Below are 115,343 nucleotides of genomic sequence, written 5' to 3' on the forward strand. Positions count from 1 at the left end.
CGCCGAGGCCGGTGAAGGCGTGAACGTCGAGGTGGGTGCCGGTGACATCACCATCTACGACAACGTGGAGCGCAAGGACGGCACCACCGTCTGGTGCGACCTCTGCCGCGGGCCACACCTGCCCAACACCAAGCTCATCTCCAACGCCTTTGCCCTGACCCGGTCATCCTCCGCCTACTGGCTGGGCAACCAGAAGAACCAGCAGCTGCAGCGCATCTATGGCACCGCCTGGCCCACCAAGGACGCGCTCAAGGCGTACCAGGAGCGGCTCGCCGAGGCAGAACGCCGCGACCACCGGAAGCTCGGCTCGGAACTGGACCTCTTCTCCTTCCCGGACGAGCTGGGCTCCGGCCTGCCCGTCTTCCACCCCAAGGGCGGCATCATCCGCAAGGAGATGGAGGACTACTCACGCCAGCGCCACGTCGAGGCGGGCTACGAGTTCGTCTACACGCCGCACATCACGAAAGGCCACCTCTACGAGGTTTCCGGCCACCTCGACTGGTACAAGGACGGCATGTTCCCTGCCATGCAGGTGGACGCCGAACTGAACGAGGACGGCACCGTGCGCAAGCCGGCCCAGGACTACTACCTGAAGCCGATGAACTGCCCCATGCACAACCTGATCTTCAGGTCCCGCGGCCGGTCCTACCGGGAACTGCCCCTGCGCCTGTTCGAATTCGGATCCGTTTACCGCTATGAGAAGTCCGGCGTCGTCCACGGCCTCACCCGGGTACGCGGCATGACACAGGACGACGCCCACATCTACTGCACCCGCGAACAGATGAAGGACGAGCTCACCAAGACCCTGACGTTCGTCCTGGACCTGCTCAAGGACTACGGCCTGAACGACTTTTACCTGGAGCTCTCCACCAAGGACCCGGAAAAGTATGTCGGCGAAGACGCCGCCTGGGAAGAGGCCACCAGGACCCTCGCCGAGGTTGCGCAGGAGTCGGGGCTGGAACTTGTTCCGGACCCGGGCGGAGCAGCCTTCTACGGACCCAAGATCTCTGTGCAGGCCAAGGACGCCCTGGGCCGCACCTGGCAGATGTCCACCATCCAGCTGGACTTCAACCTGCCCGAGCGCTTCGAACTGGAGTTCCAGGCAGCGGACGGCAGCCGGCAGCGGCCGGTGATGATCCACCGCGCGCTCTTCGGCTCCGTGGAGCGGTTCATGGGCGTGCTGACCGAACACTACGCCGGCGCGTTCCCGGCCTGGCTGGCGCCCGTCCAGGTGGTGGGCATCCCCGTTGCGGAAGCCTTCAACGAGTACATGTTCGACGTCGTCGACCAGCTTAAGGCGGCAGGCATCCGTGCCGAGGTGGATACGTCGTCGGACCGCTTCCCGAAGAAGATCCGCACGGCCAGCAAGGACAAGATCCCGTTCGTGCTGATTGCCGGCGGGGACGACGCCGAGGCAGGTGCCGTGTCCTTCCGCTTCCGTGACGGAAGCCAGGACAACGGTGTTCCGGTGGCCGAGGCAATCAAGCGGATCACGGAAGCCGTCCGTAACCGGACCAGCTAGCGGAACGGAACCAGCAGCGTGCAGGAGAACACAGGCGCAGGGTATCCAGGGGATGCCGGCGTTACCGACGATTTTGCCCTCGCCGGTGTCCCCGACGCCTTCCAGCGCCTGTGGACTCCGCACCGCATGGCCTACATCAAGGGCGGCCAGCACCAGTTCAAGAACGAAAACGACTGCCCTTTCTGCCTGGGGCCGGGCCGCACGGACGAGGATGCGCTCATCGTCCACCGCGGCAAGACGTGCTACGTGGTGTTGAACCTCTTCCCCTACAATCCGGGGCACCTGCTGGTGTGCCCCTACCGCCACATTCCTGATTACACGGACCTGACTCTTGAGGAAACCGCTGAGTTTGCCGACCTCACCCAGACCGCCATGCGCGTGCTGCGGAAAGTGGCGAACCCCGGCGGGTTCAACCTGGGGATGAACCAGGGCGTGGTGGGCGGTGCCGGCATCGCCGCCCACCTGCACCAGCACGTGGTTCCACGCTGGGGCGGGGACGGGAACTTCTTCCCGATCATCGCCCAGACCAAGGCCATCACGCAGACCCTCGACGAGGTCCGCCAGCAGGTGGCCGACGCCTGGCCCGGGGAGACGGATGCTGAATAGGCACGCCCGCGGATTCTTCACCGCGCTGTTTACCCCGCTGGCCCGCTGGCTCCTGAGGATGGGCGTCTCTCCGGACGCCGTTACCGTCATTGGCACTGCCGGAGTTGTTGTGGGCGCCCTGGTGTTCTATCCCCTGGGGCAGCTGTTCTGGGGAACACTGTTCATCACCGCATTCATCTTCTCCGACGTCCTGGACGGCATCATGGCCAGGATGCAGGATGTGAAAAGCCGGTGGGGAAACTTCCTCGACTCCACCCTGGACCGCATCGCCGACGGCGCGCTCTTTGCCGGCCTGGCCATCTGGTTCTTCACGGGCGGGGCGGATACCCCCATAGCAGTTGCTGCCATGATCTGCCTGGTCCTTGGCATGGTGGTGTCCTATGCCAGGGCCAAGGCGGAGTCTCTCGGGTTCACCGCGAACGTGGGAATCGCCGAGCGTGCGGAACGCCTGGTTTCAGTGCTGGTGGTTACCGGCCTGACCGGCCTGGGCCTGCCACCCGTGGTGCTCCTGGCCACCCTCGCGCTGCTCGCCCTGGCCAGCTTCATCACCGTTGTGCAGCGCGTGTTGTCCGTCCGCCGGCAGGCACAGGCGGAACCGACGCCCGCTGATTAAGCATGATTAAGCCGCCCGGCCCCGGTGGGACTAGTATTAGGACTGCCCGGTCAATGGATCCGGCACTATCCGTGTGTGCACAGTCCGGCACTTGCCGCCTGCACGCCCGGCGAAGGTCATCTATCTACCCATAGGGGTTTTTGTGTCTACACCTGATGTAAGCAGCGAGGCCGGTTCCTCCGCGAACAGCGTCACGGGCAGCAGCCGCGTGAAGCGCGGCATGGCCGAGATGCTCAAGGGCGGCGTCATCATGGACGTCGTCAATGTCGAACAGGCCCGCATCGCCGAAGACGCCGGTGCCGTTGCTGTCATGGCGCTCGAACGCGTCCCGGCCGACATCCGCGCCCAAGGCGGCGTGTCCCGCATGTCCGATCCCGACATGATCGACCAGATCATCGACGCCGTGTCCATCCCGGTCATGGCCAAGGCCCGGATCGGCCACTTCGTCGAAGCCCAGGTCCTGCAGTCCCTCGGCGTCGACTACATTGACGAGTCCGAGGTCCTCACCCCGGCCGACTACACCAACCACATCGACAAGTGGAACTTCACCGTTCCCTTCGTCTGCGGTGCCACCAACCTTGGTGAGGCGCTGCGCCGCATCAACGAGGGCGCGGCCATGATCCGCTCGAAGGGCGAAGCCGGCACCGGCGACGTCTCCAACGCCACCACGCACATGCGGCAGATCCGTGCCGAGCTGCTCAAGCTCGCCGCCCTGCCCGAGGACGAGCTCTACGTCGCGGCCAAGGAACTGCAGGCACCGTACGAACTGGTCAAGGAAGTCGCCTCCACCGGCAAGCTTCCCGTGGTGCTGTTCACCGCCGGCGGCATCGCCACCCCGGCCGACGCCGCGATGATGATGCAGCTCGGTGCCGACGGTGTGTTCGTCGGCTCCGGCATCTTCAAGTCCGGCAACCCTGCCCAGCGCGCGGCCGCCGTCGTGAAGGCCACCACCTTCTTCGACGATCCTGACGTCATCGCGAAGGCCTCCCGCGGCCTGGGCGAAGCCATGGTGGGTATCAATGTAGACGAGATCCCCCAGCCGCACCGCCTGGCCGAGCGCGGCTGGTAATTTCCACTCTGTGTGGCGCGCCGAACGGCGCGGTCCTCTGCGTGCTATTCCCCGCCTCCCGCTGCCGCCATATGGGCGGTGGCTGAGGTTGGGCCCCTTTTACGCACGCTAACGGACAGCACCGTCCGTCGCTGCGGGTCGCTTCGCCTAAGTGATGACGACGCCGGTTCCTTGCCCTCTGTGGGTGGGGGACCGGCGTCGTACTTCTTTTAATTGGGGTAGGGGGAGCTTTTACTCGAGGCCGCGGCGCTTTAGCAGGGGTTCCAAACTGGCTTCGCGGCCGCGGAGGTTGCGGAAGGACTCGAGCGGGTCGCGGCTGTTGCCGCGCGAGAGGAGCTCCTGGCGGAACCGTTCGCCGTTTGCCCGGGTGAGGCCACCGTTCTCGCTGAACCAGTCCACCGTTTCGGCATCCAGCACTTCACTCCAGATGTAGGAGTAGTAGCCGGCGGCGTACCCCGCACCCGCAAAAATGTGCTGGAAATAGCCCGTCCGGTACCGCGGCGGAATCAGCGGATGGGCGATCCCCGCTGCCGCGAGGGCCTTCGCCTCGAACTCGAGCGCGTCCTCCGGGACGTTGCCCGGCTCCAGCGTGTGCCAGGCCAGGTCCAGCAGCGCCGCGCCGAGGTATTCCGTGGTGGCAAAGCCTTCACCCCAGAGCCGGGATTCTTCCAGGCGGTCCACGATGTCCTGCGGAAGCGGTTCCCCGGTGACATGGTGCCGGGCGTAGTTGGACAGCACCTCCGGCCACATCATCCACATCTCGTTGACCTGCGACGGATACTCCACAAAGTCCCGGGGGACGGACGTGCCGGAGAACCTGGGGTACGTGACGTTGGACAGGAGCCCGTGCAGGGCGTGCCCGAACTCGTGGAACGCCGTGCGGAGCTCGTCCAGGGTCAGCAGCGTGGGTTCGCCCGCCGGCGGCTTGGAAATGTTTAGGTTGTTGATCACCACGGGGCGGGTGCCCAGCAGGCCTGACTGGTCCACGAGGGAATTCATCCACGCGCCGCCGCGCTTGGACTCCCGGCTGTAGTAGTCGCCCAAGAACAGTCCCAGCCCGCTCCCGTCCTCGTTGCGGACCTCCCAGACCCGGACGTCGGGATGGTAGCCGGCAAGGTCAGTCCGCTCCTGGAAGGTGATGCCGTACAAGGAGGTGGCGGCATGGAACACGCCGTCCACCAGCACCGTGTCCAGCTCGAAATACGGCCGGAGCGCCTGCTCGTCGACGTCGTACCTTTCCTTCCGGACCTTCGCGGAGTAGTAGGCCCAGTCCCAGGCTTCCAGCGGATGGCCCGCGACGCCGGCCAGTGCCTTTGCCTCGGCGTCGGCGTTCCGGACGGCTGCCGGCGCCAGCCGGCCAAGCATGGACTGGACGGCCCCGAAGTCCGGAGCGGTCTGCCGGTCCACCACCAGTTCGGCGTAGTTGGCGTATCCCAGGAGGGACGCCTTCTCGGCCCGCAGGCCGGCCATCCGGCGCGCGAGGTCAAGGACATCCAGTTCCCCGCCGCTGCTGCCGCGCGCAACCGACGCCTCAAACAGGCGGCGCCGCACGCTCCGGTCCGCCAGCGAGGCAAGGGCAGGCTGGTTTCCCGGCTGGACGAGGGTAAGCAGGTACTTGCCATCGTGTCCCGCTTCGCGGGCCGCTTCCGCAGCACTGGCCACGTCATCCGCCGGCAGGCCCGCAAGTTCGGCAGGGCTGTCCAGCAGGAGGGCAGCTGACTTCATGCCTTCCTTGACCCGCTGGCCAAACTCCGTGCCAAGGCGGGCCAACTCGGCGTTGATTGCCCGGAGCCGCTCCTGCCCAGGCCCGTCCAGCTGGATGCCGGACTGGCGGAACTCCTTCAGGTACTCCTCCAGCAGGCGGGCCTGCTCGGGATCGTGTGCGGAGGCATCAACGGAAGCGAACCTTTCGAACAGTGCACGGTTCAGGAAGACCTCATCCTGGTGTGCGGAAAACCGCGGCGAAAATTCGGTTTCCAGCTGCCGGATCCGTTCAGACGCGTCGGCTGACACCAGGGTGAAGAACGGCGCCGCAGCCCGCTCCAGCAACCGCCCGGACCGTTCCATCGCCACCACCGTGTTCTCGAAATCGGCAGGCTCAGGGTTATCCACGATCACCTGGATCTCAGCGAGGTGTTCGGCCAGTCCGGCTTCGATGGCTTCGGCGTAGTGCGAATCCTCGATCGATCTGAACGGGGGGAGTCCATAGGGGAGGAGGCTGGGAGCCAGGAGGGGGTTCGTCATGGGGTAAACCTTTCACAGCAAGCCACGCTTCTCAATGTGGCAACAATGCCGTTTGCCGGCGGCAGCCATCCCTACAATGACGGGTATGGGGACCATAGCTGCCGGGGCGGCCGGGCGCTGGCGCGCCCGCGTCGTGGCATTGTCGTTGGCCGGAGCGCTGGGCTTGACAGGTGTGCTGGCGGGCTGCGGCCTGCTCGCTGAACAGAACGGTACGCCGCAGCAGCCGGCCGAATCGGTCCAGCCTGGTACTGCCCGGCCTGGTACAGGCGAGCAAACCGGGACGCCGCCCCCTGACGCCACGCCCACACCGGTTCCCACTCCCGGGAAGGGGCCTGCGTGCCCGGTGCAGCGGTGCACCTCGGTCCTGGTCACCGGCGACATGCTGGTCCACACCGAGCTGTGGCAGCAGGCGCAGCAGGATGCCGCCGCCGCTGGAAAACCCGGCCTTGATTTTGTGCCGCTGCTGGAGGGCCAGCGCCGCTACATCAGCAGGAGCGATCTTGCCATCTGCCACCAGGAAACGCCGGTGGCCGGACCGGAGGGGCCATTCTCCGCTTATCCCTCCTTCAACGTCCCGCCGCAGATCATCTCGGCTTCAAAGGCGGTGGGCTACCAGGCATGTACGACGGCGAGCAACCACACCATCGACCGCGGCACCGACGGGCTGCTGCGCACCCTCGACGCCCTGGACGCGGCGGGCCTCAAGCACACAGGCTCGTATCGCACTGAGAATGAGTCGCAGGGGATCCTGATCCTGGAAACTGCGGCCGCCAAAGTGGCTGTCATCCAGGCCACCTACGGGCTCAACGGACTCACCGCCGAGTACCCGTGGCAGGTGGACATGCTGGACGCGCCGGCCATGATCGCCAAGGCGGAGAAGGCCAGGGCCCTGGGCGCGGACATCGTCCTGGGCGCGATGCACGCCGGCGACGAGTACGCCAGCGCACCGAACGCCCAGCAGCAGGAGGTTGCCCACGCGCTGGCTGACAGCGGCCAGTTCAACCTGGTGTACGGGCACCACACGCACTCGGTCCTGCCGATCGAGAATTACAACGGAACCTGGATCGTCTACGGGCTGGGCAACGGGGTCACGGAACTCTCGCCCTGGTACGTGGTGAACAACGAAGGCCTGCTGGTCCGGGCACAGTTCGGCCAGGACGGTTCCGATAAGTGGACCGTCACCGATCTCGCGTGGGCGCCGTCGGTCATTGTCCGCGATCCCTACCGCTGGTGTTCGGTGGCTTCGGACGCGCCGCAGGGTCCCTGCGCAGGGCCGGAAGCGGACGCCGCAACCCGGCAGCGCACGCAGGCAGTGGTGGAGTCGATGGGGGCAGCGGCTGCCGGAGCCCACGAACTCCTCATCAGCCGCGAGCCGTAGGCGGTTCAGCGGGGACGCCGGGCTGCGTGTTCCCTTGCAAGCTCGGCAAACCTGTCGTCCGGGTGGCCGGGCTCGAACGTTCCATACCTGCGCTCCGCCGCCGTGCGGATCAGGAAATCGGCGATGGCGGGGTTTTTCGGCAGCAGCGAACCGTGCAGGTAGCTTGCAACGATGTTCCGGTACCGCGCGCCCTCATGCCCGTCCCTGCTGTTGTTGCCGGTCCCTTTGGCGGTGGTGCCCAGGGGTCGGACACCCTCTCCCAGCGTGGTCTGGCCGCTGTGGTTTTCGTAGCCGAGGACTTCGCCGAACTCGGGCGTGGAGACTTTGACGTTGCCGATCAGCCGTTCGTCGGTGCCGTGGGTCTCGACGTCGAGGACGCCGATGCCGGGGATGACGGCACCAGTGCGGGTCTTGAAGAACCGTCCGAAGAGCTGGTAGAGGCCGCAGATCAGCAGCATGGGGGCGCCGTCCTCCGCCAGGCCCTTCAGCTCGGGGGCCCGGGCCTGGAGGTCGTCCTGGATGACGAGCTGCCCGCTGTCCTGGCCCCCGCCGCCCACGATGATGTCCACGTCTTCCGGGAAGGGGTCGCCCACGTTGTATTCAAGCAGCTCGGGCGTGTAGCCGTGCCAGCTGATGCGGCGCTGCAGGACCAGCGCGTTGCCCCAGTCGCCATAGATGTTCATGTCCCGCGGGTAGAGCTGGACCACGCGGAGGGTGCCCTTGCCCTGTCCTTCAACGGGTCCGGTGGCGGGTGTTTCGGAACTCACGCGACAACCTCCACGGCGGTGATCTTGGACAGTTCGCGGCGGATGGCCAGCATGGCGGTGTAGGTGCAGAAGATCCGCTTGGGCTTGCCCGAAGCTTCCCGGATGAAGGCGGCCAGCGCCGGCGCGATCTCGGGCTGGACCGATCCGAAAGGAACCTCGTCGTACTGCAGCCGCAGGGCCATGTCGTAGGCGCGGGATCCGGTGAGCTGGTCCACGCCCTCCGCACGCAGGGAATCGAACTCCACGTCCCACAGCCAGGACATGTCCCGGCCGTCGGCATAGTTGTCGTTGATGGCAATCATCGTGGCGTAACCGCCCGCCGGGAACGACTTCAGGCCGAGCCGGAAACCGCTGGGGTTCTTGACCAGCACCAGGTCCAGGGGGTGGCCGTCCACGGTGAGGCTCTCGCCGCGTCCGAAGGCCGGCGCCACCTGGGACAATGCCTCCAGCAGCGTTTCGTGGTCAGCGGTGGCGGCGCCGGCGCCGCAGATGCTCCTGGCCAGGGTCAGGGCGGCCGCTGCGTTGAAAATGTTGTAGACGCCCCGAAGCTTCATCGACGTGGTGACCGTGCCGCCGTCGTACTCGAATTCGGCGGTGTCCGCACCCACCTTGCGGAGTACGACGTCGGCTGCCGGCTTCTCCGAAAGGCCCGCCGGGGCGGGGCTTCCGGGGGCGGCGCGCATGTCGTCGTCGTTGGGGAAGGTGCCCAGCAGTGACTCGTCCAGCCCGAAGTACTTCACGTCCTGCCCGGTAAGGGTGTCGGCGATCCTTGCCACCCGCGGGTCCTCGCGGTTCAAGACCACCGTTCCGGTGGTCTTGGCGGCAATCTGCTGGAGCAGCTGGGCTGTCTTGTCGATTTCACCGAACCGGTCCAACTGGTCCCGCAGGACATTCAGGAGGAGGCAGTACCGGGGCGGGACGCTGTTGACGAAGTGGACGGCGTGGGCTTCATCGAGTTCCAGGACGGCGATATCTGCGTCGAGCCTGCCGCGCCAGTCCACCTCACCCAGCAGGGCAGCTGCAACTCCGCGCGTGAAATTGCTGCCGGTGCGGTTGGTGAAGACCTTGAGCCCCTGGCTCTCCAGCAGTTCCACCACCATCTTGGTGGTGGTGGTCTTTCCGTTGGTGCCGCTCACCACCGCAACGCCATGGGGGAGGGTGCTGAGCGTCCGCCGCATAAAGCCGGGATCGATTTTTTCGACCACCAGACCCGGCAGGGCGGAGCCGCCGCCCCGGAGCCGGGTGGCACGGCGGACCAGCTTGCCGAGCGGAACACTGAGGGAAACCATGTTTCGAATATATCCCAGCAACGGCATGCAACCGCCGCGGGCTGCTCCCGGCGGACCCGGCGGCAGGGCGCGGGCCCGTATGCTGGATGGATGACAAATTCCCTTTCCGCCGCTTCCGCGCGCGTTGGTGCAGGCCTGCGGATCGGCGTGCTGGCGCTCCAGGGTGACTTCCGGGAGCACCTCCGGGCCGCTGAGGCCACCGGCGCCGAAGCCGTGGGCATCCGCCGGCCCAAGGAGCTGGACGGCCTGGACGGGCTCATCATTCCCGGCGGCGAATCAACCGCAATCGACAAGCTGGCGCGGGCCTTCGAGCTGGCCGGACCGCTGCGGGAGCGCATTGCCGAAGGACTGCCGGTTTATGGTTCCTGCGCCGGCATGATCCTGCTCGCCTCGGACATCGCCGACCCGGCCACCGACCTCTCCGGCGCCCCGCAGCAGACCTTCGGCGGCCTGGACATGACGGTGCGCCGCAACGCCTTCGGCCGCCAGCGGGACTCGTTCGAAACGGACCTGGACTTCAAGGGCCTGGACTTCAGCGCCACGGATGCGGGCGTCCCGCCCGTCCACGCCGTGTTCATCCGCGGGCCCTGGGTGGAGCGGGTAGGCCCGGACGTTGAGGTGCTGGCGCAGGTGGAACCCGCCGAGCCGGAGCATGCGTCCCACGCCGCCCCCCTGCCGGGGACAGCTAGAATTGTTGCAGTGCGTTCGGGCCAGTTGCTGGCCACCTCCTTCCACCCGGAAGTGACTGGGGAGAAACGCGTACACGAACTCTTTATCCGGATGATCAGAGGAGAAGCGTAAAGCATGTCAGGCCACTCCAAATGGGCGACGACCAAGCACAAGAAGGCGATCATTGACAGCCGCCGCGCAAAGTCGTTCGCCAAGCTGATCAAGAACATCGAAGTTGCAGCCCGTATGGGCGGGCCGGACCTCGCCGGCAACCCCGGCCTGGAACTGGCAGTCACCAAGGCGAAGAAGACCTCGGTCCCCAACGACAACATCGACCGTGCCATCAAGCGCGGTGCCGGCCTCACCGGTGAAGTGGTGGACTACACCGAGATCATGTATGAGGCACGCGGGCCCCAGGGTTCGGCGCTGCTGATCGAGTGCCTCACGGACAACAAGAACCGTGCCGCCTCCGAGGTGCGCCTGGCCATTTCCCGCAACGGCGGCACCATTGCCGATCCCGGCTCCGTCAGCTACCTGTTCACCCGCAAGGGCGTGGTGACGCTGCCCAAGAACGGCCTCTCCGAGGACGACGTCCTGATGGCAGTGCTGGATGCCGGCGCCGAGGAAGTCAAGGACAACGGCGACAGCTTCGAAATCCACTCGGAGCCGGGTGACCTGCCCGCGATTCGGGAGGCGCTGAAAGAAGCCGGCATCGAATACGACACCGACGAAGTGGAGTTCGTACCTTCCATGCAGGTGGACCTGGACCTGGACGGAGCCCGCAAGTTCCTGAAGCTGTCCGACGCGCTCGAGGACCTCGACGACGTCCAGAACGTCTACACCAACGCCGACCTCAGCGACGAAGTCCAGGCCGCCCTGGAATCAGAGTGACGTCCGGCCTTGCCTGCTGAACAGGGCCCGGCTGCCCGCTTCCCGCACGCGTGACACTGCGTGTGCTGGGGGTGGACCCCGGCCTCACCCGCTGCGGGATCGGCGTCGTGGACGTCGAGCGGAACCGGCGGGCAACGATGGTGGCCGTCGGCGTGGTCGGCACCTCCCCGGAGGAGACCCTGGACCAGCGGCTGCTGGTGATCGCCACGGCAATCGACGAATGGCTTGACCGCTACGAGCCCCAGGTCCTCGCCGTCGAACGTGTTTTTTCGCAACTGAACGTCAGTACCGTGATGGGCGTGGCCCAGGCGTCCGGGGTGGTGATCGCCGCAGCAGCCCGCCGGGGGATCCCGGTGGCCCTGCATACGCCGTCGGAAGTCAAAGCCGCGGTGACGGGCAGCGGCTCGTCCAATAAGGACGCCGTGACCAAGCTGGTCACCAAGATCCTTCGGCTGGAAGCGCCGCCGCGTCCGGCCGACGCCGCCGACGCTCTGGCCCTCGCCATTACCCACGCCTGGCGGGCCGGGAGCGGCGCGGCTGCCGCCACCACCGGTCCCGGCAGCTCCGCGTTGACACCTGCGCAGCAGGCCTGGGCAGCCGCCGAGGCGAAGGCGCGGCGTGCCCGCTGAATGTCCCGGCCCCTTGCTAGGGTATTCGTAGATATGTTCGGATAGCCGGTCCCACACGGGATCCGGCCAACACCAGGAGCCCCGGCCTTGATCAGTTTCCTCCGCGGAACCGTAGCGCACGTAGGCCTGTCCACGGCCGTTATCGACCTCAACGGCGCCGGAATGAGCGTGTTCGCCACCCCGCAGACCCTCAGCGGACTGCGCACCGGCGAGGAAGGCAAGCTGTTCACGTCCCTGATTGTCCGGGAGGACTCCCTGACTCTCTTCGGATTTGCCACTGATGACGAACGGGAAGTGTTCGACGTGCTGCTCAGCGTCAGCGGCGTCGGGCCGCGGCTTGCCCTTGCCGTCCTGGCGGTCCACGATCCCGAAGCGATCCGGGTTGCCGCGCACACCGGGGACAGCAAGACCTTCACGAAGGTGCCCGGCATCGGACCCAAGGTGGCGGGCCGGATCGTGCTGGAGCTGGCCGGGAAACTGGTTCCGCACGGCACCGCCGGTTCCGCAGCCGCCCCCACGGCCGCAGAGGCATCATGGAAGCCCCAGGTGGTGGCGGCGATGACCAGCCTCGGCTGGTCCGAAAAAGACGCCTCATCCAGCATTGACAAAGCCCTGGCGGATGAGCCGGAGGTATCCTTCCGCGGCAACGTCCCCGAAATCCTCAGGACCACGCTGCGCTGGCTGGGCCAGGACGGCGCCAGGGCGGGCAACCGCGTAGGCAGCCGTGGCTGAAGCGTCATTGGTGGCGGCAGGTGAGGAGCCGGAAGAGCGTGCCATCGAAGCCGCCCTTCGGCCTAAGAACCTGGACGACTTCGTGGGCCAGCACCGGGTGCGCAAGCAACTGTCCCTGGTGCTGAAGGCCTCCCGGATGCGCGGCCGCAGCGCGGACCATGTGCTCTTCTCCGGCCCGCCCGGCCTGGGCAAGACCACACTCGCCATGATTGTCGCGTCCGAGATGAACGCCCCGCTGCGCATCAGCAGCGGCCCGGCCATCCAGCACGCCGGCGACCTTGCCGCCATCCTCTCCTCGCTGTCCGAGGGCGAGGTGCTGTTCCTCGACGAAATCCACCGCATGTCCCGGCCGGCCGAAGAAATGCTCTACATGGCCATGGAGGACTTCCGGGTGGACATCGTGGTGGGCAAGGGGGCCGGGGCCACGGCCATTCCGCTGGAACTGCCGCCCTTCACCCTGGTGGGTGCCACCACCCGGGCCGGCCTGCTTCCCGGACCGCTGCGCGACCGCTTCGGCTTCACCGGGCATCTCGAGTTCTACTCCGTCCAGGAGCTGGAACTGGTCCTCCGCCGTTCGGCGGGCCTGCTGGACCTCAAGGTGAACTCGGCCGGGTTCACGGAAATTGCCGGGCGGTCGCGCGGCACCCCCCGAATCGCCAACCGCCTGCTGCGGCGGGTCCGGGACTGGGCACTGGTCCATGAAATCGAGCAGATCGATGCCCGTGCAGCGTCCGCCGCACTGGACATGTACGAGGTGGACAAGAAGGGCCTGGACCGCCTGGACCGGTCAGTCCTTGAGGCGCTCATCACCAAGTTCGGCGGCGGGCCGGTGGGGCTGTCCACCCTGGCCATCGCCGTTGGCGAGGAAACGGAGACCGTGGAAACGGTGGCGGAGCCTTTCCTGGTCAGGGAAGGCCTGCTGGGCCGTACGCCACGCGGCCGGATAGCCATGGCACCGGCGTGGACGCACCTCGGCTACGCCATCCCCACCGGAGTCTTTGCGCAGGAGCAGCTGGAGCTCTTCGATCCCGACTCCGATGCCGCCGCAGCATCCGAAGACTGGGCCCCGGAAAGCCAATAACAGGCTCCCTTCAGTTTTTCCCCTTAGACTGGTATGACGCTCGGCACGTCCGGGCCCATGTTTCGCCGGCGCCATTCAACTGGCCGCCTCGGTGGGGAAGGGATTCCGTCAGGCTTGTGCCTGTCAGCCCGGCCACTGGCGGAACGGGGCGGACGTCGCCGGAAAATCGGTTCGGCAATTAAGGAACGGAATTCCCCTTGGATCCAATGTCAATTCTCCTGTTCGTCATGCTCGGAGTTTTCATCTTCATGATGTTCCGGCGCAATAAGAAGACGCAGCAGCAGCAGGCGGAGCTCCAGTCGAAGTTCGGCCCCGGCGTCGACGTCATGACCAGCTTCGGCCTTTTCGGCCGGATTGTCGCCGTTGACGACGCCGAAAACAAGGTCACCCTCGAACTTTCCCCTGGCAACCTCGCCACCGTCCACCGCCAGGCTGTCACCAAGATCGTCGAACCCGCGGCCGTTGAGCCGGAGCCCGCTGCGCCGGCCGTTCCGGACGATGCTTCTTCCCTGACCGGCCGTGAGGGCGGCAGCACCGCCACCACGCCGGTGGAAACTCCCGACGAAACCCTCAAGCGCCTCAACGATGAGGGCAAGAAGGACAGCTAGTCCCGCTGAACGCATAACCCTCTACCGCTGCGGACCGCCGCCGGTGCTGGCCACAACAGGCACCGGCGGTTCTTCCGTGATCAAGAGAAAGATCGACAATGGCACGAACTGGCCCTAAGAAACCAGGCCTCAGGGTCCTGGTCTGGCTCGGCGTAATCATCGCCGCGCTGACCGCTGTCCTGGCCGGCGGCACCCTCAGCGGGCAGGCAAGCTGGGCGCCCAAGCTCGCTCTGGACCTTGAAGGCGGGACCCAGATGATCCTGGCGCCGAAGGTCGAGGGCGGCTCGGACATCAACGAGGAACAGCTCAACCAGGCCGTGGCGATCATCCGCCAGCGGGTTGACGGCTCCGGTGTGGCCGAAGCGGAAATCAGCACCCAGTCCGGGCGGAATGTGGTGGTCAGCCTTCCCGGAACCCCCTCCAGCCAGACCCGCGACCTCATCCAGGCCTCCGCGGACATGAACTTCCGTCCGGTCCTCCTGAGCGGTGCCGGTGCACCTGTCCCCGAGGAGTCACGGGCTCCCGAGGATCAGCTGCCCAAGCCCACAGCGGAGCCGGCCAACAGCAGCGACATCAACTGGATCACCCCGGAAATCTACCGGCAGTTCGAGTCCCTGGATTGTGACAACCCCGCCCAGGATGAACAGGAACGCTCGGATCCCGCCAAGCCGCTGGTAACCTGCGAGCCTGCCACGGACACCACGCCGGCCATCAAGTACATCCTCGGTCCGGTGGAGGTCAAGGGCAGCAACATTGTCACCTCGTCCTTCCAGCTGCAGCAGGGCGCCCAGGGCGCCGTGACCAATGATTGGGCCGTGAACATCCAGTTCGACGACGAGGGCACCGCCAAGTTCAAAGAGGTCACAGAACGCCTGAACCAGTTCTATGTGGCCGCCGGCGGCGAATCAGGCACCGATCCCAAAGCCCAGTTCGCCATCGTCCTGGACGACCAGGTGATCTCGGCACCCCGGTCGCTGGCCGTCATCACCGACGGACGGCCCCAAATCACCGGCGGCTTCACGGAGCAGACGGCCAAGACGCTGTCCGACCAGCTCCGCTTCGGGGCCCTTCCCATCAGCTTCGAAATCCAGAGCGAGCAGCAGATCTCCGCCACCCTCGGCGGCGAGCAGTTGCGCATGGGCCTCCTCGCAGGCCTGATCGGCCTGCTGCTGGTGGTGGTCTACTCGCTCTTCCAGTACCGGGCGCTTGGTTTCGTCACGATCGCCTCGCTGGTGGTTGCGGGTATCCTCACCTACCTTGCCATCGCCATCCTTGGCTGGACGGAAAACTACCGGCTCTCCCTCGCCGGCGTCGCGGGCATCATCGTGGCGATCGGCCAGACGGCCGACTCGTTCATCGTCTATTTCGAGCGCATCCGTGATGAACTCCGTGAGGGCCGCGGCCTGGTGTCCGCCGTCGAGAACGGCTGGAAGCGCGCCAAGCGCACGGTCCTGGCCTCGAAGGCCGTGAACCTGCTGGCCGCCCTGGTCCTGTACTTCGTGGCCGTCGGCAACGTCCGCGGCTTCGCCTTCACGCTGGGCCTCACGGCCATCGCAGACCTCATCGTGGTGTTCATGTTCACGCACCCCACGCTGCAGCTGCTGGCCCGCACCAGGTTCTTCGGCGAGGGCCACCCGCTCTCCGGGCTTGATCCCAAGCGGCTGGGTGCCGTGCCGCTGTACCGCGGTGCCGGACGCCTGCGCACCCCGGAGGACAAGCCGGCGGTGGTCCGCGCCAAGAACGCCGGCGCCGCTGCCGAAGCCGAACGCAGGATGACCATCGCCGAACGCCGCCTGGCGGAGAAGCAGGAGCAGCTGGCCGGCTCCTCCAAGACGGCAGCGAAGGAGAACAAGTAATGTCAGGCTTCGCCAATTTCGGTAACGAGCTCTACACGGGAAAGCGTTCCTACGATTTTGTGGGTTCCAAGAAAATCTGGTTCCTCATCGCTGCCGTGGCGATGGCCCTTTCCATCGTCATCCCGGCGGTCAAGGGCGGGTTCAACCTGGGTATCGAGTTCCGCGGCGGCTCCGAGTTCACGGTTTCCAACGTGCAGACCACGGACGCCGCCCTGGGCGAGAAGGCCGTCACGGATGTCGTCGCGGGCAGTGTCCCCCGCGTTGCCAACGTCGCCGGGACCACCATGAGGATCCAGACGGACAAGCTCACGGACGATGAGACCCTCCGCATCAAGGAGGGCCTGACCGCGGCCTACGGCGTCACGGAAAACGAGGTGACTTCCACGTTCGTGGGTCCCACCTGGGGTGCCGACGTCACCAAGCAGGCGCTGATCGGCCTGGTGATCTTTGTCCTGCTGGCTGCGGTCCTGATGGCGCTGTACTTCCGAACGTGGAAGATGTCGCTCTCAGCCATCGCGGGCATGGTGGTGACCATGTTCATCACTGCCGGCGTCTACGCGCTCAGCGATTTCGAGGTCACCCCGTCAGCCATCATCGGCTTCCTGACCGTCCTCAGCTACTCGCTGTACGACACCGTGGTGGTGTTCGACAAGATCCGGGAGAATACTGCCGACATCGACGCCTCCACGCGGCGCACCTTTGCAGAGGAGGTCAACCTCGCCGTGAACCAGACCCTGGTCCGTTCCATCAACACCATGATGGTGGCCATCCTTCCCGTAGGCGCCATCCTGTTCATCGGCGCCGGACTGCTGGGTGCGGGTACGCTCCGGGACCTGTCGCTGGCCCTGTTCGTGGGCATCCTCATCGGCACGGCCGCCACCATTTTCGTGGCTGCACCCATGTATGCCTGGCTCCGGCAGAACGAGCCGGATCTGGTCAGGCAGGCCAAGCGCGTGGAGCACCGCCGTGCCGGTGCGGCCGGCCGGACCGCCTCCACCGAGCCGGCCCAGGCCTGACCGGATCATTCCAGTCAACGGCCTGAAAGACGGCCCCGGGCCGGACAGCGGAACCATCGCGCTGTCCGGCCCGGCATATTTAAGGGCCGGTTTTAAAACTGCCGGGCGTGGGGAATAGACTGAAGTAATTAAAGCGGTGGTGAGGAGTGCTTCATTGGAAGAACGTTCGGCGTCAGCGCCAACGGCACAGGGAGACAAGAATCCTGCCGGTGTGCAAACCGGGCTCGCGGCATCAGCGCGCCCTGGTTCATTGGTGCCCGTCGACAACTCCGGGTCCCGTGCCACGTTTCCGGGGCGCCGCGAACGGACCCGTTCCCGGCTAGCCCGCCTGACCGGGCGCGGCACAGCCACCTATTCGCCCATCCTTGAGCCGCTGCTGAGGACTGTCCGGGCCAACAATCCCAAAGAGGATTTCGACCTCATCCAGCGTGCGTTCGACGTGGCGGAGCGAAGCCACCGGGGCCAGAAACGCAAGAGCGGAGACCCGTACATCACCCACCCGGTGGCCGTGGCGACCATCCTGGCCGAGCTTGGGCTGAGCGGCACCACCCTGGCGGCAGCGCTCCTGCACGATACCGTGGAGGACACGCCCTACACCCTCGATGACCTGAGGCGGGACTTCGGCCCGGAAGTGGCGATGCTGGTTGACGGCGTCACCAAACTCGACAAGGTGAGCTTCGGCGAGGCTGCGCAGTCCGAAACGGTCCGCAAGATGGTTGTGGCCATGGCCAAGGACATCCGCGTGCTGATGATCAAACTGGCTGACCGGCTCCACAACGCACGCACCTGGCGCTTCGTGTCCGCCGAGTCCTCCGCCCGCAAGGCGCGCGAGACCCTGGAGATCTTCGCCCCGCTGGCCCACCGCCTGGGCATGAACACCATCAAATGGGAACTCGAAGACCTTTCCTTCGCGGCACTGTATCCCAAGGTGTATGAGGAAATCGTGCGGATGGTGGGGGACCGGACGCCTGAGCGCGAGAAGAGCCTCAGCGTTATCCGCGACCAGATCACCGAGGACCTGCGGACCGCCCGGATCAAGGCCACCATCACGGGCCGGCCGAAGCACTACTACTCGATCTACCAGAAGATGATCGTCAGGGACAAGGACTTCGACGACATCAACGACCTCATGGGTGTCCGGGTCCTGGTGGACTCCGTCCGGGACTGCTACGCAGCTCTTGGCACCATGCATTCGCGCTGGAACCCGCTGCCCGGCAGGTTCAAGGACTACATCGCGATGCCCAAGTTCAACATGTACCAGTCACTGCACACCACGGTGATCGGCCCGGGCGGCAAGCCCGTGGAAATCCAGATCAGGACCCACGAGATGCACCGCCGCGCGGAATACGGTGTGGCCGCGCACTGGAAGTACAAGGACCAGCCCAACCGCACCGCCGTCGGCCCCGGCAGCCCCCGCGACGGCGACATGGGATGGCTGCGGTCCCTGGTGGACTGGCAGCAGGAGACGTCGGATCCCGGTGAGTTCCTGGATTCGCTCCGGTTCGAAATCAACGCCCGCGAAGTGTTCGTGTTCACCCCGAAGGGTGAGGTCATGGCACTGCCCGCCGGCTCCACCCCCGTCGACTTCGCGTACGCCGTGCACACCGAGGTGGGGCACCGGACCATCGGTGCCCGCGTCAACGGCAAGCTGGTGCCGCTCAACAGCGAGCTCAACCACGGCGACTGGGTGGAGATCTTCACCTCCAAGGCCGAAGGCGCCGGGCCTAGCCAGGACTGGCAGCACTTCGTTAAAAGCGCCCGGGCCCGGAACAAGATCCGGCAGTGGTTCAGCAAGGAGCGCCGCGAAGAGGCGATCGACCGCGGCAAGGAACTGCTGACACGGGCCATGCGGAAGCAGAACCTTCCGCTGCAGCGCCTGATGACCCACGAGGCATTGGCGGCGGTGGCCGAAGAGTTCAAGTACGTGGACATCTCCGGGCTCTACGCCGGTGTTGGCGACGGCCACACCTCCGCGCAGGCGGTCATGGAGAAACTCGTCGAAAGCCTCGGCGGGAAGGAAAGCGCCGACGACGACATCACCGAAGTCAGCATCCCCACCCAGGTCACCAAGGCACGTTTCTCGGACTCGGGTGTGGTGGTCCGCGGAGTCGGCGACGTCTGGGTCAAGCTGGCGCGCTGCTGCACACCCGTTCCGCCGGACCCCATCCTGGGCTTCGTGACGCGCGGATCCGGGGTATCCGTACACCGCACGGACTGCACCAACATTTCCGACCTCAAGGACCAGCCGGACAGGATTGTGGACGTTGACTGGGCGCCCACCCAGTCCAGCGTGTTCCTCGTGGAGATCCAGGTGGAGGCCTTGGACCGCAAGTCGCTGCTGTCCGACGTGACGCGGGTGTTGTCGGACAACCACGTGAACATCCTGGCAGCCAGCGTCCACACGTCCACTGACCGGGTGGCCATCTCAAAATTCGCCTTCGAGATGGGTGACCCCAAGTACCTGAGCCATGTGCTGAGTGCCGTCCGCCGGATCGACGGAGTGTTCGACGTCTACCGCACCACCGGAAACAAGCGCAGGAGCTAGGAAGGCGAGCTTCTCCAGCGCCGCCCTCTTGTGCGGAACCCGGGGCGAGGCCTCTATGGCGAGGACCAGCAGCCGCAGCCGCACGTCCTGCTGGGGACGCGCCAGCAGCGCCGCCAGTGCAGGAATGGCGCGTTCCGCGTCCACGTGCAGTGCCACGTCCAACGCCGTCCGGAGCGGGCTGGAGACCATGAGCCCGCCCAAGCTGACGACGTCGAAGGGACCCAGCCTGACTTCATGCAGCGTGCAGCCGCGCGTGTTGCGCAGGCTGGAGACACGCCGCTTGGCATCCACCAGCAATGCAAGCCGGTCCGGCTCCGCCGCGCACCCGTAGATCCAGGCCGCCGTCATCCGGCCTGCCACGACGCGCTGCCTGACCGCCTGGGGGACACCGCCCGCAGCGGCCCGCGCCCGCAGCTGGGGCGAGCCCGGTACTTCCGGCAGCGTGTAGCCGTTGTGGTGGAGCCGGGCCAGCAGGCCGTCCGCGGCGAGGGACTGCAGTTCCGGGCCGGCGAAGGGCATCCCCGGCGCATACAGTTCGGGAAAGCGGGGCGCCTGGCTCCCCAAGGGGTGGTCAAGGCCTGGGGCAGCAGGGAAATCCGGTGGTGTCGCCATTCATCCATCCTGCCCCTTGGCGTTAACAGCCGCAGGCCCGGTTCCGGTTATGTGGATAACCGGAACCGGGCCTGCCCGTTACGGGTGGCGCGGGGTCAGGAAAGCTCGCTGGCCGAACGCTGGATCTGGTCGAGCCAGGCCTGGCGTGCCTCGAGGGCTTCGCGGGCCGCCTTGATCTTGCGCTCGTCGCCGCTCTTTTCGGCTGCGGCCAGGTCCTCCTGCAGGCCGGCGATGGCAGACTCAAGCTGGGACAGCGCGCTGTTGGTGCGTGCCTTCCGCTCGGGGTTGGACCGCTGCCACTGCTCTTCCTCGGCCTGGCGGACAGCGTCCTCCACCTTGCGGAGCCCGGCTTCGATCCGGCCCATGTCCGCGCGCGGAACCTTGCCCGCTTCCTCCCAGCGGTCGCGGATGGACTGCAGGGCCTTCTTGGCGGCACCGAGGTCCTTCACCGGAAGGATGCCGTTGGCTTCCGCCAGGAGGGCTTCCTTGACGGTGAGGTTGGAGGCGTACTCCTGGTCGATCTCGTCGTTGGCGGCCTGCCGGTTGGTGAAGAAGACATCCTGGGCAGCGCGGAACCGCGCCCACAGGGCGTCATCGTCCTTGCGGCTTGCCCGCGGGGAGGCCTTCCACTGGTCCATGAGGCGGCGGTATTCACCGGCGGCGAAGCCCCAGTCGGTGGACGCTGACAGCGCCTCGGCTTCGGCAATCAGCTTTTCCTTCGCGGCCTTGGCTGCGGAGTTGTTGCTGTCCAGCTGGGAGAAGTAGGCCCGGCGGTGGCGGTCGAAGACGGTGCGGGCTGCGCGGAACCTCTTCCACAGGGCGTCCTCATTGCTGCGGCCCAGGCGGACACCGCTCTTCTGCGCGGCCTTCCAGCTCTCGAACAGTTCGTTCATCCGTGCGCTGGACGTCTTCCACTGCGTCTGGGCCGGGTCCTGGCCGGAAATCTGTTCCGCTTCGGCCACTATGGCCTCACGGGCAGCAAGTTCGGACGCGCGGACGGCCTCGTGCTCGGCCTTCTCCGCCTTTTCGAGCTCGGCGATCTGGGTGGAGAGGGTGTCCAGCCGCGCCTCGGCCGCACGGAGGTCGCCCACCATGTTGCGCTCGGCGAGCTGCTCCCGCAGGTGCGTCACGGTCTTCTGCATGTCCGTGCTGGGGGCCTTCGAGCTGACGCGCTGTTCAAGCAGGACAATCTGGGCCACGACGTCGTCGTACTTCCGCGCGAAGTAAGCCAGCGCTTCGTCATCGCTGACGCCCGGGTACTGGCCCACGGGGTGCTCGGCGCCGTCGATGGTGAGGAAGACATGACCGTCGCCTTCCACCCGGCCCCACTTCGAAGCTTCAGCCAGGGACGTGGCGGGCGGAGCCGGGACCGGCGCAGCGGCGGGGGCGGCTGCCGCCGGCTTGGGGCGGGACGCGAAAGCCGCGGGGGACGGTGCAGACGGGCGGGGTCCGGGGGCGGGTGCAGGGGCTGGAGCAGCGGCGGCCGCCGGAGCGGAGGGTGCTTCCGCGGCGGGAGCGGCGCCGGCTGCCTGGTCCTCAGCCACCGCTGCAGGCTCCCCGCCGGATTCCTGGCCGTTCATTGCCGCGGCTGCTTCCGTTGCAGGCGTGACGGCTGCGCCGTCCGTGGCGGCCTCCGCCGTCCCGGTCAGTTCTGCTGCTGTTTCGTCGGATTTCTGACTGTCTGTCACCGCTAAAAGTCTTTCGCTTGGAGGGAATACTTCCGTACTGCACCGCGGCCGCGGGCCGGGCTCCTACTTCAGAGAAAACGAGTCTATCGTGACTGGTTGCACAGGTGCGCCGTCCGTGTCGCTGGTGACCGGCGTAATCCCGGCGGCGGCAATGTTGGACACCACGTCCAGTCCGGACGTCACTTTGCCCACCACCGTGTAGCCGCCGGCGCTGTCCGCGGGGATGGTGGTGTCCTTGTAGACAATGAAGAACTGGGTCCCGTTACCGTAGGCGTTGTTGCCTGTCCGGGCCACTGCGATGGTCCCCGCCGTGTAGGTATTGTCCGCGGGGGTGTTTTCCAGGGGACCCCAGGTGTAGTTGGGATCGCCCTTGCCGTCGCCGGTGGGGGAGCCGCACTGCATGACGCCGAAGGCGTCTCCGGTCGTCAGGCGGTGGCAGGTTTTTCCGCTGTAGTAGCCCTCATCGCTGAGGGACTTGAAGACGGCCGCCGCCTGGGGTGCGTTGGTGCCGTCAAGCTCCACACCCAGGGGGCTTCCGTTAAGCACCAGCTCGCCGGTGAACGTCTTCCCGGCGGCGGTATCTGCGGCCGGAATGTTGGGGCCGTTGGTGGCCTGGGCGGATGGAGTGGCGGAGGCTGACGGGCTGGTCAGGCCGGCCTCGGCGGCAGCAAATTCATCCTCCGTGGGGTTGCCGGCAAAGGCCGTGAGTTGGAGTACGACGGCGAGGACCACGGCGGCGGCTGCGGCACCGGCGGCCACGAGGTTGTCGCGCTTGCGCCGCTTCTCCTGGTCCCGCCTCAGCTCGCGCTTGGCCTCCATCTGCTGGATGCGCCGTTTGGCTTCGCGGGCACTGCGTGAACTGGCCGCCAAGGGTCCTCCTTTTAGTCGGGCTGCTGCGCTCCGGCCAACAGGGCCGGAAGCGCAGGTTTCTTGGCGGCCGGGCCCTGCCGCCTGCGCGCATTAGAGATGCACACCGATGACGCATAAACTGACTGCCGCACATAGTTTATGCATGACTGGCTGGACTGCCGCCGATCAGCGCCCGCAACGGGTGGCCTGGGGCCAGCATCCGGCGCATTAAGAGGAGAACTTCCATGGCACGCACCGCCTCCCTGTCCGGATTCCCCGAGTGGCTTCCCGAGGAGCGGCTGGTGGAACTTCATGTCCTGGACACGCTGCGGCGGGTTTTCGAGCTCCACGGCTTCGCCTCGATTGAGACCCGTGCCGTGGAAACCGTGGGGCAGCTGCTGCGCAAGGGCGAGATTGACAAGGAAGTGTACGGCCTCAGCCGCCTCCAGGAGGACGACAGCGACAACCCCGTCAAGGGTGGCAAAGCGGATCCGCACGCCCTTGCCCTGCACTTCGACCTCACTGTCCCGTTCGCCCGCTACGTGGTGGAAAACGCCGGCTACCTGGCCTTCCCGTTCCGGCGGTACCAGATCCAGAAGGTATGGCGCGGCGAGCGTCCGCAGGAGGGACGTGCCCGTGAGTTCACGCAGGCTGATATCGACGTGGTGGGCGACGGCGAACTGCCTTTCCGCTACGACGTCGAGATCGCCCTGGTGATCGCTGAAGCATTGAGCGCGCTCCCCATCCCTGACTTCCGGCTGCGGATCAACAACCGGAAGCTGGCTGAAGGCTTCTACCGCGGCATCGGCCTGGATGACACCGCCGGTGTCCTCCGCAGCATCGACAAGCTCGAGAAGATCGGGCCTGAGAAGGTGGCCGAGCTGCTCAAGTCCGAGCTGGGCGCCACCGATGAACAGGCGCGGAAGGCACTGCAGCTGGCCGCCATCAGGACGGAGGACACCTCCTTCGTGGCCCAGGTGCGTGCCCTCGGCGCATCCAATGAGCTGCTGGATGAAGGGCTGGATGAGCTGGAGCAGGTCATCGACGCCGCCGTCCAGCGCGCCCCGGGCAAGGTGCTGGCGGACCTGAGCATCGCCCGGGGCCTGGACTACTACACCGGCACCGTGGTGGAGACCGTCCTGGTGGGCCACGAGCAGCTGGGCTCCATCTGCTCCGGCGGCCGGTATGACGCCCTCGCCTCCAAGGGCAACCGGAAGTTCCCCGGCGTCGGCCTGTCCATCGGCGTGACCCGGCTGGTGTCCCGCATCCTCAGCCAGGACCTGGCCAGGGCTTCACGCTCGGTCCCCACCGCCGTCCTTGTAGCCCTCACCTCCGACGACAGCTGGGGTGTCGCACAGGATGTTGCGGCCCAGTTGCGCAGCCGCGGCATTCCCACCGAGGTGGCGGCAAAGGCCGAGAAGTTCGGCAAGCAGATCAAGTTCGCCGACCGGCGCGGCATCCCCTTTGTATGGTTCACGGACGACGACGGCACCCACCAGGTGAAGGACATCCGCACCGGCGAGCAGGTTGTGGCAGCCCCCGAAACCTGGATGCCGCCGTTGGAAGACCTTTCGGTGCAGGTGGCCAGCGCGGAGCCCGCTGCCGTTTAGCCGGATTGCCCGCAGCAGGGGCCGCCATGGGGCGGCGGCGCCTGTCCACCGGGTAAACTCGGACAGGACTGTTCCTGCAACGGTCCTTTTATATCTCCCACAGTTTTCCCCCTGATCTCTCTAGAAAGGCGTGCTGTGCTGCGCACACATGACCTCGGATCCCTTCGTTCCGAGCACATTGGACAAACCGTAACCCTGGCCGGCTGGGTGGGCCGCCGCCGTGATCACGGTGGCGTGGCATTCGTGGACCTGCGCGACGCCTCCGGCGTGGCCCAGGTGGTGGTCCGCGAGGAAGAGGTCTTCCACGGGTTGCGCAACGAGTACGTCCTGCAGGTCACCGGCACTGTTTCCAAGCGCCCCGAGGGCAACGAAAACCCGGCCCTGGCCACCGGCGACATTGAGGTCATGGCGGACAAGGTGGTCATCCTGAACACCTCGGACCCCCTGCCGTTCCAGATCGACGAGCACGTGGAAGTGGGCGAGGAAGCGCGCCTCAAGCACCGCTACCTTGACCTCCGGCGCCCCGGCCCCAGCCGCAACCTGCGGCTGCGCTCGGAAGCCAACCGGGTGGCCCGCGAACTGCTCCACCGGGACGGCTTCGTGGAGATTGAGACCCCTACCCTGACGCGCTCGACGCCGGAAGGCGCCCGCGACTTCCTGGTTCCGGCCCGCCTGGCGCCCGGTTCCTGGTATGCGCTGCCGCAATCCCCGCAGCTGTTCAAACAGCTGCTGCAGGTGGGCGGCTTCGAGAAGTACTACCAGATTGCCCGCTGCTACCGGGACGAGGACTTCCGCGCCGACCGCCAGCCGGAGTTCACCCAGCTGGACATCGAGGCGAGCTTCGTTGACCAGGACGACATCATCACCCTCGGCGAAAACATCGTCCAGGCCGTATGGCGCCTCATCGACGTCGAAATCCCCACGCCCATCCAGCGGATCACCTACGCGGACGCCATGGCCCGGTACGGCTCGGACAAGCCGGACCTGCGGTTCGGCCAGGAACTGACGGAGCTCACGGAGTTCTTCAAGGACACCAACTTCGGCGTGTTCAAGGCACCGTACGTCGGCGCCGTCGTCATGCCGGGCGGCGCCTCACAGGCCCGCCGTGCCCTGGACGCCTGGCAGGAATGGGCCAAGCAGCGCGGCGCCAAGGGCCTGGCTTACGTCCTGTACAAGGAAGACGGCGAACTGGCAGGTCCGGTGGCCAAGAACCTGACGGACGCCGAGCGCGCCGGCCTGGCCGACGCCGTCGGCGCCAAGCCGGGCGACTGCATCTTCTTCGCCGCCGGCGAGAAGACCCCGTCCCGCGCGCTCCTTGGCGCGGCACGGGTGGAGATCGGGCACCGAACCGGCCTGATCAACCCCAACGACTGGGCCTTCTGCTGGGTTGTCGACGCCCCCATGTTCGAACCGGCAGCCGCCGCGGTTGCTTCCGGCGACGTGGCAGTCGGCGCCGGACAGTGGACCGCCGTGCACCACGCCTTCACCTCGCCCAAGCCCGAGTTCCTTGACACCTTCGACAAGGACCCGGAGTCCGCGCTGTCCTACGCGTACGACATCGTGTGCAACGGCAACGAGATCGGCGGCGGTTCCATCCGTATCCACCAGCGTGACGTGCAGGAACGCGTCTTCGAACTGATGGGCCTGGACAAGGAGGACGCGCAGACCAAGTTCGGCTTCCTGCTCGAGGGCTTCAAGTACGGCGCCCCTCCGCACGGCGGCATTGCCTTCGGCTGGGACCGCGTTGTCTCCCTTCTGGCGGGCGTGGATTCGATCCGCGACGTCATCGCGTTCCCGAAGTCCGGTGGCGGCCACGATCCGCTGACCGACGCACCGGCCCCGATCACGCCGCAGCAGCGCAAGGAAGCCGGCGTGGACTTCAAGCCCGAGGCGGTTAAGCCGGTTGAGGCCAAGAAGGCCGAAGCAATCGCGAAGTAAGCAGGAACAAGGTGCATGACAGGAGGCTTCCCGGCCGTGCCGGGGAGCCTCCTGCCGTTGATGAAGGAGGTCTGGTGGCCACTGGCGGGACCGGCATAAAACCAGCGCCGGCAGTAGGTGATGCTGCCTGGGACGTTGAGGCAGCAATGGATGCCGCCTGGCCTGCCCCGGAACGGCACCAGGCCGGCGGCTGGGTGTTCCGTGCCGCCGGCGGGGTCACCCAGCGGGCAAACTCGATCTGGCCGCGGCATCCTGGCGGTACTGAAGCGCCGCCGGTGCTCTTGCGTGACGCGCGCGCCTGGTACCGCTCACGGCGGCTGCCGGTGATCTTCCAGGTGCCCGCCGGCGCCCGGACGGCCACGCTCAACGAGCTCCTCGACTCCGAAGGGTTCACCCGGCAGTCCGAGACGCTGGTCATGACCCGCGGTCCCCTGCCCGATGCCGCCACGGCGGATGCTTCGGTGGAGATCCGCAACGAGCCTTCGGCCGACTGGCTGAAGGTGTGGTGGGCGGTGGACGGACGGGGCGGCGCGGATGCCCTCGCGACCGCCAGGGACATCCTCAACGGCTGCCCTTCCCTGTACGCGCTGGTGAAGGACGACGCCGGCCGGCCCGCCGCCGTCGGACGCCTCGCCATTCCCGGCGGGGACGCAGCGCAGCGGGGCGGGGACACAGTGCAGCGGGGCGGCATCTACTGCATGGCCACGCTGCCGGACGCACGCCGGCGCGGCTATGGCACCAGCGTCCTGCGCGCGCTGCTCAACGCCGGTTCCGCGCAGGGGCTGGATGGCTACTGGCTGCTGGTAACCGCCGCAAACCGGTCCGCCCAGGAGCTCTACGCCCGGGCCGGTTTCCGGGAGGCCGGCCGCTACCTGTACCGGCAGGAACGGCCGCGGCGCGCACCGACGGGCTGCTGAGCAGGAATCCGCTAGGAGGACGGGGTGTCGGCTACCTGCACCCGGACAGAGCAGGCGTCCGCGGCAGCTTTCTTAAGTACAGCCAGCCGCGGTTCGGGGACGTCGAGGTAGGGCAGCCGGGGCAGGCGCGCATAGTCCTTCAAAGCCGGATGCCCGAGGACCAGGTCAGCCAGGGCCCGGTCACCGCCGGGGACCACGTACTCGAAGGCTTCCCGGCTGAACACCTCCGCCGCCTGCTGCGCCACCGCTTCCACCAGCGCATCCGCCTGTTTGGCCCGGCGCCGGGCAAACCTCTGCTGGGACTGGCCCCCGGCGGCCGTCTTGCCCTGGACGTACCGCGTTCCCGCCTTGGCGGCCAGCAGTTCCCCTTCCGCGGCGACGCCGATGCCGTAGCCGCCCCGCCTGACCAGGAGCAGGCCGAGCCGCCGCGGCTGGGCCGCGAGGCTGGCCAGCCGTTCGAGGGCGTCGGTGCCCCGGCCGGGCCGCCCGTCCGCCGGCCAGGGTGCCTGCAGCAGCGCGGAGGCGCCGTCGCCGGCGACCAGCCGCAGCCCGTCGTCGTCATCCGAGAGGCCGTACCCGCCGTGCGAGGCAGCAAACCGCTCGGCCCAGCCGGCAAGGCGGCTGCCCGGCACGAATGCCGTCCGGACAGACTGTGGCCGGACGCCGGGGGATTTGGGTTGGGTCATGGCGGCATCCTTCGGAAGCTGGCTGGCGGCGGGAAAGCCGGACGAGTCCAAGTAGCCTATCTATGTGGAAGATCTCTTCGGGCACGGGCCGGGCAATGACGACGACGGCGACGACGGTGCGCCAGCCGCCCGCCGGAGTGCCGGGGGAGCGGGCAGTGCTTCCCCGCGCGGTCCGCTCGCCGTCCGGATGCGTCCGCGCACCCTCGATGAGGTGGTTGGCCAGCAGCACCTCCTGGGCCAGGGCTCGCCCCTGCGCCAGCTCGCTGCCGGAGCCGGAGCTGACACGTCCGGCCCCGCCGGACCCAGTTCATTAATACTTTGGGGGCCGCCGGGCACGGGAAAAACCACCCTTGCGCACGTCATCGCCCGCGGTCCGGGCCGGAAGTTCGTTGAGCTGTCAGCCATCACCGCCGGAGTCAAGGACGTCCGCCGGGTGATGGACGAGGCCCTCACCGCCCGCGACCTCTACAAGACCACCACGGTCCTGTTTTTGGACGAGATCCACCGCTTCAACAAGGCCCAGCAGGATGCGCTGCTCCCCGGCGTCGAAAACCGCTGGGTGGTCCTGGTGGCCGCCACGACGGAAAACCCGTCGTTCTCGGTAGTGTCCCCGCTGCTGTCACGCTCCCTGCTGCTGACCCTCAAGCCGCTCACTGACGCGGACATCGAAGGGCTCCTGGTCCGCGCGGTGCAGGATGCGCGCGGCCTCGACGGCAAGGCCGAACTCGATGACGAGGCGCTGGCCCACCTGGTCCGGCTTTCCGGCGGCGACGCCCGGCGCGCACTGACCGCCCTGGAAGCGGCTGCAGGCGTGGCTTTCGGGGACGCCGATGACGCCGCAGGCGCCGATGCCGGCCCGGTGAAGGTGGAACTCAAGCACACTGAGCGGGCGCTGGACGTGGCAGCCGTCCGCTACGACCGCGCCGGAGACCAGCACTACGACGTTGCCAGCGCCTTCATCAAATCCATCAGGGGATCCGACGTCGACGCCGCGCTGCACTACCTGGCCCGGATGCTCGAGGCGGGGGAGGACCCGCGCTTCGTGGCCCGCCGGATCGTGATCTCCGCTGCCGAGGACGTGGGCATGGCCGATCCCACCGCGCTGCAGACAGCCGTCGCCGCGGCGCAGGCGGTCCAGCTCATCGGCATGCCCGAGGGCAGGATCATCCTGGCGGAGGCGGTGGTGCACCTGGCCACGGCGCCGAAGTCCAACGCCGCCTACATGGGCATCAACCAGGCCATCGCCGACGTCCGTGCCGGCATGGGCAACGGCATCCCGGCGCACCTGCGCGACTCGCACTACCCCGGTTCCAAGCAGCTGGGCCACGGCCTGGGCTACAAATACGCCCATGACGCCCCGCATGCGGTAGCAACCCAGCAGTACCCGCCGGACGACCTGGTGGGGAAGGACTACTACCGGCCTACGGGCAACGGCGCCGAGCGGGACATCGCGGTGCGGCTGGAGCGCCTGCGGAGGATTGTCCGGGGGAAGTAGCCCCATGGTAGGATGGATGTTTGTCTGGCAAGGCACGGACGCACAATCCCCTTGAATTTCCTTCGAGTTGGTTATGCCCTGTGCCCAGTAGCAAAAGGCAGCGGTTGGCCGATGCTCTCCATCGTGGAGGCCAGTAACACTGACACACCGCAGATATTGGAAGGACACAAGTGGCTAACAACACTCGTGCTCGCCGTCAGGCCCGCCTCTCGCGGTCCCTCGGCATCGCTCTGACCCCCAAGGCCGCCAAGTACATGGAGCGCCGCCCGTACGGCCCCGGTGAGCATGGCCGTGCCCGCAAGAAGCAGGACTCCGACTACGCCGTACGTCTGCGCGAAAAGCAGCGCCTGCGCGCCCAGTACGGCATCCGAGAAGCGCAGATGACCCGTGCCTTCGAAGAAGCCCGCCGCACCAAGGGCCTGACCGGTGAGAACCTCATCGAACTGCTCGAAATGCGCCTTGACGCCCTGGTCCTGCGTGCCGGCTTCGCCCGCACCATCGCCCAGGCCCGCCAGCTTGTTGTGCACCGCCACATCATGGTTGACGGCATCCGCGTGGACCGTCCGTCGTTCCGCGTCGGCGAGGGCCAGCTGGTCCACGTCCACAGCCGCAGCGAAACCATGGTTCCGCTCCAGGTTGCAGCAGCCGGCGCCCACCGCGACGTCCTGCCTGCCGTCCCCGCTTACCTGGACGTCAAGCTCGAGGCACTGCAGGCCCGCCTGGTCCGCCGCCCCAAGCGCTCCGAAATCCCGGTGACCTGCGAAGAGCAGCTCGTCGTCGAATTCTACGCACGCTAATCCCAGCAGCGTATCCAAAGAAGCCCGTGGCAAGCGCCGCGGGCTTCTTTGTATGTAAGGTACTTGGGGGACATCTGCAAGAACGCGCTTCCTGGGCGCGCGCAGGATGGACCAAACCACAGAATTCGAGGAGATGAACGTCTATGTCTGGTGGCGATATCGCCGGCCTGATCGCTGCCGGGGTATTTGCGCTCCTGGTGCTGCTGCTCGCCGTGCCCATCCTGAAGCTGGGGAAGGTGTTTGACGAGGTGCGGACGGCCATCAGGTCCATCAGCGACGGCGCCACGCCCCTGATGGACGAGGTCACCGCCACGGTTTCCACCACCAACCAGCAGCTCAAGAAGGTGGATGGCATTTCCTCCAACGTCTCGGACGCGTCCGCGAACCTCTCCGCGCTGTCCTCCCTGGTTGCCGCCACGGTAGGGTCACCGCTCATCAAGGTGGCGGCGTTCAGCTACGGCGTGCGCACCGCGCTGGCCAACCGCAAGAAACCCGCAGCCGGCCGCCGCAGCCGCTAAGTCCCGAAAGAACCAAAATGAAACGACTTGTCTGGATGGGAATCGGCGTTGCGATCGGAATCATCGCCTTCCGCAAAGTAAGCGAGGCGCAGTCCAGCCTGGGGCCGGAAGGCCTCAACCGGGCGGTGGGCCGGCTCGCTGACGGCGTGTACGAATTCGCCGACGCCGTCCGGGACGGCATGCGTGAACGGGAAACGGATCTTCGCGCCGCCCTGGGCGTCGAGGCGGAAGCCGCCCGCCACTGACTGGCAGGCAGCCAGCCTTTGCCGGCCGGAACAACACCGGCAGGATCCGTCCCTGGACTCCTGTCAACTGAACGAACTATCCGCGCCGGAGCGCGGACCAAGAAGGGTAAGAAAACAGCTCATGAAGTCGCAGGAGATCACAAAGCGCTGGGTGGACTTTTTTGTCAGCAAGGGCCACACGGCGGTTCCCTCCGCGTCGCTGGTCTCCAGCGATCCCTCGCTGCTGTTCACGGTTGCCGGCATGGTGCCGTTCATTCCCTACCTCACTGCCCGGGAAGAAGCCCCCTACTCCCGCGCCACCAGCGTGCAGAAGTGCATCCGCACCGGCGATATCGAGGAAGTGGGCAAGACCGCCCGGCACGGCACGTTCTTCCAGATGTGCGGCAACTTCTCCTTCGGCGACTACTTCAAGGAAGACGCCATCAAATACGCCTGGGAACTGCTCACCAGCAGCGTTGACGACGGCGGATACGGCCTCGAGGCCGAGCGTCTCTGGGTCACGGTCTACGAGGAGGACGACGAGGCGAAGGACCTGTGGCTGAAGAACACGGGTGTCCCCGCCGAGCGCATCCAGAAGATGGGCAAGTCGGACAACTACTGGCACACTGGCCAGCCGGGCCCCGCAGGCCCCTGCTCGGAGATCTATTACGACCGCGGCCCCGCCTACGGCGTGGAGGGCGGCCCCGAAGCGGACGACAACCGCTACGTCGAGATCTGGAACCTCGTGTTCATGCAGTACCAGATCGATAACGTCCGCTCGAAGGTGGATTTCGACATCGTTGCCGACCTGCCGAAGAAGAACATTGACACCGGCCTGGGCATGGAACGCCTGGCGATGATCCTGCAGGGCGTCGAGAACATGTACGAGACCGACCAGGTCCGGCCCGTCATCGACAAAGCTGCGGGGCTGTCCGGCAAGGAATACACCTCCGCCGAGTCCGACGACGATCCGCACCACACGGACGATGTCCGCATGCGCGTGGTGGCCGACCACATCCGGTCAGCCCTCATGCTGATCGCCGACGGCGTGGTCCCGTCCAACGAGGGACGCGGCTATGTCCTGCGCCGTCTCATCCGCCGCGCCGTGCGTGCCATGCGGCTCCTCGGCGTTGAGCAGGCCTGCCTGCCTGAACTCCTTCCCGCGTCCCGCGACGCGATGAAGGGCGTCTACCCGGTGGTGGAGACCGACTTCGACCGGATCAGCCGGATCGCCTACGCCGAAGAAAAGGCCTTCCTGCGCACCATCGCCTCCGGAACCGCTCGGCTTGAGGAAGCCGTGGTGGCTTCCAAGGCCGCCGGCAAGCCGCTGTCCGGCGAGGACGCCTTCACCCTGCACGACACCTACGGCTTCCCGATCGACCTGACGCTGGAAATGGCCGAGGAAGCCGGCCTCAAGGTTGACGAGGCCGAATTCCGCAGCCTCATGCAGGAACAGCGCAAGCGCGCCCAGGCGGACGCCAAGGCCAAGAAGGGCGGGCACGCGGACATCTCCGCGTTCCAGGAACTGCTGGGCGAAGGCGAAACGGTGTTCACCGGCTACACCGAGCTCGACGGCGAGTCCCGGGTCCGCGGCATCATCCATGGCGGGCAGCGGGTGGCCCACGCAGCCACCGGCGACGAGATCGAGCTCGTGCTCAGCGAGACGCCCTTCTACGCCGAAGCCGGCGGCCAGGCCGCCGATACCGGCCTGATCACCGGCGACGGTTTCGTCGTCGAGGTCCTCGACGTCCAGCGCCCCGTCAAGGGACTGAGCGTGCACAAGGCGATCGTCCGCGAAGGCGAGATTCCGGCTGACGCGCTGGTGCGCGCCGCCGTGGACCGTGAACGCCGCCACGCAGCAGAGCAGGCGCACACGGCAACGCATATCGTGCACGCCGCCCTGCACCAGATCCTGGGGCCCGAAGCCACCCAGCGCGGTTCCTTCAACAAGGCCGGCTACCTGCGCTTCGACTTCGCCTGGGGCGAAGGCCTGAGCACCGCCACCCGGTCCGAAGTCGAGGAAGTTTCCAACCTCGCCATCCGCAACAACTACGCGGTGGAAACCAAGGTGATGGCGCTGGCAGAAGCCAAGGCCATGGGTGCCATGGCGCTCTTCGGCGAGAACTACGGCAGCGAAGTCCGCGTGGTGGAGATCGACGGCGCTTGGTCCCGCGAACTCTGCGGCGGCACCCACGTTGCAAACACGTCGCTGATTGGCAGCCTCTCCCTGCTCGGCGAACAGTCCGTGGGTTCGGGAAACCGCCGCGTGGAGGCTTTCGTGGGCATGGACGCGTTCCGGCACCTTGCGGCAGAGCGGGCGCTGGTGACGGAACTCACCGAAATGCTGAAGGTGCCCTCCGGGCAACTGGCTGACCGGATCGCCGCCACCCTCGCCAAGCTCAAGGCGACGGAGAAGGAACTGGAGCGCCTGCGCAAGGAGCAGCTGGCGGCAGCCGCAGCCCAGCTTGTCAACAGCGCCCGGGACGCCGCCGGTGTCAGCGTGATCGCCCACGATGCCGGCGCGGTCAGCGGCGCGGACGACCTGCGCGGCCTGGCCCTGGACCTGCGGAACCGCCTGGGCTCCGCAGCGGCCACCGTGGCCGTGGCGGGCGTGGCCAACGACCGCCCCGTCATCCTGGTGGCCACCAACGAAGCAGCGCGCGACGCCGGCGTGAAGGCAGGTGCCCTGGTGCGCCTCGCTGCCGGGCTCCTTGGCGGTGGCGGCGGCGGCAAGGACGACGTCGCCCAGGGCGGCGGAACGGACGCCGGCAAGGTGGGTGCCGCCCTGGCAGCCGTCGTCGACGCCGTCGAACGGCGCTAACCCTGCCATGACCAATCCTGCAGCTGCCGGCGGCTACCCCCAGGGCGTGAAACTGGGGGTGGACGTCGGCACCGTCCGGGTCGGGGTGGCCATCTGCGACCGCGACTCCATCCTCGCCACGCCCTACAAGACGCTTGACCGGAACCCGAAAAAGAACTCCGACGTCAAGCTCATCGCCAGGCTGGTTGAGGAACTTGGTGCCGTCCAGGTCATCGTCGGGCTGCCTAGGACCATGAAAGGCGAGGAACACTCGTCCGCACGGATGGCCGGCGACTACGCGGAACTGCTGGTTGCCGAGCTGGCAGCCCGCAACCTGGAGGTGCCGGTCAACCTCGTGGATGAACGGCTCAGCAGCGTGACGGCCCACCGCAACCTGCACGAAGCTGGCATGAGCAGCAGGAATCACCGTAAAGTAGTGGATCAGGTCGCGGCGGCAGGGATTCTCCAGCACGCCATCGACATGCAGAAAGCCAGGGGAGCGGATGTCGGCTCACGCGTGACAGCGCCATCCCTGTCCGTGGACCAGGGTGCCGGCGGGGTGGACGAGTCCGTCCCCGGCACTCCGGGGGACACGGCCCGATTTTCAGATAATGGAAGGCAACAGTGAGCCCTGCCAACATTGACGACGCTTCCGGCCCGCTTGACGGCGGGACGGGGAGGCCCCTGACGCGCAAGGAAATCCGGGCGCGGGAAAAGAGCCTCAACACCGGCGGCCAAGGCACTGTTCCCGAGCAGGCTTATGAGACCGGGCATGACGTTCCGCCACCACCCGCCGGGCCGCCCGTGGTTCCTGCGCCCGCGGTTCCTGCGCCGGCCGCTCCGGTGCAAACAGCGGACCCTGCCCCGGTTAACGAGCCGGTCCCGGCTCCTCCCATGATGCCCCCGTCCATCCAGGACGCCGGTCCAGCAGAGCACAATGACGCTGTTCAGCACGAGGACGGCGTGCACGCCGTCCATGAGGAGCCCGCGCTGGCGGGCCGGCAGCATGCCCCTGCAACCCAGCACCTGAACCAGGTCCATCTTCCCGCGCACAGCTACCGGGAAGAGCAGGGCTACCGGGACGACCTGGACCACGGGCAGGCCTACCACGGCGAGGCTTACCACCATGGGGTCCACCCCGACGACGCCCACCACGGAATCCACCACGACGCCGGGCATCACCACGACGCGCACCACGACGACGGCGGCCACCATGGACTCCTGGCCGGCTCCACGGCGGCGCAGGTAGTGGCAAGGCCCTCCAAGAAGGTCCGGCGCCGGCGCAGGATGCTGGCACTCTTCCTGACCCTCGCCGTTTTCGTTACGGCCGTGGCTGTCGGTGCACAGTTCCTCAAACCGCTCCTCGGCAGCGGCAAGCCCAGCGACTTCCCTGGCCCGGGAACGGGAGAAGTCCAGGTAACCGTGGAGAACGGCGAAGGCACCCGCTCCGTCGCTGCGGACCTCGAAAACAAGGGAGTGGTGGCCAACGCAGACACCTTCCTGCAGGCGTTCGCGTCCTCGGGGGGAACCCTGTCGCCCGGTGACTACACCTTCAGGTCCGAAATGAAGAACAGCGACGCCGTGGACGTCCTCCTCGGCCAGGACAAGGCCAAGGTCATTTACTTCGCCCTGAGCGCCGGCCTGCGTGTCAACGAATCCCTGCAGGCGATCTCCGAGGGGTCGGGGATCTCTATCCAGGATCTGCAGGCACTCAGCAACCAGCCCGCGCAGTTCGGCCTCCCCGCCAACGCCAAGAACCTGGAAGGCTACCTGGCGCCGGGAGAGCACCGTTTCCCCCTTGGCACCCCGGCGAAGGACATCCTCCAGGCGCTCGTCAAGATCACCGTCGACGAACTCAAGTCCCAGGGAATCACCGATCCGGCGAAACAGTACGAAGCCGTGATTGTGGCCAGCATCGTGCAGGCCGAGGGCGGCCAGGCCGAGTACGGCGACGTGGCCGGTGCCATCTACAACCGGCTGAAGCCCAACGACCAGACCAACGGCTACCTCCAGGTGGACTCCGCCGTGACCTACGGCCTGGGCACCAAGAGCTACAACTTCACCGACGAACAGCGCCAGGACAAGTCCAACCCCTACAACACCTACGCCAACCCGGGACTGCCCCCAGGCCCTATCGGTTCGCCAGGCAAGACTGCCATCGACGCCGCAGCGAAGCCCAAGACCAATGACTACCTGTACTGGGTGACCATCAACCTGGACACCAAGGAGACCAAGTTCTCCCGGACGCTGGCGGAGCACAACGTCTTCGTTGAGCAGTACAACGCGTGGTGCATGGCCAACGTGGGCCGCTGCGCATGAGCCTGCGGGCTGCCGTCCTCGGCCACCCGATCAGCCACTCGAAATCACCGGCGCTGCACCACGCGGCCTACACCCGGCTGGGGATCGGGATCAGCTACACGGCCATCGACGTCACGGAAGAGCTGCTGCCATCGCTGATGCGGCAGATCCGCGACCAGCCGGGCTGGCGCGGGCTGTCGGTCACCATGCCGCTCAAGACAGCCATGCTCAACGAGGTGGACGAGGTCCGCGGCGTGGCCCGGACGCTCGGCGTGGTCAACACGGTGTCCTTTGAGGAGCACGACGCCGGCCGGAAGATGGTGGGATCCAACACCGATGTTGCCGGGATCGTCAACGCCCTGCAGCACGCCGGGACGGGGACAGCTCCCGCCGCCGTCGTCCTCGGCGGCGGGGGAACAGCGGCCTCTGCCATCGCGGCGCTGAAGGAACTCGGGACGGACCACGTCCAGCTCTTCGTCCGTGACACCTCCAGGACCGGGGAGGTCCGCTCCGCCGCCGCAAGCCTGGGCGTGGACCTGGATATCCGCCGCCTGGCGGACGCGGCACACCCCATGGCCGCGGCCGACGTCGTCATCTCCACCCTGCCGCCGCGGGCCGCGGACGGGCTGGCAGCCGAAATAGCGGAGCTGAAAACAACCACCCCCGGCGTGCTGCTGGATGTTGCCTACGATCCCTGGCCCAGCCTGGTGGCCTCCGTGTGGCAGGCGGGCGGCGGCACTGTGGTGCCCGGCCTGGAGATGCTGCTGTACCAGGCGGTGGAACAGGTACGCCTTTTCACCCGCCGCGGCGATGACGTCAATGCGGCCGTCATAGATGTGATGTGCGCCTCAGTCGGCCTTCCCCGACGGGCTTTGTAACCGCCCCCCGTGGCAGGATGGAAGATATGTTGCGTTGGTTGACTGCCGGTGAATCCCATGGTCCGGCTCTGATGGGAATTATTGAAGGCGTCCCCGCCGGTGTGGAAATCACCAGCGGGCACATCGCAGACTCCTTGGCACGCCGCCGGCTGGGCTACGGCCGCGGCGCGCGCATGAAGTTCGAGCAGGACGTTGTGACCATCCTCGGCGGCGTCCGCCACGGCATCACCCAGGGCGGTCCCGTTGCCATCCAGGTGGGGAACACCGAATGGCCCAAGTGGGAGCAGATCATGTCCGCGGACCCCGTGGACCCCGAACTGCTCGCCGACCAGGCCCGCAACGCCCCCCTCACCCGCCCCCGCCCGGGGCACGCCGACTTCACCGGCATGCAGAAGTACGGCTTCGACGAGGCACGTCCCGTGCTGGAGCGCGCAAGTGCCCGCGAAACCGCCACGCGTGTTGCCATGGGCACCGTGGCCGCAAGGTTCCTCAAGCACCTCGGGATCGAACTGGTCAGCCACACCGTGTCCATCGCCAGCGTGACCGTTCCGGAAGGCCGGCCGCTGCCTGTCCCCGCCGACGTCATTGCCCTTGACGCCGATCCGCTGCGCTGCTTCGACCGCGAAACGTCGGACGCCATGGTGGCCGAGGTGGACGCCGCCCACAAGGAAGGCGAAACCCTTGGCGGCGTAGTGGAGGTGCTTGCCTACGGCCTCCCCCCGGGACTGGGCAGCTACGTGCACTGGGACCGCCGCCTCGACTCCCGGCTCGCCGCCGCCCTGATGGGCATCCAGGCCATCAAGGGAGTGGAGGTCGGTGACGGATTCCGCACCGCTGCGCGCCGCGGTTCTGCCGCCCACGACGAGATCGTCCGCGACGATGCCGGCCGCATCGTCCGTGCGAGCAACCGCGCCGGGGGCATCGAGGGCGGCATGAGCATCGGCGACGTCCTGCGCGTCCGCGCTGCCATGAAGCCGATTGCAACCGTACCCCGTGCCCTGAAGACCATCGACGTCAGCACCGGCGAGCCCGCGAAGGCGCACCACCAGCGCTCTGACGTCTGTGCCGTCCCCGCAGCCGGCGTGGTGGCCGAGGCCATGGTGGCCCTGGTCCTTGCTGAAGCCGTCACGGAGAAGTTCGGCGGCGACTCTGTTGCTGAGACCGCCCGGAACATCAAGGGTTACCTGGACAGCATTCCGGCGTCCCTGGACTCGATCGGCCAGTAGTGCCGCAGCGTAGCAATACAGGTCCTGTCGGCGACCGGCCGATTGTCCTGATCGGTCCCATGGCCGTGGGCAAATCGGCGATCGGGCAGCAACTGGCCCAGCAGCTCCATGTCCCGTTCGTCGACACCGACGCCGTCATCGTTGCCGGGCACGGCTCCATCGCCGAGATCTTCGCCGGCCGCGGCGAGCATGCCTTCAGGGAAATCGAAGCCCGGACTGTCGCCTCCGCCGTCGAAGCGGCGGAAGGGACCGCAACGGTGATTTCGCTCGGCGGCGGTGCAGTCCTGGATTCCGGAACCCAGCAGTTGATCGGCCGCTGCACCGTGGTGTACCTCGAGTGCGACGCCGAAACTGTCGCCAGCCGCATTGCCCGAAACTCCGGGCGCCCGCTGCTGGCCGGGGACGCCCTGGGCCGCTGGACGGCCCTGTTTGCCACCCGCAAGCCTGTTTACGAACGGCTTGCAGATATCACCCTGGACGTTCGCCACGGCACTGTTGCCGAGCTTGGCGAACGGCTCGAAGCAGCACTGCGGAACTACGCAGCTGCCAAACAGGAAGTTGAACAGTGAACGCTTCATCAACAGTGATCAAAGTCACCGGTGAGTCCGCCGCCAACAATTACGACGTCGTCGTGGGGCGGGGCCTGCTCGGTGAGCTTCCCGGGCGGCTGGGTGAGCGTGTCCGCCGCGTGCTGGTCATCCATCCGCGTGCCCTGCGGCTCACCGGCGACACGGTGCGTGACGAACTGGCCGCCGCCGGTTTCACCGCCCTGACGGCCGAGATCCCGGACGCGGAAGAGGGCAAGCACATCCAGGTTGCCGCTTTCTGCTGGCAGGTCCTTGGGCAGAACGATTTCACGCGCTCCGACGCCATTGTCGCCGTCGGGGGCGGTGCGGTGACGGACCTGGCCGGCTTCGTGGCTGCCACCTGGCTGCGCGGTGTGAAGGTCATCCACATGCCCACCAGCCTGCTGGGTATGGTGGACGCCGCCGTGGGTGGAAAGACCGGCATCAACACCGCCGAAGGCAAGAACCTGGTGGGTGCCTTCCACCCGCCGGCAGCGGTCCTGGCCGACCTGGACACGCTGGACACCCTGCCCAGGAACGAAATCATTTCGGGCATGGCCGAGGTCATCAAATGCGGTTTCATCGCCGACCCCGCAATCCTGGATCTGGTGGAAAAGGACACCGCGGCTGTTACCGACCCGCACTCGGAGGCCATCCGGGAACTGATCGAACGGGCCATTGCCGTCAAGGCAAAAGTGGTGTCGGAGGACCTGAAGGAGTCCGGGCTGCGTGAAATCCTCAACTACGGGCATACCCTGGGCCACGCCATCGAACTGGTGGAACGCTACTCCTGGCGGCACGGTGCGGCCGTGTCCGTGGGCATGATGTTCGCCGCCGAACTGGCCCGCAGCGTGGGACGCCTCAGTGACGCAGACGCCGACCGGCACCGCACCATCCTGGAAGGGCTGGGCCTGCCCGTTACCTACCGCCGCGACCGTTGGCAGGGCCTGCTGGACGGCATGCGCCGGGACAAGAAATCGCGCGGTGACCTGCTGCGTTTCGTCGTGCTCGACGGCGTGGCGAAGCCGGGGATCCTGGACGTGCCGGATACTTCCCTCCTGTTCGCCGCCTACCAGGAGATCGCTTCCTGATGGCGGGCGACATGACGGGAACAGCCGACTGGCCGGAGGCCGGCTTTCCGGGGATCAGGATCAATCCGGAAACGCTGCTGCCTGCAATCGTGAACGAGGATGCCTGCCGCGAAGCACTGGCCGCGTCCACCGACCCCGCGGACCATATCTTCGTCCTGTTGGTGGAAGGCCACGCCGCCGAGGCTGCCGAACTCCTGGCCGAAGCACGGTTCCGGGATCCGGAGTCCTTCCGGCTGCGCGCGTTCGAAGCTGAAGTGCTCCGGGTCTCCAACCGCCCGGACCGTGCGGTGGAACTCTTCCGCCAGCTCCTCAGCGAGGTGCAGGGAACACCGCGCGAAGCCCTCGTGCTGCAGTTCCTGGGCAAGACCCAGTACAGCGCCGGCCAGACGTCCGCGGCGGTGGAATCCTTTGCCCGTGCACTCGACCTGCGGGTGGCGGAGTCGGCTGACGCGGCCCTGATCTACTCGTCCACGGTGGCCCTCCAGCGGGCACGGGACGTCCTGGAACTGGCCTGCTGAACTGCCCCCGCCCTGCTCCGGGAAACCGGCCGGCGGATTACCGGTAGAATGGTTCTTGGATTTTTTCCGAACTGCGCGATTTTTGACAAACACGCGCCGGCGGGCCACCTGGCTTGCCCGGCCGGCATAGAACGTCTGACCATCCAGCCAGACAGAGAAACCAGAGGAAACCAGTGGCAACCACTAACGACATCAAGAACGGAACGGTCCTTAAGCTCGAGGGCCAGCTCTGGAACGTCATCGAATTCCAGCACGTCAAGCCGGGCAAGGGTGGCGCCTTCGTGCGGACCAAGATGCGGAACGTGATGTCCGGCAAGGTTGTGGACAAGACGTTCAACGCCGGCCTCAAGATCGAGACCGCCACCGTGGACCGCCGCGATTACCAGTACCTCTACCAGGACGGTGCTGACTTCGTGTTCATGGACACCTCCGACTACGACCAGATCACGGTCTCCGGTGCCACGGTGGGCGACGCCACCAACTTCATGCTCGAAAACCAGATGGTCAACATCGCCATCCACGACGGCACCCCGCTGTACATCGAACTGCCGCCGAGTGTCGTGCTGGAAATTACCTACACCGAGCCGGGCCTGCAGGGCGACCGCTCCTCGGCAGGCACCAAGCCCGCCACGCTGGAAACCGGCTACGAGATCCAGGTCCCGCTCTTCATCGAGAACAACACCAAGGTCAAGGTGGACACCCGCGACGGCAGCTACCTCGGCCGGGTCACTGAGTAGTGAGCGCACGCGGTAAAGCCCGCAGCAGGGCACTGGATGTTCTTTTCGAGGCCGAGCAGCGCTCTGTCTCACCCTTCGACGTCCTGCGGGCGCGCCGGGAAAAGACGGACCAGATCGTCAATCCGTACACCGTGGAAATCGTCGAGGGCGTGGTGTCCCAGCAGGCCGCGATCGATGAGTTCCTGGAGACCTATTCCCAGGGCTGGAGTCTGGAACGGATGCCTTCCGTGGACCGGGCCATCCTGCGGATCGGCACCTGGGAGCTGCTCTACAACGACGACGTCCCGGACGGTGTGGCGGTCAGCGAGGCCGTGGCGCTTGCCAAGACGCTGTCCACCGACGAGTCGCCCCAGTTCATCAACGGACTCCTGGGCCGCCTGCAGCAGCTGAAGCCGTCGCTGCTTGCCTAGCAGCAGCGCCGGGCGAAACATGCCGGAAGGGCCGGCTCACCACGATGGTGGGAGCCGGCCCTTCCGCTTTAATCCGCCGTCGTTCGTGCCTGCCTTACGAGGACACCGCCGCACGAAGGGCCAGGATCTGCTGCAGCTGCTGCCGTTCCTCCGCCTGGTGCAGCTGCACGTCGCGTCCGCTGAGGATCCGCTGGCGGGTGTTGGCAAGCCGGGTGGCAGCCTTCAGGAATTCCTTCATCTGCCGTTTCCGGCCGTAGCTGCCGGCCCAGTTCAGCACGGTGCGGCGGCCCCCGAGCGTGGCCAGGAGTTCCACCTCGGCAGGTGTGAACCAGCCGGCAGCGGAATATTCCAGCAGCCGCTGCCGCGTCAGCCTCTTCTCGGCGACGCGCAGCAGGACAATTCCCGCCACGGCAAGGAAGAAAATGGGCACCTGGACAACGATGTAGTCCAGCAGGAAACCCTGGCCCATGCTGTTCCAGCGGTTGTGCAGGAACATGGCCGGCAGCAGCCCCACAACAAAGGCCGCCACCGAAGCCCCCGCATGCCAGCGCCGGGCCGCGAATCCCATGATCAGCCCGGTAGTGCCCGTGAAGATGGCATGGGCAAAGGGCGACATGACGCCCCGCAGGAAGAACACCTGGGCGAACTCGCTGGCCGGGCTCGCCGATTCGGCGATAGCCCGGCCGAAGTAGAGGATGTTCTCGGTGAACGCGAAGCCGCCGGCAATCGTGAACGCGAAGACCACCCCGTCCACCGGCCCGTCGAAATGCCGCCGGGCCAGGAGAAGCAGCAGGAGCAGGCCCAGGGACTTGGCGAATTCCTCCACGATGGGCGCCTGGACGGTGGCCATATAGGTCTGCAGGTCCGGGATGTCGGAAAACTGGAAGGCCAGGACGAAGAAGGGCTGGATCAGGAGGGTGGCGGCGATGGACACGGCAGCGCCCCACGTGAAGGCGAAGAAGAGCAGTCGCTTCGGCTCGGGCTCCCACTTATCGATCACATAGACGGCCAGCAGCACAACCGAGAGCGGCAGCAGCGAGGCCAGGAACCCGATCAGGAAGCCGGCAGCGCCTGTATTGGACAGCAGGAACGGCACCACCAGGAACAGGCTGAGGAACGCGAGGGCGCCACCGGCCACCGTCAGCCCGAGCAGTCCTCCGCTGGTCCGCGCCGACCTCAGCGCGGTTCCCTGCACCTGGGGCGGCAGCACTGCCTCCACCGGCCTGCCCTGGTGCCCCGGCGCAGGCCGGTAGTTTTCGGGCTGCACATGTCCCATCCAGCTGGGATTGGCCTGGCGGGGGAGCGGGGAGGCCGGGCCGGAGTCCGGATCTTCGGGCCACCCGGGCGATGGCTGGCGGGGATGCGTCGACATACCCGAAAGCCTAGGTGGACCAGGCCACCCATCCAAGGATCCTCCCGCCGCGGCGGCCCCGGATGTGACCATCGCCGCGTTCCGCCGGCACCGGCCAGCGGGACGCCGTGTGGTAATTTTGGAACCGCACATGATCCTTTTTTAATTCCGTCCTGTGAGGCGGGGAAAGGGGAGACGAGCGTTGACTTCTGTCACCAGCGCACCGGTTCCAGCCAGGACAGTCCTGAATTCGGCTGACATTGACCGTGCCCTCACTCGTATCGCCCATGAGATCCTCGAGGCCAACAAGGGGTCCAAGGACCTGGTCCTGCTGGGCATCCCGCGGCGCGGCTACCCGCTGGCAGTCCGGCTCGCCGGAAAAATCGCCGCTGCGGACGGCTCCGTTGACGCTGCCGCCATCGTTGGCCAGCTCGACGTCACCATGTTCCGGGACGACCTCTCGCACCAGGGAACCCGGCCGCCCTATCCCACCAAGCTTCCGCGCACCGGCATCGACAATAAAGTTGTGGTGCTGATCGACGACGTCCTCTACTCGGGGCGCACAATCCGGGCCGCCCTGGACGCACTCATCGACCTGGGCCGTCCCCGCATTGTCCGGCTGGCTGTGCTGATCGACCGCGGCCACCGTGAACTGCCCATCCGCGCCGACCATGTGGGGAAGAACCTGCCCACGTCCTCCTCCGAGAAGGTCCGGGTCCGGCTCGAAGAAACGGACACACCCCCCGGCGGCACCCCCACCAACGAAGTAGTGATCGAAGGCGGCTCGTGAAGCACCTGCTCTCCACCCAGGACCTTAGCCGTTCCAATGCCATCAGCATCCTGGACACCGCCGAGGAGATGGCAGCCGTGGGCGACCGCGAAGTCAAGAAGCTGCCCGCGCTGCGCGGGCGCACGGTGGTGAACCTCTTTTTCGAAGACTCCACCCGCACCCGTATCTCGTTCGAAGCCGCTGCCAAGCGCCTCTCCGCCGACGTCATCAACTTCGCAGCCAAGGGATCATCGGTGTCAAAGGGCGAGTCCCTGAAGGACACGGCCCAGACCCTTTCCGCGATGGGCGCGGACGCCGTCGTCATCCGTCACTGGGCATCCGGTGCCCCGCACCGGCTGGCCGCTACGGACTGGATCGACGCCGCCGTCATCAACGCCGGCGACGGCACCCACGAGCACCCCACGCAGGCACTGCTGGATGCGTTCACGATGCGCCGGCACTGGGCGCGGCTGTCCGGCACGGGCTCCGAGGGCGCCGACCTGAAAGGGATGCGCGTGGCCATCGCCGGCGACGTCCTGCATTCCAGGGTGGCCCGCTCCAACGTCTGGCTCCTGCGTACGCTCGGGGCAGACGTCACGCTGGTGGCACCGCCCACCTTGCTGCCCATCGGCGTAGAAAAATGGCCCTGCAAAGTCAGCTACGACCTGGACGACACGCTGGCGCAGGGCGTGGACGCCGTCATGATGCTCCGGGTCCAGGGTGAACGGATGAACGCGTCGTTCTTCCCCAGTACCCGCGAATACTCGAGGCGCTGGGGCTTCGACAACAACCGCCTGCGGGCGCTGGACCGCCTCGGCATGAAGGACACCATCATCATGCACCCGGGCCCCATGAACCGCGGCCTGGAGATTTCCGCGGCCGCCGCCGATTCGCCCCGGTCCACCGTCCTGGCCCAGGTCCGCAACGGCGTGTCCGTGCGGATGGCCGCCCTGTACCTGCTGCTCTCCGGGGACACCCGTGAACCAGCCCAACCGGTCCTGGCCACGGCCGGCACCGCCCATACCAAGGAGAGCAACTGATGGCAGGCAACACCGGAACCTATCTGATCCGCGGAGCCTCGGTCCTGGGCGGCGAACCGGCGGACCTGCTGATCCGGGATGGCGTCATTGCCGAAACCGGAGCCGGCCTGTCCGCCGGGGATGCAACAGTTATTGACGCAGCCGGCCTGGTTGCCCTGCCCGGCATGGTGGACGTGCACACGCACCTTCGCGAGCCGGGCCGGGAAGACGCGGAGACCGTGGAAACGGGAACCCGGGCCGCGGCACTGGGCGGCTACACCGCCGTCCACGCGATGGCCAACAGCACCCCCGTGGCGGACACCGCCGGCGTGGTGGAGCAGGTCTATACCCTCGGCCGCACCGCCGGCTGGGTGGATGTGCGCCCGGTCGGCGCCGTCACCGTGGGCCTCGCCGGCGAGCAGCTCGCCGAACTCGGTGCCATGGCGGACTCCCGTGCCCGGGTCCGGATGTTCTCCGACGACGGCATCTGCGTCCACGACCCCGTGCTGATGCGCCGCGCCCTGGAATACGTCAAGGCGTTCGACGGCGTGGTGGCCCAGCACGCGCAGGAGCCCCGCCTCACCGCCGGCGCCCAGATGAACGAAGGCGAAGTCTCAGCCGTCCTGGGCCTGACCGGATGGCCTGCCGTCGCCGAGGAAAGCATCATCGCCCGCGACGTCCTGCTCGCCCAGCACGTGGGCTCCCGCCTGCACGTCTGCCACGTGTCCACGGCCGGATCCGTGGAGATCATCCGCTGGGCCAAGGAACGCGGGATTGACGTCACCGCCGAGGTCACGCCGCACCACCTGCTGCTCACGGACGACCTGGTCCGCAGCTACGATCCCGTCTTCAAGGTCAACCCGCCGCTGCGTACCGACGCCGACGTCCAGGCCTTGCGTGCGGGGCTGGCCGACGGCACCATCGACGTCGTGGGTACCGACCACGCCCCGCACCCCAGCGAGCACAAGGAATGCGAATGGGCACAGGCCGCCATGGGCATGACCGGACTGGAAACCGCGCTGTCCGTGGTGCAGCACACCATGATTGAAACGGGCCTGATGACCTGGGCCGACTTCGCCCGCGTCACCTCCACCGCGCCGGCCATGATCGGCCGCCTCGGCGACCAGGGCCGTCCCCTGGAAGCAGGGGAGCCCGCCAACGTCATCCTGGTGGACCCGGCGGCACGCTGGACCGTGGACCCGTACCGTATGGCAACCATGGGACGGAACTCGCCGTTCAAGGGCCGCGAACTGCCCGGCAAGGTGGTGGCCACGTTCTTCAAGGGGCACCCCACCGTCCTGGACGGCGAACTGAACGCACCGTACCCGTACGCAACCGTTCCGGCAGGTGCCGCCTGATGGACAAAATCCTCCCCGGACTGGCGATGCTGGCGATCATCGCCGTCGTCTTCGTCCTGATCGCGATCGGCTGGCGGAACCGCCTGAAGCGCCAGTCCGACGTCGAACAGCTGCCTCCCGTGCCCGCGGCACCCGGCGAGCCGCTCACCACAGCCGAGGGCCAGTACGTTGCCACCACCACGGGCGGCGACTGGCTGGACCGGATCGCCGTGCACGGCCTGGGCATCCGGACCAACGCCACCCTCTCGCTGTACCCCCACGGCGTCCTTTTCGACCGCTCCGGTGCCCCGGCGCTGTACATTCCCGCCGCCGCGCTCGGCGGCGTCCGGCAGGACAGCGGGATGGCCGGAAAGTTCGTCGAGAAGGACGGGCTGCTGGTGCTGACCTGGCTGCACGGCTCCCACGAGCTGGACACCGGATTCCGCACCCGCCGTGCCGCGGACAAGGACACGCTCTACGCAGCACTCCAGGAATTGATCTCCTCAGCCCCGGCCGCAGGTGCCAACAGTGGAAAGTAAGACAGTGATGGATACGCCCGCAGCAAACACGCCAGCAGCCACAGACCCAGCAGTGAAAGCGAATACAGTGACAGCAACTACCTCCGCTCCGGCAGCCCTCGTCCTCGAAGACGGCCGCATCTTCCGCGGAACCAGCTACGGCGCCACCGGAACGGCGCTGGGCGAAGCGGTTTTCGCCACCGGCATGACCGGGTACCAGGAAACCATCACGGACCCCTCCTACGCGCGGCAGCTGGTGGTCCAGACCGCCCCGCATATCGGCAACACCGGCGTCAACAGCGAGGACGCCGAGTCCCGCCGCATCTGGGTGGCGGGCTACATCGTCAGGGACGCCGCACGGCGGCCGTCCAACTGGCGGTCCGAACGCTCCCTCGACGAGGAACTGGTGGAGCAGGGGATCGTCGGCATCCAGGGCGTGGACACGCGCGCCATCACCCGCCACCTGCGGGAGCACAAAACCATGCGGGCCGGCATCTTCTCCGGCGAGGCAGCCCAGGCAACCGACAAGGAACTCCTTGACGCGGTTCTGGCCAGCGCACCCATGGAAGGCGCCCGCCTGGCCGAGGAAGTCAGCGTGGACGAGGCGTACGTCGTGGAACCCAAGGACCACGGCTGGGATGGCGAACCCCGTTTCACCATCGCCGCGGTCGACCTCGGCATCAAGGCCATGACCCCGGTACGGTTCGCCGAACGCGGCGTCCGGGTCCACGTCCTGCCGGCCACCGCCACCCTTGAGGACGTCAAGGCCGTGAACCCGGACGGCTTCTTCATGTCCAACGGCCCCGGCGATCCCGCCACCGCGGAAACGCAGGTCAAGCTGCTCCGCTCCGTCCTGGACGAAAAGCTGCCCTATTTCGGCATCTGCTTCGGCAACCAGATCCTGGGCCGCGCGCTCGGCTTCGGCACCTACAAGCTCCGCTACGGCCACCGCGGCATCAACCAGCCCGTCATGGACCGCCGCACGGGCAAGGTGGAGATCACGTCCCAGAACCACGGCTTTGCCGTGGACGCCCCGCTCGACGGCGCCACCCAGGCTCCGGAGGAGCGCTACGGCCGCGTTGAGGTCAGCCACGTCAGCCTCAACGACGACGTCGTCGAAGGCCTCGCCTGCCTGGACATCCCCGCGTTCTCCGTCCAGTACCACCCCGAAGCCGCAGCCGGCCCGCACGACGCCGCCTACCTCTTCGACCGCTTCATCGAACTGATGGCGGGAACCCGGGACGGCCGCACCGCCAACCTGTCCAAGGAGCCCGTGGACTCCGTGCACAACCCGATCGACCGCGACGCCGCCCCGCAGCAGGGCACCAACAAGACTGAGGACAAGAAGTAATGCCCAAGAGAACAGACCTTAAGAGCGTCCTGGTCATCGGATCCGGACCCATCGTCATCGGCCAGGCGGCCGAGTTCGACTACTCCGGCACGCAGGCCCTGCGCGTCCTCAAAGAGGAGGGCCTGCGGGTCATCCTGGTGAACTCCAACCCCGCCACCATCATGACGGACCCCGAGTTCGCCGACGCCACCTACGTCGAACCCATCACCCCCGAGGTGGTGGAGAAGATCATCGCCAAGGAGCGTCCGGACGCCGTCCTGCCCACCCTGGGCGGGCAGACGGCCCTGAACACGGCCATCGCGCTGGACAAGAACGGCGTGCTCGAGAAGTACAACGTGGAGCTCATCGGCGCCAACATCGCCGCCATCGAACTCGGCGAGGACCGCGAGAAGTTCAAGGGCGTGGTGGAGCGTTGCGGCGCCGAGTCGGCGCGCAGCCACATCATCCACACCATGGACGAGGCCTTCAAGGCCGCGGAGGATCTCGGCTACCCCATGGTGGTCCGCCCCTCCTTCACCATGGGCGGCCTGGGCTCCGGCCTGGCCTACGACGCAGAGGACCTGCGCCGCATCGTCGGCCAGGGCCTGCAGTACAGCCCCACCAGCGAGGTCCTGCTCGAAGAGAGCATCCTGGGCTGGAAGGAATACGAGCTCGAGATGATGCGGGACAAGAACGACAACGTGGTTGTCGTCTGCTCCATCGAGAACTTCGATCCGGTCGGCGTCCACACCGGCGACTCCATCACCGTGGCCCCGGCACTGACCCTGACGGACCGCGAGTACCAGAAGCTGCGCGACGTCGCCATCGCCGTCATCCGCGAAGTGGGCGTGGACACCGGCGGCTGCAACATCCAGTTCGCCATCGATCCCGCCACCGGCCGCGTGGTGGTCATCGAAATGAACCCCCGGGTTTCGCGTTCGTCCGCCCTGGCGTCCAAGGCCACCGGCTTCGCCATCGCCAAGATCGCCACCAAGCTCTCGCTCGGCTACACACTGGACGAGATCCCGAACGACATCACCCAGAAGACCCCGGCGTCCTTCGAGCCCACCCTGGACTACGTCGTGGTCAAGGTGCCCCGGTTCGCGTTCGAGAAGTTCCCCGCAGCGGACAACACGCTGACCACCACCATGAAGTCGGTGGGCGAAGCGATGGCCATGGGCCGCAACTTCACCGAAGCCCTGCAGAAGGCCCTGCGCTCCCTCGAGCAGAAGGGCTCGCAGCTGGACTTCAGCAGCGTTCCCGAATGGGAAGTCGCGGAGCTCGTCGAAAAGGCCAAGCGCCCCACCACGGAACGCCTGCACCAGGTCCAGCGCGCCCTCCTGGGCGGTGCCACGGTGGAGCAGCTGTTCGAAGCCACCAAGATCGACCCGTGGTTCCTTGACCAGCTCCAGCTGCTGAACGAGATTTCGCGCGAAATCCGCCAGGCCGGCGCCCTCACCAAGGAGATGTTGCAGCGCGCCAAGCGCCACGGCTTCTCGGACGAGCAGATCGGAGCGCTCACGCACAACTCCGAAGCCGTGGTCCGTGGCGTCCGGCAGGCCCTCGGCATCCGCCCGGTCTACAAGACCGTGGACACCTGCGCCGCCGAATTCGCCGCCTACACCCCGTACCACTACTCCGCCTACGACGAAGAGGACGAGGTGGCACTGCACTCCAAGCCTTCCGTCCTCATCCTGGGCTCTGGGCCCAACCGGATCGGCCAGGGCATCGAGTTCGACTACTCCTGCGTGCACGCCTCCATGGCACTGCGCAAGGCCGGCTACGAAACTGTCATGGTCAACTGCAACCCGGAAACCGTCTCCACCGACTACGACGTCTCCACCCGTCTGTACTTTGAGCCGCTGACGCTCGAGGACGTGCTGGAGGTCATCGCGGCCGAAGAGCGGACCGGGGGCGTCATGGGCGTGTTCGTCCAGCTCGGCGGCCAGACACCGCTGAAGCTTGCACAGCAGCTCGCCGACGCCGGGGTTCCGATCCTCGGCACCTCCCCGGAGGCCATCGACCTGGCCGAACACCGCGGAGCCTTTGCCCGGGTTTTGGACAAGGCAGGGCTCGTCTCCCCGAAGAACGGCACCGCCGTGTCCTTCGAGGACGCCAAGAAGATCGCGGACGAAATCGGCTACCCCGTGCTGGTGCGCCCGTCCTACGTCCTGGGCGGCCGCGGCATGGAAATCGTCTACGACGAGGCCAACCTCTCGCGCTACATCGCGAATGCCACCGAGATCACCCCGGACCACCCGGTCCTGATCGACCGCTTCCTGGAGGACGCCGTCGAGATCGACGTCGACGCCCTCTTCGACGGCACCGACATGTACCTTGGCGGCATCATGGAGCACATCGAGGAAGCCGGCATCCACTCCGGCGACTCCGCCTGCGTCCTGCCGCCCATCACGCTGGGCAGCAACGTCATCGAGCGGGTGCGCACCGCCACCCGCGCCATCGCCGAGGGCGTGGGCGTGCGGGGCCTGATCAACATCCAGTTCGCGCTGGCCTCGGACGTCCTGTACGTCCTCGAAGCCAATCCCCGCGCATCCCGCACGGTTCCGTTCGTGTCCAAGGCAACGGGCGTCCAGATGGCCAAGGCCGCCGCCCTGATCGGCACCGGCGTGACCATCAACCAGCTCCGCAGCGCCTACAAGATGCTGCCCGAGACCGGTGACGGATCCACGCTGCCCCTGGACGCGCCGGTGGCCGTCAAGGAAGCAGTCCTGCCCTTCAGCCGCTTCCGGACCCCCGAAGGCAAGGTCGTGGATTCCCTCCTCGGCCCGGAAATGCGTTCCACCGGCGAAGTCATGGGCATCGACAAGCACTTCGACACCGCCTTCGCCAAGAGCCAGGCCGGCGCCAACAACGCCCTGCCCACGGAGGGCAAGGTCTTCGTCTCCGTGGCCAACCGCGACAAGCGCTCCGTCATCATGGGCGTCAAGCGGCTCTCGGACCTCGGTTTCGAAATCGTCTCGACTGGCGGCACCGCCGATGTCCTGCGCCGCAACGGTATCCAGGCCACCCCGGTCCGGAAGGTTGCAGAAGGCAGCAGCGCCGAAGGCGAGGGCACCATCGCCGACCTGGTGGTTGCCGGCGAGATCGACATGGTCTTCAACACGCCGTCCGGCGGCGAGGCCCGCAGCGACGGCTACGAGCTGCGCGCCGCCGCCACGTCGATTGGCATTCCCTGCATCACCACGGTGGCCGAGTTCAACGCGGCGGTCCAGGCCATCGAGGCCCTGCGCACCTACGAATGGTCGGTCACCAGCCTGCAGGAGCACGCCGCCGCCCTGGCGGAATCGCAGAAGGCGGCCCTGCAGAATGCCTGAGCAGGTATCCGGCGCCGGCCGGGAGTCATTCGGCTCCCGGCTCGGCGCCGCCATGGCCGCCCGCGGCCCGCTGTGCGTCGGGATTGACCCGCACCCTGCCCTGCTGAAGAGTTGGGGACTGGACGACGACGCCGCCGGCCTGAGGAGTTTTTCGCTCACCGTCCTGGAGGCCGTGGCTTCCCTCGCTGCCGCGGTCAAGCCGCAGGTGGCGCTCTTTGAGCGCCACGGCTCGGCGGGCATGGCTGTGCTGGAAGAGCTCCTCGCCGCCGCCCGCGACGAGTCGGTGCTGACGATTGCCGACGCCAAGCGCGGTGACATCGGATCCACCATGGCCGCCTACGCGGACGCTTGGCTGCGCGATGGATCACCGCTGGCAGCCGACTCGGTGACCCTGAGCCCGTACCTGGGCTTTGAATCGCTCCGGCCGGCCCTGGACCTGGCCGCGGAGACCGGACGGGGCGTCTTCGTCCTCGCCCTTACCTCCAACCCGGAGGGCCCGTCCGTCCAGCACGTCGGGGGAGCGGAGTCCGTAGCGCGCGGGATCGCCGGAGCCGCCGCTGCCGAGAACACCCGCTACCCCGGCGCGCTCGGTTCCGTCGGGCTGGTGGTCGGGGCAACCGTGGGCAGCGCCCTGGCTGACCTTGGGATGGATCTTGCGGCAGTGCGGGGTCCCATCCTCGCCCCCGGGCTGGGCGCGCAGGGGGCCACCCCGGCCGATCTCCGGGCAACGTTCGGAACGGCCTATTCCCAGGTGCTGGGGACCTCCAGCCGGGACATCCTCGCTGCCGGCCCGGGACTTGGCGGCCTCCGTGACGCGGCCCTGAGGACGCTGGACGGGCTGCGCGGCGAATAACGTTCCGTTTGCCTGGATGCATTGATTCAGGCCGCACCAGAGGGTAGTTTCAGGGACAGGTTCAAGGGCGGCCGCCCTTGTACGAATCCGCCGAATCCGGGGGTGTCCGCCATGGTGCTGCGACCTTTGACCGCATCGGAACGGGCTGACGCCCTGAACAAGGCAGCCGCCGCCAGGGCCGCCCGCGCCGCGGCCAAGGAAAGCCTGAAGAACGGCAAGAGGTCCGCTGCGGACATCATCAACTCCGCCATGGAGGACGACGCCCTGGCGCGGATGCGGGTTTCCGAGCTTCTCGAGGCGCTGCCCGGAATCGGCAAGGTCCGGGCGGCGGCCATTATGGAGCAGCTGGGCATTGCCACCTCCCGCAGGGTCCGCGGGCTGGGCGTCCACCAGCGCCGGGCGCTGGTAGATTTTATAGACGAGCATTAGGGCGGGCACGCACCCCGCCCATCCCCGAACTCCGGCAAAGGAATACGTGAGCAAGAAACCTGGACTGACAGTCCTCGCTGGTCCGACGGCTGTTGGCAAAGGCACCGTGTCCACCTACATCCGCGACAACTACCCCGAGGTCTGGCTTTCCGTCTCGGCCACCACCAGGGCGCCACGGCCCGGCGAAGTGGACGGCGTCCACTATTTCTTCAAGTCCAAGGAGGAGTTCGAGCAGCTCATCGCGGACGGCGAGCTGCTGGAATGGGCAGTGGTCCACGGCCAGAACACCTACGGCACTTTGAAGAGCACAGTGGACAAGGCCATCGCCGAGGGCCGTTCCGTGCTCCTGGAAATCGACCTGCAGGGTGCACGGCAGGTCAAGGCGGCCGTGCCGGACGCCCAGTTTGTCTTCCTGGCCCCGCCCACCTGGGACGAAATGGTCCGACGGCTGGTGGGCCGCGGCACCGAAACGCCCGATGAACAGCAGCGGCGCCTGGAAACCGCTAAACTGGAACTTGCTGCTGAACCGGAGTTCGACCACACCGTCATCAATGACGACGTCCGCCGGGCAGCGGACGAGCTTGTTTCACTCATGGGGCTGACCCCGCATCCGCATCTGCCGGAACCGTCAGCCCGCTAGGAATTTGGAGAATTCGTGTCCACGAACCTTGAAGGCATCATCAACCCGCCGATCGACTCGCTGCTCGAGGCAGCCGATTCCAAGTACGGCCTGGTGATCTTCGGTGCCAAGCGTGCTCGTCAGATCAACGCTTACTATGCCCAGCTGCACGAGGGCCTCTTCGAGTACGTCGGCCCGCTGGTCGACACCAAGCTGAACGAGAAGTCGCTCTCGATCGCCCTGCGCGAGATCAACGAAGGCAAGCTGGTTTCCACGCCGATCGAAGCCGCAGAGTAATTTGCCGCTGAACTGACTTGCTGTTGACGGAGGTCACGTGCGCATAGTCCTCGGAGTCGGGGGAGGGATCGCCGCCTACAAGGTGGCATCGCTCCTCCGGCTTTTTACTGAAGCCGGCCACAACGTGACCGTCATTCCCACGGAGGCGTCCACCCGCTTCGTGGGGACTGCCACCTGGGAGGCACTGTCCGGGAACCCGGTCAGCAACAGCGTTTTCGATGACGTCCACCAGGTCAACCATGTACGCCTTGGCCACGAGGCCGACCTTGTGGTGGTTGCACCGGCCACGGCCGACCTCCTGGCCAAGGCTGCGACAGGACAGGCCGGCGACCTCCTCACCAACACGCTCCTCATGGCCCGCGGTCCGGTCCTGTTCGCCCCGGCCATGCACACCGAAATGTGGCAGCATGCGGCTACCCGCGCCAACGTGGAAACCCTCCGCGGCCGTGGCGCAGCCGTCCTGGAACCTGCCGCCGGGCGGCTGACGGGTACCGATTCTGGCCCCGGGCGGCTGCCCGAACCGCAGGTCATTTTCGACGCCGCCATGGCCCTGGTCCAGGGGCAGACCGACTTCCAGCTGCCGCTGGCGGGCCGAACCGTCACCATCAGCGCCGGCGGCACGCGCGAACCCCTGGATCCCGTCCGGTTCCTTGGCAACCGGTCCTCCGGGAAGCAGGGGGTGGCCCTGGCCGTGGCTGCCCGCAACGCCGGGGCAACTGTCCGGCTGCTGGCTGCCCACATGGAAGTTCCGCCGCCCGCCGGCGTTGAGTTGGTGACGGTCGAAACGGCACTCCAGCTGCGTGAGGCCGCGTTGGCGGCGGCCGCGGATTCAGACGTCGTCATCATGTCTGCCGCCGTCGCCGACTTCCGGCCGGCCGTGGTCTCCGATACCAAAATCAAGAAGCGCGATGACAGTGCCGATCCCGTCATCACACTGGTCCGCAACCCGGACATCCTGCATGAACTGGTTGAAGTCCGGAACGCCGCCGGGGACGAAGGGCGGCACCGGCTGATCGTCGGATTCGCCGCCGAGACCGGGGACAGCCAGGGAGACGTCCTGGCATACGCTGAGGCCAAGCTGCAGCGCAAGGGCTGTGACCTCCTGGTGGTCAATCACGTCGGTTCGGACAAGGTGTTTGGCCAGGACACCAACTCCGTAGTCATTCTGGCCCGTTCCGGCTCCGAACCGCAGGAGGCGTCGGGTACCAAGGCAGAGGTTTCCGAGGCCATCATCAACCGCATCGGCTTTGAACTGAACTCTGTTTCACCCCGGGCCTGAGTGTTCCGCGCCACGTTTGCTTCGCGGAAAGACATCTCCCGCGGGGCCAACGTGCTCCAACCAGTAAGGTAGTTGAGTGACTTTACCCCTGCACCTTCCCCAGACTTCCGCGGCCACGCCCCCGGCGCTCCGGCTCTTCACGTCCGAGTCGGTCACCGAGGGCCACCCGGACAAGATCTGCGACCAGATCAGTGACGCCATCCTGGACGCCCTGCTGGCGGCAGATCCGGAATCCAGGGTCGCCGTGGAAACCATGGCCACCACCGGCCTGGTGCATGTGGCAGGCGAGGTCACCACCGACGCCTATGTGGAGATCCCGCAGATCGTCCGGGAGACCATTCTCGGCATCGGCTATGATTCGTCCGCGAACGGATTCGACGGCGCCCGCTGCGGCGTTTCGGTGTCCATCGGCCAGCAGTCCAATGACATCGCCGGCGGCGTCTTCAACTCCCTGGAGGCCCGCGAGGGGCGCCAGGAGGACGATTACGACCTGCAGGGCGCAGGCGACCAGGGCCTGATGTTCGGCTACGCCAGCGACGAAACGCCCTCGTACATGCCCACGCCCATCTGGCTTGCCCACCGCCTCTCCGAGCGGCTCACCGAAGTCCGGAAATCCGGCGAACTGCCGTACCTGCGGCCGGACGGCAAAACCCAGGTCACCGTAGGATACGACCGCGATCTTCCGGTTTCGGTGGAAACCGTGGTCATCTCCAGCCAGCATGCTGAAGGCGCAAGCCTGGACCAGCTCCGTGCCGACCTCGCCGCCGTGGTCATCGAGCCCGTTCTTGCCGGGGCGGACCTGGACATCTCCCGTGCCAGGAACATCCTGAACCCGGCCGGGGAATTCGTCATCGGCGGCCCTGTGGGTGACGCCGGCCTGACCGGGCGCAAGATCATTGTGGACACCTATGGCGGCATGGCCCGCCACGGCGGCGGTGCCTTCTCGGGCAAGGACCCGTCCAAGGTGGACCGCTCCGCCGCCTACGCGATGCGGTGGGTCGCCAAGAACGTGGTGGCCGCCGGACTTGCCAAGCGAGCGGAAATACAGATCGCCTACGCCATCGGACAGGCCCGCCCGGTGGGCACGTACGTGGAAACCTTCGGCACCGAAACCGTGGACCCCGCCAAGATCAGCGCCGCAATCGCCGAGATCTTCGACCTGCGCCCCCGCGCCATCATCGACGCCCTTGACCTGAAGCGGCCCATCTACGCCAAGACAGCAGCCCACGGGCACTTTGGCCGGGACGAGCCCGACTTCACCTGGGAGCGGCTGGACCGTGTGGACGAGCTGAAAGCATTCTTCAACGCCTAGGACACTGCCGGGAGCCCGAATGTCAGTGCCCGGTGCTTGGCTTGCCATGTCCGGACGGGAACTGAATGGAGGTGGCCGCAGTGGCTGGTGACAGGTCCTTCCAGCTGGGATCTGCCCTTTCCAGTGCAGGGGGACAGGCCGTGCAGCCCTCCCTGCTCCAAGGCTTTCCATCAAGGAAACTGCCGGGCGGCGTACCCCTGGCTGCCACGCTTCCGGTGGCCCGTGTGCTGGTGGAATCCTCGCTGCCGCACCTGGACCGGGCCTTCGATTACGCGGTCCCGGCCAGCATGGACGAAGAAGCTTCACCCGGTGTCCGGGTGAAGGTCAGCTTCAACGGCCAGGACCTGCCCGGGTTCCTGCTGGAACGGCTCGCGGAATCCGACGCCGGGACCAGCCTGCTGCCGCTGGGCAAGGTGGTTTCACCGGTTCCCGTGCTGACCCCCGCTGTACGGGACCTTGCCGCCGCGGTGGCAGCCCGGTATGCGGGAACACTCAGCGATGTCCTCCGCCTTGCCGTGCCGCCCAGGGTGGCGCGCCTGGACAAGGAATTTCTACTCGCCGCCACGGAGGGGGTAGCGGAAGCGGAAACAGCCACTGTTTCGGAATCACCCACTGGCCCGGAAGCAGGCACTGGCGGAGACGCGGCGGCTGCATCCGGTTTGCCGGGCGCCTCCGCGTGGACGGCATACCGCAACGGTCCGGCGTTCCTGCGCCACCTTGGCAGCGGCGGATCCCCGCGAGCCGTCATCAATCCGCTGCAGGGGTACGGGCCCGGAGGCTGGCCCCGCCTGCTGGCCGAGGCGGCCGCCGCCGCCCACGCCGCCGGCCGGGGCACAGTCCTGGTGGTTCCAGACTACCGCGACCTGGCCCGGCTGGAAGACGCCCTGCAGGCCGTGCTGCCGGAGGCCGCCGTCGCCCGGCTCACCGCGGAGGACGGGCCGACGCCCCGCTACCGCAACTTCCTGCGACTCCTCGCCGGGCAGGCCATCGTGGCCATCGGCACCAGGTCAGCGGCGTTCGCCCCCGTCCGGAACCTTGGCCTGGTGGTGTGCTGGGACGACGGCGACGACCTCCACATAGAGCAGCGTGCACCGTATGCCCATACACGGGAGGTCCTGCTGCTGCGCGCCGAGCAGGAGGGCGCGGCCTGCCTTCTTGCGGGGCACTCCCGCAGCACCGAGGTGCAGCGCCTGGTGGAAGCCAGGTGGGTGCTTTCCGTGGAGGCGGACCGGCAGGATGTCCGCCGCAGCGTGCCCCGGGTAGTCAATACCGCAGACAGCTTTGAACAGGAACGGGATCCATTGGCCACGGTGGCCCGCTTGCCCGGCGCCGCCTGGCGCGCAGCCAAGGAGGGCTTGGAACGCGGCCCGGTCCTGGTCCAGGTGGCGCGCGCCGGTTACGCGCCGTCGCTTGCCTGTGAAACCTGCCGTGAACCCGCCCGCTGCGGGACGTGCCAGGGGCCGCTGGCGCTGGCCGGCACCTCCGCCCTGCCACAGTGCCGCTGGTGTTCCACGCCCGCTCCTGACTGGAGGTGCGGCCACTGCGGCGGGCGGCGGCTGCGCAAAGGTGCCACCGGCGTGCTCCGCACCGCGGAGGAACTTGGCCGCGCGTTCCCCGGCACCACCGTGGTGACCTCCTCCGGCGACCAGGTGAAGGCGTCCGTGGGTGGCGGCAAGGCCCTCGTCGTGGCGACGGTCGGGGCGGAACCTGTTGCGGAGGGCGGCTATGCGGCGGCGTTGCTGCTGGACGGCGACTCGCTGTTGCGCCGTGAAACGCTGCGCGCCGGTGAGGACACAGTCCGGCGCTGGTTCAATGCCGCCTCGCTGGTCCGTCCGGCGGCAGCCGGGGGACTCGTGGTGGTAACGGCGTCGGACACCGCCGCCACCGGTGCCCTTCTCCGTTGGGACCCGGCCGGCTATGCACAGCGGGAACTGTCCCTCCGTGCCGAACTCCAGTTGCCCCCGGCTGTACGGATTGCCTCGGTCACGGGGCCCAGGGCCGCCGTCGAGCATTACACCGGCGCGGTGGAAGCCCAACTCACCACAGCCGGGATTGTACTCCGCACGGCAGGGCCCGCGCCCGTGTTGTTGAGCGGTCCGCCCGCGCCAGGCCGCCCTGCCGAGGACGTCCGGACGCTGCTGTTCTTCACCTACGCCCAGGCGGCCGCCGTCGTCCGGGTGCTTCGGGTGACGCGGGCCGCTGCAGCCGCCAAGCGCACCATGGATCCGGTCCAGCTCCGGCTGGACGGCGTGGACGTGCTCTAGCGCTTCCCGCCGCGGCGGCGCCGTTTGACGATCTCGGCGGCCACCTCCACCAGTTGCCGTGCCGATTCATCCCAGCTGAACTCTCGGGCACGGGCCAGGGAACTGCGGGACACCGCCTGCCAGGTGGCGGGGTCCTGGAGCCTGGCCACCGCCTCGGCAAACTGCCCCGGTGAGGCGGGATCCACGTACGTAGCCGCGTCGCCACCCACTTCCCGGAAGATGGGAATGTCGCTGGCGATAACGGGAGTGCCGAGCGCCATGGCCTCGACCAGGGGGAGCCCGTAGCCTTCGGCGCGGGAAAGGCTCACCAGGGCCGTGGCGGTCCGCAGCAGCGTCGCGTATTCCTCATCGGTCACACCGTTGTGGAAGACCACGGAGGCATCCGGTGCAACCAGGGCTTCCAGCTCCGCCCGCCGCTGCGGGGTGATCCGGCTGAGCAGATGGAGGGTGTAGCCGGGAAGCTGCGCCATGCCGGCCACCATGGTCTCCACATTTTTGTAGGGCATGAAGGAGCCCATGTAGACGATCGACTTCTCCGCGCCGGCCTCTGCGGGCCGGGGGTCCAGCTCAGGCTGCGGGGCGTTGCTGATGATCCGCACCGGGCGGCGGGTCAGGCGGTACTTGGCAATGAGCGCTTCCGTGGTCCGGCTGACCGTGGCCACCGTATCGGCGCGGTTGAGGAGCACCCGCTGCGGCCAGAATGCCTTGTGGTAGAGCCGCCACAGCAGGCGTACGGGTGCGGGCAGGAAGCCGGGGGGATCCGGGTGCTCGTAATAGATGAGGTCGTGGAGGGTCAGGACCAGTCCGTATTTCCGCCCCCAGGTGCCCATGGTCTGCATGGGGCACACCACCACGTCGGCGCCCAGCGCGTTGACCGTGCGCGCCACGACCAGCTCCCTGGGGGACAGCGGGCTGCTGATCAGGGTGTAAGGGACATCCGGAAGCAGGGCAAGCTGCCGGATGTCGGAAATCAGCATGGAAACCTCGGCGATTTTCGCCGTCGCGGCAATCAGGCTTGCGCCGTAGCGGCTGATGCCGTCGTGGTGGTCTGTCCTGGTGAAACGGGCATCGATGACGATCTTCACGCGGGGTGGTCCTCCAGGAAGCTGCGGATGTAGCGGGCGGCCGGCTCGGGCGTCTCGTAGTGGATCAGGTGCCCGACGCCGGGAATCACATTGAGCTGCGCGTCCGGAAGGATCGCCGCCAGGCGGTGCTGGTCCGGCAGCATGGCTATCTCGTCCTTTTCCCCGGCAATCAGCAGCACGGGAAGGTGCAGGCTTCCGGCCACCTCTGCCACGTGGCTGTTGACGGAGGCGGTAAAGGCTTCGAGCAGGCTGTCCCGGTTCGCGAAGGCGCTGAAGTAGGCATGGTGCTGGCCATGGATGAACCGGCGGAGGCTGCTGTCCTTCGTCTTGGCCATGGCTTCGCTCATCACGCGGACGATCAGCGGGCTGCGCAGCAGCGCGAGCCCCAGGGGCCCGGGGAGGCGGGCACCCAGGCGGTAGTACAGCACCGCCAACCGGGTCATGATCCCCTTCGGTCCCTCGAGGGCAGGGGCGGCGATGGGGTTGATGAGGATGAGCGGGCTGACTGCGTCCGGATTGGCTGCCACAAAGTGTGCGGCGATGATGGACCCGAACGAATGGCCCAGCAGGACAGTGTCAGGCCCCAGGCCGAGTGCCGCCATGAAGTCCGTGATGAACCGGCCGTACCGTTCCACTGAATGCGCGCCAGACCGGAATGCCCCGGAACTGCCGAATCCGGGAAGGTCGGGCATGACGAGGCGCATGTCGGGAAGCTGGTCGGCAACCCGCAGCAGGCCATGGTGGTCGCCGCGGAAGCCGTGGATGACCAGGATGGTGCGCGTGTGCGGGGTGGCGTGCAGGGGTTCACAGGTCCAGTAGGCCACCGTGGCCCCGTCCACCTCCACGTTGGCGGCGGTGGTGCGGGCGGCGAGGTCAGGACTGATGTAGGCGGCCGCGGAGGACTGTCCCGGGCTGGTTGTTTTCATTGTCACCGGCTCCTAGTTGACGTTGTCCGGATGGGAACCGGTGCGGTGTCCGCGCTCGAGCCCCGCGATCGCTGCCATGTCCCGCTCGGAGAGTTCGAAGCCGAAGACATCCAGGTTCTCCCGGATCCGCGCTTCGGAGCTGGCCTTGGGAATGGCCACATGGCCAAGCTGCATGTGCCAGCGCAGGATCACCTGGGCAGGAGTCCTGCGGTGTTCTGCCGCGCACGCCCCGATCACCGGATCGGCAAGCACCTGGCCCCTGCCGAGGGGGCTCCAGGCCTCAGTCATAACGCCCAGCTCCTTGTGCTTGCTGCGCAGTTCCTCCTGCTGCAGCCAGGGGTGGAGCTCAATCTGGTTGACGGCCGGAACCACCTCGGCCGTCTGCAGCAGCCGGTCCAGGTGTGCGGGCTGGAAGTTGCTGACGCCGATGGCACGCACCTTGCCTTCCCGGTAGAGCGTTTCCAGTGCCCGGTAGGTCTCCGGGTATAGCCCCTGCCGCGGGCAGGGCCAGTGGATGAGGTACATGTCCACGTAGTCCAGCCCCAGGTTGACCATCGACTCGTCGAAAGCCCGGAGCGTGGCGTCGTAGCCGTGGTGGTCGTTCCAGACCTTGGTGGTGATGAAGATGTCCTCCCTGGACAGGGCCGGAAAGAGCTCGCCTGAACCTCCGCTGCCCGCCTGCGCGCTGAGCTGGGGGCTGATGCCACGCGCCACGCCCAGCTCGTTGCCGTACATCGCTGCCGTGTCGAAGTGGCGGTAGCCCGCCGCCAGGGCCATCGCAACGAGCCCTTCGGCCTCGGCAGCGGGCACCTTGTACAGCCCGAAGCCAAGCTGGTTGATCAGCACGCCGTTGTTCAGGCTGAGCCGAGGTGAGGTTCTCATGGCATCGACTCTACCCACTCGCGGTGGCGAGGCCTTCGAAATCCACCAGCCGCCGCGCGGTTGCTTCATCCAGGATCAGGTCGGTGGCCAGGTTTGCTGCCAGGGTTCCCCGCAGGCTGTCGATCTTGGAGGCGCCGGAGACCACGCAGATCCTGCGCCGCACCTGCCGCAGCTGGGAAAGAGCAGGTCCGGTGGAGCGTTCATTCAGGACGATGCCGTCGGAGGACCCGTCGCCGCGGAAGAAGACCGTGGCAACGTCACCCACCACATCGGAGGTGGCCAGCGCGTGGAGGTCGTCCTCGTCCAGGTAGCCGCCGGAGTAGACGTGGCTCGGGTAGTCGGCATCCACCGAGCCGACGCCGAAGATGGCGATGCTCATCTTCGCTTGCAGGGCCAGGATGCGCTGCACGCTGCGTTCATTCCACATGGCCGTCTTGGTGGCAGCATGGTCGAAAAAAGCGGGCACCGGGAACTGCTCCACGCGCGCCCCATACGCACTGCCGAAGCGGCGCATGATGTCGCTGGCGTAGGTAATGCCGGTGGTGTGCATGTTGCCGGCGCCATTCAGCTGGACAATGACGCTGTCATGGGTGATTTTCCGGGTCAGGTGCCGGCTGACCGCACTGATGGTCGATCCCCACGCCACCCCGATGATGGTGTTGGAGTCCACCAGCGGCCCGATGGTCCGGGCTGCCTGGATGGCCACCCGGTCCAGGGTTTCGGCTTCATTGAGCGTCTCGAGGACGGGCACCACGTGCACGTCCACGTTGTAGCGGTGCCGGATCATGCCCTCAAGCTCGGGCCCGGTGTCCAGGGGGTTGCGGATCTGGACCTGGACCAGGCCGGATTCGCGGGCAGCGGAAAGAAGCCGGGAAACCGTTGACCGGGAGGTCCTAAGTTCCCGTGCGATGGCATCCATGGTCAGGTCCTGCAGGTAGTACATCTGTGCAGCGCGGAGGGCATCCGCGTGCCGGGAGGGGTTCATCGGCGATCCATTCTGCACGTTTGTGCATTGAGCTTGACTCCATTTTCCATCAGTTCAACCATGGTTTGGGAACGGCGGCGCCAGCGTCCGGCGGCCGCGCATCAGGAAAAGTCACCAGGAGTAGTTGTGGGAGCCACAGAGCCAACCGTCCATCCATCCGCGCCCCGGCAGTCCGCCGAAGCGCCGAAGCCGGGGGTGGAGCGAAGCCCGGTGCACAACCTGAGGCGGCGTCCGCATGCCAAAGTGCTGGTGGTGGGTGGCGGCATCAACGGCGTAGGCACATTCCGCGACCTGGCCCTGCAGGGCGTTGACGTGGCACTCGTGGAACGCGGTGACTACTGCCAGGGTGCCAGCGGTGCTTCATCGCACATGATCCATGGCGGCATCCGCTACCTGGAGAACGGCGAGTTCCGCCTGGTCAGGGAGTCGGTAGTTGAGCGCAACAGGCTGCTCCGGATCGCGCCGCACTACGTCAAGCCGCTGCAGACCACCATTCCCATCTTCAGCACCTTCTCCGGCGTCCTGGCTGCGCCCCTGCGCTTCCTCACGCACAAGCAGCAGGGCAGGCCCACGGAGCGCGGCGCCTTCCTGATCAAGCTCGGCCTGAGCCTCTACGACTCCTTTTCGCGGGCCGGCGGCACAGTGCCCCGGCACCGGTTCCTGGACCGCAAGCGTGCTCTGGCGGACCTCCCCGCGTTGCGGCCCGACATCAAGTACACGGCCACCTACTTCGACGCGTCCGTGCACAATCCCGAGCGGCTCACCCTCGACGTGCTGCAGGACGGCGAACTGGCCGGCCGGACGGGCACTGGACCGGGGCAAGGGGACACTGCCCGTGCCAGCAACTACGTGTCACTGCAGTCCGTGACGTCCCGGCCCAACCCCGGAACCGGCAGGGGGAGCACCGTCCGGCTCCGGGACGAACTGACAGGGGAGGAATTCGACTTCACCGCCGACGTCATCGTAAACACCACCGGCGCCTGGGTTGACCTGACCAACCAGGCGATGGGCTCTGCCTCGTCCTTCATGGGCGGCACCAAGGGCTCGCACATCGTGCTGGACAACCCCGCCCTGCTCGAGGCCTGCCGGGGCCGGGAGATCTTCTTCGAGCACACGGATGGCCGCATCGTCCTGATCTACCCGATGGGTGACCGCGTGCTGGTGGGCACCACCGACGTGGATGCCGACATGGCCGAGGACGCCGTCTGCACCGACGAGGAAATCTCTTACTTCTTCGACCTCATCGGGCACGTGTTCCCCTCGGTCCCGGTGACCCGCGGACAGATCGTCTACACCTTTTCCGGCGTGCGGCCCCTGCCCCGGCATGACGCCACCCAGCCGGGCTTCGTCTCCCGCGACTACCGGATCGAGCGCCGCGGTCCGGCAGCCGACGGGACGGGCGCCGTCGTCCTGAGCCTGGTTGGCGGCAAGTGGACCACATTCCGTGCCCTCGCCGAGCACCTGGCCGACGACGTCCTGGCCGAGCTGGGCAAGGGCCGCAAAGTGACCACGGCCCAGCTGCCCATCGGCGGCGGTGCGGGCTTCCCCGCCGACGAGGCCGGCGTCCAGCAGTGGATCAAGGCGCACATGGCCCCCGGCCGGGACGCGGACCGCACCGCCGGGCTCCTGACCCGCTACGGCACGCGAGCGGAGGCGGTCATGGAGTACCTCGACGCCGGCGGGGACCGGCTGCTGCACTCCACCCGCGAGCTGAGCGTGCGGGAACTCGAGTTCATGGCCGCCCACGAGCAGGTGGGCCACCTGGTGGACGTCCTCATCCGGCGGACCTCCCTCGCGTTCCGCGGGCTCGTCACGGGTGAACTGCTCAACGAGGTGGCAGAAGTGCTCGCTGTTCCGCTTGGATGGGATGCAGCAGCCCGGAAAGCGGAGATCCTCCACGCGCAGGACGTGCTGAAGCGCTTCCACCGGGTGGAAACGCCCAGCCTGGTGGCGTAAGGGGACCCCGCCGCCATCCACCGCCGCCAACCCGACAAGGACGTCATTCATGAACCAGTACATTCTCGCCATCGACCAGGGCACCACCAGCACCCGCGCCATCATCTTCGACCACGCCGGCGGCATTGTCTCCTCGGGGCAGATGGAGCACGAACAGATCTTCCCGCAGGCAGGCTGGGTGGAACACGACCCGGCGGAAATCTGGAACAACACCCGGGAAGTCATTGCCTCCGCCCTGTCCAAGGCGAACCTGACGCGGCACGACATTGCCGCCGTCGGCATCACCAACCAGCGTGAAACCGCCGTGGTGTGGGACAAGACCACCGGTGAGCCGGTTTACAACGCGATCGTGTGGCAGGACACCCGGACGCAGGACATCGTGGATGAACTGTCCCGGGACGGCGGAAGCGACCGCTTCAAGCAGAAGGTCGGCCTGCCGCTGGCCACCTACTTCTCGGGCACCAAGATCAAGTGGATCCTGGACAATGTGGCGGGGGCCCGCGAACGTGCCGAAGCCGGCACCCTGCTCTTCGGCAACACTGACGCCTGGGTGCTGTGGAACCTGACCGGCGGCGTGGACGGCGGTGTCCACGCCACGGACGTCACCAACGCCTCCCGCACGCTGTTCATGGACCTGGAGACCCTGCGGTGGGACGAGGACATCCTGAAGATCTTCGGCGTGCCGCGCAGCATGATGCCCGGCATCAAGTCCTCCTCCGAGGTGTACGGCCACGTCCACACCTCCCAGCTGCTTCGGGAAACCCCGGTGGCCGGGATCCTCGGAGACCAGCAGGCGGCCACCTTCGGCCAGGCGGCCTTCGAAACCGGCGGCGCCAAGAACACGTACGGGACGGGCTGCTTCCTGATCTTCAATACCGGCGGGGAGATTGTCCACTCCAGGAACGGGCTCCTCACCACGGTCGGCTACAAACTGGGGGATGCGGCCCCGCAGTACGCCCTCGAAGGGTCCATCGCCGTCGCCGGGTCGCTTATCCAGTGGCTGCGCGACAACCTGGGCATGATCAGCAGCGCACCCGAGGTGGAAACCTTGGCGGCGTCCGTCAAGGACAACGGCGGCGTGTACATCGTTCCGGCGTTCTCGGGCCTGTTCGCCCCCCACTGGCGCCCGGACGCCCGCGGCGCCATCGTGGGCCTGACCCGCTTCGTCAACAAGAACCACATCGCCCGTGCCGCGCTGGAAGCCACCGCCTTCCAGACCCGCGAGGTGCTGGACGCCGTCAACGCCGACTCCGGCGTGCCGCTCAGTGAGCTCAAGGTCGACGGCGGCATGGTGGCCAATGACGCCCTGATGCAGTTCCAGGCGGACATCCTGGGTGTCCCCGTCATCCGTCCCAGGGTCATCGAGACCACGGCGCTCGGGGCGGCCTACGCGGCCGGCCTTGCGGTGGGGTTCTGGAAGGACCTGGGCGAGCTGTCAGCCAACTGGTCGGAGGACAAGCGCTGGGAGCCGCAACTCGATGAGGCTGAACGGGACCGGCAGATGCGCCTCTGGCGGAAAGCCGTCACCAAGTCCATTGACTGGGTGGACGAGGATGTGAAGTAGCCCTTTCCGGAGCGGGACCGGCCCCGGGCTCAGCCTGCGCCAGTTTCCACAATGCCTTTGCTGCCATCCACCGTGACCCATTGGCCGGTGTGCAGGACCTGGGTGGCGTTGCCGGTGCCCACTACGGCGGGAATGCCGTACTCCCGCGCCACCAGTGAGGCATGCGCGGCGAGGTTGCCCGTATCCGTGACGACGGCGGCGGCGCCGGCGAAGAGCGGAGTCCAGGCAGGTGCCGTTGCCCTGGCCACCAGGATTTCGCCCGGCCGGAATCCCGCGAAGTCGGCCGGACCCGTAACCAGCCGCACCTGTCCACGGGCGCGGCCAGGGCTTGCCGGGTGCCCGCTCAGAGCACCCGCGGGAAGGGCGCGTTCCGTCCGGGCTTTGTTGGCTATCCGGTCAAATGAGTTGCCCAGCAGGGGCAAGGTGCCCAACGTGAGCGGCGCGTCGAGTTTCCGCTGCCGCAGCCAGTCATCCCGGCGCCGGGACACATCTGCGTGCCGGGGCGGTCCGCCGGTCCGAAGCTCCCGCCGGGTGAGGAAATAGACGTCCTCCGGGTCGCTGATGATTCCGGCCTGCTGCAGGATTGTGCCTATTCGCCCAGCGCACCGGCGCAGCAGCGGCCAGCCCAGTGTGAAGTCGCGGGCCTGTTCCTCCCGCAGCAGGGCATAATGCTGTGCAACGGCCAGGAGGGTGTCGAAACGGCGCAGGAGGCGGGTTCCCCCCAGGATCAGACGGCAGGCAGCTTCCGCCGCCCGGCGCCGGTCCACGGCACTGGAGGAAACGTGGTGTCCGCCGGAGACCGCCGCCGCCGGCGCTTCCGGCTCCTCACCCGCCGTCCTGTGGAACCAGTCAATGCTGTACACGGCATGGGGCACCTGGGGCGGGGCGGACGGGAGCAGCCCGCCGAGCAGTACCTGGTAGCCCTCAGCCCCGGATGCCCCCGGGACCCCGCGCGCCAAAGCGCCGGCCAGATGCCGCCGCCAGAAGCGGGCGAGGGCCATCTCCATCTTCCAGGCGGCGCCGCCGGTAACCGAAAAGTACCAGAGGTAGGCGCCCGCCGCGTCCACCACCTGCTCCACCTGGCCGATGATGTCCGGAAGGCCGGCCGCATCGCCGTCCTCCGGCTGTCCCTCCGCCAGGCGGCGGTAGGCGGGGAGGCACACGGTCCGCCATTCGTGCTCCAGGCTTCGCAGGACAGCGCGGTCGGCACCGGGCGGGTCCAGCATGGGACGGACGACGCAGTTGAAGATGTAGGGCAGCGAGCGCGGCGTCCCGCCAAACAGCAGGTGGGGGAGCGCCCCGGGCGTGGGCGGAGCAACGTAGTACCAGCCGTTGACCGCTGCGTGTCTCATCGGCACCTGGACACCGGTGGAGTGGGCCACGGCCCGGTTGTACGCGGCATCCAGGGATGGCACCAGCCAGTCCATGAAGAGCGGGGTGACCGGTTCGGGAAGCCATTCGCCCAGCCGGAAGTTGCGTATCCACACACCGTTTCCCGGCCGCTGCCAGGCCACCGGTTCCGGGACGGCGGTCATCGGCCGTGCCTGCACAAGCTGGACCTGGCCGGCCCTGTCCAACGCCCACTCGACATCCTGGGGAGCACCGAAGTAGCCGGCGACTCTTTGCGCCGCGGCCGCCACCGCCGTCGCGCCTTCCGCCGTCAGGACGCCTCCGCCGCGGGTGCACGTGGCGCTGCCGTTCCGGACTGTCCATCCTTCTCCGCCCTCGGAACCGGAGACGAGCCCTTCAGCGAGCCCCGGTACAGCGGAAATGACAGTCTCGTCCCGGGCTCCGGTCAGTGGATTGGCGGAGAACGCGACACCCGCCGCTGTGGGCTCCACCATCTGCTGGACCAGCACGGCCATGGTCCCGCTGCCGGCCTGGCCGCGGGACTCCTGGTACGCCCGCACCCTGCCGGCCTCCGCCGACTGGAAGCAGCGGGCGACCGCAGCATCGAGGCCTGCCGGATCAACGTTGAGGCAACTTTCGTACATGCCGGCGTAGGAAGCGCCCGGCAGGTCTTCCGCGGTGGCGGAGGAGCGGACGGCATAGGGGCCGGGGCCGGCCGCCCGGGCAGCGTCCTGCAACAGGCGCAACCAGTCACTGCGCCCCGAGGCGTCATCAAACGCGGCACGGGTCACCACGAATCCGGGCGGCACCGGGAATCCGGCCCTCCGTAGCCGGGCCAGGGCGGCGGCCTTGCCGCCGACAACATCCCGCTGGAGGGCGGCTGCCCCGCCAAGCCGGGGAAAGCGGCCTTCCGTTTCCGCGGCCTTCTCCGCAGCATTTTGCATGGCGTCACCTGCCGGATCGGGGCCCGGACGGCCCGGCTCCAGTCTAGTGACGGGCAACCGGCAGGGTACAGCCCCCTTCAGCCCCGGCTCGCGCAGGTGCGCTAAAGTAGTTCCATGCGTGCGATCCTTCTGCTTAGCTAGCCGCCGGCTGTCCGACATGACGGACGGCTGAGCGGCAGCCCCTCCATGGCGAGGGGCTTTTGTGTGTCCGGGAGGATTTCCCGGGCCGCTGCGGGAGGATCAGGCCGTTATGGCAGCACAAGTGCCGTAACAGAACAGAAGAGGGCAGCAGTGGGCGTTCAGCCGGAGACAGAGACCGGAGCAGCAGTGGCAGCGGAAGCACCCGAGGAGGGCACGTACAGCTTCGCGGCCATGGAGGCCAAGTGGCCGCAGGTGTGGGAGGACCTGAAGGTCTTCACCCCTGTCGACGACGGATCGCGGGAGCGGCGGTATGTGCTGGACATGTTCCCCTACCCGTCCGGCGACCTGCACATGGGCCATGCCGAGGCGTTCGCTATGGGCGACGTCGTGGCCCGCTACCTCCGCCAGCAGGGCTATGACGTGCTGCATCCGATCGGCTGGGACTCTTTCGGCCTGCCGGCGGAGAACGCCGCGATCAAGCGGAACGCCCATCCCAGCGAGTGGACGTACGCGAACATCGACACCCAGGCCGCGTCCTTCAAGCGTTACGCCATCTCCGCCGACTGGTCCCGCCGGCTGCACACCTCGGATCCCGAGTACTACCGCTGGACCCAGTGGCTCTTCAAGCGCTTCTACGAGCGCGGCCTGGCCTACCGGAAGAACTCGCCGGTCAACTGGTGCCCAAAGGACCAGACCGTCCTGGCCAATGAGCAGGTCGTCAACGGCGCCTGCGAGCGCTGCGGCACCACCGTCACCAAGAAGTCCCTGAACCAGTGGTACTTCAAGATCACCGACTACGCCGACCGGCTGCTCGACGACATGGAACAGCTCCGCGGCCACTGGCCAGAGCGGGTACTGGCCATGCAGAAGAACTGGATCGGCCGGTCCGAGGGCGCCCACGTCAACTTTGTGATCGAGGCCGACGGCGGCAAGCCCGCCAAGGAGGTCACGGTCTTCACCACGCGCCCGGACACCCTGTACGGCGCCACGTTCTTCGTGGTGGCCGCTGATGCGCCGCTCGCCGTCGAACTCGTGACAGAGGAACACGCCGCGGCGCTGGACGAGTACCGTGAACAGGTCAAGGCACTGTCGGAGATCGAACGCCAGTCCACAGAACGCGAAAAGACCGGCGTCTTCACCGGCCGGTACGCCATCAACCCGCTGAACGGGGAAAAGCTGCCCGTCTGGGCGGCCGACTACGTCCTGGCCGACTACGGCACCGGCGCCATCATGGCCGTTCCCGCACACGACCAGCGCGACCTCGACTTCGCCCGCACCTTCGACCTGCCCGTACGCGCGGTCCTGGACACCGGCGAGGAGGACCCCGCCGTGTCCGGCACCGCCACCGCCGGCGAGGGCACCCTGATCAACTCCGGAGAGCTGGACGGGCTGCCCAAGTCCGAGGCCATCCCCGCCGCCATCGCAATGCTGGAGCGGCAGGGGACTGGCGAGAAGTTCGTGAACTTCCGGCTCCGCGACTGGCTCCTGAGCCGGCAGCGGTTCTGGGGCACGCCCATCCCCATCATCCATTGCCCGTCCTGCGGGGAGGTGCCCGTCCCCGACGAGCAGCTGCCCGTCACGCTGCCCTCGGACCTGCGCGGTGAGGACCTGGCCCCGAAGGGCACCTCACCCCTGGCCGCCGCCGAAGCCTGGGTCAATGTCGAGTGCCCGTCCTGCCACGGACCTGCCAAGCGCGACACCGACACCATGGACACCTTCGTGGACTCGTCCTGGTACTTCCTGCGGTTCGTCTCGCCGCACTACACCGAGGGCCCGTTCGATCCGCAAAAGATCAACGACTGGATGCCCGTGGGGCAGTACGTCGGTGGCGTGGAGCACGCCATCCTGCACCTGCTGTACGCCCGGTTCTTCACCAAGGTCATCCACGATCTCGGAATGATCGAGGCCAACGAGCCGTTTAGCGCCCTCCTGAACCAGGGCCAGGTGCTCAACGGCGGCAAGGCCATGAGCAAGTCGCTGGGCAACGGTGTGGACCTGGGTGAGCAGCTGGACAAGTTCGGCGTGGACGCCGTACGCCTCACCATGATCTTCGCCTCCCCGCCCGAGGACGACGTGGACTGGGCCGACGTGTCCCCGTCCGGTTCCGCGAAGTTCCTGGCCCGCGCCTGGCGCCTGGCGCAGGATGTCTCCAGCGCTCCCGGCACCGACTTCGGTACCGGGGACCGGGCGCTGCGTTCCGTCACGCACCGCACCATCGCGGATGCCGCCGAACTGCTGGATGCCAACAAGTTCAATGTCGTGGTGGCCAAGCTGATGGAACTGGTCAACGCCACCCGCAAGGCCATCGACTCCGGTGCAGGCGGCGCCGATCCGGCCGTCCGTGAAGCCGCCGAGGCAGTGGCCGTCATCCTCAGCCTCTTCGCGCCCTACACCGCCGAAGACATGTGGAACGTGCTGGGCCACCCCGCATCCGTGGCCAACGCCGGCTGGCCGGCCCATGACCCCGCGCTCCTGGTCCAGGCGACGGTCACCGCCGTCGTCCAGGTCCAGGGCAAGGTGCGGGACAGGCTGGAAGTCTCCCCGGACATTTCCGAGGACGAACTCCGTGAACTGGCCCTGGCCTCGGAAAATGTCCAGCGCGCAATGGACGGCCGCGGCATCCGCACGGTTATTGTCCGGGCACCTAAACTGGTCAACATCGTCCCGGCCTAGCAGGCAGGCCGGGCCCGGCCGCCGGACAACTCCGGTGGCCGGCCAGTGACATCAGGAGGCCCCTTGCCCGACAGTTCCGCCGCCGGCTGGCCTTGGTTCCGGGCCCGCCTGGCAGGTTTACGCCCCGCTCCCAGGCCCGGTGCCGCCGTCGTCCGCACGGCGGTGGTGACGGACTCAGCCGCGGCGCTGCCGCAACCGTGGGCGGACGGGCTCAAGGCGGACGGACTGCTCACCGTGATCCCCATGCCCGTCATGGTGGGAGCGGACATCTACGGCGAGGGTGAAGACGACATCCTGGAAACCATCGCGTTGGCCCTGGCCGCGGGGACGCCGGTCAAGACGTCCCGCCCCTCGCCCGGACAGTTCGAGCAGGCCTTCCGGGCGGCGCTGCGCCTGGGGTACGAAGAGATCGTCTCAATCCACATCTCCGGCGAGCTCTCCGGCACGGCGGATGCCGCCCGCCTGGCTGCCGCCCGGGTGGGAATCCCCGTGGAAGTGGTTGACTCGCGGACGGTGGGAATGGCGCTGGGCATGGCGGTCCAGGCCGGTGTTGCGGCTGCGGCCGGCGGCGCCGACGCGGTCCGTACTGCTTCCGCCGCGGCGGCCCAGGCCGGCCGGACCAAGGTCTATTTCTACGTTCCGAGCCTGGAGCAGCTCCGGCGCGGCGGCCGGATTGGCCCGGCCGCATCGCTGCTGGGCACGATGCTGGCCATCAAACCGATCCTTGCGGTGGAAAACGGCAGGATCGTACCTCTTGAGAAGGTGCGGTCGGCCGCCAGGGCGGTGGCCCGGCTGGAGGAGCTCGTCGCCGCCGAGGCGCTGGCCCAGCCCGGGCAGGCCGTCCGGCTGGCGGTACACCATTTCGGAAACCCGGAGGAAGCCGAAGGCCTTGCGGCCAGGCTGGCAGCCGCGCTTCCGCAGTGCCCGCCGGCGCAGATCAGCTCACTCCCGGCAGTGCTGGCGGCGCACGCCGGTCTGGGTGTCCTGGCCGTCATCGTTGGCCGCGACGCTGCCGCCGGCGCGTCCGGACCCCAGGCTCCCTAGCCTGTCCACATAGCACCTTCTGAACCTGTTGCCCGGTGCCCGGATGTCCTTAGCGTTAAGCCATGTCACGCCGGGATGCTGGAGCAGCGGGACCTTCGGCGCGCCATGCCAGGGCCCGGCTGCAGGCAACCCTGGGAGGGCGGCAGGGGCTCCTGGCGGACGGGGGAGGGGAGCGGGATTTCGAATATCGGGGGAGTGAAGAACCCCTGCAGGATCCTGCCGGCTTTGAAGACGGGCGTGGCGGAGGCGGTGGCGGGCCTGCCGGGCTGGCCCCCGCACTGCGCTGGCGGCTGGGGCTTCGGGTTGCGGTCCTGCTCGGCGTCCTTGCCATAGCCGCCGGTGCGGTGTTCTGGTGGCAGACCGCTTCCGGCCGTCCGCAGATCCTGCCGCTTGCCGGGATCAGCGCGGGCCCGGCGGCGGAAAGCGGACCCCGGGACGGGGACGGCCACGATGGCGACGCCAGGCAGGCCGGGGACGGCCTGCCTGAGGTGACTAAGCCTGCGGCAAGCTCCGCCGGCCCGGTAGTGGTCCATGTGGCCGGTGCGGTGGCCGCGCCAGGCGTGGTGACCCTGCCGGCAGGTAGCCGCGTCCATGACGCCATCGGCGCTACGGGCGGCGGAACACCCGACGCCGATCTCAACCGCCTCAACCTGGCACTGGTCGTCGAGGACGGACAAAAGATCCATGTTCCCCGGCAGGGTGAAGCCACGCCGCCGTTGGCGGAGTCCGCCGGACCGGCCGGTGCAGCGGGCGGCACAGGTGGCCGGCCGGGGTCCGGCGGTGCGAAGGTCAACCTCAACACCGCAGGGGCGGCCGAGCTTGACACCCTGCCCAAGGTGGGGCCGGTGCTGGCACAGCGGATCGTGGACTGGCGGGCGGACCACGGTCCCTTCAAGACAGCGGAGGAGCTTGATGCGGTGGACGGTGTGGGCCCCAAGCTGCTTGAGGCCTTGCTGCCACTGGTGACGGTGTGACGTGCCGCAGCAGGTGAACGGACATCCCGATGGGTGAAGGTGGAGCAGGGCGAAAGGCCAGTCCGTGGAGCCGTTACGTGGACTCCGCCGTCAGCGGCGCGCAGGGAGCAGGCGCCGGTTATGGCACCAACGGGCCGAACGTGGAGGACAGCAGGAAACCGCCCGTCTCCGGCACATACTCAGGCCGCATCGACGCAATCCGGGACAGGCTCGCCCTGCCTGGGCCGAGGGGCGGCGCTGCACCAGGCGATGGAGCCGGCAGCGACGCCGGCACCGGATCCCCGGGCCGCCGTACGGACCTCCGCCTTGCCCTTCCTGCCGCCATGGTCTGGGGCGCTTCCCTTGCCGGCCTGTGGTTGACGCCCGCAGCCCTGGCCGTGCTCTGCCTGGGCCTGGCGGCCCTCGGCGTGCTGCTGCTGGTGCGGCTCCGCCGGCGGACACCCGCCGGGCACCCGCCGGGCCGGCGCAGCTTCCGCGCCACCACTGCCATTGCCCTCCTGCTCGCCGCCGCCGCTGCAGCCCATTCCTCCGTGGCCTCCAGCCAGCGTTTTGATGGCCCGCTCGCCGAGGCTATCGCCGACGGGAGGTCTGTGGTCGCACTGGTGGAGGTGGCCGGGACGCCCCGTCCGCTGAGCAGGCCCGGGCAGGCAGGTCCCCCCGAACGGTGGTCCGTGCCCGTCCTGACCCGGGAAGTGGCCACTGGGGGCCTGGTGCTGTACACCCGGGCGCAGCTGATGGTCATGGGAGGTGGCACCTGGGGAACCCTGGTCCCGGGACAAGCCGTCCGCGCCACCGGAAAACTGCGTCCGGCTGACCCAGGGCGGTATGAGGCCGGTACGCTGGCTGCCTCTTCCGCGCCGGGCCCGGCCGACGGCGGCTCCGGACTGGAGAGCGCGGCAAAGGACCTGCGGGTCCGGTTTGTCAGTGCCGCCGCGTTTCTGGCCCCTGATGCCGCAGGCCTTCTTCCGGGCATGGTCACAGGGGACACCAGCGCCCTGGACGAAGGGCTGGAAAACGCCATGAAAGCCGTGGGCATGACCCACCTCACCGCTGTCTCCGGGGCCAACTGCAGCCTCGTCCTGGGTGCGCTGCTGCTTGCCTGCCGGAAAATGCGGATGCCGCGCGCGCCCGCCGCCGCCGCGGCCCTGGCCGGACTGGGCTTGTTCGTGGTGCTCGTCGGACCGGACGCCAGCGTGCTGCGGGCAGCCGTGATGGGAGCGGTGGCCGTGGCTGCCCTCTCCGCGGGCCGCTCCGGGCGGGGGCTGAGTTTCCTCTGCCTGGCGGTGACAGGACTCCTGCTCGTCGACCCTGGGCTGGGCGGGAGCTTCGGGTTCCTGCTCTCCGTCCTGGCGACGCTGGGAATCATCGTCCTGGGCAGGCGGATCATTGACTGGACTCCCGCCGGCATTCCCCGGTGGGCGGCCGCCGCCGTGGCGGTTCCGCTGTCCGCCCAGCTGCTGTGCGGGCCCGTCATAGTCCTGCTGCAGCCCCAGTTTTCGACCTACTCGCTCCTGGCGAACGTGGCCGCATCACCCCTGGTGGCGCCGGTAACCTTGCTGGGAACCGCGGCGGTTCCCCTTGTTGCCCTGGCACCCTGGCCCGCCACGCTGCTCATCGCCGTGGCTGGAACGTTCAGTGCCGGCGTCGCGGGCATCGCACGTGTCAGCTCGCAGCTTCCGGGAGCCTCCCTTCCCTGGCCGGAAGGTTTACCCGGGCTGCTGTCCATGCTCCTGCTCTCGGTCCTCACCGCAGCTGCCACTTGGGCGGCGGCACGTCCCCGGGCCGTTGTGCGCCTTACCCTCGCCGCTCACCGGACCACGGTTTCGCTTCTTGCGCTGCCGGAGCGGAAGGGGGCGGCCCTGCACCGGCAACACGGCTTTGACCACGGTGCAGGACATGGCAGGCTGGGATCCTCCACAAAATATTCCGGAAGGGATCCCCGATGGCCGCTGCGCAAAAACGAGCAACCCGTCCGGCGGCGTCGAATGCTGCCGCCTGGCGCGATGCAGCCCCGGCACCCGTTGTCCTCATCACCGGCCCCGAGGAGTACCTGGGCATCAGGGCCATGGACAACATCCGTTCCCAGGTCCGGGCAACGTCTCCCGATGTGGAGGTCAGCCGGGTCGACGCCGCCGCCTACGAGGCCGGAAGCCTTTTAATGCTGGTCAGCCCGTCACTGTTCGGGGAAAGCAAACTAATCGAGGTCGAAGGCGTCGAAGCCATGAACGAGGCTTTCCTGGCCGACGCCCTGGCCTACCTCGGCCATCTGGAACCGGACGCCGTCCTGGTCCTGCGGCATGGCGGGGGAGCGCGCGGCAAGAAGCTCCTCGACGCCATCAAGAAGGGCGGCTGGCCGGTGGTGGACTGCCAGCCGCTCAAGAAGGACGCCGACAAGATGGCCTTCGTGTCCGCGGAGTTCAAAGCGGCCGGCCGGCGGATCGAGCAGGACGCGGTCCTGGCCCTGGTCAACGCGGTAGGGGCCAACCTTTCCGAGCTGGCCGCTGCGTGCAGCCAGCTGATTTCCGATGCGGGAACCACCGTGACGTCTGAGGTGGTTGACCGGTACTACGGCGGCAGGATCGAGGCGACAGCATTCAAGGTGGCCGACGCTGCGATGGCCGGAAACGGGCCCCTGGCGCTTTCCACGCTCCGGCATGCCCTTGCCACGGGGGCCGATCCGGTTCCCTTGGTGGCTGCCCTGGCGGCCAAACTGCGCACGGTGGCCCGGGTGGCCGGCGCTTCCGGCTCCGCGGCACAGATCGCCGCCGAACTGGGCATGCAGCCGTGGCTGGTGGAGCAGGCGCAGCGTGACGTCCGGCGCTGGACTCCGGAAGGGCTGGTCCGGTCCATCCAGGCCACGGCAGAGGCGGACGCACAGGTCAAGGGGCTCTCACGTGATCCTGTATTCGCCGTCGAGAATGCGGTCAGGATCATCGCAATGTCCGTGCAGGGCCGCTGAGCCCGCAGGCGGTACCGCTTAAAGGCGCGTGGCCGGTACCCGAGGGTACCGGCCACGATCATCAGTTCGGGGAACTGGAAACCTTACAGTGCGTTGACCTTCTTGGAGATCGCCGACTTGCGGTTTGCTGCGTTGTTCTTGTGCAGAACACCCTTGCTGACAGCCTTGTCCAGCTTGCGGCTGGCAACAACCAGGGCAGCAGCAGCTGCATCCTTGTCCGTGGACTCAACGGCGGTGTTGACGGCGCGGATGGCCGTCTTCAGCTCGGACTTGACTGCGTTGTTGCGCAGGCGTGCCTTCTCGTTGGTGAGGATGCGCTTCTTCTGGGACTTGATATTCGCCACGTGTGAACTCTCTTTTTAATGCGGAAATGGTCTAGAGGGCTTTCAGGCTGGCCATTGACTGAGCGGCGTGGGGATACCTATGGCGGCCAACCATCAGTGGCCGTCGACCTGCACGGACACACAGCTATAAAGAATAGCAGGTCAGCCGCCCGCCTGGCCATTCAAGGGCTACGTCCAGCCGTGTCGCGCGCGGAGCCCTGCGGCCACGGCGTCAAAGCGCTTGCGGTCCAGCACGGCGCCCTCCCGGCGGATGTCCGCCGGCCTGATCTGCAGGATGCGGTCCAGCCGGGCCTCGCTGGGCCTGGCCTGGCGGTCCCAGCCGCCCACGCCCAGGTCCACGTAGTCGGGGGACGCGGATGCTGCGGGCACCCGGTCCCTGCTGGTGAGCATCAGTCCCAGCAGGTACGGTCCGCTGCGTCCCACCAGCAGTACCGGGCGGTCCTTCCCGCGGGAGTGGTCCTCCTGGTACGGCACCCAGGTCCACACCACCTCGCCGGGGTCCGGATCGCCGTCGGGCTTGGGCGCATAGCTGACGACGGAGCGCCCGCGGAAATCCCCCGGGTAGCGGCTTGTGCCGGCAGGGGCAGCAGGCCCCCGGGCGTGGGAACGGGACGGCGCCAGGTTCCTGGACGAAGCGGGCCCGGTCGCCCGTAGCAGCCGAAGCCCACTCCGGACGGCGTTCGCCAGGGGACGGAGACTGAAAGGCATTCCGCCACCTTACAGCCGGGCCCTGCTGCGGGCACGACTGCAAACCCCCAACGGGATGCGGTGCCACGCGCCCGGACGTGGGACACTTGAAGTTGACGATGTGCGGCTGGACCGCGGGAACCTGATCAAGGGTGCACCCGGCGGCAGCCGCGGAAATGCCAACAGTAAGGACCCCTGCGTGTCTCCCATGGCCCGCACCGCCCCGGTGCCCGCCGCGACAGATCCGGCCATCATTCGGAATTTCTGCATCATCGCGCACATTGACCACGGCAAGTCCACCCTGGCTGACCGCATGCTGCAGTCCACCGGAGTGGTGCAGGCACGCGACATGAAGGCCCAGTACCTGGACCGCATGGATATCGAGCGTGAACGCGGCATCACCATCAAGTCCCAGGCCGTCCGCATGCCCTGGGAAGTTGACGGCGTGAGCTACGCACTGAACATGATCGACACCCCCGGCCACGTGGACTTCACTTATGAGGTTTCCCGGTCGCTGGCGGCGTGCGAAGGTGCCGTCCTGCTGGTGGACGCGGCGCAGGGCATCGAGGCACAGACCCTCGCCAACCTGTACCTGGCGATGGAAAACGACCTCACCATCATTCCGGTGCTCAACAAGATCGACCTTCCGGCGGCGCAGCCGGAGAAGTATGCAGCGGAACTGGCCAATCTCATCGGCGGTGATCCGGAGGACGTCCTGCTGGTTTCGGGCAAGACCGGCGTGGGCGTCGAGGCCCTGCTGGACAAGATCGTCACCGACCTCCCGGCACCCGTGGGTGACGCCAACGCACCCGCCCGCGCCATGATCTTCGACTCCGTCTATGACACCTACCGCGGCGTGGTGACCTACGTGCGGGTGGTGGACGGCATGCTGCATCCGCGCGAGCGCATCCAGATGATGTCCACGAAGGCCTCGCACGAACTCCTGGAGATCGGAGTCAGCTCGCCCGAGCCGACGCCTTCCAAGGGCCTGGGCGTCGGTGAGGTGGGCTACCTCATCACCGGCGTGAAGGACGTCCGCCAGTCCAAGGTAGGTGACACGGTCACCAACCTTGCCAAGCCGGCGTCGGAATCCCTCAGCGGCTACGCCGATCCCAAGCCCATGGTGTTCTCCGGGCTCTACCCGCTGGACGGAACCGATTATCCGGTGCTCCGCGACGCCCTGGACAAGCTCAAGCTCAATGACGCCGCACTGGTCTACGAGCCGGAAACCTCCGCCGCGCTGGGCTTCGGCTTCCGCGTGGGCTTCCTTGGCCTGCTGCACCTCGAGATCGTCCGGGAACGCCTGGAGCGGGAATTCAACCTGGACCTGATTTCCACGGCACCTAACGTGGTCTACGAGGTGACCCTTGAGGACAAGTCCGTCCTGACCGTCACCAACCCCAGCGAGTTCCCGGCCGGCAAGATCCGGGAAGTCCGGGAACCCATGGTGTCCGCCACCATCCTCGCCCCCAACGAGTTCGTCGGGGCAATCATGGAACTCTGCCAGGGCCGCCGCGGCCAGATGAAGGGCATGGACTACCTCTCCGAGGACCGCGTGGAACTGCGGTACTGGATCCCGCTGGCCGAGATCGTCTTCGACTTCTTCGACATCCTCAAGTCCAAGACCCGGGGCTACGCATCGCTGGACTGGAAGGCCGACGGTGAACAGGTGGCAGACCTCGTCAAGGTGGACATCCTGCTGCAGGGCGAACAGGTGGACGCCTTCAGTGCCATCACCCACAAGGACAAGGCCTACGCGTACGGCGTCATGATGACCGGCAAGCTGCGCGAGCTCATTCCGAGGCAGCAGTTCGAGGTCCCCATCCAGGCAGCCATCGGATCCAGGATCATCGCTCGCGAAAGCATCCGCGCCATCCGCAAGGATGTGCTCGCCAAGTGCTACGGCGGTGACATTTCGCGTAAGCGGAAGCTGCTGGAAAAGCAGAAGGAAGGCAAGAAGCGCATGAAGATGGTGGGCCGCGTGGAGGTTCCCCAGGAGGCCTTCATCGCCGCGCTGACCACCGACGAGTCCAAGGACAAGGCCAAGAAGTAGTGATGACAGTGGCCGCATCTATCACGGGCCGCAGCAATGCCTAGTGTTCTTCCCCTGGGCGACCCCGCGCCGTCGGACGGCCTGCTGCCCGCCCAGGCAGCCGAGGGCGCGGAGAGCCGTGCCTTTGGGTTGTATGTCCACATCCCCTTCTGCGCGGTGCGCTGCGGGTACTGCGACTTCAACACCTACACCGCCACCGAGCTCGGCGGCGGCGCGTCCCAGGACGCCTATGCCGGCACGGCCGCCTCCGAGGTGGCGTTTGCCGCCAGGGTGCTGGCCGGGTCCGGGCTTCCGGCGCGGAAGCTGAGCACTGTTTTCTTCGGCGGCGGGACGCCCACCCTGCTTCCCGCCGACGATCTCGCCCGGATCCTTCGGGCGGCAATCGACGAGTGGGGCATTGAGGACGGCGCGGAGGTCACCACCGAAGCCAATCCGGACTCCGTGACTCCCGAGTCCCTCGCTGTCCTCAAGGCAGCGGGTTTCACGCGCGTTTCCTTTGGCATGCAGTCGGCGGTTCCGCACGTACTCAAGGTCCTGGACCGGACGCATACCCCCAGCAGGGTTCCGCAGGTGGTGCAGTGGGCCAGGGAGGCCGGACTGGCCGTCAGCCTGGACCTGATCTATGGGACGCCGGGCGAATCCCTGGACGACTGGCGGTACTCCCTGGAGACCGCCCTGTCCTACCAGCCCGACCACATCAGCGCCTACGCGCTGATCGTGGAGGATGGCACCAAGCTCGCCGCGCAGATGCGGCGCGGGGAGGTCCCGGGTATCGACGACGACGACCACGCCGACAAGTACGAACTCGCCGACCAGCTGATCACCGCGGCCGGCCTGGGCTGGTATGAGGTCAGCAACTGGGCCCGCACCCGGGAGCAGGCGTGCCGCCACAACCTCGCCTACTGGCGGGGGGACGACTGGTGGGGGATCGGCCCGGGCGCCCACTCCCACGTTGGCGGCGTCCGGTGGTGGAACGTCAAACATCCCACCGCCTACGCCGGCCGCCTGGCCCAGGGACTCTCACCTGCTGCCGGGCGGGAAACCCTTGACCCGGAAACCCGGAATGTCGAACGCATCATGCTGGAGGCGCGCCTCCAGGCAGGCCTTGAAGTGGCCACCCTGAGCGCTGTTGGACGCCACGAGATGGCAGGACTGATTGCCGACGGCCTGGTGGACCCGGCCGCGGCATTCCGCGGGAAACTCGTCCTCACCCTGAAGGGGCGCCTGCTGGCAGACGCGGTGGTCCGCCGGATCCTCCCGGACTGACCTGCCCGGATGGGCCCACGCCGGCGAGGGCCCCGGCCCGAGCTTGCGAGGGTTGGGAGCCGGTGGGGACTACTTGATCCAGCGCAGGTTGTACTGGTACCGGTGCGGCTGGCCCTTGTTCACGTGGATGCCGGCCGCCACCGAGAAGCAGGTCAGGGCGATCCAGATCAGCGTGGCGATGACGGCGAAGATGTTGCCGATGACGGGGATGAACACCAGGATGTTCGCCACCACGGCCGCAATGGTGGGCGGCAGGCTGAAGTTCAGCGCTTCCTTGGACTCCTGCGCCGTGAACGGCCCGCGGTCGCGGAAGATCAGGAAGATCAGGAGCGCAGGTACGCAACCGAGGATTCCGCCGAAGTGTGCCAGGGTGGCCCATTGCCTGTCCTCGCCTGCCGTCAGGGGCAGCGCGTTCGCCGGGACGCCATGGTATTCAGAGCGGCCTGCGCCGCCCTGGCTGTCCCTGTGATCACGGGTGTTTTCTGCCACAGTCTGTTTCCTTCGAGAGTGCAAATAGTGCGAAATGCCGGTGCTGCCTTGCTGCGGCCGCGGACAGTGCCGCAGGACCTGCAGTACCAAGAATACTGGCTATCCGGGACATGGCTCCCCATTCAGGGCACCGTGAGGAAGTCGATCACTTCCTCAACGCGGCCCAGCAGCGACGCCTCAAGGTCAGCGTAGCTGCGGACGGCACCCAGCAGCTTCTGCCACCCCAGCCCGATGTCCTCCTTCGTGGCGTGCGGCCAGCCGAAGGCCGCCAGCACGCCGGTCTTCCAGTCCTGGCCCCGGGGCACTACGGGCCACTGCTCGATCCCCAGGACAGCGGGCCTGATGGCCTGCCACACATCCACGTACGGGTGGCCCACGATCAGGACGTTCCCCGCGGCGCCGGGGGACGCCATGACGGCGTCGGCAATGCGGGACTCCTTCGAGTCCGGCACCAAGTGGTCCACGAGCACGCCCAGCCGCCGTCCCGGCCCGGGCCGGAAATCGGCCACCGCTCCGGCGAGGTCGTCAATGCCGTGCAGGGGTTCGACGACGATGCCCTCCACGCGAAGGTCGTCTCCCCAGACCTTCTCCACCAGTTCGGCGTCGTGCTTGCCTTCCACCCAGATGCGGCTGGCTTTGGCCACCTGGGCACGCTGGCCCGTGACCCGGACCGATCCCGACGCCGTCCTGCCGGCTCCGGCGCCGGCAGCGGCACGCGGTGCCGGCGGCATCAGGCGGATGGCCCGGCCCTCCAGGAGGAAGCCGAAGCCGAGCCGGAACGTCCGTGACTTTCCCCGCCGGTCTTCGAGCGCCACCACGTGCATGCCGCCTGACTTTTCCACCCGCGTCACGGCACCAACCCACCCGGACTGCACGTCCTCCAGGACCATGCCGCGTTCAACGGGGACTTCGGGCAGTTGGGTGCGGACGGGGCCGGACATCTCCCGGGGCCCCCAATTCTGGTAATCCATGGATCGACTCCGCCTAGCGCTAGATCAGTGCCGCCGGAATTTCGCCCGGAGCGGTACCAATGCTAACAACGGGGCGAGTCATAATAGACTGTTAGCACTTAGGCATGTCGAGTGCTAACCCTGAGGGTTTTCCCTGATGTTTGTTGCACAGGGTGGCGCTGCCGCCCTGACCCTGGATGGAGGTGGAGTGTGAGCGAGCCACGCAAACTGGAAGTGCTGCGGGCAATCGTGGAGGACTACGTCCACTCCCGCGAGCCCGTGGGTTCCAAGGCGCTGGTGGAAAGGCATCATCTCGGCGTATCCAGTGCAACAATCCGCAACGACATGGCAGCCCTGGAAGACGAAGGGCTCATCACCGCACCGCACACCAGTGCGGGCAGGATTCCCACGGACAAGGGCTACCGCCTGTTCGTTGACCAGATCTCGGCTGTAAAGCCGCTGTCCCAGGCTGAACGCCGCGCCATCCAGTCGCTGCTCGAAGGCTCCGACGACCTCGATGATGTCCTGGACCGGACCGTCCGGCTGCTGTCGCAACTGACCAACCAGGTGGCGGTGGTCCAGTATCCCCATCTGAGCCGGGCCCTGATCCGCCACATCGAATTCGTCCTGCTGGCACCGCGGAAAGTGCTGGTGGTCCTGATCGCCAACAGCGGCAAGGTGGAGCAGCGGGTGATCGACGTCGGCCAGGACCTGGGTGACGACGCCCTCGCCGCGCTCCGGACCCAGTTCCTCGGTTCCCTCGCCGGAACCCCGCTGGGCCAGTTGGGGCAGTCCCTGCCCGGCGTCGTTTCCGCCGTCGGCCCGGCGCAGCGACCGGCCGCGCAGGCACTGGCCCACGGGCTGGAGCTCCTGGCGCACAGCAGCCGCGAGGAGCGCATGGTCATGGCGGGCACGGCGAACCTTGCCCGGTCCAACGTGGATTTCCCGCTCAGCATCGGACCTGTCCTGGAAGCCCTGGAGGAACAGGTGGTGATGCTGCGCCTGCTGAGCGAAATGGCGCAGGACCACCGTGGCGTGGCAGTCAGCATCGGGCGTGAGAACCCGTACGACGGCCTTGCCGAAGCTTCCGTGGTGGCCACCGGCTACGGTCCGGACAGCGCAGCGAAAATAGGCGTGCTGGGTCCCACCCGCATGGACTATCCCACCACCATGGCCGCCGTCAGGGCTGTTGCCCGCTACCTATCCCGGATTCTGGGGCCCTGAGCGGGGCGCCGGTTGCCCTGGCAGCCGGTCCGCGGAAGGACACCCCCACTGCATGCAGTCAACAAGGAAGAGATACGAACTTTGAGCAGCCACTACGACGTCCTTGGAGTCTCACCGGAGGCCACCGGAGAAGAAATCAAAAAGGCCTACCGCAAGCTGGCCCGCACCCTGCACCCGGACGTCAACCCGGGCGAGGAGGCCGCTGACCGCTTCAAGGCAGTGACCCATGCGTACGAAGTCCTCTCGGACCCCCAGAAGCGGCGCGTCTACGACACCACCGGCAACGAGAACGGCACGGACAACGGGTTCGGCGGCGGCAGTTACGCCGGGCAGGGCTTCGCATTCCAGGACATCTTCGACACCTTCTTCGGTGCTGGCGGCTCTACCGGTCCGGCCTCACGCGTCCGACGCGGCCAGGACGCCCTCATCAGCGTCCGGATCGACCTTCGTGACGCCGTCTTCGGCGTCAACAAGAAACTCGAGGTGGACACGGCGGTCACCTGCCCCACCTGCGAAGGCTCCTGCTGCCAGCCCGGCACTCATCCGGAGCGCTGCGATATCTGCGGCGGCAGCGGCCAGGTCCAACGGGCAGTCCGCTCCATCCTCGGCCAGGTCATGACGGCTGCCCCCTGCGGCAGCTGCGAAGGATTCGGCACCGTCATCAAGGATCCCTGCAACGAGTGCAGCGGCCAGGGCCGCATCCGGAGCCGCCGTTCACTGACCATCAAGGTTCCTGCCGGCGTCGCCACCGGAACCCGCATCCAGCTGTCCGGGCAGGGTGAGGCGGGACCCGCCGGTGGACCTTCCGGCGACCTCTACGTGGAGATCCGGGTCAACAACGATCCCACCTATGTCAGGGACGGGGACGACCTCCACGCCACCTTGAACATTCCCATGACGGCGGCCGCCCTTGGCACCGAGGTCAGCCTGGAAACTTTCGACGGCACGCAGGAAATCGACGTCAAGCCCGGCACCCAGTCCGGTGAAATCATTACGCTTCGCGGTTTGGGCGTCACCCACCTTCGCGGGTATGGCCGCGGCGACCTCAAGGTCCACCTGCAGGTGGAGACTCCCGCCAAGCTCGATGCCGCCCAGGAAGACCTGCTGCGGCAGTTGGCCAAGCTCCGGGGTGAGCAGATCACCGACGGCAAGCTGGCTGCGAGCGGCGGCATGTTCGCCAAGCTTCGGGACCGCCTCGGTAACCTGTAGCGGTGAGCAACCCCGTCTTCTTCACCGCCGCCGGGTCCCTGGATGGACTGTCGCCGGGCGGCCGCTTCGTCCTGGAAGGGGCCGAGGCCAGGCATGCCGTCGCTGTCAAACGGCTTGAACCCGGCGAAGCCGTCGATATTGTCGACGGCGCCGGCACCAGGATGACAGGGCGGGTCGCCGCTGCTGCGCCGGCGGCCCTCGAGGTGGAGTGCGCGTCCGTAACCGTCGAACAGCGGCCGGAAGTCCGGCTGGTGCTCGTCCAGGCCCTGGCAAAGGGCGACCGGGACGAGCTGGCCATCGAAACGGCCACCGAGCTGGGGGTCGACGCCGTGGTCCCATGGCAGTCCGAGCGGTCCATCGTGCGGTGGAAAGGTGACCGCGCAGCGAAAGCCCACGCCAAATGGCAGTCGGTGGTAACCGCCGCCGCCAAGCAGGCGCGGCGGTCCTGGGTGCCGGAGGTCCGCCCCGCCGTCGACACCGCCGCGCTTTCCGCAGCCGTCGAGGCCGCGGACCTGGCGGTCATCCTGCACGAGGACGCCGTCCGCCCGCTGCGTACCGTCCTTGAGGGTTGGCAGGCCGGCGGCGGGGGAGCGGAACCCCGCGAGGTGCTCCTGATCGTAGGACCCGAGGGCGGGATCAGTCCCCGCGAAGTCACCAGGCTCTGCGACAAAGGCGCCGTGACTGCACTGCTGGGGCACCACGTCCTGCGGTCATCCACGGCCGGGCCGGCCGCCGTCGTGCTGGCCAGCGACATCCTGGGCCGCTGGACGGCTACCGCACCTTGAAGGCGCGGGTGTCCTCGAACTGGTCCGGACCGCCCCCGGTTCCGGCCTGCGCCACCCGCAGCTCGTAGTCACCGGCCGGCATGGTCAGGGCCAGGGTGAAAACCCCCGCCTGGCCCTGCTCGGGCGAGGCTGTTGTCTCCCCGGTGAGGAAGGGCTCGGTGCTGCCGTCGGTTCCGGACCGCAGGATTTGCCAGCGGAGCTTGCCGCCGGCGGTGGTGCTTCGTCCGGTGATCTTGACGCTGCCCCCGGGTACTTCCACGTTTTCCTGCGGATCGATAATCCAGACGGGCGCCACCAGGCCCGTGCTCCGGGTCATCAGTGCGCCGAGCGGGATGTGGTCGAACGCCACGTAGTCCGTATGCCCGTCCACCAGGATTCGGACCCGGATCTGCTGCCCGGAGTCGATCAGGCCTGAGCTGGCGGCGGCGGCTGTTGCCGTGTAGACCAACTGCTGGATGGCCCGGGCGGCCATCTCCGCATCGAGGTTGCTGTTGAAGGCGTCCTCGGAGACGTCCACCGTGATGACATCTTTACCCGAAATGGACGTGGCGAGCGTGCGGGGGCTTTGCCAGGGCGTGAAGAAGTCGGGGTCGAGCGGCTTGTCCGACATCATGGAGCGCAGGGCCCGCGTCACGGGATTTTCCTGGTCCGGCACGTCCCGGAATTCGCGGTACAGGAAGACGTCGCTGCCGCTGCGGCCAATCCAGTACACCGGAGCCTTGTTCGAGGACTGGGTGGTTTCCAGCGGCGCACTCGTGGACGGCGCCTGTGCCGTGCCGGTGGCGATGGGATTGGTGGCCAATGTGCCGGTGGGCGCCGGCCCGGCCTCGGCGATGCAGCCTGTCATGGCCGGGACAGCTGCCAGGACTCCGGCCAGCAGGAGACCGCGCATGCGGCCCACGGCACGGCCGGCCCTCAGGGGCGCAGCGGATTCCGGCACGTTCGTCCTGTCCTTTCCTAACGCGGAGGGCCGATCCCCGGGCGGCCTGGTCTTCCAGCTGCAGCTGGATTTCCAGCATGGCACACCCTGCAGGCCCTGCCAGCCGCCAGCCCTCGCCTGCGCCCAACTGAAACGGGAACGATATGAGGCCGATATGAAGTTGATACCTAATGACGGAACTGGGTCATTCTTCGTCCATGCGGCCGGTTCCCGTATCCGGCGCCGGCGGCTGCTGGCGTAATATGGAAAGACAATCTGTACCGACCTTGAGGGGACCACAGGCCAGCAGGCCATCACTATGACTGAATCAGCGAACGGAAAGCGCCGGTCCACCGGAGAGGGCAGCAGCGGGGAGTTCCCCCACTCCCTCCCGGGCATCCGCACTGAGGTGGTCCTTTTCGACAACTCCGATCAGATGGTCCAGTCGCTCGGCAGCCACGATGAGGCGCTGCGGTATATCGAGGAGCAGTTTCCGGACGTCAACTTCCACGTCCGCGGCAACGAGCTTTCCATCAGCGGACCCATCCATGACGTACCCCGGATCATGCGGCTGCTCCATGAAGTCCGCGGGCTCGTGGCGCGCGGCACCATCATCAGCCCGGCGGTGCTGCAGCAGCTGGTGGCCCTGCTGCGCACCCAATCGTTGCAGAACCCTGTGGAGGTGCTCACCCACGACATCCTCTCCAGCCGCGGCAGGACAATCCGGCCGAAAACCCTGAACCAGAAAACCTACGTTGACGCCATCGACGACAACACGGTGATTTTCGGCATCGGGCCTGCCGGCACCGGGAAGACCTACCTGGCCATGGCCAAGGCGGTCCAGGCCCTGCAGCAAAAAGAAGTTACCCGCATCATCCTGACCCGCCCGGCAGTGGAAGCCGGGGAACGCCTGGGGTTCCTGCCCGGGACGCTGAGCGACAAGATCGATCCGTACCTGCGCCCGCTCTACGACGCCCTCCACGACATGATGGACCCGGAGTCCATCCCCCGCTTGATGGCGGCCGGAACCATCGAAGTGGCGCCCCTGGCCTATATGCGCGGGCGCACCCTCAACGACGCGTTCATCATCCTTGATGAGGCGCAGAACACCACGCCCGAACAGATGAAGATGTTCCTGACACGCCTGGGCTTCGGATCCAAGATGGTGGTTACCGGAGACGTCACGCAGGTGGACCTTCCGTTCGGCACCCGGTCCGGGCTCCGAATCGTGGAGGACATCCTGCAGGGCATCGAGGGCGTCAACTTCTCGGTTTTGGATGCCGCCGACGTCGTCCGCCACCGCCTGGTTGGCGACATTGTCAACGCCTACAGCATCTGGGACGACGCCCAGAGGGCCCGCGCCAAACATTCAGCAGTCAAGGAAAAACGGGGGGAACGCGCTTGAGCATCGAGGTGAACAACGAGTCCGGGGTCCAGGTGGACGAAGCGGAACTCGTTGCGTTGTCCCGGTACATCTTTGAACAGCTCTATATTCATCCGCAGGCGGAACTGTCCATCCTGCTGGTGGATGAGCCTGCGATGGAAAAGCTGCACCTTGAGCTGATGGACGAGCCCGGTTCCACAGATGTCCTGTCCGTGCCCATGGATGAACTCACCCCCGGAACACCTGACCGGCCCACGCCGCAGGGCATGCTGGGCGATATTGCCATATGCCCGCAGGTGGCAAAAGTCCAGGCCAGGAACGCAGGCCACCAGCTCCAGGATGAGATGCTGCTGCTGACAACCCACGGCATCCTGCACCTGCTGGGCTACGACCATGCAGAACCCGAGGAGAAGGCCGAAATGTTCGGGCTCCAGCGGGAACTCCTGTCCGGCTTCACCGGCAAAGAAGCACCCGCCGAGACCACCCAGTGACGCCTCTGCTCCTGGTCGCGATGGCCCTGCTTTTCCTGGGTGTCGCGGCGGTGCTGACGGCCGCCGAAGCCGCTTTTAATTTCCTTCCACGCCATGACGCGGAGGAAGCGCTCCTTCGGAGCCGGAGCACCGCGATGCGCCGCATCCTTGCCCAGCCGGTTGCCCACATCCGTGCGCTGCGGTTCTGGCGGATCTGGTTCGAAATGGCCTCCGCTGTGGCTGTTGCCGTTCTGCTCTACAGCCTGCTGGACAACATCTGGCTTGCCGGGCTGGCGGCCACGGGCATCATGGCGCTGCTCGGATTCGTCATCGTGGGCGTTTCGCCCCGCCAGCTCGGACGGCTGCACTCCGCCGCCGTGGTCCGGTTCACGGCCCCGACGATCCGGTTCCTGACCTGGGTCCTGGGGCCCATCCCTGGTTGGCTCGTGGCCCTGGGCAGCTCGGCCGCGCCCGGCGCGCCGGGCGGTGACGAGGCGTTCTTCAGCGAGCAGGAGTTTCGTGAACTGGTGGAGCGGGCCAGCGAGTCGGACATGATCGAGGACACCGAAGCCGAGATGATCCAGTCGGTGTTCGACTTCGGCGACACGCTGGTGCGCGCCGTCATGGTCCCCAGGACGGACATCGTCAGCATCGAATCCGGATCGAGCCTGCACCAGGCCATGTCCCTGTTCCTCCGTTCCGGCTACTCGAGGATTCCCGTGATCGGCGAGGACACGGACCATATCCTCGGCATCATCTACCTGAAGGACGTGGCCGCCGCCGTCCATGGACTCGCCCCGGACGCGGAACCGCCCCTGGTGGACTCGCTGGCCCGCGAGGTCCGGTACGTCCCCGAGTCCAAACCCGTGAGCGACCTGCTGCGTGAACTGCAGAAGGAATCCACCCATGTCGCCATCGTCATCGACGAATATGGCGGCACCGCCGGCCTGGTCACCCTCGAGGACCTGATCGAGGAAATCGTGGGTGAAATCGTGGACGAGTACGACACCGAAAGCGCCGAAGCCGTTGAGCTTGGAGACGGTTCCTACCGGGTCAGCGCACGGATGAGCATCGATGACCTGGGCGAGCTCTTCGACATCGAGCTTGACGACGACGAAGTGGACACCGTGGGCGGACTCCTTGCCAAGGCGCTGGGCCGCGTCCCCATCGTGGGAAGCCAGGTTGAAGTCCACGGGGTTTCACTCCGGGCGGACCGGCTGGAAGGCCGGCGCAACCGCGTCAGCCACATCATTGCGGCGCCGGTGCCAAGAGTAGACACTGACTTTGAAGACCTCCTCGAAGAGGCGGACACAACCCAGCAGGGAGTTCCACGTGAGCAAGAAAAATAAGGCAGCACCGGAAGACTTCGGCGGCTTCCACGCAGGATTCTCAGTCCTGGTGGGCCGGCCCAATGCCGGAAAGTCCACCCTGACGAACGCCCTGGTGGGGAAGAAAGTGGCCATCACCTCCGCGAAGCCGCAAACCACCCGCCACACCATCCGCGGCATTGTGCACCGGGACGATGCCCAGCTGATCCTGGTGGACACCCCGGGCCTGCACCGCCCGCGTACCCTCCTTGGAAAGCGCCTGAACGACCTCGTCGCGGACACCCTCGCTGAGGTTGACGCCATTGGGTTCTGCCTGCCGGCCAATGAAAAGATCGGCCCCGGCGATAAATTCATCGCCGCCCAGCTGGCGGCGGTGGGCCGCAAGCCGGTCATCGCCATCGTCACCAAGGCGGACCTGGTGGACCGCCAAGTACTGACCGAGCAGCTCCTTGCCGTGGCGGAACTCGGCCGCGAAGTCCTGGGGGAGGAGGGCTGGAAGGACATCGTGCCGGTCTCCGCCACGGACGGTTTCCAGGTGGATACTGTCGCTGATGTCCTGATCAGCCACATGCCGCCGTCGCCTCCGCTGTATCCCGATGGCGAGCTCACGGACGAACCGGAAGCGGTGATGGTCGCCGAACTCATCCGGGAAGCCGCGCTCGAGGGCGTGCGGGACGAGTTGCCCCACTCCCTGGCCGTGGTGGTCGAAGAGATCGTTCCGCGGGAGGACCGGCCTGACGACAACCCGCTCCTGGATGTGCGCGTAAACCTGTATGTGGAGCGCCCTTCGCAGAAGGCCATCATCATCGGCAAGGGCGGCAGCAGGCTTCGCGAGGTGGGCACCAACGCGCGCAAGGGGATCGAGGCCCTGCTCGGCACGCGGATCTACCTTGACCTCCACGTCAAGGTGGCCAAGGACTGGCAGCGCGACCCGAAGCAACTGGTCAAACTCGGTTTCTGATGCGGCCTGTGCCGCCGCCGCCGGGCGGGCGCCCGGCGTTTTCCCAGACTGGACCACTAAAATGGGCCGGATTTTGAATTTAGAGGAAGGTTCACCACGTGGTTCGAGGCCGCGATATACGCGACAACGAAGCTGATGCGCCAGCGGGAACAGGACCGGTATCCCGGCACGCACACGATAGCGCCTTAGGGACCGCACGGCATCTTGGCCCACTCCGCGGCATGCCCGTCTGGATCAAGATCGTCACCGGTGTCCTGTCAGTGGCCATCATCTGCGGCCTCGCCTTCGCCGGATTCTGGTACCTGCGCCTCCAGAACAACATTTCCAAGGCGCCCTTGAACGCCGGCGGAGGCAACAGCGAGATGGTCAGCGACGCGACGGGCAGGATGCAGATCCTCATCCTGGGCTCGGACACACGGGACGGCAAGAACGCCGAGTACGGTGAAGCCGACCTTTCCGCGGGGTACGGCAAATCGGACGTCATGATGCTGATGGACATCTCGGAAGACAACAAACGCGTCAGCGTCATCAGTTTCCCGCGCGACCTGCTGGTGGACATTCCCAAGTGCAAGGACGAGAAGACCGGCCAGGAATACCCTGCCCGGAGCGGCATCATGATCAACGAGGCCATGACGGAAGCCGGCATCGGCTGCGCTGTGGACACTGTCAACAAGATCACCGGCCTGGAAGTGGACCATTTCATGATGGCCGACTTCAACGCCGTGAAGGAACTGTCCAACGCTGTGGGCGGCGTGGAAGTCTGCATCAGCGACGCCGTGTACGACCCCGACTCCCGGCTGCGGCTGCCTGCTGGCACCTCGATGGTCCAGGGCGAGCAGGCACTTGCCTTCCTGCGCACCCGGCATGCCTTTGCCGACGGCGGCGACCTGGGCCGCATCAAGGCGCAGCAGGGCTTCCTCTCGTCGCTGACCCGGAAGATCAAGGACGACGGCACCCTGTCCGACCCCGGCAAGATGCTGAAGATCGCCGACGTCGTGACCCAGAACCTGACGGTGGATGAAGGCCTGGCTTCCGTGCCCACCCTGCTGACCATCGGCAACCGGCTCAAGGACATCGATATCAGCAAGGTGGCGTTCGTCGCCGTCCCCACCACACCGGCGGACCTTGATCCGAACAGGCTCCAGATCGCCGAACCAGCCGGCTCCCAGCTCTTCGCTGCGCTCCGGCAGGACGTGGACCTGACCGACCCCACCGCGCCCGCCACGCCAGCGCCCGGCGAAAGTGCACCGCCGTCGGCCGCCCCCACCGAAACGGTTCCGGCGCCGCCACCATACGACAAGGCGCTGCAGCCGGTGACGGTGGCCAACGGCACCGGTGTCCCCGGCCGTGCCCAGGAAATCGTGCAGGCCCTGGTCTCCGGTGGGTTCACGCAGGCCGCCCAGTTCGAAAACGCAGCCGTGGAACAATCCGTGGTCTACTACGGTTCTGACTTCGCCGATGTTGCCGCCGACGTCGCCGCACTGCTGGGCATCCCGGCGGGCCAGCTGGTTCCCGCCCCCGGTGTCTCAGGAGTGCAGGTCTACCTCGGCACGGACTTTACCTCGGGCACCACCTACAGGTCCGGGGCGGGGGCCGCGCTGCCCGACGATATCGTCAACCAGACGGCTGGCGACGCGACATGCCAGCAGGCCAACCCGTACCTGATCGTCCAGGAGTAAATCCTCCATATAACCGAAAGCGGGGCGCCACCCACCAGGGTGGCGCCCCGCTTTCGGTTAGGGCAGCGTCCCGGGAGACCTACCAGATGCTGACCCGCTCCGCAGGCGGCATCCACATGCCGTCCTGTTCAGTGACATCGAACGCCTCGTGGAACGCGTCCAGGTTTTTCGCAATGGCGTTCGTCCGGAACTCGTTGGGGGAGTGGGGGTCCGTGGCAAGCCGGCGGACGGCCTCTTCCTGCCGGATCACCTGGCGCCAACCGGCCGCCCAGGAGGCGAAGAAGCGCTGCGGGCCGGTGAGGCCGTCCAGGACTTCCGGTTCCCTGCCGTCCAGGCTGATCAGGTACGCCTTGTAGGCGATGGCCAGGCCTGCCAGGTCGCCGATGTTCTCGCCCAGGGTGAGCCGCCCGTTCACGTGATGCCCGGGGGCGGCCGACGGCGACAAGGCATCGTACTGGGCTACCAGCTTGGCCGTGAGCTGTTCGAAGGCCTGCCGGTCCTCGTCCGTCCACCAGTTCCGAAGGGTGCCGCCGCCGTCGAACTGCGAACCCTGGTCATCGAAGCCGTGGCCGATCTCGTGACCGATCACTGCGCCGATGCCTCCGTAATTGACGGCGTCATCGGCGTCGGCGGTGAAGAACGGCGGCTGCAGGATCGCGGCGGGGAAAACGATCTCGTTCATCATCGGGTGGTAGTAGGCGTTGACCGTCTGCGGGGTCATCAGCCACTTGTTGCGGTCCACCGGCTTGCCCACCTCATCAAGGTGGCGGTCGACGTCGGCGTTGTGCGCCCGCTCCACGTTGCCGAGCAGGTCGGCAGGATCGATCTCCACGGCGGAATAATCGATCCATTCGTCCGGGAACCCGATCTTTGCCCGGAAGCCTTCGAGCTTCCGCAGTGCCTCGGCCTTGGTGGCCTCACCCATCCAGCCCACCCCCGTGATGCTGCGGCGGTAAGCCTCGATCAGGTTGGCGACCAGGGTCTGCATCCGGGCCTTGTGCGTTTCCGGGAAGTGCCGGGCCACATAGATCTGGCCCACGGCCTCGCCCAGGGCAGCCTCCACCACGGCCACTCCGCGCTTCCACCGGTCCTTGTTGCGGGGCGTGCCGCTGATGGTGGTGCCGTAGAACGCGAAATTCGCGTCAACGAAAGCGGACGACAAGTAGGGTGCAGCGGCACTGATCACGCGCATGGCAAGCCATTCCTGCCACACGGACAACGGTTCGGAGTCCAGGAGCCCGGCGGCACCTTCAAAGAAGGGCGGCGTGCTCACCACGATCTCCTGCCGCTTGTCCCCGTCGATGCCCGCCGCCTCAAACCAGGTGGCAAGGTGGGGGAACAGGGCTGACGCTTCATCCGCGCTCTTCAGGTTGTAGGTCTTCTGCGGATTCCGCAGCGTGACGTTGTCCCAGTGGTGTGCCGCGAGCTTCGTTTCGAGCTCCACCACCCGTCCCGCCGCGGCTTCCGCCTCTGCCACGCCGGCAAGGCCGAACATGGTCTGCACATGTGATCGGTACGCGGACACCATGGGCGCGAATTTGTCTTCACGGTAGTAGGACTCGTCCGGAAGCCCCAGGCCGCCCTGGCCGGTGTACAGCAGGACGCGGTCCGGATTTCCGGCGTCGGGGGCCGGGTAGATATAAAAGAGGCCACCCACGTCGGAGCGGAACAGCCGCCCTGCCAGTGCAATGAGGTCGGCGGCGGAGGCAGTGGCGAAGACGTCCGCAATCCGCTGCCGGATGGGTTCCATCCCCTTGGCCTCCACCGTTTCCTCATCCATGAAGCTGCTGTAGAGGCCACCAATCTTGCGCTCGATCCCGCTGGCCGAACCGGCCTTGGCCGCCGCCTCCTCGATGATGTCCCGGACGGCTATCTCGGAACCGTCCCGCAAGGCGGTGAAGGTGCCCTCGAGCGGGCGGTCGTCGGGAATTTCGGTGGCCTTCAGCCAGGCGCCGTTGACGTGCTGGTACAGGTCATCCTGCGGCCGGACCGTGTGGTCTATGGTGGAAAGGTCGATCCCCGAAATGGGCACTGAAACTCCTTTGCTGCAGGCTCCGTATCCAGGCTCCAGCGCCGGAGAGGTCTGCATGGTGGACTTTACGGACGGTAGTGCCCTTTCATCTTACGCACGCGTGCTACGCTCAGAATGTGCGTGCAGAGCTCCTTCTCCTTAGCTGCCGCGGCGAGGCCCCAGACGCGATCTAGCGCAAGGCCATCCCTCGCTGCGGAGTTTGTGTTGCCCGGCCACCCTTTCAATGAAGATCTCCAGAAAAGGCCCCACGTAATGCGAAACGCACAAAAGCCCTCAGGAATGCCTGCCCACCGGTACACGCCGTTCCAGGACCTGATCAAAGTCGAACTGCCGGACCGCACCTGGCCGGACAAGGTCATCACGAAGGCTCCGCGCTGGTGTGCAGTTGACCTGCGCGACGGCAACCAGGCCCTGATCGACCCCATGAGCCCGGCACGCAAGATGAAGATGTTCGACCTGCTGGTCCGCATGGGCTATAAGGAAATCGAGGTGGGTTTCCCGTCCGCATCCCAGACTGACTTCGACTTCGTCCGCCAGCTGATCGAGGGCAACCACATCCCGGACGACGTCACCATCCAGGTCCTGACGCAGGCCCGCGAGCACCTGATCGAGCGGACGTACGAATCCCTGGTCGGCGCCAAGCAGGCAATCGTCCACCTGTACAACTCCACCTCGGTCCTGCAGCGCCGCGTGGTCTTCAACCAGGACGAAGACGGCATTCTGGACATCGCGCTGCAGGGTGCGCGGCTGTGCAAGAAGTACGAGGAAACCCTGGGTGATACCCACGTCACCTACGAGTACTCGCCGGAGTCCTTCACGGGAACAGAGCTGGAGTACGCAGTCCGCGTCTGCAACGCCGTCGCCGACGTCTTCGAAGCCTCGGCAGACCGCCAGGTCATCATCAACCTGCCCGCCACCGTGGAAATGGCCACGCCCAACATGTACGCGGATTCCATCGAGTGGATGAGCCGCCACCTGCACCCCCGCGAGGGCATCATCCTGTCCCTGCACCCGCACAACGACCGCGGCACGGGCGTGGCCGCAGCCGAACTGGGATACATGGCCGGCGCGGACCGTATCGAGGGCTGCCTCTTCGGCAACGGCGAGCGGACCGGCAACGTGGACCTGGTCACCCTGGGCCTGAACCTGCTTGTCCAGGGCATCGACCCGATGATCGACTTCTCCGACATCGACGACATCCGCCGCACCGTGGAGTATTGCAACCAGCTGCCCGTTCCGGAACGGTCCCCGTACGGTGGCGACCTCGTTTTCACGGCGTTCTCCGGCTCCCACCAGGACGCCATCAAGAAGGGCTTCGAGGCGCTGGAACGCGATGCAGCTGCCGCCGGGAAGGACGTGGCGGACTTCACCTGGCAGGTTCCGTACCTGCCCATCGACCCCAAGGACCTGGGCCGTAGCTACGAGGCCGTCATCCGCGTGAACTCCCAGTCCGGCAAGGGCGGCGTGGCCTACCTGCTCAAGAACGAGCACAGCCTGGACCTGCCGCGCCGCGCGCAGATTGAGTTCTCCGGCGTCATCCAGCGGCGCACCGATACCGTGGGCGGCGAGGTCAGCGGAGCCCAGCTGTGGCAGATCTTCCAGGACGAATACCTGCCCTCCGGCAAGGCTGACGGGCAGTGGGGCCGCTACGCGCTCGGTGCCGTCAAGACCGAAACGGACGACGACGGCGGCATGACCCTGCACGCCTCCCTCACCATCGACGGTGTGCAGGTCAGCCGCACCGGCACCGGAAACGGTCCCATCGCAGCGCTGCTGAGCATCCTGCACGAGGATGGCGTGGACGTCCGCGTCCTGGACTACAGCGAGCACGCACTCTCCGAGGGCGGCAACGCCCTGGCCGCCGCGTATGTCGAGGCGGCAGTGGGGGACCGGGTCCTGTGGGGCGTGGGCATCGATGCCAACACCAGCATGTCCGCTTTGAAGGCTGTCATCTCCGCCGTGAACCGCGCCATCCGGGACGCACAGGCCTGACACCTGCCAGTTGTGCCGCCGGGACATCCACCCGGCGGCACAGGTGTGCCCGGTGGGATGGGAAGCGAAGAGGATGGGAAGATAAAGCGTGGCCCAACACTCTTTTGCCTCCCGCGCGTACCGGGATGACGCCGTCGTGCTCCGCACGCACAAGCTGGGCGAGGCGGACCGCATCATCACCCTCTTGACCAAGCATCATGGCCAGGTCCGTGCGGTTGCCAAGGGCGTACGGCGCACCAGCAGCCGGTTCGGGGCGAGGCTGGAACCGTTCATGGTGGCGGATCTCCAGCTGGTCTCGGGGCGCACCCTGGACATCGTCACCCAGGCCGTGGCCAAGGGAGCGTACGGCGGGAGCATCGCGGCCGATTACGGCCGGTACACGGTTGCTGCTGCCATGACCGAAACCGCGGAGAAGCTGACGGACGTGGACGGCGAGTCCGGCACCGCCCAGTACAACCTGCTGGTCGGCGCCCTGGCCGCCCTCAGCCGGGATGAACATGCACCGGGCCTGATCCTCGATTCCTACCTGCTGCGGGCTCTGGCCACCGGCGGCTGGGCGCCCAGCTTCACCGAATGTGCCCGCTGCGGACTGCCTGGCCCCCACACCGCGTTCGCGGCCCCCCTGGGCGGGATGGTCTGCAGCGGTTGCAGGCCTCCCGGCTCACCGGCGCCGGCCCCCGAAACTGTCGTCCTGCTGGCAGCGCTGCTGACGGGCGACTGGGGCACGGCGGATGCATCCCTGCCAGTGCACCGCAAGGAGGCCGCGGGCCTGGTCGCGGCGTACCTGCAGTGGCATCTCGAACGAGTCCTCAAATCCCTCAAACATGTGGAGCGAAGCTGACAGTGGCCCTGGGAAAAAAGAACAACGTATCCCGCAAGCGCACCCACCCGGTGGTGGCGCCGTACCCGCATCCTTCCGGGGCCGTGGCGCCGTCCATTCCGGCGGAATTCATCCCCCGCCACGTCGCCATCGTCATGGACGGCAACGGCCGCTGGGCGAACCAGCGCGGACTGCCGCGCATCGAGGGCCACAAAGCCGGCGAACCGGCGCTGCTGGACGTCATGGCCGGCGCCATCGAACTGGGCATCGAATACGTCAGCGTCTACGCCTTCTCCACGGAGAACTGGCGGCGGTCGCCTGAGGAAGTCCGCTTCCTGATGGGATTCAACAAGGATGTGCTGCGGCGCCAGCGGAACCAGCTGGACGAGTGGGGGGTGCGGGTCCGATGGTCCGGCCGGCGGCCCAGGCTCTGGGGATCTGTCATCCGGGAACTCGAGGAGGCCGAGGAATACACTGCGGCCAACAGCACGTGCACGTTGACCATGTGTGTCAATTACGGCGGCCGCGCGGAAATCACTGATGCGGTGTCCGCCATCGCGGCCGACGTCGCCGCCGGACGGTTGAAGCCTAACGCCATCACCGAACGGACCATCCAGAAGTACCTGGACGAGCCGGACCTTCCGGATGTGGACCTCTTCCTCCGCAGCTCCGGGGAACAGCGGTTGTCCAACTTCATGCTCTGGCAGTCCGCCTACGCCGAGTTTGTCTTCATGGATACGCTGTGGCCCGACGTCGACCGGCGCACGCTATGGGCTGCCGTGGAAGAGTATGCCCGGCGGGACCGCCGCTACGGGGGCGCAGTCGACGCCGCCCGGCCCGTGGACGCCGTAACCCGGGACCAGGCCTGAACACTCAAAGCCCGGGGCGGCCCTCGGCGGGGTAGCCGCTGAGCCGAATTTGCGCAGGTCCACGGCGTAGAAGGGAAAACCCGCGCGGCTGAGGTATTCGGCCGCTTCCGTCTGCAGGAAGTAGTCGGCCCACCCGTGCACGTAGAGGACCACGTCCACGCCGGAAGGCCCTCCGGCGAGGGAGGGCCCCGGCGCCGGGACGGGGCACCGCAGAGGGTCGCGACGACGTCGCCCTCGTCATCGGGTGCCAGCGGCAGCGTTCGCTGCTGGAACGGGGGGGGGGCCAAGGATATCCGCTGTCCACTCGCCGCTGCGTTCCCCGACGGCGTGATATTCGGCCGTCATGGATGCGGCCCGGGCGGGACTGGCGGAAGGGGAGCGCCGCCGTAGGCGGACAGCCAGCGGGCCAGCCTGGCGTAAGCGTCCGCACGCACCGCGGCGGGTGAGAGGAAGACGTCGTGCAGCGCGCCGTCGATCCGTTCGATAGTCACTGTCCGGCCGAGGGTGAGGGCGCGGGCGCTGATGGTGTTGACGTCAAGGACCGCGTCCGTGCGGCGCATTTCCTCGGACCAAAAGAGCCCGTTCGCGCTGCCGCGGGAGAGCAGGACCAGGATGGGCACCTCGATGTTCAGCCCGCGCGCCACCTTGGCGTGCCCGGCCAGCACCGCACTGAGCCAGCCGGCGCGGACGGGGAAGGCCATGGGCGGACGGTACCGTTCATCGAGGGGCCATTCGCCTTCAGCCGCGCTGCTGATCGTGCGCCAGTAGAAGCCGCGCTCGGGCAGCCGCAGTACGGCTTCGGGCCGGATACGGGCCACCGGTCCCACCATGCCGGAGGCTGCCCGCCGCACCAGGCTGTTGCCGTGCATTTCCAGCCAGGGGCTGTTCAGGATCAAGTGCGACACGCTCCCGGGCCGCCTGCTTGCCCACAGCACGGCCACAAGGCCGCCGGTGGAATGACCCATCAGGGTCAACGGCCCCGCCGCACCCTCCCGGCTGATAAGGCGGATGGCCTCTTCAATTTCCGCGTCATAGTCGGCCAGGTCCGATACATAGCCGCCCGGATACTCGGGCCGCAGGCTCCGGCCATGGTTGTGCATATCCAACGCATAGAACTCGTAGCCCGCCGTCCACCAGAAGCGTGCCAGGTCCACATTGAAGAAGTAGTCGCTCCAGCCGTGGAGGAAGAGGACGGCGCGGCGCGGCTCCCGGGACTGGCCGGAGCCGTCCCCGGCCGGGCGGAACCGGACCAGCGTGGCCGTCCGTTCAACGCCGTCGGGGCCTGCCGCAGTGAAGGCAAGGGATTCGAACTCCTCACCCAGGATGTCCTGCTGCCAGCCCATGGATTCATGCTAATGCGGACCGCATCCGCTCCGTGTGATTTTGGAACAGGCAGTCGGAGGCGGAAGACTGGAGGCATGCGCGTTTACCCCACTTTCTTCAGGCTGGCCTTTTCATGGATGGACGCCGAGCGCGCCCACAAAATCGGTTTCAAGGGCATCCGGTTCGCGCATGTCTCCGGCGCCGGCAAAATCCTACAGAAAGTGACGGCTCCGGCGCCGTCGTTGCAGACCACGGCTTTTGGCGTGACCTTCCCGTCGCCGTTCGGACTCGCCGCCGGCTTCGACAAGGAAGGCCTTGGCATCGAGGCCCTCTCCGAGCTGGGCTTCGGCCACGTGGAAGTGGGTACCATTACCGGGCAGGCCCAGCCCGGCAACGAAAAGCCGCGGCTTTTCCGGCTGGTGCAGGACCGCGCCGTGATCAACCGGATGGGCTTCAATAACGACGGTGCCGCCGCCGTCGCCCCCCGCCTGAAGGCCGCCCGTGCTGCGCTGCAGCGCAGGCACGCAGGCGTCCGTCCCGTCATCGGCGTCAACATCGGCAAGACCAAGGCCGTGGAACTTGCCGACGCCGTGGACGACTACCTGGTCAGTGCCCGCAGCCTGGCTCCTGCCGCCGACTACCTCGTGGTCAATGTCAGCTCCCCGAACACGCCCGGATTGCGGCTGCTCCAGGACGTGGAAACCCTCCGCCCGCTGCTCACCGCGGTAGGGCAGGAGGCAGACCGGGCCGCGGGGCGCCATGTGCCCCTGCTGGTGAAGATTGCCCCGGACCTAAGCGACGAGGATATAGACGACGTCGCCCGCCTGGCGCTGGACCTCAAGCTGGACGGCATCATCGCCACCAACACCACCATTGCCCGGACCGGTCTCAGCAGCCCTGCGGGCGAGGTCGAAAATTGCGGGGCCGGCGGGCTTTCGGGCGCGCCCCTGAAGCAGCGGTCGTTGGAGGTGCTGCGGCGCCTGAAGCAGGCAACGGGGGATGCACTGACGCTCGTGGCCGTGGGCGGCGTCGAAACGGCACAGGACGTCCAGGACAGGCTTGATGCCGGAGCAACACTCGTCCAGGGCTACACGGCATTCCTCTACGAAGGCCCGTTCTGGGCGGCCCGCATCAACCGCGCTTTGGCGAAAAACCGCCGGGCGTAGGGACTTCTTAAAGCGGCAAACCCCGGTGGATGATTCCGCCGGGGTTTGCTGTTGCTGCAGCTGGTGCCGTTTGCTCAGGCCGGGTACTGGCCGCGCTTGACCTGGGGCTTGGGAAGGCGCAGTTTGCGGAACTGCAGGGAGCGCATGGAGCCGTACCAGACGGTGCCGCGTTCCACCTCGCCGAATTTTTCCGTGAGCCGCTTACGGAGTTTGCGGGACAGGATGAACACGTCCAGGAATACGGCCAGGAACATGACCCAGAATCCACCCAGGACGTAGATCATCAGGTCGCTCGAAGCAGGCACCACCAGGGATACCAGGACAAAAACCAGGGCTCCGAACATCAGGTATTCGCCGAGGCTGAAGCGGGCATCCACGTAATCGCGGGCGAACCGCTTCTGCGGGCCCTTATCCCGCAGGGGGAGGAACCTCTCGTCGCCGGTGTCCAGCGCCTGGCGCATTTTCTGCCGCTGGTCCTGGATCGCCTGGCGCTCGGCGGCCTTGGACGCCTTGCGGTCCTCCGGCACCAGCGGACGCTTTCGCGCCGCTTCCTGCGCCTTGCGGGTGGGGGTTGGGGCTCCCTTGCCAACAACGCTGCCAGGCTGCGCCGCAGCGTCTGCCGCCTGCCGGTCTACTGATTCCTGCGCCGAGGGCGCTTCCTTTTTACGTCCGAACACCAGAACAGAATACCCTTGCAGGCCGGCGCAGGCCGCCCTCCCGGTCGTGGGCTCCCAGGGGCCGGGATGTGACGGGGGTAATGTTTTCGCCATGACTTCATCACCCCAGGCTGCTGCCTTTAACCCGGCCGGTCCCGTCACCCCGGGCCGGGCAGGACAAAATGTCACGGAAGAACTCCGCGCGTCAATCGATCAGGCCTTTGACCGGACCCTGGCCCGGCTCAAGGAACTCGTCGCCATCCCGGGCATTGCCTGGCCAAGCTTCGAACGGGCGCCGCTGGAACGCAGCGCGGAAGCAGTCGCGGAACTGCTCCGCGCTGCTGGCCTTGAACCGGTGCAGGTCCTCGGTTGCATGAAGGACGACGGCACTCCAGGGGGTCCGGCCGTCGTGGCCCGCCGTCCAGCCGCCGAGGGCAAGCCCACCATCCTGCTCTACGCCCACCACGACGTCCAGCCGGCCGGAGACGAAACGCTTTGGAAGACGCAGCCATTCACCGCAGAGGAGAAGGACGGGCGCCTCTACGGGCGGGGTGCGGCGGATGACAAAGCGGGCATCATGGCCCACATTGCCGCCTACACCGCCGTTTCCGAGGTCCTCGGTGAGGCGCTGGGCCTCGGCGTCACCTTCTTCTTCGAAGGGGAGGAGGAAGCCGGATCACCCACATTCCGTCAGTTCCTCGAAGCCCACCGGGACCTGCTGCGGGCTGACGTCATCGTCGTCGCCGATTCAAGCAACTGGAAGGTGGGCGTTCCCGCGCTCACCACCAGCCTGCGGGGGCTCGTGGACGGCACCGTTGAAGTGCAGGTACTGGAACACGCGGTGCATTCCGGCATGTACGGCGGTCCTGTGCTGGACGCGCCCACGCTGCTGTCCCGCCTGATCGCGACGTTCCATGATGTCGATGGCAACGTTGCCATCGACGGCCTCGTCGCCACGGACCAGGCCGCAGTGGACCTCCCCGAAGCCGACTACCGCGCCGATGCATCCGTGCTCGACGGCGTCCGGCTCGCCGGATCGGGCAGCATCGCCTCGCGCCTGTGGACGAAGCCGGCCCTGTCGATCATCGGTATCGATGCCCCGGCGGTGGCCGTCGCATCCAACACGCTGCTGCCACGGGCCCGTGCCAAATTCAGCCTTCGGCTCGCCCCCGGCCAGGATCCCGCGGCCGCCATGGACGCGGTGCGCCGGCACGTCGAAGCCAACGCGCCGTTCGGCGCCAGGATCATCTTCACGCCGGGGGAGAGCGGCAACCCCTTCCAGACCGATACCTCCTCGCCGGCCGCACAGGTGGCCATGTGGGCCCTCGGCGAGGCCTGGGGTGTCCCGGCCGTCGAAACCGGCATCGGCGGTTCGATCCCCTTCATCGCGGACCTGCTGGAGCTCTATCCGGACGCGCAGATCCTGGTGACGGGCGTGGAGGATCCGGACTCCCGCGCCCACAGCGCCAACGAATCCCTCCACCTCGGGGACTTCCGGAAAGCCATCCTGGCCGAGGCGCTGATGCTCGTGCGGCTGAACAGCCAGGGATTACGGCGCCGGGGGGACTGAAAGCGGCGCGCGGGGAACAAGAGGCGGCCTTCCTTGGTTACGTTAGGAGTTAGAGCTACAAGGCTGTCCCGCGTAGCATGTAGCTATAGCCCGTACCCCAATCCGTAGGGGCTGGCACCGCCAAGGCGGAGCCGCCAGGACCCGTCCTAAGAAGGTAGGCCAATGAGCACCGCAACCAATGAGAACAGCACCGAAACCACCAGCGCTGCCGGCGAGCTGCCGGTTCACGAGGTCAACCTGACCGACGTCGCAGCAGGCAAGGTCCGCAGTCTTCTCGAGCAGGAAGGCCGTACGGATTTGCGCCTTCGGGTTGCAGTGCAGCCCGGCGGCTGCTCAGGACTGATCTACCAGCTTTACTTTGACGAGCGGCTCCTCGACGGAGATGCCGTCCGGGACTTCGACGGCGTCGAGGTTGTCGTGGATAAGATGAGCGTCCCGTACCTCAGCGGCGCAAGCATCGACTTCGAGGACACCATTTCGAAGCAGGGCTTCACCATCGACAACCCCAATGCCGGTGGCTCCTGCGCGTGTGGAGACTCCTTCCACTAAGCCGGTTGTGTCGCCCGGTGTCGGCGCCGTGCCCCCGCCATGAACATTGGTTGGAGGCACGGCGCCGACATGTGGGCGAAACGCCCGGGGGAGCGGTAAGCTCTACACCGAGTAGTAAAACTTTTAGTGTGCCCGGGGCGCCGATGTGCGCCCGGACAACAGCAACAAGTAGGAAGGGCCGTCTGTGAGTTCGCAGAACCGAACCGGCAGCCGACGCAAAACGATCACAACGATCACTGGCTTGGCTATTGCCGGCGCGTTGGTTTTGACCGGATGTTCGCCAGAGGTAGAGAAGGGGTGGCTGCCCACTGAACGTGGCACCACCAGCAACACCGACCGCATCATGGACCTCTGGGTCAACTCATGGATTGCCGCCCTGGTTGTGGGCATCATTACTTGGGGCCTGATCGTTTGGTGCATTGTGGCCTACCGCCGCCGCAAGGGCACCGTCGGGTTCCCGCGGCAGACCAGCTTCAACCTTCCCCTGGAAGTCTTCTACCTCACCATCCCGCTGTTCATGGTCCTGGTGTTCTTCTACTTCACCGACCGCGACCAGCAAGCCATTGACGACCGCTCCCAGCCCGCCGACGTCGTCGTTGACGTCCGCGGCAAGCAGTGGGCGTGGGACTTCAACTACAAGGCCGGTGACGTCATCGAAGAAGACGTCCACGAGGCCGGCGTCCAGGCGCACCTGACCGGCAACACCATCGACAAGGAACAGCTCCCCACCCTGTACTTGCCGGTTAACAAGTCCGTCGACCTGGAGCTGAACGCACGCGACGTCATCCACTCCTTCTGGGTTCCCGCCTTCCTGCAGAAGCGCGACATGATCCCGGGCAAGACCAACTACATCCGGTTTACCCCCACTAAAGAGGGCACCTACGACGGCAAGTGCGCCGAACTCTGCGGCGAGTACCACTCCGAAATGCTGTTCCGCGTGAAGGTGGTGTCCGAGGCTGAATTCCAGGCCCACATGGACGACCTGAAGGCCGCGGGCAACACGGGCCTCCTCGGTGTGGAGTACGACCGCAACCCGAACCTGAACGAAATTAAGTAAGGGGAGCGACGTGGCTACGTACACTCAATCCGCACCCACCGGAGTCCTGCCGGCTCCCGTGGTTCCCAAGTCCAAGGGACGCATCGTCGTCAACTGGATCACCTCCACCGACCACAAGACCATCGGGTACATGTACCTGATCGCGTCCTTCGTGTTCTTCTGCCTGGGTGGCGTGATGGCGCTGCTCATCCGTGCCGAACTTTTCGAGCCCGGCATGCAGATCCTGCAGACCAAGGAACAGTACAACCAGCTGTTCACCATGCACGGCACCGTGATGCTCCTGATGTTCGCAACCCCGCTGTTCGCCGGGTTCGCAAACGTCATCATGCCCCTGCAGATCGGTGCACCCGACGTGGCGTTCCCGCGCCTTAACGCCCTGGCGTTCTGGTTCTTCCTCTTCGGCTCCACCATCGCCGTCTCGGGCTTCATCACCCCGCAGGGTGCCGCCTCCTTCGGCTGGTTCGCCTACGCGCCGCTCTCCAACACCACCTTCAGCCCCGGCATCGGCGGGGACCTGTGGGTCTTCGGCCTGGCGTTGTCCGGCTTCGGCACCATCCTGGGTGCGGTCAACTTCATCACCACCATCATCTGCATGCGCGCCCCCGGCATGACCATGTGGCGCATGCCGATCTTCACCTGGAACACGCTGGTCACGGCCATCCTGGTCCTCATGGCGTTCCCGCCGCTGGCGGCAGCGCTGTTCGCCCTGGGTGCGGACCGCCGCTTTGGTGCCCACATCTTCGACCCGGAGAACGGCGGCGCCGTCCTGTGGCAGCACCTCTTCTGGTTCTTCGGCCACCCCGAGGTGTACATCATCGCCCTGCCGTTCTTCGGCATCGTCTCGGAGATCTTCCCGGTCTTCAGCCGCAAACCGATCTTCGGCTACAAGGGCCTTGTCTACGCCACCATCGCCATCGCCGCCCTGTCTGTCACTGTGTGGGCTCACCACATGTACGTCACCGGTTCGGTCCTGCTGCCGTTCTTCGCGTTCATGACCATGCTGATTGCGGTGCCCACCGGGGTGAAGTTCTTCAACTGGATCGGCACCATGTGGCGCGGCTCGCTGACGTTCGAAACGCCCATGCTGTGGAGCATCGGCTTCCTCATCACGTTCCTGTTCGGCGGCCTGACCGGCATCATCCTGGCCTCCCCGCCGCTGGACTTCCACGTCTCCGACTCCTACTTCGTGGTGGCGCACTTCCACTACGTGGTGTTCGGCACCGTGGTGTTTGCGATGTTCGCCGGGTTCTACTTCTGGTGGCCCAAGTTCACGGGCAAGATGCTGAACGAGCGCCTGGGCAAGATCCACTTCTGGCTCCTCTTCCTCGGCTTCCACGGCACCTTCCTCATCCAGCACTGGCTGGGTGTTGAGGGTATGCCCCGCCGCTACGCCGACTACCTGGTGGAGGACAACTTCACCTGGATGAACCAGTTCTCCACGGTTGCCTCCTTCGTCCTGGGTGCCTCGCTCATCCCGTTCTTCTGGAACGTGTACATCACCTGGCGCAACGCCCCGAAGGTTGAAGTGGATGATCCCTGGGGCTTCGGTGCCTCGCTGGAGTGGGCCACGTCCTGCCCGCCGCCGCGGCACAACTTCACGTCGCTGCCGCGCATCCGGTCCGAGCGTCCCGCCCTGGACCTGCACCACCCGGAGCTCCGCCAGGTCCACACCGCTGAGAATCCCGCTCCTGCAGCCCAGGTTCTGGGCAACGCCGACCAGAAGGACACCGCACAGTGAAAATCGAATCCTGGATCTTTGGCGCCGGAGTCTTCTTCTTCGTCCCCGTAGCCCTGGTATACGGCTTCCTGACCAACTGGGGCGAATGGGTCGGCATCCTGGGCATCCTCCTGGTCGGAGGCCTCGCCGGCATGATCGGCGGATACCTCGGTTTCACCGGCAAGCGCGTAGGACTCCGCCCCGAGGACCGCAGCGATGCTGAGATCCACGAGGGCGCCGGCGAGCAGGGCCACTTCAGCCCCTGGAGCTGGTGGCCGCTGGTCCTCGGCCTCGCCTGCGCAGGCGGATTCCTCGGCCTCGCAGTCGGCTGGTGGATCCTCTACATCGCCGCTGGCCTCGCCGTCGTGGCGCTCATCGGCTGGGTTTACGAGTACAGCCGCGGAGACCACGCCCACTAGGCAAGCAGTCTCATAAGAACGACGTCGGGCCCCACCTCAGGTGGGGCCCGACGTCGTTTGTGTTCCAAGCCAGCGACGCGGCTAGGTAGCGGTCAGCCTCGGCGGCTGCTACGCCGCCCCCTGAGACTCCAGGAGATCGGCAAGGGACCGAAGGACATCGCGGGCCTCCTGATGGCTTGCAGGCCCATCCAGGGCGGTGTCGCTGATGCCCAGTTCCACCTCGCAGCCGTGGTGGAAGTCAGCCGTCATGACCTGGAGCAGCGACCGGGCATCCACGCCGCTGATGCCAGCCTTGGCGATGGTGACAGGCAAGCCGGTGTCGGTGACCGCCCGGACGAACACGGCAGCGGGACGGGCGTGCAGCCCGACAGAGGCCGTAACCACGGCCTTGTGTGTTGGCAAAGGGGACTCCTTCGTCGCGACGGCCCCATCCGTCGGTACTGATTTTTTTCCTGACCAAATATATCGGCCCATCACAGTCGCCACCCAACCAGTGCCGTGGCCGGACAGAGCTGGTCTAGACCTGACCTAAAATGGAAGGGGAAATTCGACGGCAGGGAGAGACCATGGCGGCGGGCGCTAAGGGCATCAAGGGCGAGATTGACCGCACCAGCGGAACGTCCATCTATATCCAGCTCCGGGAAATCCTGCGGGCCTACATTGTTGAGTCGTGCCCTCCCGGCAGTGCGCTCCCGTCCGAACGCGACCTCGCCGAGCGCTTTGGGCTTGCCAGGATGACCGTTCGGCAGGCAATTGACGCGCTGGTCGGCGAAGAGGTCATCGAGCGTGTGGTGGGACTGGGCACGTTCGTCCGCCGGCCCAAAGTGGACCTGCAGGTCAAACTGACCTCGTACAGCGAGGAGATGCAGCGCCGTGGCATGGTCCCGGCGGCAAAGGTGCTGAGTTTCGAACAGATCGGCGCCAGCGCGTTCCTTGCGCGGGAGCTTCAACTCGACGAGGGAACTCCGTTGGTCCGCTTCCGCCGGCTGCTCCTGGCGGACGGGGAACCCATGAGCGTGGATGAAAACTTCATTCCCGCGCACCGTGTTCCCGGACTCCTGGATGGCGAGCCTCCCACATCCCTGTACAACGTGCTCAGCGAGCAGTTCGGGCTGGTGATGGAGTGGGGCGAGGACATGATCGAGGCCACGGCCGCTTCACCCTCCACGGCCCGGCTCCTCAATGTCGAGGTGGGGTCTCCGCTGCTGAAGATCCAGCGGCACGCGTTCGTGGCGCGGGCGATGGTGGACTATTCCGTGTCCTACTACCGGGCGGACCGGTACAAGCTCTGGGTGCCGCTGCAGCGGCCGGGGGCGCGGCGGGCCCGCAACCATTAGGGCAGCCGCTTCCCAACCCGTCACAGCCCGCAGAGCGGGCTGTGACGGGTTGCTGCAGCTGGGAAACAGAAGAGGCCCGGTCCATCTGGACCGGGCCTCTTCTGTATGTGGAACCTAGTGTGACAGGCTCTTGGCTTCCTCGGGAGCTTCGACCGCTGCGTGGCCGTGGCCGTGTGCGGCCTCAAGCTCGGCAGGGGTTGCCGGGGCAACCCGGTCCTCGAAGAACCACTTGGAGAGGAGCGCGCGGCGCTTCTCCTTCCGGGTCACCACGCCGTGTTCATTCGGAATCGCCGGAATGACTTCCGGTGACTCGAAGCCCACCAGCTTGTAGCGCTTGTACTCATCCAGCGGTGCGTGGACCTCGATGAATTCACCGTGGGGCAGACGCACGATGCGGCCCGTCTCACGTCCGTGCAGTGCGATTTCACGGTCCTTGCGCTGGAGTGCCAGGGCAACGCGCTTGGTGACGATGAACGCAATGATCGGCCCGATGAAGAACAGTGCACGCAGCCAGTACGTGACGTCGTTCAGGGAAACACCGAAGTGGGTTGCAATGAGGTCGGATCCAGCTGCTGCCCACATCACGCAGTACCAGACGAAGCCGGCCATGCCGATCGCGGTGCGGGTGGGGGCGTTGCGGGGACGGTCAAGCACGTGGTGCTCACGGTCGTCCTTGGTGACCCAGCGTTCGATCCACGGGTACATGAACATCACGGTGAACAGGATGCCCGCGGGGACTAGGGCCGGCAGCAGGACGTTGAACGAGAAGATGAAGCCGAACCAGTTCTGCTCAACCTGCCAGTCACCGAATGTGCCCGGCATCAGGCGCAGGGCGCCGTCGACGAATCCGATGTACCAGTCAGGCTGGGTACCGGCGGAAACGGGGGAGGGATCGTAGGGTCCGTAGTTCCAGATCGGGTTGATGGTGAAGAATCCGGCCATCAAGGCCAGGACACCGAAGACGATGAAGAAGAACCCACCGGCCTTGGCGGCGTAAACCGGACCCAGGGGGTAGCCCACAACGTTGTTGTCGTTGCGGCCCGGGCCGGGGTACTGGGTGTGCTTGTGAATGACCACCATGAACAGGTGCAGCACGATCATGAGCAGGATCAGGGCCGGCACCAGCAGGATGTGCAGCATGTACAGGCGACCGATAACTGCCGTGCCCGGGAACTCGCCGCCGAACAGGAAGAACGAGATGTAGGTACCGATAACCGGAATGGACTTGATGACGCCGTCGATGATGCGCAGGCCGTTGCCGGAGAGCAGGTCATCAGGGAGCGAATAGCCAGTGAAGCCGGCTGCCATGGCCAGGATGAGCAGCACGCCGCCAACAACCCAGTTCATTTCGCGCGGCCGGCGGAATGCCCCGGTAAAGAACACGCGGAGCATGTGCACGGCGATGGAGGCCACGAAAAGCAGTGCTGCCCAGTGGTGGACCTGGCGCATGAACAATCCGCCGCGGATATCGAAGGAGATGTTCAGCGAGGAACTGTAGGCCACCGACATCTCGACGCCCTTGAGGGGCACGTAGGAACCCTCGTAGTGCGTCTCCGCCATGGACGGATCAAAGAAGAACGTCAGGAAGGTACCCGAGAGCAGCAGGATGACGAACGAGTAGAGAGCCACTTCACCGAACATGAAGGACCAGTGGTCCGGGAAGACCTTGCGGCCGAACTCCCGAAGGATTCCAGAGCCGCCAACACGTGAGTCGACGAAGTCGGTAAACCGGCCTGTCTTGGTTTTGGCGACGAAAGCGGGCTCAGCTGTTGATGCTGCGCTCATGCATATCACGCTCCCAGTAACTTGGTCCTACGGGTTCTTTGAAGTCGCTGGTAGCGACCAGGTAGCCCTCGTCGTCAACCGCGATGGGCAGCTGGGGGAGAGGCCGGCTGGCGGGGCCGAAGATCACCTTGCACTCCTGCGTGAGGTCAAAGGTGGACTGGTGGCACGGGCACAGCAGGTGGTGCGTCTGCTGCTCGTACAGTGCAACAGGGCAGCCGACGTGGGTGCAGATCTTGGAGTAGGCAACGATGCCGTTGTAACCCCAGTCCTCGCGGCCCTCGGAGGGGTTCAGTGAGGCTGGGTCCAGACGCATGAGCAGCACAACGGCCTTGGCCTTTTCGTTGAGCTTGCCCTCGTGGAGTTCGTTCAGGCCTTCCGGAATGACGTGGAATGCCGAACCGATGGTGACGTCCGCAGCCTTGATGGGGGTGCCATCGGGGTCGCGGGCGAGGCGCTTGAGCTTGCCGTCCTGCGGAGCCCACATGGTGTGGGCCAGTTTGTTGTCAGGACGCGGGCCCAGGTCGCCAAAGATGGCAACAGCAGGAAGCGGAGCCAGTGCAACGGCGCCGAGAAGCGTATTGCGGATCAGCGGGCGGCGCTTGATCCCGGTCTCCTCGACGATGTCGTCGACGATGCGGACGGCAGCCTTCCGGTCCTCTTCGTATCGGATCGCGTGGCGTTCCTCGGAGACCTCGTGATCGGGCATCAGGGCCTTGGCCCAGTGGACGATGCCGGTGCCGATGCCAAGCATCGCACATGCGGTGCCAAGGCCCAGCAGCATGTTCTGGAGCCGGATGGTGCCGATGGTGGATTCATCGCCACCCAGATCAATGGCGAAGTACGCCACCAGGAAGATCAGGGTTCCAACAACAGAGATGCCAAAAAGTAAGGCGACCTGCCGTTCTGCCCGCTTTGCGGCCTTCGGGTCCGTGTCAGCCAGGCGCAAACGGTGCGGAGGAAGCCCAGGGTCCTGGAACTTCTCCACCTCATTCTGACCAGCCGTAGCTACGGTGCCCGAGTGGTTCGGACTGCCGTCACTATGGTTGCCCATAATTCGCCTCATCCTTCTCTCGTCCCGGCGGTTGCCGGGTTAGTTTCTAATATCAACCTGCTGATTGCAGCAGTAATTCTTTGGCCTTGGCCGGACGTCAGGACGTACGGGAGGTCAGCCAGATGGTGAACGCGATGATCACGCCAAGGCCAGCAACCCACACAAACAGGCCTTCTGCAACCGGACCCAAGGACCCGAGTTCTGCGCCGCCGGGGGAGCCGGTGGTTTCGATCTGCTTCAGGAAGGTGATGATGTCGCGCTTGTCTTCGGGAGTGATGTTCGAGTCACTGAATACCGGCATGTTCTGCGGGCCGGTGACCATGGCCTCGTAGATGTGCTTGCCGGAAACGTCAGCCAGGGCGGGAGCAAACTTACCCCTGGTCAGCGCGCCGCCTGCTGCTGCCGCGTTGTGGCACATGGCGCAGTTGACGCGGAAGAGCTCACCACCCTCTGCGGCGTTGCCGCCTTCGTCAAGCAGGTGCTCCTCAGGAACTGCCGGGCCGGCTCCCAGGGAGGCAACGTATGCTGACAACTGCTGGGTCTGCTCATCGTTGAACTGGACAGGCTTCTTGAGCGCCTGGGGGCCGTTCATCTGCATCGGCATGCGGCCGGTCCCCACCTGGAAGTCAACTGCAGCGGCACCTACGCCCACCAGGGAGGGACCATCCTGGGTTCCACTGGCACCGAAGCCGTGGCACGTGGCGCAGTTGGCGTCAAACAGCTTGCCGCCTTCTTCGACGTCGTTCGCGCTGTAGGTGGTGGTGGAAGCCTTGGCCTCGTTGGCTGTGGTCGCGACGGCGTACAGCCCACCCGTGAGGAGGAGCCCCATCAGGAGCAGCGCTATTGCTGCAAGTGGGTGACGCCGCTTTTGTGAGAGTGCCTTCACGTGGTGGTTCCTTTAGTCGTTCGTGCGCCGGCTCCGGGAGCCGCTACCTGAAATTCTGCCTCTTGTAGAAAAAGAATCAAAGCTGGCTACTTGAGTACGTAGATGACCAGGAAGAGGCCGATCCACACAACGTCCACGAAGTGCCAGTAGTAAGAGGTGACGATCGCAGAGGTTGCTTCGAAGTGCCCGAACTTCTTCGCGGCAAAAGCCCGGCCCATGATGAGCAGGAAGGCGATGAGCCCGCCGATCACGTGGAGGCCGTGGAAGCCGGTGGTCATGTAGAAGGCAGAGCCATAGGCGTTGGAGGAGAGCGAGACGTGCTCGGAAACGAGCATGGCGTACTCGGTGGCCTGGCCGGCGACGAAGAACGCACCCATAAGGAACGTCAGGAGGAACCATTCGTTCATTCCCCAGCGGGAGAACTGGAATGCACCCCCGGTCCGGCGCGGCTGGAGCCGCTCAGCGGCGAAGACGCCCATCTGGCAAGTGAAGGAACTGGCCACGAGGACGATCGTGTTGGCGAGCGCGAAGGGGAAGTTGAGCTTGGCTGTCTCGTCCGCCCACATTTGCGCGCTGGTGGAGCGCAGGGTGAAGTACATGGCGAAGAGACCGGCGAAGAACATCAACTCGCTGGACAGCCACACGACGGTTCCAACGGAAACCATATTTGGGCGGTTCAGCGTGGGGTGCGCCGGGGTACTGGGGGCATGGGTCGCAGATGTCACATAGACATTATGTCTGTAAAAGTCCGTGCTGCCCAACGCAAACCGCCTTTTCGAGGGACTTTTTCTACAAAGACGCGAATTCGCTGCGAAAAGTTCCCGCGCCCGTTCACATTGGTCAGCCCGCAGCTTCCCTCGATAGCATCAGGAGGTGACTTCACAGGCTTCCGCAGCGTCCGCCAACTCGTGGCCCCGGCTCATCTCGTCCTTGATCAGCGGCAGGGACCTTACGGCGGACAACACGTCCTGGGCGATGGACACCATCATGTCCGGGGAGGCCTCTCCGGCGCAGATCGCGGGTTTCCTGGTTGCCCTCAGTGCCAAGGGTGAAACCGTCGAGGAGCTTTCGGGACTCGTGGATGCCATGCTGGCGCACGCCAACCGGGTGACGATTACCGGCGAAAAGCTGGACATCGTCGGCACCGGTGGTGACCAACTTAACACGGTTAACATTTCCACCATGGCGGCCCTGGTGGCTGCCGGTGCCGGTGCCAAGGTGGTCAAGCACGGCAACCGGGCGGCGTCGTCGTCGTCCGGATCCGCGGACGTGCTGGAGGCGCTCGGGGTCCGCCTCGACCTGTCCATTGAGCAGGTGGCGCGTAATGCTGAAGAGGCAGGAATTACGTTCTGCTTCGCCCAGGTGTTCCACCCGTCGTTCCGCCACACCGCGGTGCCTAGGCGGGAGCTGGCGATTCCCACGGCGTTCAACTTCCTGGGCCCGCTCACCAACCCGGCGCAGGTGCAGGCCTCCGCCGTCGGGGTTGCCCATGCCCGGATGGCGCCGCTGGTCGCGGGAGTTCTCGCCCGGCGGGGGAGCCGGGGGCTTGTGTTCCGCGGAAATGACGGACTCGACGAGCTCACCACCACCGGTCCGTCCACGGTGTGGGAAATCCGGGACGGCGCGGTGAACGAACTAGCGTTTTCGCCCCAGGACCTCGGAATCAGCCTGGCCACAGTGGAACAGCTGCGCGGCGGGGACGCGCAGGCTAATGCGGCTGTGGTGCGGGAAGTCCTGGCCGGCAAGGAAGGTCCCGCCCGGGACGCGGTTCTGCTCAACGCGGCGGCCGGGCTCGTGGCCTTCGACCGTCGCGCGGAGGGGCCGTTCCTGGACCGGATGCAAAAGGCCTACGCCAGGGCCGCAGAATCCATCGATTCCGGTGCCGCCGCTGCAGTGCTCGACAAGTGGGTGGCCCTCACCAGGGCCTAGGCTCCTACTGCTCGAAGCCGAGCGAGAACGCCGCGTCCAGGTCGTGCTGCGAGTAGGCGCGGAACGCGATGTGCGTGGTGGTATGAACCACGGCGGGAACCTTTGAGAGCTTGTCGGCGATGACATCTGCCAGGTCCTCATGCTGCCGGACCCGCGCGACGGCGATCAGGTCCCATTCGCCCGTGACCGAATAGACCTCGCTGATTCCCTCAATCGCCGAGATCTCCTCCGCCGTCTCGGGAATACGGGCAGCGTCGGTCTTGATCAGAACGAATGCGGTGATCACGTTGAACCCCTCCGGATCAGTTGCGCCGCGGCAGGGCCCGGCAGGCTTGTCAGTGCTGCCAGCCTATTACATCCGCGCGCTGCGCCTGTCCGGCTGGTCCAGGGTTATTTTTTCCGGCGGCGGATGCCGGCGAGGATCAGACGGTAGCCCACGAGGAGAACGCCAAGGCTCAGCAGCGCCACAATAACGAAGGGGAGTACCACCGTCTGGCCTGTGACGGCCCGCAGCAGCATGCCGCCGACCAGGCTCCCAAGCCACACCGCCAGGCCGCTGCGCACCGACAGGGGATCCCGCCATACCCGGGCCGCCAGCCATCCAGCTGCCGCCCCTGCCAGGAACGGCCACGCCGTCAGCAGTACGCCGGAGACCACATCTCCGCGCTGGTGCGCGTCACGGCCGATGGCGGCGAAGACCAGGATCAGCACCAGATCCGTTACAGCGGCTCCCGCCGCCAAGCCGGCCAAGGAGGGCTTGGCTGGCTTCACATTCCGGAAACTCATGGTTTCGACCTTAGCGTCCCGTTCCCGCGCGGGGCGATCCCGATTAGGCTCAAGCCGGAAGGGAGCAAACTATGCCGCGTCGTGTCGGAACATGCCTCTGGTTCGAGAACCAGGCGGAAGAAGCCGCAAAGTTCTACGTCAGCGTCTTCGACGATTCGAAGATCATCAACGTCTCACGTTTTGGCGAAGGAGGGCCGGGGGCAACGGGTGAGGCAATCGCCGTCGACTTTGAACTGGAAGGGCGTCCATTCACGGCATTGAACGGGTCCCGGGGGTCCAGCTTCACCGAAGCCGTGTCCTTCGTGGTGGACTGCGAGGACCAGGCGGCCGTGGACCGGTACTGGACGGCGCTGACGGACGGCGGCTCGGAAAGCATGTGCGGCTGGCTGAAGGACCGGTACGGGGTGTCCTGGCAGGTGGTGCCATCCGTCCTTCCATCGCTGATCGCTGGACCGGACCCGGAGGGCTCCCAGCGGGCTATGCAGGCCATGCTGGGTATGCGGAAACTGGACATCGCCGAACTTCAGAAGGCCTACGGCTGACGCCTACCGGGAGCCGACGTGTCCGGGGGAAGCCGGCGTACCAGCCACGACGATTCCCATCGCAGTCCGTTCTCGCCGATGTCAGAACTCTCAACCAGAACATGGGTGATGGTGTAGGCGATGGCGCTGCCGGTGACGCCTCTGACCATTACCGGAGCGGGGCGCAGCATGACAATCGGTAGCCCCGGGGCCTGGAGCAGTGCAGCCTCGATGGCGGCTTCCATGCTTTCTTGATTGACGTACCGGGGGAGCGGGAGCAAATCGGCGCTTTTGCCAGAGTGGTCAGGTGATAGGGGCATGGGATGTCCTGGGGATACGCGGGTGCCTGCGCGCCAAAGCCCACTGCATAAGCTGGCCAATTTTCGGGGCCAATCGACCTCTACCGCCTGCGGATGCTTACCGCAGGAGGTATGCATCCGACGGTAGACCCCCGTGCACTGTTTGGCATCCGTAGCTGGTACTTGATTCCCAGGGGAGGGTTACTTATCTTTTGGGATGCCAGTCCGCGTTTCGGAAGCGGGATACGAGTAACCTGCCGGTATCCGCTGCTTTAGTGCGGCAAATTTGGAGGTTGTGTGAACAAGCCGCTTTGGATCTGCTGCCTGGTGGGGGCTGCAGTCGGCATCACCCTGGGGCTGGCAGTCTTCGACAGCCCGGTTGTGGGCTTCGCGGTGGGCTTGGGACTTGGGGCGATCGTGGGTGCCGGAATCGGTACCAGGCAGGAGTAGCCGGTGGCGGATTCCGGTTTCCTTGAAGCAGGCGGCGTTTCGATGCTGCTCTCCATGAAGCGCTGAGACCGCCGGTCACAAGACGGTCCGGGAGAGCGGTGGATTCGGACTACTGGCATCCCTGCGGATTGAATGTGGGCGTATTCCTGCCATAAGACCGGGCCGTAGGGGTCAGCAATTAGGTATGCGGTTCGCTGGGTGGGCGCTTGGGCTAAGAACGGGCGAATGAGCTCGTCGAAACTGTCATGACAACCCCTGATGCTGACGTTAGGCTCATGGCATGGGCGCCTGGGATTGGAAGCGGCCAACCAAGACGGAAGCCGTACTTATGGGAATTTTCGCTGTGCTGCTGTCGGCCAGCAACCTGTACGCGGTGCTCGCAGAGGGTGCTAGGGCGACTGTGTGGTACTGGGCCCTGCAGGCTCTAAATTTGGCTTTGTTCTTCTTCAGCGTCTGGTGGTACCACCGGGCAGCAAAGCTTCCGCCTAATCAAGGTTAGAAGTTCCGCGTGATCTTGCCGATGGGGTCAGGGCATGGTTCGCAGGTTGACGTAGCGTGACCAGGCGTCGCCTGCTGCGTCGGCGTGGAGGAACGCGATCTGGTGGCTGTACCCGAGTGCGTCTGCGACCAGTGGCGGCGGTGAGGCCAGGAGATGTTCGTCCAGGGCAGTGTTTCGTGCGCCGCGCAGGTCGATGCCGAGGCTGCGGAGCCTGTCCATGATGGTGTTGGGGTGAAGTGGCTGGCCGGCGCGGGTTCCCGGGAAGAGCCACGGGCTTTGAGGGCCCGCTCCCGTTCTGAGATTCGGACGGCTCG

The 115,343-nt window shown here is 66.6% G+C and carries 104 protein-coding genes (2 of these 104 cut by a window edge); 74 read left to right on the plus strand and 30 right to left on the minus strand.

Annotated elements, in window-relative coordinates; genetic code table 11:
- The 4 genes from thrS to pdxS all read left to right on the plus strand — a co-directional run.
- A protein-coding gene (thrS, locus tag AC5RUO_RS08105) for a threonine--tRNA ligase (protein WP_494009288.1) crosses the window boundary here: on the plus strand, positions 1 to 1,522 show its 3' portion. Its footprint begins 488 nt before the window's first position; 1,522 of the gene's 2,010 nt are visible here — the last part of the coding sequence; its start codon lies beyond the left edge, outside the window; it ends in the stop codon at positions 1,520 to 1,522.
- An 18-nt stretch (positions 1,523 to 1,540) separates the two neighbouring features.
- On the plus strand, positions 1,541 to 2,128 hold the full coding sequence (locus AC5RUO_RS08110; protein ID WP_494009287.1) for an HIT family protein: 588 nt from the start codon (positions 1,541 to 1,543) through the stop codon (positions 2,126 to 2,128).
- Positions 2,118 to 2,741, plus strand: a complete 624-nt coding sequence (pgsA, locus tag AC5RUO_RS08115) for a phosphatidylinositol phosphate synthase (RefSeq protein WP_494009286.1) — start codon at positions 2,118 to 2,120, stop codon at positions 2,739 to 2,741. Before AC5RUO_RS08110 ends, pgsA begins: the two co-directional genes overlap by 11 nt.
- Before the next feature lie 142 nt (positions 2,742 to 2,883).
- On the plus strand, positions 2,884 to 3,810 hold the full coding sequence (pdxS, locus tag AC5RUO_RS08120; RefSeq protein WP_494009285.1) for a pyridoxal 5'-phosphate synthase lyase subunit PdxS: 927 nt from the start codon (positions 2,884 to 2,886) through the stop codon (positions 3,808 to 3,810).
- 231 nt (positions 3,811 to 4,041) lie between these two features.
- On the opposite strand, the gene AC5RUO_RS08125 is transcribed toward pdxS, so the two are convergent.
- Positions 4,042 to 6,054 (minus strand): M3 family metallopeptidase, encoded by a 2,013-nt coding sequence (locus AC5RUO_RS08125; RefSeq protein WP_494103225.1) that lies wholly within the window; start codon positions 6,052 to 6,054, stop codon positions 4,042 to 4,044.
- Positions 6,055 to 6,139: 85 nt separating this feature from the next.
- On the opposite strand from AC5RUO_RS08125, the gene AC5RUO_RS08130 reads away from it, so the two are divergent.
- Positions 6,140 to 7,432, plus strand: a complete 1,293-nt coding sequence (locus tag AC5RUO_RS08130) for a CapA family protein (RefSeq protein ID WP_494103226.1) — start codon at positions 6,140 to 6,142, stop codon at positions 7,430 to 7,432.
- 5 nt (positions 7,433 to 7,437) lie between these two features.
- Here AC5RUO_RS08130 and AC5RUO_RS08135 read toward each other — a convergent pair whose 3' ends face one another.
- Positions 7,438 to 8,199, minus strand: coding sequence for a type 1 glutamine amidotransferase (locus AC5RUO_RS08135; protein WP_494009282.1), 762 nt, complete (start codon positions 8,197 to 8,199; stop codon positions 7,438 to 7,440).
- On the minus strand, positions 8,196 to 9,488 hold the full coding sequence (locus AC5RUO_RS08140) for a MurT ligase domain-containing protein (RefSeq protein WP_494009281.1): 1,293 nt from the start codon (positions 9,486 to 9,488) through the stop codon (positions 8,196 to 8,198). The genes AC5RUO_RS08135 and AC5RUO_RS08140 overlap by 4 nt, the downstream gene beginning before the upstream one ends.
- Before the next feature lie 90 nt (positions 9,489 to 9,578).
- Here AC5RUO_RS08140 and pdxT point away from each other — a divergent pair, with 90 nt between their 5' ends.
- From pdxT to AC5RUO_RS08185, 9 genes are all read left to right on the plus strand, one after another.
- Entirely contained in the window at positions 9,579 to 10,289 is a 711-nt protein-coding gene (pdxT, locus tag AC5RUO_RS08145; RefSeq protein ID WP_494009280.1) for a pyridoxal 5'-phosphate synthase glutaminase subunit PdxT, read from the plus strand.
- 3 nt (positions 10,290 to 10,292) lie between these two features.
- Positions 10,293 to 11,048 carry a YebC/PmpR family DNA-binding transcriptional regulator gene (locus AC5RUO_RS08150; protein WP_133347236.1) on the plus strand — a complete coding sequence of 252 codons (756 nt, stop codon included), beginning with the start codon at positions 10,293 to 10,295 and terminating at the stop codon, positions 11,046 to 11,048.
- A gap of 50 nt (positions 11,049 to 11,098) precedes the next feature.
- The gene (gene ruvC / locus AC5RUO_RS08155) at positions 11,099 to 11,677 is read left to right on the plus strand and encodes a crossover junction endodeoxyribonuclease RuvC (RefSeq protein WP_494009279.1); all 579 of its coding nucleotides are present in this window, start codon (positions 11,099 to 11,101) and stop codon (positions 11,675 to 11,677) included.
- 87 nt (positions 11,678 to 11,764) lie between these two features.
- Positions 11,765 to 12,409, plus strand: coding sequence for a Holliday junction branch migration protein RuvA (gene ruvA / locus AC5RUO_RS08160; protein ID WP_494009278.1), 645 nt, complete (start codon positions 11,765 to 11,767; stop codon positions 12,407 to 12,409).
- On the plus strand, positions 12,402 to 13,490 hold the full coding sequence (gene ruvB, locus AC5RUO_RS08165; protein WP_494009277.1) for a Holliday junction branch migration DNA helicase RuvB: 1,089 nt from the start codon (positions 12,402 to 12,404) through the stop codon (positions 13,488 to 13,490). Before ruvA ends, ruvB begins: the two co-directional genes overlap by 8 nt.
- A 206-nt stretch (positions 13,491 to 13,696) precedes the next feature.
- Positions 13,697 to 14,098 (plus strand): preprotein translocase subunit YajC, encoded by a 402-nt coding sequence (yajC, locus tag AC5RUO_RS08170; RefSeq protein WP_494009276.1) that lies wholly within the window; start codon positions 13,697 to 13,699, stop codon positions 14,096 to 14,098.
- A 98-nt stretch (positions 14,099 to 14,196) separates the two neighbouring features.
- Complete coding sequence (gene secD, locus AC5RUO_RS08175; RefSeq protein ID WP_494009275.1) at positions 14,197 to 15,954, plus strand: protein translocase subunit SecD; 1,758 nt, start codon at positions 14,197 to 14,199, stop codon at positions 15,952 to 15,954.
- Complete coding sequence (gene secF / locus AC5RUO_RS08180; protein ID WP_494009274.1) at positions 15,954 to 16,970, plus strand: protein translocase subunit SecF; 1,017 nt, start codon at positions 15,954 to 15,956, stop codon at positions 16,968 to 16,970. The genes secD and secF overlap by 1 nt, the downstream gene beginning before the upstream one ends.
- A 154-nt stretch (positions 16,971 to 17,124) precedes the next feature.
- On the plus strand, positions 17,125 to 19,515 hold the full coding sequence (locus tag AC5RUO_RS08185; protein WP_494009273.1) for a RelA/SpoT family protein: 2,391 nt from the start codon (positions 17,125 to 17,127) through the stop codon (positions 19,513 to 19,515).
- On the opposite strand, the gene AC5RUO_RS08190 is transcribed toward AC5RUO_RS08185, so the two are convergent.
- The 3 genes from AC5RUO_RS08190 to AC5RUO_RS08200 all read right to left on the minus strand — a co-directional run bounded on the left by AC5RUO_RS08190 (position 19,396) and on the right by AC5RUO_RS08200 (position 22,685).
- Positions 19,396 to 20,127, minus strand: coding sequence for a hypothetical protein (locus AC5RUO_RS08190; RefSeq protein WP_494009272.1), 732 nt, complete (start codon positions 20,125 to 20,127; stop codon positions 19,396 to 19,398). The two genes, AC5RUO_RS08185 and AC5RUO_RS08190, sit on opposite strands and share 120 nt — an antisense overlap.
- A 95-nt stretch (positions 20,128 to 20,222) precedes the next feature.
- Positions 20,223 to 21,815, minus strand: coding sequence for a DUF349 domain-containing protein (locus AC5RUO_RS08195; RefSeq protein ID WP_494103227.1), 1,593 nt, complete (start codon positions 21,813 to 21,815; stop codon positions 20,223 to 20,225).
- A 63-nt stretch (positions 21,816 to 21,878) separates the two neighbouring features.
- Positions 21,879 to 22,685, minus strand: coding sequence for a peptidylprolyl isomerase (locus AC5RUO_RS08200; protein ID WP_494103228.1), 807 nt, complete (start codon positions 22,683 to 22,685; stop codon positions 21,879 to 21,881).
- A gap of 224 nt (positions 22,686 to 22,909) precedes the next feature.
- Here AC5RUO_RS08200 and hisS point away from each other — a divergent pair, with 224 nt between their 5' ends.
- The 3 genes from hisS to AC5RUO_RS08215 all read left to right on the plus strand — a co-directional run bounded on the left by hisS (position 22,910) and on the right by AC5RUO_RS08215 (position 27,129).
- On the plus strand, positions 22,910 to 24,274 hold the full coding sequence (hisS, locus tag AC5RUO_RS08205; RefSeq protein ID WP_494103229.1) for a histidine--tRNA ligase: 1,365 nt from the start codon (positions 22,910 to 22,912) through the stop codon (positions 24,272 to 24,274).
- A gap of 135 nt (positions 24,275 to 24,409) precedes the next feature.
- Entirely contained in the window at positions 24,410 to 26,212 is a 1,803-nt protein-coding gene (gene aspS, locus AC5RUO_RS08210; protein ID WP_494103230.1) for an aspartate--tRNA ligase, read from the plus strand.
- A gap of 146 nt (positions 26,213 to 26,358) precedes the next feature.
- Positions 26,359 to 27,129, plus strand: a complete 771-nt coding sequence (locus tag AC5RUO_RS08215; RefSeq protein WP_494103394.1) for a GNAT family N-acetyltransferase — start codon at positions 26,359 to 26,361, stop codon at positions 27,127 to 27,129.
- An 11-nt stretch (positions 27,130 to 27,140) separates the two neighbouring features.
- Here the strand turns inward: AC5RUO_RS08215 and AC5RUO_RS08220 are convergent, their stop codons facing one another.
- Positions 27,141 to 27,815, minus strand: a complete 675-nt coding sequence (locus tag AC5RUO_RS08220; RefSeq protein ID WP_494103231.1) for an acVLRF1 family peptidyl-tRNA hydrolase — start codon at positions 27,813 to 27,815, stop codon at positions 27,141 to 27,143.
- A gap of 64 nt (positions 27,816 to 27,879) precedes the next feature.
- Between AC5RUO_RS08220 and AC5RUO_RS08225 the strand changes: the two genes are divergently transcribed.
- From AC5RUO_RS08225 to nusB, 14 genes are all read left to right on the plus strand, one after another.
- On the plus strand, positions 27,880 to 29,310 hold the full coding sequence (locus AC5RUO_RS08225) for a replication-associated recombination protein A (RefSeq protein ID WP_494103232.1): 1,431 nt from the start codon (positions 27,880 to 27,882) through the stop codon (positions 29,308 to 29,310).
- A gap of 170 nt (positions 29,311 to 29,480) precedes the next feature.
- Positions 29,481 to 30,107: a 30S ribosomal protein S4 gene (rpsD, locus tag AC5RUO_RS08230; protein WP_043454433.1), complete on the plus strand. Its 627-nt coding sequence runs from the start codon at positions 29,481 to 29,483 to the stop codon at positions 30,105 to 30,107.
- Positions 30,108 to 30,250: 143 nt separating this feature from the next.
- A complete protein-coding gene (locus AC5RUO_RS08235) occupies positions 30,251 to 30,625 on the plus strand; it encodes a DUF948 domain-containing protein (protein WP_079596215.1) in 375 nt (124 codons plus the stop codon).
- A gap of 17 nt (positions 30,626 to 30,642) precedes the next feature.
- Entirely contained in the window at positions 30,643 to 30,870 is a 228-nt protein-coding gene (locus AC5RUO_RS08240) for a DUF6167 family protein (protein WP_235046815.1), read from the plus strand.
- A 121-nt stretch (positions 30,871 to 30,991) separates the two neighbouring features.
- Positions 30,992 to 33,670 (plus strand): alanine--tRNA ligase, encoded by a 2,679-nt coding sequence (gene alaS, locus AC5RUO_RS08245; protein WP_494103233.1) that lies wholly within the window; start codon positions 30,992 to 30,994, stop codon positions 33,668 to 33,670.
- 7 nt (positions 33,671 to 33,677) lie between these two features.
- Positions 33,678 to 34,277, plus strand: coding sequence for a Holliday junction resolvase RuvX (ruvX, locus tag AC5RUO_RS08250; protein WP_494103234.1), 600 nt, complete (start codon positions 33,678 to 33,680; stop codon positions 34,275 to 34,277).
- Positions 34,274 to 35,968, plus strand: a complete 1,695-nt coding sequence (gene mltG, locus AC5RUO_RS08255) for an endolytic transglycosylase MltG (protein ID WP_494103235.1) — start codon at positions 34,274 to 34,276, stop codon at positions 35,966 to 35,968. Before ruvX ends, mltG begins: the two co-directional genes overlap by 4 nt.
- Positions 35,965 to 36,825, plus strand: a complete 861-nt coding sequence (locus AC5RUO_RS08260; protein ID WP_494009261.1) for a shikimate dehydrogenase — start codon at positions 35,965 to 35,967, stop codon at positions 36,823 to 36,825. The genes mltG and AC5RUO_RS08260 overlap by 4 nt, the downstream gene beginning before the upstream one ends.
- Positions 36,826 to 36,851: 26 nt before the next feature.
- Complete coding sequence (gene aroC, locus AC5RUO_RS08265) at positions 36,852 to 38,051, plus strand: chorismate synthase (RefSeq protein WP_494053165.1); 1,200 nt, start codon at positions 36,852 to 36,854, stop codon at positions 38,049 to 38,051.
- A complete protein-coding gene (locus tag AC5RUO_RS08270) occupies positions 38,051 to 38,620 on the plus strand; it encodes a shikimate kinase (protein ID WP_494009259.1) in 570 nt (189 codons plus the stop codon). Before aroC ends, AC5RUO_RS08270 begins: the two co-directional genes overlap by 1 nt.
- Positions 38,617 to 39,708, plus strand: coding sequence for a 3-dehydroquinate synthase (gene aroB / locus AC5RUO_RS08275; RefSeq protein ID WP_494009258.1), 1,092 nt, complete (start codon positions 38,617 to 38,619; stop codon positions 39,706 to 39,708). Before AC5RUO_RS08270 ends, aroB begins: the two co-directional genes overlap by 4 nt.
- Positions 39,708 to 40,226: a tetratricopeptide repeat protein gene (locus AC5RUO_RS08280; protein WP_494103236.1), complete on the plus strand. Its 519-nt coding sequence runs from the start codon at positions 39,708 to 39,710 to the stop codon at positions 40,224 to 40,226. The genes aroB and AC5RUO_RS08280 overlap by 1 nt, the downstream gene beginning before the upstream one ends.
- Before the next feature lie 173 nt (positions 40,227 to 40,399).
- Positions 40,400 to 40,963 carry an elongation factor P gene (gene efp, locus AC5RUO_RS08285; RefSeq protein ID WP_043454411.1) on the plus strand — a complete coding sequence of 188 codons (564 nt, stop codon included), beginning with the start codon at positions 40,400 to 40,402 and terminating at the stop codon, positions 40,961 to 40,963.
- Complete coding sequence (gene nusB / locus AC5RUO_RS08290; protein ID WP_133347200.1) at positions 40,963 to 41,373, plus strand: transcription antitermination factor NusB; 411 nt, start codon at positions 40,963 to 40,965, stop codon at positions 41,371 to 41,373. The genes efp and nusB overlap by 1 nt, the downstream gene beginning before the upstream one ends.
- A gap of 94 nt (positions 41,374 to 41,467) precedes the next feature.
- On the opposite strand, the gene AC5RUO_RS08295 is transcribed toward nusB, so the two are convergent.
- The gene (locus AC5RUO_RS08295; protein WP_494103237.1) at positions 41,468 to 42,745 is read right to left on the minus strand and encodes a PrsW family intramembrane metalloprotease; all 1,278 of its coding nucleotides are present in this window, start codon (positions 42,743 to 42,745) and stop codon (positions 41,468 to 41,470) included.
- 181 nt (positions 42,746 to 42,926) lie between these two features.
- On the opposite strand from AC5RUO_RS08295, the gene pyrR reads away from it, so the two are divergent.
- The 13 genes from pyrR to AC5RUO_RS08360 all read left to right on the plus strand — a co-directional run bounded on the left by pyrR (position 42,927) and on the right by AC5RUO_RS08360 (position 58,085).
- Entirely contained in the window at positions 42,927 to 43,514 is a 588-nt protein-coding gene (gene pyrR, locus AC5RUO_RS08300; RefSeq protein ID WP_494103238.1) for a bifunctional pyr operon transcriptional regulator/uracil phosphoribosyltransferase PyrR, read from the plus strand.
- Positions 43,511 to 44,533, plus strand: a complete 1,023-nt coding sequence (locus AC5RUO_RS08305; protein ID WP_494103239.1) for an aspartate carbamoyltransferase catalytic subunit — start codon at positions 43,511 to 43,513, stop codon at positions 44,531 to 44,533. The genes pyrR and AC5RUO_RS08305 overlap by 4 nt, the downstream gene beginning before the upstream one ends.
- The gene (locus AC5RUO_RS08310; RefSeq protein WP_494103240.1) at positions 44,533 to 45,870 is read left to right on the plus strand and encodes a dihydroorotase; all 1,338 of its coding nucleotides are present in this window, start codon (positions 44,533 to 44,535) and stop codon (positions 45,868 to 45,870) included. Before AC5RUO_RS08305 ends, AC5RUO_RS08310 begins: the two co-directional genes overlap by 1 nt.
- Positions 45,870 to 46,388 (plus strand): PH-like domain-containing protein, encoded by a 519-nt coding sequence (locus AC5RUO_RS08315; RefSeq protein WP_494103241.1) that lies wholly within the window; start codon positions 45,870 to 45,872, stop codon positions 46,386 to 46,388. The genes AC5RUO_RS08310 and AC5RUO_RS08315 overlap by 1 nt, the downstream gene beginning before the upstream one ends.
- Before the next feature lie 7 nt (positions 46,389 to 46,395).
- A complete protein-coding gene (gene carA / locus AC5RUO_RS08320) occupies positions 46,396 to 47,718 on the plus strand; it encodes a glutamine-hydrolyzing carbamoyl-phosphate synthase small subunit (protein WP_494009445.1) in 1,323 nt (440 codons plus the stop codon).
- Complete coding sequence (carB, locus tag AC5RUO_RS08325; RefSeq protein ID WP_494009251.1) at positions 47,718 to 51,032, plus strand: carbamoyl-phosphate synthase large subunit; 3,315 nt, start codon at positions 47,718 to 47,720, stop codon at positions 51,030 to 51,032. The genes carA and carB overlap by 1 nt, the downstream gene beginning before the upstream one ends.
- Positions 51,025 to 51,885, plus strand: coding sequence for an orotidine-5'-phosphate decarboxylase (gene pyrF, locus AC5RUO_RS08330; protein ID WP_494009250.1), 861 nt, complete (start codon positions 51,025 to 51,027; stop codon positions 51,883 to 51,885). The genes carB and pyrF overlap by 8 nt, the downstream gene beginning before the upstream one ends.
- A gap of 111 nt (positions 51,886 to 51,996) precedes the next feature.
- Positions 51,997 to 52,314, plus strand: a complete 318-nt coding sequence (gene mihF / locus AC5RUO_RS08335; protein WP_494009249.1) for an integration host factor, actinobacterial type — start codon at positions 51,997 to 51,999, stop codon at positions 52,312 to 52,314.
- 46 nt (positions 52,315 to 52,360) lie between these two features.
- A complete protein-coding gene (gene gmk, locus AC5RUO_RS08340; RefSeq protein ID WP_494009248.1) occupies positions 52,361 to 52,954 on the plus strand; it encodes a guanylate kinase in 594 nt (197 codons plus the stop codon).
- Between the two features lie 15 nt (positions 52,955 to 52,969).
- Positions 52,970 to 53,230, plus strand: coding sequence for a DNA-directed RNA polymerase subunit omega (rpoZ, locus tag AC5RUO_RS08345; protein WP_003800778.1), 261 nt, complete (start codon positions 52,970 to 52,972; stop codon positions 53,228 to 53,230).
- A 37-nt stretch (positions 53,231 to 53,267) separates the two neighbouring features.
- On the plus strand, positions 53,268 to 54,509 hold the full coding sequence (gene coaBC, locus AC5RUO_RS08350) for a bifunctional phosphopantothenoylcysteine decarboxylase/phosphopantothenate--cysteine ligase CoaBC (RefSeq protein WP_494009247.1): 1,242 nt from the start codon (positions 53,268 to 53,270) through the stop codon (positions 54,507 to 54,509).
- Positions 54,510 to 54,585: 76 nt separating this feature from the next.
- Positions 54,586 to 55,821, plus strand: coding sequence for a methionine adenosyltransferase (gene metK / locus AC5RUO_RS08355; protein ID WP_494009246.1), 1,236 nt, complete (start codon positions 54,586 to 54,588; stop codon positions 55,819 to 55,821).
- Positions 55,822 to 55,901: 80 nt separating this feature from the next.
- On the plus strand, positions 55,902 to 58,085 hold the full coding sequence (locus AC5RUO_RS08360) for a primosomal protein N' (RefSeq protein ID WP_494009245.1): 2,184 nt from the start codon (positions 55,902 to 55,904) through the stop codon (positions 58,083 to 58,085).
- On the opposite strand, the gene AC5RUO_RS08365 is transcribed toward AC5RUO_RS08360, so the two are convergent.
- Genes AC5RUO_RS08365 through AC5RUO_RS08380 form a run of 4 tightly spaced genes read right to left on the minus strand, consistent with a single transcriptional unit; the run spans position 58,082 to position 61,963 of the window.
- Positions 58,082 to 59,170, minus strand: coding sequence for a glycosyltransferase family 4 protein (locus AC5RUO_RS08365; RefSeq protein WP_494009244.1), 1,089 nt, complete (start codon positions 59,168 to 59,170; stop codon positions 58,082 to 58,084). The two genes, AC5RUO_RS08360 and AC5RUO_RS08365, sit on opposite strands and share 4 nt — an antisense overlap.
- Positions 59,167 to 60,096, minus strand: a complete 930-nt coding sequence (locus AC5RUO_RS08370; protein ID WP_494009243.1) for an alpha/beta fold hydrolase — start codon at positions 60,094 to 60,096, stop codon at positions 59,167 to 59,169. Before AC5RUO_RS08370 ends, AC5RUO_RS08365 begins: the two co-directional genes overlap by 4 nt.
- A 12-nt stretch (positions 60,097 to 60,108) precedes the next feature.
- Positions 60,109 to 60,978 carry an aldo/keto reductase gene (locus AC5RUO_RS08375; protein WP_494103242.1) on the minus strand — a complete coding sequence of 290 codons (870 nt, stop codon included), beginning with the start codon at positions 60,976 to 60,978 and terminating at the stop codon, positions 60,109 to 60,111.
- A gap of 10 nt (positions 60,979 to 60,988) precedes the next feature.
- Positions 60,989 to 61,963: a sugar-binding transcriptional regulator gene (locus AC5RUO_RS08380; protein ID WP_494009241.1), complete on the minus strand. Its 975-nt coding sequence runs from the start codon at positions 61,961 to 61,963 to the stop codon at positions 60,989 to 60,991.
- A gap of 126 nt (positions 61,964 to 62,089) precedes the next feature.
- Between AC5RUO_RS08380 and AC5RUO_RS08385 the strand changes: the two genes are divergently transcribed.
- A complete protein-coding gene (locus AC5RUO_RS08385) occupies positions 62,090 to 63,919 on the plus strand; it encodes a glycerol-3-phosphate dehydrogenase/oxidase (RefSeq protein WP_494009240.1) in 1,830 nt (609 codons plus the stop codon).
- Between the two features lie 49 nt (positions 63,920 to 63,968).
- Positions 63,969 to 65,483: a glycerol kinase GlpK gene (gene glpK, locus AC5RUO_RS08390; protein ID WP_494009239.1), complete on the plus strand. Its 1,515-nt coding sequence runs from the start codon at positions 63,969 to 63,971 to the stop codon at positions 65,481 to 65,483.
- Between the two features lie 29 nt (positions 65,484 to 65,512).
- Here the strand turns inward: glpK and AC5RUO_RS08395 are convergent, their stop codons facing one another.
- Positions 65,513 to 67,777 (minus strand): PEP/pyruvate-binding domain-containing protein, encoded by a 2,265-nt coding sequence (locus tag AC5RUO_RS08395; RefSeq protein WP_494103243.1) that lies wholly within the window; start codon positions 67,775 to 67,777, stop codon positions 65,513 to 65,515.
- A 291-nt stretch (positions 67,778 to 68,068) separates the two neighbouring features.
- On the opposite strand from AC5RUO_RS08395, the gene leuS reads away from it, so the two are divergent.
- The 5 genes from leuS (at position 68,069) to holA (ending at position 75,568) form a co-directional block, all read left to right on the plus strand.
- Positions 68,069 to 70,591, plus strand: a complete 2,523-nt coding sequence (gene leuS / locus AC5RUO_RS08400) for a leucine--tRNA ligase (protein ID WP_494009237.1) — start codon at positions 68,069 to 68,071, stop codon at positions 70,589 to 70,591.
- A 63-nt stretch (positions 70,592 to 70,654) separates the two neighbouring features.
- The gene (locus AC5RUO_RS08405) at positions 70,655 to 71,635 is read left to right on the plus strand and encodes a DegV family protein (RefSeq protein ID WP_494009236.1); all 981 of its coding nucleotides are present in this window, start codon (positions 70,655 to 70,657) and stop codon (positions 71,633 to 71,635) included.
- Between the two features lie 62 nt (positions 71,636 to 71,697).
- Positions 71,698 to 72,609 (plus strand): ComEA family DNA-binding protein, encoded by a 912-nt coding sequence (locus tag AC5RUO_RS08410; protein ID WP_494009235.1) that lies wholly within the window; start codon positions 71,698 to 71,700, stop codon positions 72,607 to 72,609.
- 77 nt (positions 72,610 to 72,686) lie between these two features.
- On the plus strand, positions 72,687 to 74,768 hold the full coding sequence (locus AC5RUO_RS08415; protein ID WP_494103244.1) for a ComEC/Rec2 family competence protein: 2,082 nt from the start codon (positions 72,687 to 72,689) through the stop codon (positions 74,766 to 74,768).
- Positions 74,675 to 75,568: a DNA polymerase III subunit delta gene (holA, locus tag AC5RUO_RS08420; RefSeq protein WP_494103245.1), complete on the plus strand. Its 894-nt coding sequence runs from the start codon at positions 74,675 to 74,677 to the stop codon at positions 75,566 to 75,568. Before AC5RUO_RS08415 ends, holA begins: the two co-directional genes overlap by 94 nt.
- Before the next feature lie 83 nt (positions 75,569 to 75,651).
- Here the strand turns inward: holA and rpsT are convergent, their stop codons facing one another.
- Together rpsT and AC5RUO_RS08430 are read right to left on the minus strand one after the other, a co-directional pair.
- Entirely contained in the window at positions 75,652 to 75,912 is a 261-nt protein-coding gene (rpsT, locus tag AC5RUO_RS08425; protein WP_494009232.1) for a 30S ribosomal protein S20, read from the minus strand.
- Positions 75,913 to 76,080: 168 nt separating this feature from the next.
- Positions 76,081 to 76,620, minus strand: a complete 540-nt coding sequence (locus tag AC5RUO_RS08430; RefSeq protein WP_494103246.1) for a type II toxin-antitoxin system PemK/MazF family toxin — start codon at positions 76,618 to 76,620, stop codon at positions 76,081 to 76,083.
- A gap of 178 nt (positions 76,621 to 76,798) precedes the next feature.
- On the opposite strand from AC5RUO_RS08430, the gene lepA reads away from it, so the two are divergent.
- The gene (gene lepA / locus AC5RUO_RS08435; protein WP_009358806.1) at positions 76,799 to 78,652 is read left to right on the plus strand and encodes a translation elongation factor 4; all 1,854 of its coding nucleotides are present in this window, start codon (positions 76,799 to 76,801) and stop codon (positions 78,650 to 78,652) included.
- A 36-nt stretch (positions 78,653 to 78,688) separates the two neighbouring features.
- On the plus strand, positions 78,689 to 79,918 hold the full coding sequence (gene hemW / locus AC5RUO_RS08440) for a radical SAM family heme chaperone HemW (RefSeq protein WP_494103247.1): 1,230 nt from the start codon (positions 78,689 to 78,691) through the stop codon (positions 79,916 to 79,918).
- Between the two features lie 69 nt (positions 79,919 to 79,987).
- Here hemW and AC5RUO_RS08445 read toward each other — a convergent pair whose 3' ends face one another.
- Positions 79,988 to 80,407, minus strand: coding sequence for a DUF4870 domain-containing protein (locus tag AC5RUO_RS08445; RefSeq protein ID WP_009358804.1), 420 nt, complete (start codon positions 80,405 to 80,407; stop codon positions 79,988 to 79,990).
- Between the two features lie 122 nt (positions 80,408 to 80,529).
- Positions 80,530 to 81,378, minus strand: coding sequence for a DUF3097 domain-containing protein (locus AC5RUO_RS08450; protein ID WP_494103248.1), 849 nt, complete (start codon positions 81,376 to 81,378; stop codon positions 80,530 to 80,532).
- A gap of 189 nt (positions 81,379 to 81,567) precedes the next feature.
- Here AC5RUO_RS08450 and hrcA point away from each other — a divergent pair, with 189 nt between their 5' ends.
- The 3 genes from hrcA (at position 81,568) to AC5RUO_RS08465 (ending at position 84,575) form a co-directional block, all read left to right on the plus strand.
- The gene (hrcA, locus tag AC5RUO_RS08455; protein ID WP_494009227.1) at positions 81,568 to 82,581 is read left to right on the plus strand and encodes a heat-inducible transcriptional repressor HrcA; all 1,014 of its coding nucleotides are present in this window, start codon (positions 81,568 to 81,570) and stop codon (positions 82,579 to 82,581) included.
- Positions 82,582 to 82,662: 81 nt separating this feature from the next.
- On the plus strand, positions 82,663 to 83,790 hold the full coding sequence (dnaJ, locus tag AC5RUO_RS08460; RefSeq protein WP_494009226.1) for a molecular chaperone DnaJ: 1,128 nt from the start codon (positions 82,663 to 82,665) through the stop codon (positions 83,788 to 83,790).
- A gap of 2 nt (positions 83,791 to 83,792) precedes the next feature.
- On the plus strand, positions 83,793 to 84,575 hold the full coding sequence (locus AC5RUO_RS08465) for a 16S rRNA (uracil(1498)-N(3))-methyltransferase (protein WP_494103249.1): 783 nt from the start codon (positions 83,793 to 83,795) through the stop codon (positions 84,573 to 84,575).
- Here the strand turns inward: AC5RUO_RS08465 and AC5RUO_RS08470 are convergent.
- On the minus strand, positions 84,562 to 85,515 hold the full coding sequence (locus AC5RUO_RS08470; protein ID WP_494009224.1) for a GerMN domain-containing protein: 954 nt from the start codon (positions 85,513 to 85,515) through the stop codon (positions 84,562 to 84,564). The genes AC5RUO_RS08465 and AC5RUO_RS08470 overlap by 14 nt on opposite strands.
- A 298-nt stretch (positions 85,516 to 85,813) precedes the next feature.
- Between AC5RUO_RS08470 and AC5RUO_RS08475 the strand changes: the two genes are divergently transcribed.
- The 5 genes from AC5RUO_RS08475 to AC5RUO_RS08495 all read left to right on the plus strand — a co-directional run bounded on the left by AC5RUO_RS08475 (position 85,814) and on the right by AC5RUO_RS08495 (position 91,316).
- Positions 85,814 to 86,899: a PhoH family protein gene (locus AC5RUO_RS08475; RefSeq protein WP_494009223.1), complete on the plus strand. Its 1,086-nt coding sequence runs from the start codon at positions 85,814 to 85,816 to the stop codon at positions 86,897 to 86,899.
- Positions 86,896 to 87,369 (plus strand): rRNA maturation RNase YbeY, encoded by a 474-nt coding sequence (gene ybeY, locus AC5RUO_RS08480; RefSeq protein ID WP_009358798.1) that lies wholly within the window; start codon positions 86,896 to 86,898, stop codon positions 87,367 to 87,369. Before AC5RUO_RS08475 ends, ybeY begins: the two co-directional genes overlap by 4 nt.
- Positions 87,366 to 88,697, plus strand: a complete 1,332-nt coding sequence (locus tag AC5RUO_RS08485) for a hemolysin family protein (RefSeq protein ID WP_494009221.1) — start codon at positions 87,366 to 87,368, stop codon at positions 88,695 to 88,697. Before ybeY ends, AC5RUO_RS08485 begins: the two co-directional genes overlap by 4 nt.
- Positions 88,681 to 89,637: a GTPase Era gene (gene era / locus AC5RUO_RS08490; RefSeq protein WP_494009220.1), complete on the plus strand. Its 957-nt coding sequence runs from the start codon at positions 88,681 to 88,683 to the stop codon at positions 89,635 to 89,637. The genes AC5RUO_RS08485 and era overlap by 17 nt, the downstream gene beginning before the upstream one ends.
- Before the next feature lie 221 nt (positions 89,638 to 89,858).
- Positions 89,859 to 91,316, plus strand: coding sequence for an LCP family protein (locus AC5RUO_RS08495; protein WP_494103250.1), 1,458 nt, complete (start codon positions 89,859 to 89,861; stop codon positions 91,314 to 91,316).
- Positions 91,317 to 91,395: 79 nt separating this feature from the next.
- Here the strand turns inward: AC5RUO_RS08495 and AC5RUO_RS08500 are convergent, their stop codons facing one another.
- Positions 91,396 to 93,348, minus strand: coding sequence for a M13 family metallopeptidase (locus tag AC5RUO_RS08500; protein WP_494009218.1), 1,953 nt, complete (start codon positions 93,346 to 93,348; stop codon positions 91,396 to 91,398).
- Positions 93,349 to 93,600: 252 nt separating this feature from the next.
- Between AC5RUO_RS08500 and leuA the strand changes: the two genes are divergently transcribed.
- The 3 genes from leuA to AC5RUO_RS08515 all read left to right on the plus strand — a co-directional run bounded on the left by leuA (position 93,601) and on the right by AC5RUO_RS08515 (position 97,029).
- Positions 93,601 to 95,340, plus strand: a complete 1,740-nt coding sequence (leuA, locus tag AC5RUO_RS08505; protein WP_494103251.1) for a 2-isopropylmalate synthase — start codon at positions 93,601 to 93,603, stop codon at positions 95,338 to 95,340.
- 88 nt (positions 95,341 to 95,428) lie between these two features.
- Positions 95,429 to 96,181 carry a DNA repair protein RecO gene (gene recO, locus AC5RUO_RS08510; protein ID WP_494009216.1) on the plus strand — a complete coding sequence of 251 codons (753 nt, stop codon included), beginning with the start codon at positions 95,429 to 95,431 and terminating at the stop codon, positions 96,179 to 96,181.
- Between the two features lie 2 nt (positions 96,182 to 96,183).
- Positions 96,184 to 97,029, plus strand: a complete 846-nt coding sequence (locus AC5RUO_RS08515; protein WP_494009215.1) for an isoprenyl transferase — start codon at positions 96,184 to 96,186, stop codon at positions 97,027 to 97,029.
- Positions 97,030 to 97,370: 341 nt separating this feature from the next.
- On the opposite strand, the gene AC5RUO_RS08520 is transcribed toward AC5RUO_RS08515, so the two are convergent.
- Positions 97,371 to 98,372, minus strand: a complete 1,002-nt coding sequence (locus AC5RUO_RS08520) for an alpha/beta hydrolase (RefSeq protein WP_494103252.1) — start codon at positions 98,370 to 98,372, stop codon at positions 97,371 to 97,373.
- Between the two features lie 75 nt (positions 98,373 to 98,447).
- Between AC5RUO_RS08520 and AC5RUO_RS08525 the strand changes: the two genes are divergently transcribed.
- Positions 98,448 to 99,518: a quinone-dependent dihydroorotate dehydrogenase gene (locus AC5RUO_RS08525; protein WP_494103253.1), complete on the plus strand. Its 1,071-nt coding sequence runs from the start codon at positions 98,448 to 98,450 to the stop codon at positions 99,516 to 99,518.
- 74 nt (positions 99,519 to 99,592) lie between these two features.
- Here AC5RUO_RS08525 and AC5RUO_RS08530 read toward each other — a convergent pair whose 3' ends face one another.
- Positions 99,593 to 100,195, minus strand: coding sequence for a DUF3043 domain-containing protein (locus tag AC5RUO_RS08530; protein WP_494009212.1), 603 nt, complete (start codon positions 100,193 to 100,195; stop codon positions 99,593 to 99,595).
- 91 nt (positions 100,196 to 100,286) lie between these two features.
- Here AC5RUO_RS08530 and AC5RUO_RS08535 point away from each other — a divergent pair, with 91 nt between their 5' ends.
- The 5 genes from AC5RUO_RS08535 to AC5RUO_RS08555 all read left to right on the plus strand — a co-directional run bounded on the left by AC5RUO_RS08535 (position 100,287) and on the right by AC5RUO_RS08555 (position 105,486).
- Entirely contained in the window at positions 100,287 to 101,744 is a 1,458-nt protein-coding gene (locus AC5RUO_RS08535) for a dipeptidase (RefSeq protein WP_494103254.1), read from the plus strand.
- Between the two features lie 162 nt (positions 101,745 to 101,906).
- On the plus strand, positions 101,907 to 102,293 hold the full coding sequence (locus AC5RUO_RS08540) for a HesB/IscA family protein (RefSeq protein WP_009359026.1): 387 nt from the start codon (positions 101,907 to 101,909) through the stop codon (positions 102,291 to 102,293).
- 184 nt (positions 102,294 to 102,477) lie between these two features.
- Positions 102,478 to 103,350, plus strand: coding sequence for an aa3-type cytochrome oxidase subunit II (gene ctaC / locus AC5RUO_RS08545; RefSeq protein ID WP_494053602.1), 873 nt, complete (start codon positions 102,478 to 102,480; stop codon positions 103,348 to 103,350).
- A 10-nt stretch (positions 103,351 to 103,360) separates the two neighbouring features.
- On the plus strand, positions 103,361 to 105,088 hold the full coding sequence (ctaD, locus tag AC5RUO_RS08550; protein WP_494009209.1) for an aa3-type cytochrome oxidase subunit I: 1,728 nt from the start codon (positions 103,361 to 103,363) through the stop codon (positions 105,086 to 105,088).
- Positions 105,085 to 105,486, plus strand: coding sequence for a cytochrome c oxidase subunit 4 (locus AC5RUO_RS08555; RefSeq protein WP_133347118.1), 402 nt, complete (start codon positions 105,085 to 105,087; stop codon positions 105,484 to 105,486). Before ctaD ends, AC5RUO_RS08555 begins: the two co-directional genes overlap by 4 nt.
- Positions 105,487 to 105,594: 108 nt before the next feature.
- Here the strand turns inward: AC5RUO_RS08555 and AC5RUO_RS08560 are convergent, their stop codons facing one another.
- Positions 105,595 to 105,888 carry an HPr family phosphocarrier protein gene (locus AC5RUO_RS08560; RefSeq protein WP_494103255.1) on the minus strand — a complete coding sequence of 98 codons (294 nt, stop codon included), beginning with the start codon at positions 105,886 to 105,888 and terminating at the stop codon, positions 105,595 to 105,597.
- Between the two features lie 164 nt (positions 105,889 to 106,052).
- Here AC5RUO_RS08560 and AC5RUO_RS08565 point away from each other — a divergent pair, with 164 nt between their 5' ends.
- A complete protein-coding gene (locus tag AC5RUO_RS08565; RefSeq protein ID WP_494103256.1) occupies positions 106,053 to 106,823 on the plus strand; it encodes a GntR family transcriptional regulator in 771 nt (256 codons plus the stop codon).
- A gap of 114 nt (positions 106,824 to 106,937) precedes the next feature.
- Here the strand turns inward: AC5RUO_RS08565 and qcrB are convergent, their stop codons facing one another.
- The 4 genes from qcrB to ctaE form a co-directional block, all read right to left on the minus strand.
- Entirely contained in the window at positions 106,938 to 108,608 is a 1,671-nt protein-coding gene (qcrB, locus tag AC5RUO_RS08570; protein WP_494053605.1) for a cytochrome bc1 complex cytochrome b subunit, read from the minus strand.
- Positions 108,586 to 109,659 carry a cytochrome bc1 complex Rieske iron-sulfur subunit gene (gene qcrA / locus AC5RUO_RS08575; protein WP_494103257.1) on the minus strand — a complete coding sequence of 358 codons (1,074 nt, stop codon included), beginning with the start codon at positions 109,657 to 109,659 and terminating at the stop codon, positions 108,586 to 108,588. Before qcrA ends, qcrB begins: the two co-directional genes overlap by 23 nt.
- A 97-nt stretch (positions 109,660 to 109,756) precedes the next feature.
- Entirely contained in the window at positions 109,757 to 110,545 is a 789-nt protein-coding gene (gene qcrC, locus AC5RUO_RS08580; RefSeq protein ID WP_494103258.1) for a cytochrome bc1 complex diheme cytochrome c subunit, read from the minus strand.
- Positions 110,546 to 110,631: 86 nt separating this feature from the next.
- The gene (gene ctaE / locus AC5RUO_RS08585; RefSeq protein WP_200859184.1) at positions 110,632 to 111,270 is read right to left on the minus strand and encodes an aa3-type cytochrome oxidase subunit III; all 639 of its coding nucleotides are present in this window, start codon (positions 111,268 to 111,270) and stop codon (positions 110,632 to 110,634) included.
- 148 nt (positions 111,271 to 111,418) lie between these two features.
- Here ctaE and trpD point away from each other — a divergent pair, with 148 nt between their 5' ends.
- A complete protein-coding gene (gene trpD, locus AC5RUO_RS08590) occupies positions 111,419 to 112,474 on the plus strand; it encodes an anthranilate phosphoribosyltransferase (RefSeq protein ID WP_494103259.1) in 1,056 nt (351 codons plus the stop codon).
- Positions 112,475 to 112,478: 4 nt separating this feature from the next.
- On the opposite strand, the gene AC5RUO_RS08595 is transcribed toward trpD, so the two are convergent.
- Both AC5RUO_RS08595 and AC5RUO_RS08600 read right to left on the minus strand, forming a co-directional pair.
- Positions 112,479 to 112,760, minus strand: coding sequence for an Lrp/AsnC family transcriptional regulator (locus AC5RUO_RS08595; RefSeq protein WP_494009202.1), 282 nt, complete (start codon positions 112,758 to 112,760; stop codon positions 112,479 to 112,481).
- A 104-nt stretch (positions 112,761 to 112,864) separates the two neighbouring features.
- Entirely contained in the window at positions 112,865 to 113,260 is a 396-nt protein-coding gene (locus tag AC5RUO_RS08600; protein ID WP_494009201.1) for a DUF3054 domain-containing protein, read from the minus strand.
- Between the two features lie 71 nt (positions 113,261 to 113,331).
- Here AC5RUO_RS08600 and AC5RUO_RS08605 point away from each other — a divergent pair, with 71 nt between their 5' ends.
- Positions 113,332 to 113,802: a VOC family protein gene (locus AC5RUO_RS08605; protein WP_494053609.1), complete on the plus strand. Its 471-nt coding sequence runs from the start codon at positions 113,332 to 113,334 to the stop codon at positions 113,800 to 113,802.
- Here the strand turns inward: AC5RUO_RS08605 and AC5RUO_RS08610 are convergent.
- On the minus strand, positions 113,793 to 114,026 hold the full coding sequence (locus AC5RUO_RS08610; protein WP_494009199.1) for a hypothetical protein: 234 nt from the start codon (positions 114,024 to 114,026) through the stop codon (positions 113,793 to 113,795). The genes AC5RUO_RS08605 and AC5RUO_RS08610 overlap by 10 nt on opposite strands.
- 351 nt (positions 114,027 to 114,377) lie before the next feature.
- Between AC5RUO_RS08610 and AC5RUO_RS08615 the strand changes: the two genes are divergently transcribed.
- A complete protein-coding gene (locus AC5RUO_RS08615) occupies positions 114,378 to 114,530 on the plus strand; it encodes a hypothetical protein (RefSeq protein WP_494009198.1) in 153 nt (50 codons plus the stop codon).
- A gap of 526 nt (positions 114,531 to 115,056) precedes the next feature.
- Here AC5RUO_RS08615 and AC5RUO_RS08620 read toward each other — a convergent pair.
- Positions 115,057 to 115,343 carry the final stretch of a site-specific integrase gene (locus AC5RUO_RS08620; protein WP_494103260.1) on the minus strand. Its footprint extends 1,231 nt past the window's final position, so the window shows 287 of its 1,518 coding nt (coding positions 1,232-1,518); the start codon falls outside the window, past its right edge; the stop codon is at positions 115,057 to 115,059.

It is taken from the genome of Arthrobacter sp. Y3221087, from assembly GCF_059089905.1.

What these genes read in the sequence shown, in the direction of transcription:
- pgsA (WP_494009286.1), top strand. Translation starts at nt 2,118, where the DNA reads ATGCTGAATAGGCACGCCCGCGGATTCTTCACCGCGCTGTTTACCCCG.
- AC5RUO_RS08125 (WP_494103225.1), bottom strand. Translation starts at nt 6,054, where the DNA reads ATGACGAACCCCCTCCTGGCTCCCAGCCTCCTCCCCTATGGACTCCCC.
- AC5RUO_RS08130 (WP_494103226.1), top strand. Translation starts at nt 6,140, where the DNA reads ATGGGGACCATAGCTGCCGGGGCGGCCGGGCGCTGGCGCGCCCGCGTC.
- AC5RUO_RS08140 (WP_494009281.1), bottom strand. Translation starts at nt 9,488, where the DNA reads ATGGTTTCCCTCAGTGTTCCGCTCGGCAAGCTGGTCCGCCGTGCCACC.
- pdxT (WP_494009280.1), top strand. Translation starts at nt 9,579, where the DNA reads ATGACAAATTCCCTTTCCGCCGCTTCCGCGCGCGTTGGTGCAGGCCTG.
- AC5RUO_RS08150 (WP_133347236.1), top strand. Translation starts at nt 10,293, where the DNA reads ATGTCAGGCCACTCCAAATGGGCGACGACCAAGCACAAGAAGGCGATC.
- yajC (WP_494009276.1), top strand. Translation starts at nt 13,697, where the DNA reads ATGTCAATTCTCCTGTTCGTCATGCTCGGAGTTTTCATCTTCATGATG.
- secD (WP_494009275.1), top strand. Translation starts at nt 14,197, where the DNA reads ATGGCACGAACTGGCCCTAAGAAACCAGGCCTCAGGGTCCTGGTCTGG.
- secF (WP_494009274.1), top strand. Translation starts at nt 15,954, where the DNA reads ATGTCAGGCTTCGCCAATTTCGGTAACGAGCTCTACACGGGAAAGCGT.
- AC5RUO_RS08190 (WP_494009272.1), bottom strand. Translation starts at nt 20,127, where the DNA reads ATGGCGACACCACCGGATTTCCCTGCTGCCCCAGGCCTTGACCACCCC.
- hisS (WP_494103229.1), top strand. Translation starts at nt 22,910, where the DNA reads ATGGCACGCACCGCCTCCCTGTCCGGATTCCCCGAGTGGCTTCCCGAG.
- AC5RUO_RS08215 (WP_494103394.1), top strand. Translation starts at nt 26,359, where the DNA reads ATGGATGCCGCCTGGCCTGCCCCGGAACGGCACCAGGCCGGCGGCTGG.
- AC5RUO_RS08220 (WP_494103231.1), bottom strand. Translation starts at nt 27,815, where the DNA reads ATGACCCAACCCAAATCCCCCGGCGTCCGGCCACAGTCTGTCCGGACG.
- AC5RUO_RS08235 (WP_079596215.1), top strand. Translation starts at nt 30,251, where the DNA reads ATGTCTGGTGGCGATATCGCCGGCCTGATCGCTGCCGGGGTATTTGCG.
- AC5RUO_RS08240 (WP_235046815.1), top strand. Translation starts at nt 30,643, where the DNA reads ATGAAACGACTTGTCTGGATGGGAATCGGCGTTGCGATCGGAATCATC.
- alaS (WP_494103233.1), top strand. Translation starts at nt 30,992, where the DNA reads ATGAAGTCGCAGGAGATCACAAAGCGCTGGGTGGACTTTTTTGTCAGC.
- ruvX (WP_494103234.1), top strand. Translation starts at nt 33,678, where the DNA reads ATGACCAATCCTGCAGCTGCCGGCGGCTACCCCCAGGGCGTGAAACTG.
- AC5RUO_RS08260 (WP_494009261.1), top strand. Translation starts at nt 35,965, where the DNA reads ATGAGCCTGCGGGCTGCCGTCCTCGGCCACCCGATCAGCCACTCGAAA.
- aroC (WP_494053165.1), top strand. Translation starts at nt 36,852, where the DNA reads ATGTTGCGTTGGTTGACTGCCGGTGAATCCCATGGTCCGGCTCTGATG.
- AC5RUO_RS08280 (WP_494103236.1), top strand. Translation starts at nt 39,708, where the DNA reads ATGGCGGGCGACATGACGGGAACAGCCGACTGGCCGGAGGCCGGCTTT.
- AC5RUO_RS08295 (WP_494103237.1), bottom strand. Translation starts at nt 42,745, where the DNA reads ATGTCGACGCATCCCCGCCAGCCATCGCCCGGGTGGCCCGAAGATCCG.
- AC5RUO_RS08310 (WP_494103240.1), top strand. Translation starts at nt 44,533, where the DNA reads ATGGCAGGCAACACCGGAACCTATCTGATCCGCGGAGCCTCGGTCCTG.
- AC5RUO_RS08315 (WP_494103241.1), top strand. Translation starts at nt 45,870, where the DNA reads ATGGACAAAATCCTCCCCGGACTGGCGATGCTGGCGATCATCGCCGTC.
- carA (WP_494009445.1), top strand. Translation starts at nt 46,396, where the DNA reads ATGGATACGCCCGCAGCAAACACGCCAGCAGCCACAGACCCAGCAGTG.
- carB (WP_494009251.1), top strand. Translation starts at nt 47,718, where the DNA reads ATGCCCAAGAGAACAGACCTTAAGAGCGTCCTGGTCATCGGATCCGGA.
- pyrF (WP_494009250.1), top strand. Translation starts at nt 51,025, where the DNA reads ATGCCTGAGCAGGTATCCGGCGCCGGCCGGGAGTCATTCGGCTCCCGG.
- mihF (WP_494009249.1), top strand. Translation starts at nt 51,997, where the DNA reads ATGGTGCTGCGACCTTTGACCGCATCGGAACGGGCTGACGCCCTGAAC.
- AC5RUO_RS08370 (WP_494009243.1), bottom strand. Translation starts at nt 60,096, where the DNA reads ATGAAAACAACCAGCCCGGGACAGTCCTCCGCGGCCGCCTACATCAGT.
- AC5RUO_RS08375 (WP_494103242.1), bottom strand. Translation starts at nt 60,978, where the DNA reads ATGAGAACCTCACCTCGGCTCAGCCTGAACAACGGCGTGCTGATCAAC.
- AC5RUO_RS08380 (WP_494009241.1), bottom strand. Translation starts at nt 61,963, where the DNA reads ATGAACCCCTCCCGGCACGCGGATGCCCTCCGCGCTGCACAGATGTAC.
- glpK (WP_494009239.1), top strand. Translation starts at nt 63,969, where the DNA reads ATGAACCAGTACATTCTCGCCATCGACCAGGGCACCACCAGCACCCGC.
- AC5RUO_RS08395 (WP_494103243.1), bottom strand. Translation starts at nt 67,777, where the DNA reads ATGCAAAATGCTGCGGAGAAGGCCGCGGAAACGGAAGGCCGCTTTCCC.
- AC5RUO_RS08410 (WP_494009235.1), top strand. Translation starts at nt 71,698, where the DNA reads ATGTCACGCCGGGATGCTGGAGCAGCGGGACCTTCGGCGCGCCATGCC.
- holA (WP_494103245.1), top strand. Translation starts at nt 74,675, where the DNA reads ATGGACAACATCCGTTCCCAGGTCCGGGCAACGTCTCCCGATGTGGAG.
- AC5RUO_RS08430 (WP_494103246.1), bottom strand. Translation starts at nt 76,620, where the DNA reads ATGCCTTTCAGTCTCCGTCCCCTGGCGAACGCCGTCCGGAGTGGGCTT.
- hemW (WP_494103247.1), top strand. Translation starts at nt 78,689, where the DNA reads ATGCCTAGTGTTCTTCCCCTGGGCGACCCCGCGCCGTCGGACGGCCTG.
- AC5RUO_RS08450 (WP_494103248.1), bottom strand. Translation starts at nt 81,378, where the DNA reads ATGGATTACCAGAATTGGGGGCCCCGGGAGATGTCCGGCCCCGTCCGC.
- AC5RUO_RS08475 (WP_494009223.1), top strand. Translation starts at nt 85,814, where the DNA reads ATGACTGAATCAGCGAACGGAAAGCGCCGGTCCACCGGAGAGGGCAGC.
- AC5RUO_RS08495 (WP_494103250.1), top strand. Translation starts at nt 89,859, where the DNA reads ATGCCCGTCTGGATCAAGATCGTCACCGGTGTCCTGTCAGTGGCCATC.
- leuA (WP_494103251.1), top strand. Translation starts at nt 93,601, where the DNA reads ATGCGAAACGCACAAAAGCCCTCAGGAATGCCTGCCCACCGGTACACG.
- AC5RUO_RS08520 (WP_494103252.1), bottom strand. Translation starts at nt 98,372, where the DNA reads ATGGGCTGGCAGCAGGACATCCTGGGTGAGGAGTTCGAATCCCTTGCC.
- AC5RUO_RS08525 (WP_494103253.1), top strand. Translation starts at nt 98,448, where the DNA reads ATGCGCGTTTACCCCACTTTCTTCAGGCTGGCCTTTTCATGGATGGAC.
- AC5RUO_RS08535 (WP_494103254.1), top strand. Translation starts at nt 100,287, where the DNA reads ATGACTTCATCACCCCAGGCTGCTGCCTTTAACCCGGCCGGTCCCGTC.
- AC5RUO_RS08540 (WP_009359026.1), top strand. Translation starts at nt 101,907, where the DNA reads ATGAGCACCGCAACCAATGAGAACAGCACCGAAACCACCAGCGCTGCC.
- AC5RUO_RS08565 (WP_494103256.1), top strand. Translation starts at nt 106,053, where the DNA reads ATGGCGGCGGGCGCTAAGGGCATCAAGGGCGAGATTGACCGCACCAGC.
- qcrB (WP_494053605.1), bottom strand. Translation starts at nt 108,608, where the DNA reads ATGAGCGCAGCATCAACAGCTGAGCCCGCTTTCGTCGCCAAAACCAAG.
- qcrA (WP_494103257.1), bottom strand. Translation starts at nt 109,659, where the DNA reads ATGGGCAACCATAGTGACGGCAGTCCGAACCACTCGGGCACCGTAGCT.
- AC5RUO_RS08600 (WP_494009201.1), bottom strand. Translation starts at nt 113,260, where the DNA reads ATGAGTTTCCGGAATGTGAAGCCAGCCAAGCCCTCCTTGGCCGGCTTG.
- AC5RUO_RS08605 (WP_494053609.1), top strand. Translation starts at nt 113,332, where the DNA reads ATGCCGCGTCGTGTCGGAACATGCCTCTGGTTCGAGAACCAGGCGGAA.
- AC5RUO_RS08610 (WP_494009199.1), bottom strand. Translation starts at nt 114,026, where the DNA reads ATGGAAGCCGCCATCGAGGCTGCACTGCTCCAGGCCCCGGGGCTACCG.